Raw genomic sequence first — 115,343 nt, 5'->3', positions numbered from 1 at the left:
TTGATTTTCTTGCTCTGCTAAAATTTCATTCACTTTTTCATCTAAAGATTTTTCTTTTAACACCAAAGCAGTGATTATTTTAGTGATAACTTCTTTAGCAGGTTCAAGTCCATTTACTAATTTTATGAAATTTGAATTTAATAAATCTAGTGAAATTTTATTTGAAACATAAGGAATATGTGGTTGTCTAATACGCATTTTTTATCCTTTTTTATTTTTCTTGATTATAAATAATTTAAGTAAAAATGAATCTAACAATAATAATTTAATTTTATGTTTTTTGTTTTTATAAAAACCTTGCAAAATAAAGCTTTTAAAGCTTAATTTGTAAATGGAATTTGAATTCGGAATTTCCGAATTCAAATTCTTTTAGTCTCCAATGTAGATTTGTCTTGGGCGAACTATTTTTAAAGGACTTTCTTTTTGTTCAACTAATTGTGAAATCCAACCAGGAATTCTACCAACCACAAACATAACAGCAAACATTTCATTAGGAATTCCTAAAGCTTTTAATATTAAGCCGCTATGAAAATCCACATTTGGATATAATCCACGGCTTACAAAATACTCATCATTTAAAGCTATTTCTTCAATTCTTGTTGCAACTTTTACAAAGTTTGCATCAATTCCAATTTCGCTAATTAATTGATCTCTTAGTTTTTTAAGAACTTTTGCTCTTGGGTCAAAATTCTTATAAACTCTATGACCAAAGCCCATTAATCTAAATGGATCATTCTTATCTTTTGCTTTTTTAATAAACTCATCAACCCTATCAGGTGTGCCGATAGTCTCAAGCATTCTAATAACACCTTCATTAGCTCCCCCATGAGCATGCCCCCATAATGCACCGATAGCTGAACTTATACAGCTGTATGGATGTGCATGAGTGCTACCGACTGAGCGAACCACACTTGTGCTTGCATTTTGCTCGTGATCAGCATGAAGCATTAAAACGGTATCTAAAGCCTTAACTTCAATAGGTCTTAGATTTACATGCTCGTATGGATAAGTTCTTAACATATATAAAAAGTTTTCTGTAAATCCACGATCAAGATTTGGATATGCCATAGGAAAGCCGTTTTTATAACGATACGCACTTGCTGCTATTGTTGGTATTTTTGCCACAATTCTAGCTGCCATTTCCATAAAATCTTCGTGCTTATCCATATTTAAATGATCAGGATAAAAGGTTGAAAGTGCGGCAACTGCTGCTTGCATAACTGCCATTGGATGAGCATTATCAGGGAAAGCATCAAATAATTTATGCATACCTTCGTGAATAAAACTTCTTTTTTTTAGCTCATATCTAAACGCTTCTAATCTCTCAGGGCTTGGTAATTCTTTGTGTAATAACAAATGCACTACATCTAAAAATGTTTTATTTTCTGCAAGCCATTCAATAGAATAACCACGATGTCTTAATTCCCCTGCTTCTCCATCAATATAAGTAATGCTTGATTTACAAGTTGCTGTGCTTGTTAGCCCTTCATCGTAAGAAAATGCCCCTGTTTTTGAATATAAAGATGAAAAATCAATAGATTTTGCACCCCTAGTTCCGCTAAGAACATCAAATTCAAATTCCTTACCATCATAAATTAATTTTGCTTTTTCCATTTTGTCTCCTTTTTAATTTTTACTATTTTAAAAAGAATTTGTGAAATTTAGTAAAAAGCTATCTTGATTTTTGTTTTCTTGTTTCAATAAGTAACGAAATCTTAGGAATAACCCACATAAATAAAACTGCTTCTATAAGCGAAGATAAAACTAAAGCTAAATAAAAAGAATCATCAATTAAGTTTAATTTCTTACCTAAAGTAGCAATAGCAATAAGCAATGTAAGTGGCATACAAGTTGTAAATGCTACTAAAATACAAGATATTTTAAAATCTTTATAAAATACAAAAGAGCTAATAAGCCTACAAATAAGCATTGTAAAGCAAATCGCAAATGCCATAAAAATAAGCTCATAATTTACAAGGCTAAAATCAAGACTAAGTCCAACATAAACGAAAAATATAGGTATTAAAAAAGGATGTCCTAAAGAGCTTAATTTATGTTCTAAATCCTTTTTATGACCAAAAAAGCTTGATATAAACATACCAGCTAAGAACGCTCCTAAAGCTATTTCAAAATCAAAATAAAGCATTAAAGCAACTGCTAACATCCATAAAGCAAGGCTAAGTCTTACATTTCTTTCTGCTTTATCATAATCAGGCATTAAAATCTCTTTAAGCCAAGGCAACCACCAAAAAATCGCATTAAAAATATAATAAATTACAACAAATATTCCTAAAAAGAACACGATTGATAATACAGAAGTAATAACGCTAATTAAATCGCTAGAATGCGAAAAGCTATTTAGAAGTGTTATTAAAATAATGCTTATAACTTCTCCAAGTGCTGCTAAAACCATAGCAAAACTAAGCCATTTTGGAGTAACTTCATAATCCTTATACAAAATACTAATAAGACCAATACTCATTACAGGAATTATTATAGCAACCACCAAACTAAGTTTTAAAACTAAGGCAACACTAATAGCTAAGGAGTATAAAATAAAGTAAAATAAAAATATTTTCTTTAGCTCATCTGCTTTTAACTTTATAAATTCTTTAAGACTAACTTCAAGCCCAGCAATAAACATCAAATAACAAAATCCTATGCTAGATGCTAAACTAAAAGCAGGAGTTTTAGTAATTATTCCTAAAGCACCCGCAATACTTCCTAAAATAATTTCTACTGCTAATATAGGCAAACTTGTAATTTTTGCTATATAAGGAGATGAAAACACAACAAAAGAAATAAATAATAAAATATTTAAATCACTTGAGCTTAATTGCATTATTTTCCTTGTATCAATCTAACATCTTCAAAGATTATACTTTTTGCGATGATTTCAATTTTTTTTGGTATTTCATCTAAAATTATAATAGGACTTAGGTTATAGTGGTTAAATAGTTTTGCTCTAAAACTTATCTGTTTTTTAATACTTGGTGGATTTTTCAAAAACTCATTAAAATCTTTGTATTTAAAAAACTCATTAGCCTTTTTAAAACTAATTAAACATAATTCATCTTTATTGCAAATTATAAAATCTTTTGAGTTATCAAGATTTAGATTAATTTTCCTTGATTTAAAATGAGAATAAAACAACACAAAAGCTCTTAAGTATTTTTCATTATCACTAATTCTTGCATAAAGCAAACGATAATTTAAGAATTTTTCCCTAATAATGCTTATGTTTTTATTGCTCTTTTCATCTTTTTCAATCTTTTTAAAAAGTTGCAATTTCTCTTCTATTGAAGCAGGTAAAATAAGGTTTTTGTATATGCTTGAGCTTAGTTCTTTTATTAAATGCTCTTCGCTTTTTTGCTGAACTAGCCCATAAATACAGCCACAATAATTTTGATGATACAATAAATCATCTTTTGCTAATTTTAACTGCCTTTGTGTTCCGCCATTTTTTCTAAAATCTACACAAAAAAACTCTAAATTAGTCCCTTTTAAAGCTTCTTGCATCGATACTTTTAATTGTTCTAAATCTTTTTTAGGAGAGCATAAAAGTGTAGTTGTGAATGATTTTTGTCCTAATTTTAAAGCCATTTCAACCGAGCTTTGCATTCTAAAATCAAAACATTTAGAACATCTCTTGCCACGCTCAGGCTCGTTTTCATAGCCTTTTACGAAATTAAACCATTCAGCGAAATTATATTCACCCTTAATAAGCTTTATATTTAATTTCTTGCAAGATCTTGCTACATCAAAATATCTTAATTCATATTCGCTTAAAGGATGAATATTTGGATCATAAAAATACCCGATGAGTTCTTCATCAGGCATTAATTTTCTTAATTCTTGTAAAAAAAAGTGCGAATCAACGCTACAACAAATATGAACTAGCATTAATTTATTTTATACTTTTTGCTAATTTCATTTATTGTGCCATCATCAAGCATTTCTTGTAAGGTTTTATTTATCATTTCAAGTAACTTAGTATTTCCTTTATTTATCGCAAATCCTTGAGAATCACTGTCTTTATAATCGCAAAAAATATCTAAATCTTCATTTTTTTCTAAAAAGTTAAGAGCAGCAACCTTATCAAGCACAATAACATCAACCTTTTTATTTCTTAAAGCTAGTATGCTAATGCTTGAATTGTTATAGCCCATTACTTGTTTGCTAAGCTTTTTTGCAATATCGTATTGAATAGAGCCAAGCTCTGCACCAAAAATAGTATTTGAAAAATCTATATTTTCGCAATTTTCAAGATTTTGAGTTTTACCTAATTCTAGTCTTTGTAAAAAATAATTTGAACTATCTTTAAAATTAATCGTAAAATCAACCGCTCTTTCTCTTAATGGTGTTCTTTTCATTAAAGCACCTATTAAATCAGCTTTGTTGCTTTTAAGTGATGGGATAAGCCCATCAAAATCCATATATTTAAACTCTAATTCTAAATTATTTCTTTTTGCAATCTCTTTTACAATATCAACATCAAAACCTTTTAACTCATTATCTTCCAAATATTCATAGGGAGGATAATTTGGTGCTGTTGCAACTCTTAGCACCTCTGCATTTAAAGAGCTAAGTAGTGCTAAAGAAAATAATAATTTTTTCATCAAAATCCCTTACTTAATAGTGTCTTTATAAACTGCTTGTTCATTCACTACTTCTTTAATAATTAAAGACCTTTTAGTCTCGCCAGTATTATCTATACTAATTACTCCGCTTACGCCTTCATAATCTTTTGTCTTTTTGATTTCTTGATTTATACATTCACTTGTAACTTCTTGGCAACGATTAGCAGCTTCTACTAATACAAAATAAGCATCAGCTCCCATAGCAGCAAAGTTTGAAACAACTGCACCATTATAAGCTTTTGAATATTCTTCTAAATATTTTTTACTAAGTTCTGTTGGTGGAACATTTGCATCAAAACTATCTGTATATAAGTGATTGTTTGTATATTCTCTTGCAAGTTTAACAAATTGCTCATCAGCAACGCCATCAGCACTTGCTATTATACTTTTTACTCCTGCAATTTTTGCTTGTCTTACAAAAAGCGCTGCTTCTTGATAATAAAGTGGTAAATACACTACATCAGGATTTAAGCTAGCAATTTGTGCAACTATTGCATTAAAATCTTTATCCCCACTTGTGATGATTAATTCTTTTATTATTTCTCCACCACCTTTTGTGAATTCTTTTTTATAAGCTTTTGATAAACCTAGTGAATAATCAGTAGCTTGATCTTTTACTATTATTGTAGTTTTTTTGCCTTGTGCTAATAAATATTTAGCCATAGCTTCACCTTGAAAACTATCATTAAAGCAAACTCTAGCTGCGTAATTTTTACCTTTTAATAATTTATCATTTGTTGCAGCTGGTGCAATTACAGGAACTTTTTTAGCTTCTGCTGTATTCATAACTACTATTGTATTAGCTGTAATCATTTCGCCTATTATTGCATTTACTTTAGGCAAAATTCTCTCAGTTGCTGTGATTGATTCTATTTTATCGCCTTTAGTATCCACAATATTTAAATTAATCTTTTCACCATTTTTTAAAGTTGGTTGCATTGCATTTGCTACTTTAATTCCACTAAGTGCTGCGTTTCCATAAGCTGCTACACTTCCACTAAGTGGTAAAACCACACCAATATCTAAAGCAAAAGCCGCACTTGAAGCTAACAAAATTAAACTTTTTTTCATAATAAATCCTTTAAATAATTTAAATAAATACCTTGAATAATAAGGCATAAAAGACCTGCAAAAAATCCTGCAAGCAAATCATCAAGCATAACACCTAGCCCGCCTTTTATTCTTTTATCAACCCTGCCTATAACACTAGGCTTAGTAATATCAAAAATCCTAAACAAAACAAAAGCTAAAGCAAAATGCCACCAAGAGCCATTAAAACTCATACCAATAGCCAAGAAAACCCCACAAACTTCATCAATTACTATTTCTTTAGCATCGTGTTCGTGAGTTTTTTCGTAATCGTCAATGATTGTAATACTTGCTATAAAAATTGCAATACTTAAAAGTATTAAAGTGCTTTTTGCTGTGTAAATTAGTAACAAATAAGCAAAAGGTAGTGCAGCAATTGTTCCCATTGTGCCACTTGCAACAGGGCTAAGACCTGAATAAAAAAATGTTAAATATAATTTGGCTAATTTATCTTTCATCATAATCCTTTTAAGTCGTAAAAAATAGCTAAAAATAGTAACAAATTAAAAAGAATTTGAAATAGGAATTTGATTTTATTTCCTAATTCAAATTCCTTGATTTTATTTCATTGTTTTGTATCTAAAAGATAAGGCAATTTTTATATCTTTTTCATTTATTAATAATCTTTCTTCAAAATCAGCTAAAGACCTAGCAACCTTTAAAACCTTATTAGCTGCTCTTGCACTAAGATTATAATTTTTTACAGCTTTTTCAAAAATTACTTTTGCACTATCGTCTAATACGCAATATTTTTTAATCTCTAAATCACTTAATTTCCCATTAAATTCATCTTGTTTTCTTACTTCTTTTTGAAATATAAAAGCCTTTAAAATCTCATCTGCTAATTCCTTACTACTTACATTTGAACTTGCATCATAAGAAACCTCATCAACTGCAACATATAAATCAATCCTATCATAAATAGGCTCTGAGATTTTGCTTTTGTATTTAACAATATCACGCTCAAGGCATTTGCAAGTTTGCTCTTTTTTAAATAATTTGCCACACGGACATGGATTTAGCGCTGAAATAAATAAAAACTTAGTCTTATAAGATATTTTTGAATTAACCCTAGAAATATTGATTATATTATCTTCTAAAGGCTCTCTTAGGCTTTCTATAATTTGCTTATTAAAATAACTAAACTCATCAAAAAACAAAACTCCATTATTAGCAAGTGCGATTTCGCCAATTCTTGCATTCTTTGTCCCGCCGCCTAAAATTGAGCTAATGGTTGAACTTCTATGCGGACTTCTAAAGCTTCTAATTGATGAAAAATCAAGCTTTTCATTATTTAAACTCTTATACGCATTACTTTCTAAGATTTCATCAATACTAAGCGGAGGCATTATATAAACAAGTCTTTTAGCACACATACTCTTACCACTTCCAGGAGAGCCTTCTAGCATTATATTATGCATTCCAAGTGCTGCGATTTTGCAAGCTAATTTTGCTTGATTTTGCCCTCTTATGTCTATGAAATCTAATGGAAATTCTGTATTTTTTATATAAGTTTTATTATTTATTTTGATTAAGGATTTAAAAATATTTTCATTATAATTTATTTTAAACTCATCTTTATTCTCACTTAGAAAAAAGCTAAAAGCTTCGTTTAAATTATCAACCGCGTAACAATTTAGATTATAAATAAGACTTGCTTCATTTGCTAAATCTTTTGGAATTAATACCTTAGCGTTTGGTTTAACACTTGCTAAAAATAATAATATAGAAAATAAATTTGAAGTGCTTTTTAATTTGCCATCAAGTCCAAGCTCTCCAAATACATAATAATCATTATCTAAGTCTTTTTCATAAAAATAAACAAGCAAGGCAATTGCTAAATCAAAATGGCTTCCTTGTTTTGGAATATCTGATGGGCTTAGGTTTATTACTATTTTTTTACAAGGTAAAGAAAAATCATCAAGATTTGCGAAGGCTGATTTTATCCTATCAACGCTTTCTTTAATACTTGCACTCGGTAAGCCTACTATATTAAAAGCTGGTAAGCCTTTTTGAATCATTATTTCTATATTTATTTCGCAAAGTTCGTTTGAATAAATTGCTGATTTTATATTTTTCATTTTTAAACCTTAAATAATTTCAAACAATTTAAAAAAATAAAGTAAATATTTAAAAAAATATTAAATTTATTCAAAACTTGCCGATATAAAAAAAAGGGGTTTAAATGCAAATTAGTTCAATTAATCAAAATGTAAAAACATTAATAAAACAAATACAAGTATTTGATACGCTTGATAAAAAAGAATTAAAAAAAGACTTAGATAAAGGCTTAGAAGTTAGCCAAATAGCAGAAAAACACAATGTATTAATAAATGATACCGAAGAAGAAAAATTAAACAATATTCTAAAAGATATTCCTAAAGATGAAAATTTTAATGTATATGAACCAAATGCCTTGCAAAAAGCTATGCAAGGTCTAAAGCAAGAAGGTTTTTTATATGCTAGTTTGCAAAAAGAATTGATGAATTCGCAAGTTTTATATGGCTTAAAAGATGATGATTTTATTGCTTTTAGAAAGCTAAAAGCCTTGCAAAATGATACTACAAGCAATAATATTTATAATCAAATTTTTAGACAAAACAATACAGATTTAAAACAGCTTTTAAAAGAAAATGAATTCATTTATTTAAAAGTTAGTAATGAATTAGATTTCGTTGGACTTGCTTGTGGTAAAGACGCTTATTGTGATAAATTAGCTGATTTGTTAGCAAGAGAAGATTTAAGCCTTGATGATTTTAAAAATGAATTTATAAAACTAGCAAACGAAATGCAAAACCATTTTGATGAAGAAGTAATGAAAGCTTCAAAAGATAAAGATGATGATTTTAAACCCATAGAAAGTAAGAGCGAAAATATAAAAGAAAGCTTGAATAAAATTGATATAAATAAAATCAAAAATGATAGAGATTTATTAGCTATATTTTTAGCATACAAAAACGAAGAAAACATTTATGATAGAAGAGTTTAAATTCCTATTTCAAATTCTTTGAAAAAATCGTGGAATTTGAAATAGGAATTTGAAATATTATTTTAAGTTCTAAAACACTCCTAAAAGCATTTAAAACTAAAGAAAATATATTATTCTCTTTTAAGAATATTACAAGTTTATAAGCTTATAATTTTAATTAATAATTTTAAAATTAATTTAAGGAGATGTATGAAAAAGATATTTTTAAGCTGTATTATCTCATCGTTTGCTCTTGCAAATACGATGTATTTAAACAAAGATGTTGAAGTTAAACTTGACAATAAATTTATAGGAACTGCTAGTTTATTAAGCCCTGTAAATGTTAAAAGTATAAATAATGGTAAAGCTAATGTTGAGCTTATTGGTTATGTTAATGATAACTATCAAGAAGAAATTGTAAAAAGCTTTATGCAAGTTGAAAATTATATGAGTTTTCACGATAACGATAACAACCCTACATTTAAAGGTGATGCAAATCCATATATAAAAATGCTTGAACTCGTTCAAGATGAATATGGCGAAGATTGGCATAAAGTAAGCATTAATTTTACGCTTAATGAAAGCGATTTAGTAGCTAATAAAGATGAGATTTTTAAGAGTGCAAAAAGTCTTTATGAGCAAACTTGCTCACCTTGTCATTTATTGCACGATACGAAAGAATATTCAGTAAATCAATGGCCATCAAATCTTGAAAGTATGATAAGTTCAGGTTATGTAGAGCTTGATAAGGCTAGCAAAAGTTTAATTATTAAATATTTACAAAATCACGCAAAAGATATTAAATAAAGGAGAAAATTATGAAAAGAAGAAGTTTTTTAAAGCTAAGCGCACTAACTACTGCAAGTCTTCACGCTAGTAAAATAGAAGGCGTAAAAGATACTATTTTTGATGATAAAAAAGTATTAGTTTCTGATAGATTTGGACCATTTTATGCAAACATTAATAGTTCTCAAATAGTAAGCGTAACTCCATTTGAAGGAGACAAATTCCCAAACACTATGAATAACTGCGTTCCTGATAGAACACAAAACGAAAGCCGTGTTTTATATCCTTGCGTTAGAAAAAGCTATCTTGAAGGTAAAAAGAAAAACGACTTAAGAGGCGAAGAAGAATTCGTAAGAGTTAGCTGGGAAAAGGCACTTGATTTAGCTGCAAAAGCACTTAAAGATAATTTTGATAAATACGGCCCTGAAGCAATTTATGGTGAATGCTACTGGTGGGGTGGCTGGGGTAAAATTAGTTGGGGAAGAACCACAGCTCATAGAATGTTAAAAATCTTAGGCGGTTATGTAGAAGAAAGTGGAGATTATTCAACTGGTGCTGGTATGGTAATCTTACCTCATATTTTTGGCTCAAACACAGTTTATGAAGCACCAACTACTTGGAAAAGTATTTTAGAAAACGCAAAAAGCGTTGTATTTTGGGGAACTGACCCACTAGTAACCAATCAAATCGCAGTTGGCACACCAACTCATACAAACTATGAATATTTCACAAAGCTAAAAGAACTAAGCAAAGCTGGTAAAATCAAAACTTATAGCGTAGATGTATATGCAAATAACACAAATCGCTATGTTGAGAGCAAATTAATCTCAGTTCGCCCTAATACAGATACAGCAATGATGATAGGAATGTGCTGCTATTTATATGAGAGTGGAAAATATGCAAAAGATTTTATTAAAAAATACACAGTTGGCTTTAATAAATTTAAAGAATACTTCATGGGCGAAAACGATGGAGTTAAAAAAGATTTAGCATGGGCAAGTGCGATTTGTGGAGTAGATGTAAAAACTCTAAAAGATTTAGCAGATGATTTATGTGATAATAAATCAATAATAATTGCAGGCCGTGCAATACAAAGACAAGACCATGGAGAACAAGCTCACTGGATGATTACAATACTAGCTACTATGCTAGGTCATGTAGGTTGCACTGGTTGTGGATTTGAGTTTAGCTTAGGATATTATTCACAAGGCGCTGATAAATTTATAGCACCTACTCTTAAAGGTTTAGCTTCTGTTCCTAGCGAAAACTTAGGAGATGAAAATAGCCCTTGGAAGAAATTTGAAAATATAACAATTCCTAGCTCAAGAAGTATTGATGCAATGCTAAATCCTGGCAAAGTAATTGATCAAAATGGTAAAAAAATAAAACTTCCACATATAAGAGTAGCATTTAATGCAAGTGGCTCATTCTTTACTCGCCATCAAGATGTAAATCGTGCGGTAGAAGGATTTAAAAAAGTTGATACTATCATAACAGCTGAGCCATTTTGGACTGCACAAGCAAAATTAAGCGATATTGTTTTACCTGTTGCAATTGAGCCTGAACGCTACGATATAGAAGCTAGCACAAATAGTGAATACATATTCTTAAATAAGCCAGTAATTGAGCCTATGGGAGAGAGCAAGAGCGACTTTTGGATTTGTAAAGAGATTTGCAAAAGATGGGGCGTTGAAGAAATATTTACCGAAGGTAAGGCTAATGAGCTTGAATGGATGAAAGATATTTATAATGACGCTTTAAGACAAGGAAAATCATTAGGATACAATATGCCAAGCTTTGATGAAGCACTTGAAGCTGGTTTTGTTAGATTTGATAAAGTGAATAAAGATACTGAGTATTACACAAGACTTAGCGATTTTGTAAAAAATCCACATAAATACAGATTAGGAACTCCTAGTGGAAAGATTGAAATATACTCTCCAACAATTGCAAAAATGGGTTATGATGATTGTTTAGGACACCCTGCTTGGTTTGAACCATTTGAGTGGGTAGGCAATAAAGAACAAACCAAAAAACACCCATTAGCAGTAATTAGTCCGCATTCAAGATTTAGATTACACTCTCAGCTAAATAACTCTTTAATTAGAAATTATGCTGAAGTAAATGGTAGAGAACCTATGCTAATTCATCCAGATACTGCAAAAGCAAGGGGAATTAAAACAGGAGATATTGTAAGAGTTTATAACGACAGAGGTGAGATTTTAGCTGGTGCATTAGTAAGCGATATTGTAAGAGCTGATACTATTATAATTTGCGAAGGTGCTTGGTATGACCCTGAAGTTTATGGCAAAAAATCACTTTGCCAACATGGTTGCGTAAATGTTCTAACTCGTGATAAAGGAACATCAAAACTAGCTCAATCAAACACAGCTCATACAACATTAGTAGAAGTTGAGAAATTTAAAGGCGTAATTAAACCTTTAAGAGCGTTTTCTAAACCTAAGATTATTCAATCTTAATTTTAAATAGGAATTTGATTTTTCAAATTCCTATTTTGTATTTTAATTCTCTATTATCTTTGCTAAAAATAAAAAGAATTTGAAATAGGAATTTAGATTTTAAAACTCTTAAATGAAAGCAAAATCCGAATTCAAATTCCACAAAAAATATGCTAGTTTTTTGCTGATTTTATAAGCTTAATTTAATCTTCTTTAGCTTAAATAATTCCTTTAAATTTTTTAAGGATAAATCGTGTCAAAAAAGATAATAATTTTTGGAAGCTTGAATATGGATTTTTCCATTGAATGCGACGAAGTTCCCAAACAAGGGCAAACAATAGAAGGTAAAAACCTACTAATAAGCGATGGCGGTAAGGGAGCAAATCAAGCCTTAGCCTGTCAAAAATTAGGGGCAAATGTATTAATGATAGGCTCAGTTGGAAATGATGCCTTTGCACCTGCACTAATAAACAATCTAAAATCTCATGGAATTAACACCGAAAATATAAAAATCTCTTCAAATTGCAGTAGCGGAACAGCTTTTATAATTCGCTCAAATAATGATAATCGCATAATCATCAATAAAGGTGCAAATCACAGCATAGATGAAAATGAAATAAAAGAGATTTTAAACACTCTTTATAAAAAGGGTGAAATCAAAAAAGATGATATTTTTATCGCTCAATTTGAATGCAATATTAAAGCAACTTTTGAAGCCTTAAAACTAGCAAAGGAATTAGGATTATTTACGATATTTAACCCTGCACCTGCAAAAGAAATTGATAAAGATATTTATAAATACATTGATTTATTTATTGTAAATCAAAGCGAAGCAGAGTTTTATACTAATATAAACACTGATACAAAAGCTTGTTTAAAAGCTTTATTAGATTTAGGAGCAAGAGAAATAATACTTACACTTTCAAGCGATGGAAGTGCTTATAAAAATAAAGAAGTTGAAAAGTTTTTCAAAGCTTATAAAGTAAATCCTATTGATACAACAGCAGCAGGAGATACATTTATAGGTGCTCTTGCAGCAAGTCTTGCAAATGCAAAAACAATTGATGAGGCAATAGATTTTGGCTCAAAAGCAGCAGCTCTAAGCACATTAAAACTAGGGGCACAAAGCTCAATTCCAAGTATTGATGAAGTAAATAATTTTTCTAAGGATACAAAATGAAAAGACCAATTATAATAGATACAGATCCAGGTATTGATGATGCTTTAGCTATTGCAATTGCACTATTTTCTAATGAATTAGATGTAAGGCTAATTAGCACGGTTGCAGGAAATGTAAGCATTGATAAGGTTACAAACAATGCTTTAAAATTACTAGCTTTATTTAAAAAAGATATACCTGTTGCAATGGGTGCAAAAGAGCCTTTAATAGAGCCTTTAATAGACGCATCAAATGTGCATGGCTCAAGTGGAATGGACGGCTTTGATTTTCCTGAGCCAAAGCAAGAATTATTATGCAAAAATCACGCAGTATTAGAGCTAAGAGATACTATTTTAAATAGTAAAGAAAAAATAACTCTAGTTCCTATTGCTCCACTTACAAATATAGCATTATTATTTTCTATGTATCCTGAAGTAAAAGATAATATCGCTGAAATCGTTTTAATGGGTGGCTCACTAGCTCGTGGAAATAAAGGAGTTTTAAGCGAGTTTAATTTCGCAACCGATCCAGAAGCTGCTAAGATGGTGTTTAATTCAGGGCTACCTATCGTAATGGCTACACTTGATGTAGGACTTAAAGCTCTTGTGTATCCTGAAGATATGGCAAAGATTGATGAGTTTGGCGAAGTTGGAAAAATGGCTAATGCGCTATTTAAAAAATATCGTGGTGGTAGCTTTAATACAGGGCTTAAAATGTATGATAGTTGTGCTATCGCTTATCTTTTAAAGCCTGAGCTTTTTAGCGTTAGCGAATGTTTTGTAGATATAGAATTAAATGGATACGCTAGAGGTGCTAGTGTTGTGGATTTAAAAGGATATTTAAAGCGTGAAGCAAATGCAAAAGTTTGCACCGATATTGATGCAAATGCCTTTAGAGAGTGGTTTTTAAACTCGCTTAGCAAGTGTATTTAAGGATAATAAAATGATTATGTATATTAGTGCAATTTTAGGCGTTTCGCTTATTATTTATATGCTTATTAAAAACCTTGATATTAAAATAAGCTTGTTTTTTGTAGGTCTTACTCTTATGTATATTGCTATGTATAGTGGTGGCGATATTGCTATTAAGGGCTTTAAATCAAGTGGCATTGCTTTGCTTGACCCACTTCAAGCAATTGCAATAAAGTTTAAAGATATTTTAACTAAGGCGGGATTTGTTATCCTTATTTTAGGTGGATATACAGCTTATATGAATAAAATTAGAGCAAATGATGCAACGGTAAGCCTACTTATAAAACCTATAAAATATATAAAATCGCCTTATATTTTAGTGCCTGTGGTGTTTTTATTAGGCAATTTATTATCAATTGTAGTTCCAAGTGCTTCAAATCTAGCGATAATTTTACTTGCTACACTTTATCCTATTATGAAAAAATCAGGGCTTTCAACTCTTAGTGCAGCAGGAATTATCGCAACTACTGCAACCATTGTGCCAACTCCTTTAGGAAGTGATAATATCGCAGTTGTAGGAGAATTAGTAAAGTTAGAAAGGTTTGCAAATCTAAGCGTAAGCGAATATGTATTTAATTATCATGCAAGGGTTTCGATTCCAACTATTATTTTTATGGCTTTTGTGCATTTGTTTTGGCAAAAATATTGCGATAGCAAAGAAAAGATTTCAAGCGATGATAATATAAAGAGCGAAGAATTAAAAGAGCTAGAATTTAGTCCAATTACAAAAATTATTTATGCCTTTTTACCACTACTTCCGATATTTTTATTAGTTGGGGTTTATTTATTTAGTAGTGCTGCAATTAGTGTTGAAATAGCTGTATTTTTCTCATTTATCGTAGCTATTGTTTGCGAGCTAATTAGAACAAGAAATATAAGACTTAGCCTAGATTTAACACAAGAATTCTTTAAAGGTATGGGTGGAGCGCTTTCAATCGTTGCACTACTTGTAGCTGGAACAACCTTTGTTGTAGGTCTTCAATCAATAGGAATTATCAAAGCTTTAGAAAGCTTTATGAGTAGTATTCAAGGCGATGGAATAAGCTTTGTTTTACCACTTATTTTAGTGCTTTTAACGGCTGTGATTGTTATATTAAGTGGTAGTGGAAATGCTTTGTTTTATGCGATGGCTCCGCTTTTTGTGCCACTTGCAGCGGCTGCAAATATAGATGTATTGGCTATATCAATTCCTATGGGACTAGCTGGAAACTTGCTAAGAGCAGTCTCGCCAGTATCAGCTGTAATAATGATAGTAGCAGGTAGTGTTGGCAAAACCCCACTTGAAGTAGTTAAAAGAACAAGCGTGCCTATGATAGCAGGAACTATTTTTATGTTCGTTTTATCTATGATTTTTTATATGTAATAAGCACTCTTAAAGGGTGCTTAAAACCATGAATTACGAAGTAAAATTTACAAGAAAACGCATAAAAAACATAATCATAAAAGTGCGAAAATATGGCTTAGTTGAAGTAAGTGTGCCGTATTTTGTAAATATGAATAGAGCAAAAGAATTTTTAGAGCTTAAAAGTGCTTGGATTAAGCAAAGAATGCAAGAGCTTTTGGCAAATCAAGAAACTACTAATCAAATAAGCTTTTTAGGCAAGAATTACGAGCTAGAATTTGAATTAGGAATTAGAACTTCTTTTTTATTGCAAGATGACAAACTAATCATAAAAGCTACAAAAGATAGTGAAAAGGCTAAAAAGATTTTAGATGATTTTTATAAACTAAAATCACGAGAAATATTTAGCGAGATTTTAAAAAGATTTTGTGTAATTGTGGGTAAAGATATAAAAGCTTTAAAGCTTAGAAAAATGACAACTCGTTGGGGCTCTTGCAATACAAGAAAAGCTTATATAAACCTAAATACCGAGCTAGTTAAAAAAGATATTTTAGCAATAGAAGCTGTGATTATGCATGAGCTAACTCATCTATATCACGCTGATCATTCAAAGGCTTTTTATGACAAACTTTTAGGCTTTATGCCTGATTACTACGAGCGAATAAAATTACTAAAAAATAATAAAGAATTGTAAAAATAATTGTAGAATAAAAAACCTTGAAAATAATTACTAATTAGGTATTAATAGTTTTTATTCAAGGATTAATTTGTTATTTTCTACGCCTTTTATCCTAATCTTATCGCCTTCTTTTAGATGTGAGATTTCGTTCGCTTGCCATAAAGCACCTTTATAATACACCATGCCGTTTTTAATAACTCCAAAACCACTTTCATCTAAAAAGTTATCTTTTACAATCTCTTGATTTTTTTTGAAAAATTTTTTAAATAAAAGCAACAAACCAAGCGATAAAACAACACATAAAACAAGCTTTATTTCAAGACTAATTTCTAAAAAAAGCCCTAAAACTCCAACTATAAAAAACCCAATCGCAAAAAATATCACATAAAAGCTACCAAGCAAAAGCTCAATAATTCCTAACACAAACCCAGTAGCTATCAAAATATAATCAATCATTTTTTCTTACCGATAAAATCTTTTAAAACACTCAAAGCTCCGATTAGCTCACTGCTTTCATAAGGCACTATTATTTTGTCTTTGCTTTCGTTTTTTGCAAGTTCTAAAAATGCCTCAACCCTACCCTTTGCTAGTAAAAACTCAGCTGCGTTTACATTTTCGCTCATTGCTTCATTTATATTGCGAATGGCTTCTTTTTGACCTAAAGATATAGCAATTTGCTCGTATTTTTTAGCATCTGCCATTCTTTCTATTGCTTCTGCGTTTAAAACTTGCTCTTGTTTTAGCGCTTCTGCATTTCTTATAAGTGCTGCTTTTTTAGCCTCGGCGTTTAGCTCAATAGCTCTTTTTTCACGCTCAGCTTTCATTTGCATATTCATAGCTTCTTCAATACCTGCTGGAACTGAGATTTCTGATATCTCAACTCTCATTATCTTTACACCCCAGTTATCTGCTGCATCACATAAAGCCATTTGCAAAGCCGCGTTTAATCTATCACGACTACTTAGCGTATCATCAAGATTCATTCCACCTATTTCACCCCTTAAAGTTGTCATCGCAAGGGCTGAAATTGCCATTTTATAATCTTCTACATTATAAACAGCCATTTTTCCATTAGTTACCTTTAAATATACTATGCCATCTACTGATATATTTACGTTATCTTTTGTAATAACTTGTTGTTTGTCTATATAAATAAGCTGTTCTCTTATGGTTATTACAGCTCTTGGAACATCAAGTACAGGGAAGATTAGGTGAAATCCACCGCTTATTTCTTTATGAAATTTCCCAAGCCTTTCAATGATGATAATATCACTTTGAGAAACGATTTTGATAGCTAGTTTTAAAAACAAAATAGCTAAGACTAATAAAACGAAAATAACAAGATTTAAACCAGAAATTTCTAACATAAAAATCCCTTAAAATAATTTTTAACTAATATATCAAAATATTATTAAAACTTTTAAGCCTTATTGCTCGTAACATAATTCATAATTCAAATTCTTAGCACTTTTAAAAGACTTATATAAAGATAAAATTAAAACTTTAAATTAACATAATTTTATTAAAATTAAAAGTTTTAGCGATTTTATAACATTAAATAAGGAATATTATTATGAAATATAAATTAAGCTTATCATTATTAACTTGTTTAGCTCTTAGTAGTGGGCAACTAAATGCAGCTTTGATAAAGCCTGATACATTTTGCACAAGTAGTGCAACAGATTGCACAATTAACAACAATAATAATAATCCTGATGGTATTAATATAACAGAAACAAGTTTTAAAAATATCACAGCAGATAATTCTAAATTGTGGTCTGGTGGTAAGACAAATTTAGACAAATTAACACTTAACAATAATTCTTCTCTTGAAGAAGGTGGTAATGTGATTATAGGAGAGTTAAGTTCTGATGGAACTGCTAAAGTAGTCCATAGTCGTGGTACTACAAATATTAAGAAAATTACATCTACTGTATCTGATGCTAGTAAAATAATTGATTTTGAATCAAGGGATGGATATTTAGATATAGGAGATTCAACTTCAACAGCAAAAAATGAAATAAAAAATGCTTTTTTTCATGGTAATGCAAGTGTTAGGTTTGACAATGTAAAAGCAGATAATACTATTAAAGTTGATTTAGGTTATTTATCTCTTAAAAATAGTGAATTAAATGGAACTAGTATAACTCTTAAAAGAGATATCACCATTCAAAATAATAATTTAACCGATGTTATAATACATGCACCAACTGGACTTGTAGGGGTCGCAGAAGGTAATACGATTATAAATAGTAAAATAGATGCTAAAGGAACTTATACAAAAAATACATTTACAAACACCGAAGTAGGTTTGAATACTACAAGTGAAATTAACTTAAATGAAAACACATTTAAAGGCGGTAAGTTAAAGGCTCAAGGAAAATATACAAATAATACTTTTTCTAAAGATGATAGTGGTAAAGGAACCGATATAGATGCAAACATTAGTGGTTATATGCATTTTGTAGGTAAAAATACATTTGATGGTGTTAATATGCATAGAAATACAGCAGATCAGTCAAAACATAATGTAGTTTTAGATTCTAACACAGAAACTATTTTTACAAATAGCACTTTAAACAATATATCTATAAATGGATATGGTAGTGGTTCAGCCAACAATAAACTAACAATAAGTGGTGGAGCATTAACTAATACAACTGTAGGTTCTCACAGCACAAATACAAATATTTCAGATTTAACCCTAAGTGGTGTAACTATCAATAACTCTGGCGTGGCAAATCTTAACCATAACCTAAGAGCTCAAAACATTACCATAACAAATGGCACAAATGCAACAGGCGCTAAGATTAATGCTCAAACTAAACTTGATATGACAAGTTCTACTTTAGACGCTACAAGTGCAATTAAAGCAAATGTAGCAGATATCAAGACTTCAAATATAGGTGGGGCTACAAATGTTACCAACACCCTAACATCTACAAGCTCTACTTTCGGTGGCACAGTAAACGCAAAAGATTTAGTTAGCCAAAAAGATACTACAAGTGGAACAAACTCTACTTTCAACGGAAGTGTAAATATTACTAACTCAATCACTGCAAGTGATACAACATTTGCTAAAGATGTTACTGCAAACACAATCACAGCAAATAATGGTTCTAACTTTAACGCTAACACCACAGCGACTAGCAAAATCACTTCAAATGGTGCTACATTTGGTGGCACAGTAACAGCAAATGAGCTTGAAACCTTAGCAGATAACAAATCAACATTTAGTGGTAATGTAGATATTGCAACTTCAATTACGGCAAATAATGCAGATTTTAAAGGCAATGTAAGTGCAACTAATAAAATCACTTCAACAGGTGCTACATTTGAAGCAGAAATAAAAACAGCATTCTTGGAAGCAAACGCTAATTCTAATTTTACAGCTACTAGCAATGTAAATGCAACAGATATTAAAGCAACAGGTTCTACATTTAGTGGAAACATAGTTAAAAACAATTCAATCACAGCTGATAGCTCAACTTTTGAAAAAGCAATTGATACAAATACATTAACAGCTACTAACAACTCAAGTTTCAAAGGAAATGTAACAGTAGCTAACAAACTAACTTCAAATGGTGCTATATTTAACGGCACTGTAACAGCAAATGATTTAGAAACCTTAGCAGGAACAATATCTTCAAGTTTTGCTAGCACAGTAAATGTTACAAACACACTAACATCAGCTAATGCTAAGTTTACAAACAATGTAACAGCAGGAACTATCACTGCAAACAATGGTTCAAGCTTTGGTGGAATTACCACAGCTAACACAATCACAGCTAATAGTGGCTCAGTATTTGATACTACAAGTACTGTAAAAGCAAACGATAATATCATAGCAAATGCTGGTTCAAGCTTTAAAGGCTCAACAACAGCAACTAATAAAATCACTTCAAACGGAGCTAGTTTTGATGGTACGATAAATTCAGCATTCCTAGAAGCTAACACAGGCTCAACATTTGCAGCTACAAGCACTGTAAATGCAACAGATATTAAAGCAACCGGCTCTACATTTAGTGGCACAATAACTAAAAACAATTCAATCACAGCTGATAGCTCAAGCTTTGCTAATGCAATCGATACAAATACACTAACAGCAAGTAATGGTTCTAAATTTAATAGCTCAGTAAAAGCAAATAATTTAGAGACTTTAGTAGGAACAACAGCTTCAGAATTTGCTAGCACAGTAGATGTTATAGATACATTAACATCAGCTAATGCTAATTTTAAAGGCAATGTATCTGCAAAAGAAATAATAGCTAACGATAAAGCAATTTTTAGTGGCGTAGTAACAGCAAGCGATACTATTACAGCAAACACTGGTGCAAACTTTACAAGTGAAGTTAATTCAAACATACTAATAGCAAATAATGGTTCAGTATTTGATACAGCAAGTAAAGTAAATGTAAAAGATAGCATTATTGCAAATGCGGGTTCAAGCTTTAAGGGTAGTGTAGCAACTGATTTCTTAGCAGCTGAAAAAGGTGCGGAATTTATAGGAACAACAGATGTAAGACAATTATACGCTAATGGCTCAGTATTTGGTGGTAAAGTAAGCATTAATTGTGAAGATCCAGCTGTTTGTGGTTCAGTAATTAGTGGCTCTACTTTTAGTGATTTAGAATTAAAAAACAATACTCAAGCAATCATTGATTCTGGTTCAAAAGTTGCTAATCTAACTCTAAGCGATAATACAATGGCTAAGCTAGATAACAATTCAAACATAGGTAATCTAACTTTAACAAACCAAGCTAATAAGGTTTTAATAGAAGGTGGTTCGCAAATCACAGGAACTATTGAAAACCACGGCGAAATCTATGTAAATAATGGAACAATCTCATCAGTTATTACAGGTACAGGTGATTTATTCACTAATCAAGTAACCTATGAAAAAGATGTAAGCCTAAGCGATATAAGAAATAGTAGCAATGCTACTTATAAAGGCGATACAAAAGTAAGCAATAATGCAGAAGTAGATAATAGCACATTTAATGGAATGCTTAATGTTGATAATAAGCTTACTGCATATCAAGGAAACAAGTTTAATATAGTTAAAGCAAATAGCGCTGATTTCTTATACGATGCAAATAAAGGTGCTAGTAAAGATATAACAGCAAATGATATTAATGTAACTACTGGATTAGTAATTGATAATATCAATGTAACTTCTAATAAAATTAGTGCAAACATAGCAACTATTAAAAATAGTGCTAATGTAAGTTCTTTATTAACAGGTGCTAGCGATGCGGCTACTAAAGTTTATGATGCAAATATTACCAAAGGAAATACTTATAATGTAGATAATTCAACCATTAAAGGTGGTATAAGAGCTGATAAACTAAATACAAGCAAGTCAAGCATTCATGGTCAAGTTGCAACTAATACTTTAAATGCTACAAATACGACATTTTACATCTACGGAAATGGATTTGGAGAAGATGATTCTTTATATAAAGGATATAGTGGAGCTATAATTGCTAGAGAAGGTGCAATTGGCGGTGGAAATAGAATTCAATTAGCTAATACAAATTTAAGTAATTTAACACAAGGTTTCGTTCCTGTTGCTATCATTAAACAAAGCACACCTACCGGAGGCGTAGTAACAGCAGCTACAACTTCAAGCATAGGAGAAGACTTCTTTAAAGTTACTTATAAATCAAAGTTAGCAATGTATGAATTAGTAGATAAATACAAGCACTTTAGTGATATTAATGGTAGTTATGTTTGGAGTGTTGGAGTTAGTGGAGAAGACTTAGTAAATAATACAAACATAGATAGTGTAATAAGCGGAGCAGATAGCACTAACATAGCAAATGGTGCAAACAATAATTATAATCTAACAAGCCTTGAAGTAGAAGTTGGCGATATGTTTAAACCTACTGAGTTTGATAAAGAAGCAATAGATACAGCTAAGTTCATTCTAACAAGCCCTGATTATATAATTAGAACTAAAAACAATACTTTAAGTAAAAGATTTAGAGCTTTAAAAGATTATAAATTAGGCAATGGTTTTTGGCTTGATAATCAAATGGGTTATGCAAAGTATGAATACAACGCAATCCGCTATAAGAATATGAGCGTTGGAATTGATAAGACTCATGAGTTTAATAATTCAGATTTAACTCTAGGTTTAGCTGCTAGTGTTGGTAGAGCTGAGACTAAAGGTAATTTAAGCTCAGATGCTGATTCTAAAGGATTTGGAATTTATGCGCTAAATAAATTTAATAATAATGTTTTTATAGGTGCTAATGCTTTCTATCACAATATCGCAAGCTCTTATGAAGCAAAAATGCTAGATGTAAAAGCTAATAAAAGCCACAATGTATATGAAGCAAGTATTGAGAGTGGTGTTAGATTTGGAGATAAGGTATATTTCGAACCTAGCTTAAAATATCATCTAACTTCATATAAACCAACTGCAATTAATCAAGAAGGTTTAGTATTAAAAGGAGATAGTCAGTTAAAGCATGAATTAGGAGTTGCTTTAGAAGGTGGATTTAAAGTGCCTAATGTATTTGATGCGTATTTAGCAGTAGGACTTAGCAAAGAATTAAACCACAAGCCTGATTTAATCTTCATTGATGAACTTAAAATACAAAACAAAGTAGATGGAAGTAAAGGTGATACTAGTGTAGGAATTAATTTCGGGGTTGATTATAAACTAAGCCCTAATGCTTCATTTAATATAGACCTAGGAAGCAATCTATACACTAACTCAGATAAAGAACTAAAAGGAAACATTGGTTTTTCATATAAGTTTTAATTCTTAATTCCTAATCCAAATTCTTTTAGAGTTTGGGTTGGGGGGGGGTAAGTAATTTGAAAAAGAATTTGAAATAGGAATTACAAAAAGAAAATTAATTCCTATTTTGATTAAAATAGGAATTTTTAAATTATTTTTTATTATTTGGATTTAATTGTGCACCACGATTGCCATGAACTTTTGAATGAGCTGTATTTTGACCTGGGGTGCCTTTATTAGCATTAGCTTGGTTAGCTTTATGATTAGCATTTGTATTATTCATATTTACTCCTTTCTTGTTTTTCTAATCATACCCCCCCCGAACTTAAATAAAGCTTAAATTTAAGGCAAAGGGGCGAAAAGGAGCTTTAGCTTTATTTTGTTTTCAAAAATTTCTGGCTTATATTCTAAGGTTTTTCCTTGCAAAATATCATCTAAAAGTGGATATATAAGCCACACTTCACTAGCTTTAAACTTTGCTGCATAGGCAAATACTTGATATAAATCAGCTTGGCTAATATCACTTAAATCCTTTATGATTTTATACTTCGTATCAGCGATAATTGTTTTATCCTTAAGCTTAATCAAAATATCAGGTCGCATTAAAAAACAATCTTTTCTCTCATCTTTTATCAAATGCCTATTTGTTACTTGAGTAGATATACTTATCTTTGGATTTTGTTTTTTAAGCATAAAAGCTACAAAATCTTCAAAAAGTCTATTCATATCAAAAAGCAAAGCATAAGCATTTTTATCCCCTGCAAATGGCGTAAAACTAAAGCCATTTAAAAATAATTTGCACCATAAAAGTATGTTTTCATAATAATGATAATGCTTATTTTTTACACTAAATTCACATTTTTTAATGCTAATTAAACTCACCTCATCAAAAAATCCTAAAAACTTCAAAATCTTTTTATTTTGACTTAGTTTTTTTAGATGAAAAAGCGTGGTTTTTATAGTTTGATTTGCCGCATTATCTATGATGTATTCATCATTTTCGGTAAAAAATCGCTCTTTATGAGCTAGATTTTGCCTTAAATGCTCACTAAAAATCAATTTTCCTTTTAAAAATGCTTTATTATTTGATACTTTTACATAATCACTCATAAGCCCTTTGTTTAAAATCACGAAAAGTTCTTCTAAAAACATCTCAACAAAGACTTCAAAAAGTGGCATTTTTTCATCTTTTAGCGTTGCTTTAAGCGATTTTTTAAATGGGCTTTCTTGTAAAGTTCTTAAAAGTTCTAAAAGCAGCTTTTTAGGGTTTAGCTCCCTTGCTTTACAATCCTTAAACATCTCATCTTTTAGCTCATAAGCCTTGCTTAAATCTATGCTCGGAATTATCTCATCGCTTGGTTTTGAAACCTTAGGATAGATTTCTAAAACCCCACTTTTTGTTTTTATAAGCCCTACGAAATTCCTTGCTTTTAGCTTATTTTTGCCGACTATTCTTAAAAACTCTGGGTTGTTTTCAGCAAAACTTATAAGCTCGTTTAAAAACTCATCGTTCTTAAACTCACTTATGATTTCATGTTCGTAAACTTCAATCTTCATAGATTTTCTTAAAATCCACTTCGCTAAAATCATCGCTTAAATAAAGCGTATCAGTATTTAAAATATTTTTAGTTTTTATCATGCTGTTATCATTAAGCACTGATTTTATCTGCGAATAATCATTATAAAAATACTCTTCTAAAAGTGGCAAAATCTTCTTGCTAAACACAGCTTTAAGTTCATCAATGCTGTTTATATCCATAAAATACGAATGTCCGATAAGCTTTTCATCGCCAATTAGACACTCAATTCTCTCATTCATTTTATCCAATAGTTTATCTAATTCAATCTCATCGAGTTTAAATTTTAAAAGAGAACTATCGGGCATAATCTTTTTAAACTCAAACCTACGCCTAAGCGCCGTATCAAGGGTAGTGATACTTCTATCTGCTGTATTCATAGTGCCTATTATATAGACATTATTTGGCACCGAAAAACGCTCTTTGCTATATGGCAACACCACTTCTAGTTCTTCAGCATTTCCTAGCCTTTTGCTAGGCTCAATAAGTGTGATAAGCTCTCCAAAAATCTTACTAATATTCCCACGATTTATCTCATCAATGATGATTATATATGGCTTTAAATCTTCTTTTTGGTTTTTATAATCATCTTTTTTCTCAAACTCAAAAAGCTTTTTATAAAGCATAAAATAATACCCCGCATTACCATGATGAATGCTTTTGCTTTCAAACTTTGGCTTTATATCTTTGTAGCTTTTTATATTTCCTATTTTAAATTCTTCATAATCACGCTTGATTATATCAAGGGTTAATCTTTGTCCGCTTTGAGTAGTGCCACCTAGCTCAAACGAACGACACTCGCCGTCTTTATCATAAAAAATACTATGAATATTTACGCCCTTTTCTAGCAAAAACTCCTTGTTTTGGTCTAAAAACTCGCTCTTTACATACTCAGCAAAATAATTTATCAGCTTGTCAAAATCTAGCTCATTTGGAGTAGAGTAATTTATATAATTTTGCTTAGCTTTTTTACACAAATCCTTAAACACGCCATCAGCTATCACATATCTTAGCTCATCGTTATCAAAATCAGGTCTAATTCCTTCTACAAATTCTTCATACCCATAGCTTTGATGAAAGGTTGTAAATACTATTTGTCCGTTTTTTACATAGTCTTTAAACCTTTCTTGCATTGCTTTTCTTGTGTAAATTTCGTTTGTTTGAGTTGAAAAATCTTCGCCCAAAATCTCTAAAGCTATATTTATGGTATTGTAAGTCTTACCAACCCCAGGCGCTCCATATAAAATCTGATTTAGTGGGATATTTTTAGGGTTTTGCTTTGGCTCATCTTGTAAAAATATATTTTTAGCATCGCTTGAGTAGTCTTTTATCAAAAATCTAATAAACTCTTTCATAGTTCTTTTAGCGTCGCTTTTGCTTGCTATGTAGTCGTTGTAGGTATTTTTGCCGATTATGTTTATTAACTCGTTTAACTCTAAAATACTAAAAATATTTCTTTGATATTTAGCCAAAAACGAGCTTTTAAAATCATCAATTAGCTTTAAATAATCCTTGCTATCTCTTAAGCGAACTTCTAACCAAAAAGCAAATCTTTGCTCTTGTTCTTCTTCGCTTGGAGCTTTGTTTTGCTTATAATATTTTTCATTTAAATAATCAGCGTAAATCCTTGCTGTATAGACAAAATCTCTACCTTTTCTACTATCTTGAATACTTATAAAATCATCACTTTTTATATAATTTGCCAAATCTTTTAAGCTTTTATTTTTAATCAAAGTTTTTAGGGTATTTGTCTTTGAGCTTTCGTTTTTCTTGCTCTCATCTGAGTAAAACTCTCCGTTATCTTGCCTTGCATTTTTACTAAGCCACTCATAAAAATCATCGTTATTTTTAGGATTTTTTGGGATAAAATCATCTTTGCTAAAACTCTCATAATATTCTAAAAGCTTTATAAAATCATCTGTAATTTGCTCTAAATCTAGTTTGTCATAAGTAAAATCAAGCTCAGTTAGTTTGCCACTTCGCTCCATTTCATCAACGGCTTTGCACCTTGCGTTTTCAATATCATGTTTTGGAAATCCAAATGCTAAACGATATTTAAAACCTTCTTTTAAAGAGTGAGAATACCCGAAATAAACATAAACACCATATCTAGGACTAACCTTGCTAGTATTTATAAGCTCATCACTTAAAAGCTCTTTTCTAACAAAAATAATCCAACAAGTATCAGCCAAAGTCCCACTACCGCTACCTATGCTATATTCATAACTATTTTCAAAGAAATTAAAAAATGGCTTAATATTATTAACGCTAAAGCCTTTGGTTGATTTGTTTTTATTTTTAAGACATTTATTTATTTCGCTAATAAAAGCATTTATTCCGCTTTGAAATTCTTTTCTTTCATTATCTGTAAAACTTATAGGCATTTTCTTCCCTTTGTTTTTACTAAATGATAATCAAACAAACTTCACGGGATATTAATATGCTAGAATATAAAAAAATATTTAAAGGATTAAAATGAGTATAAAAAAATATATAAACAAAACTATAGAACTATTTAACAATATTTTTCCATGTTTACAAAGAAATCATAAGCAGATAAAAGATAAACCTGCAACTTCTACAAACAAAGAACAAAATGATGAAGATTTTTTTCAAACTAATAAACTAACAACAAGACGGATATATAAAAATATTAAAAAATATGGACAAACATCTCTTGCTTTAGGGTAAATTTTATTACTAATACTAATTATAGGCTCTGCACTAAATTATGCAAAAATATATGTTTTAGACTTACGCTATCAAGTAGATTTAACATTTGAACAATTATTGGCCTTTGGGTTTTCTAACTTATCTTGGTTTATGTTCTTAATATTTATGTTATATATTTCAACAGAATTTGTATGGCAAATTAAAAATTCAAAAAAAGATGGTAAGCCACTAAAATATTATGATTATATATACTTTATAATTGTATTGCTGATAGTTTATGTTTCTATTTTTATGATATTTTACAATAATTATGAAAAGCAAGATATTTATTTATTTTTTGTATTATTTATAGTCTTAATTATATTAAATCTTATAGTATTTTTTAAAGCAAACAAAAGTAACATAAACTACATTAGACCGATAATACTATTTGTATCAGTAACTATTTTTGCTTTGTCTAAGATAAGTATTTCATCTCTTTCTGGCTTAGGAGATTATAATACTACAATAATGGTTGATAAAAATAACTTTATAAAAGATATTGTAGATATAGAAGATAAAAAAGAGAAATATACAAAAAATTATCATTATAAAGGCGATCATATTGAGCTAAAAGATGTGAAAATATTATCAACTTTAGGAGACATTGCCTATGTGGAGTTATGCAGTGAAAATATGGAAATAAACAAAACATTAGATGATTGTAGAAAAAGCATAAGGGTTGAATTTGTCAAAAAAGACATTCACATAATAAGAGATGGTAAAAAGCAAGATATTGCTAATACAGAAGATAGTAGCGATAAAACAAACAATGAAAACAAAGAACAAAATGAACAAGATTTAGAAAAATCTAAAGAAAGCAAAAAAGAAGAAAACACCACTAAAAATAACTAGAATTTAAACTCGGAATTTCGTTTGTTTGACACCACTTTGGGTTAGGATTTCACAATAAAACCTAGCCAAAAATACACGAAATAAATTCCTTAAACAAACGAAATTTACTTTTAAATTCCTATTTCAAATTCCTAAAATCACACTTAGCTTTAAGCCAAGCTCTACTCGCTAGCTAATTCCATAGCCAAAATCTCAGCTTGAGCTAAAACTCCATCAATCGCAAGTTGTTGCATATCAGGTGGATAGCCGTATTTATTGAGCACTCTTTTTACAGCTACTCTTAGCCTTGCTCTTACATTTTCTTTTATCATCCAGTCTATACTTGCATTATTTTTGATGATTTGTAGTATCTCGCTAACAAGGGCTAAAAGCTTTTCATTTCCTAAGATTTTTTCATACTCATCATTACAAGCAAGTGCTGAGTAAAAAGCGTATTCATAGTCTTTTAGCCCTAGTTTTTTAGCCTCATCATCCATACTTGCTATGCTTTTACTCATATTTATTAGCTCATCTAGTGCCTCGCTTGATGAGATTAGCTTATTGTTATATTTTTTGATAGCCTCGTTTAGCATTTCGGCTAGTTTTTTAGTCTTTGTTAGGCTTAGTTTTTGCCTTAATTTTATCTCATCGTTTAGTATCTTTTTTAGCATTTCAAAGGCTAAGTTTTTACGCTTCATATTCTTTACTTCTAGCAAAAACTCATCAGAAAGTATAGATATATCAGGCTTTTTTATCCCACTAGCATCAAAAATATCCACCACACTAGATGATACGATAGCCTTATCTACCACTTGTTTTATCAAAGTTTGATTAAGCGAGTTTTCACTCTCATTTACCCTAGCAAACTTTAAAAATCTAGCCTTTATCGCATACATAAAAGCGATTTTATCCTTTATACTCAAGGCTTTTTCGTGCGGTATAGCTATCGTATAGGCTTTATCAAGCCTTGCAAACTCGCTCATAAACCTATCTTTGCCATTTTCATTTGATAATATATGCTCTTCTACATCAAGGATATAATCAAGCCTAGCCCCAGTATCAAGCTCAAAATATCTTTCATAGTCATTTGGTAGCATTTGCTCTACAATCTCTAGCTTTTCTATCATCACCTTTACAGCGTCTTCTTGAGTGGTTACTATATCGCCCTTGCCACCACTTTCACTATAAAACGATAAAGCCTTTTTCAAATCACTTGCAATCCCAAGATAATCCACCACAAGCCCACTAGGTTTATCCTTATAAACCCTATTTACCCTAGCTATCGCTTGCATTAGGTTATGCCCTTTCATAGGCTTATCTATATAAAGAGTATGAAGCGATGGCACATCAAAGCCAGTTAGCCACATATCCACCACGATAACAAGCTTTAGCTCATCGTTTATATCTCTCATACGATTTGCCAAAAACTGCTTTTGAGCCTTGCTTGTGTGATGTTTGCTGAACTCTGCTCCATCGCTAGAGCTTGAAGTCATCACTACTTTTATAGCCCCGATATTTAGCTCATCGCTATGCCAGTTTGGTCTTATTTTTATAATTTCATCATATAGCTTTATAGCTACACTTCGGCTTATACTTACTATCATACCTTTTCCGCCGAGCTTACTAGACCTTGCCTCAAAGTGTTCTACTATATCTTTAGCGATTTGTTTTAGTCTGCTTGTGCTACCCACTACTGCTTCTAGCTTGGTAGCTTTTGCTTTTTCGTTTTCTTGATTTTCAAGCTTTTCATCTAGTTCATCTATGAGCTTTTTTCCTTCTTCGCTTAGCTCTATTTTAGCAAGTCTGCTTTCATAGTATATACTCACAGTAGCACCATCTTCAACAGCTCTTGATATATCATATATATCTATGTAGTTTCCAAAAACTGCAGGGGTATTTACATCATGGCTTTCAATAGGTGTCCCTGTAAATCCTATATAAGTAGCATTTGGCAAAGCATCACGCAAATATTTTGCGAAACCATAGACTATCTTTTGCCCTAGCACATCGCCACTTTTTGACTTTTCTTCTACTACTTTTGCATCAAAGCCATATTGGGTTCTGTGTGCTTCATCTGCAATCACGATGATATTATCCCTAAGCGATAAGCACTCAAATACATTGTCATTTTCTGGGCTAAATTTTTGAATAGTAGTAAATACCACTCCACCACTAGCCACCTTTAAAAGCTCTTTTAAATGCTCTTTATCGTTTGCTTGTTTTGGCTCTTGTCTTAAAAGGTTCGCACAACTTGCAAAAGTGCCAAAAAGCTGGTCATCTAAGTCATTTCTATCCGTGATAACCAAAATCGTAGGATTGTTTAAAGCCTTTATCGCTTTAGCACTATAAAACACCATAGACAAAGACTTCCCACTACCTTGCGTATGCCATACCACGCCGCCTTTTTTGTCTCCGTCTTTGCTGCTTGCCGTGATTGTTCTACTAATAGCTTTATTTACTGCGTAGTATTGATGATAGGCTGCGATTTTTTTGGTAGTTTTTATGCTCAAAATATCGTTTATATCCTTTATCTGCTCTTTTTCAAAAACTATAAAATTGCAAATGATATCTAGCAAGGTTTTTGGGTTTAGCATACCATCTATTAGGGTTTTTATCTCTAAAGACTTGTTTGGAGCGTAGTTTATCCCGTCGCTACTTTTCCACGCCATAAACCTTGAAAAATCAGCCGAAATACTCCCCGCCCTAGCAAAATACCCATCGCTTATCACACAAAAAGCATTGTAGACAAAAATACTTGGGATTGCTTGTTTATAAGTGTTTATTTGATTATAGGCTGAGTTTATCGTGGCGTTTTCATCACTTGGGCTTTTTAGCTCCATTAAAACAAGTGGAATTCCATTTATGTATAGCACTACATCGGGGATTTTGTTTTCTTTAGCTTCTGTGATACTTAGCTGGTTTGTTACTATAAATTCATTGTTGCTTACATTATCAAAATCAATTAGATTTATGATATCGGCTCTACTTTCGCCGTCTTTTGTGGTGCTTATATTTACGCCATTTACAAGCTTATAATGAAAGTTTTCGTTACTATCTAAAAGGCTAAGATGATTTATGCTTTTTAACTCTTTATAAATCTCATTAGCTTTTGATAAATCAAGCTGTGGATTTAGCCTACAAAGTGCATTTATAAGGCTAGTTTCTAGCAAGACTTCATCGGTAGCTCTTATAGGCTTTTCATAGCACCACCCATGCTCAAGCAGTGATGATATGACAAACTGCTCCAAATCAAACTCGCTAGTCTTCGCCTTGCTCATTTTAACTCTCCTTTTCTTCTATAAAGTATTCTTTAAATTCATCTTCGTAAAATATTTCTTTTGGATTTTCTTGCATTATTTCAAAATAAAGCTTATCAATCTTATAAATACCACTAATATACTCATTACATGCTAGATATATTATTTTTCTTGTAGTTAAAAAAGTTACAACTCTGTCTATCCCATCATATCTATTGAAATCAAAATCAATTCTTATCATACCTGTTTCATCGCATAAAAATTCCATAAGCAACATTTTTTCATCTAGTTTTAGATTTATTAAAGTATTTTTATAGGCTGATTTTTTATTGTTATATTTATTTTGCAAATCTCTTTTTTTCTTTATATCTTTATAAAAAACAACAATCTGTTCAAATGCTTTTGCTAAAACAATTATAAAAGATAGAAACACTGCTAAACCTAATATGCCTTTATAATTATTTAGCAATTCTTCTATCCCTAAAAATTTTCCTAAAAAATCTTCAAAGCTTAGCAAGATAACCCCAGCTATCAAAACAGCAAATGCAACAGAAAATAAACTTTTAAAATACTTTAAAAATTCACTTAAATCAAAATTCATTGATTACCACCTACTTTTATTTCTCCGTTTAGGAGTTTTGGTATAAGTATATCACGCATATTTTCTAAGGTTTGGATTTGTTCTAAATTTTTAAATATTTTGTCAAAATACTCACTTGTTTTACCATTAAAATTTATCATAATTTCTTCATCTGGCATTAAAATATGAATATTTGAAAAATCCCTTGTATTTAAATTAGCCGTTGCCGTGCCACCACTTGCCATACTTTGCAAATAATCATACAAATGTTTCATATACAAATAAAGAAAATATCTATAATGCTCTTTTTTAGGAACGATAGAGTTTATTTGCTGATTTGTATAACTTTCAAAAGCATTCATAGATACCACGCCAACCGTAGCTATACAGCTGACGCAAATACTCTTTTTTGGGATTAATTTATTTATTTGAGTTTGTGAGCCTAGCTCGGATAAATACTCATTTGTTTTAAACACAAAAATATTTCCGTGCATATCAGGAATTTTAATAAATGGAATATCTCCATTGTAATACTCATTAACCTTTTTTGATGGAGTTTTTCCACAAATTATATTGCCAAAATCACTCAATGGTTTTTCTTGCCAAGATGGGTTTGGGTTTTCTATGAAATAGTGTCTAAAAAGAGTTTGGGCGAGTTCTTCCAGGGTTTTGTTTTGCTCGTGTAGTAGCTCTATCTTGTCATCAATACTACTTAAAATAGCAGCGATTTGCCTTTGCTCTTCTAGTGGTGGTAGTGTAATTTCAACTTCTTTTAAATCTCTAATAGGTAGCTGTGGTTGAGCACTCCCAGAAACAAAATTATCAAATTCATCTTTTAAATTTTTAAAAAGATAAAACGCATATCTGCTATCCAACTCTTCATTATTTGGTCTAATTATAAGCATTCCCGAGTTTATTCTTATATTTTTATAAGATATATTTTCTTTATATAATGCTAGATTTCCGATAGTTCCCCTTGTGGTTAAAACTAAATCATTGATTTTTAACTTACCTTTTTTTAAAATCTCATCTTTTTCTTTGGTAATAAACTGACATTCGCTAAAATCAAAACCATTCTCTCTTACATTTTTAGTGCTTAAAAATAAGCAGTATTCATTAGAATGAAATTCATTTTGTTTTGGATAGTTCTTGCCCCTATCTCCGTCTATAAATTCTAATGGGGCATCCCCAAGCTTACATTTTTTCCAATTATTCATATCTTAATCCTTTAGAATTTATTTCCATAAAAAATCCAAAAAATACACGAAATAAATTCAAGAATTTGAATTCGGAATTTCGTTTGTTTAAGCTTGGTTTAAAAGATAATGACGAAAGCACAACAGAAGAAAAAACGCTAAAAGCTCGTATTTTCAAGCTGTGAGCTGTATAAATTAAGCTAGGTTTAAGTAATTTTGACGAAAGCATAACATAAAACCTAAACAAAATATGGAACATATTTGGTATGTTTTGTAGATTTGTTCTCTGGGTCTTGTTGTTTAATCAAACCCACCTCTAAAGTATCACTGATTATTTTAGAAGCTTTTGAGTGTTGTTTGTCGCCTATTTTAAATCTAGCTCTTAAACTAGCGTTTGTCATCACATCCCTTGAAGCCCATTTTAAACAACAATGCTGATAAGTAGCTCTTATTCTATCTTGTTTAGTCATATCCTCTAAAGGCATATAGGAAAATAAAATTGCCTGAAAATAATCCCCGTCATTTGTAAATTCTGGTGCTGGCAATTGATAAAATTCAACACTATCTATAACCTTATCCACACCAGATCCTCTTTCTTCACATATACCCATTATTCTCATTAGGTTAGCTAGTTTATCGTTCCTTGACTTTGATGGCATATCTATTAAGCGTTTGATATCTATGAGAGATTTTCCATTGTTTGTTATCTCTATTCTATCGCTATACATTTCAATCATTGGATTTCTACCATCTATTGTAAAATCTTGATGAATTATCGCATTAGCTACAAGTTCTCTTATCGCAATTTCTGGATATAAAGTAGTGTCTTTTCTTATCGCATTCTCTATAACTTCATTTTTAGGAACATATTTCATTATATACGAAATCAACCCTTTAAAACCAATTGCATATCCTTTCTTACCTTCTAATTCTTCTAATGCATCAATTTTACCTTTGCCTTTATATCTTATAAATCTAATTCTTTTTCTATCTAGGCTTTCAAATTTTGTTAAATCTCTTGCAAATAAAATAGCACCTAAATTAGTAATAGCAAAAGAATTATTTATTTTTTTTACCAACTCCAATTTAATCAAATTTTCAATAACATAATCATGAGATACATTGTCATTGTAAGGTATTTTTAACATATTTAAACATTTTTGACAATCTAACAAATCATATATATCATCAATATTTAAATTTGACTTTGCTATTTCAGTCTCAAAAGAAAAGCCTGAAAGAACTTGCCATAACTTTTTCTCTTTTTCTGGATATTTATCTAATTGTTTTGTATTGCTACCTATTCTTATATAGGCTTTTTCTTCAAATTTTATTGGCGAAATTTTAGTAGCATCAATTTCAAATACTACTAAATTAATCTCGTCTTTAGAAATTTCATGAATTGTAAATTCTATGTTAGGTGTTAAAGCTTTATGCAACCAACTCTCAAGCTCTTCATTTCCTTTTTTTTCTTTTTTAGGTTTAAATTTCGTGCCGACAATCTTTAATGTTTTATCTTCAATGCCAAAAACAAGATAAGCTTTATCAATTCCTAGCAAAGCAGCTGTATTTGATAAAGCTGAAATATTTTTTGCCAATGTATTTATCTCTTTATTGTTTTGTTTATATTCAACCACTTCATTTTCTTGCGTTTTTGCTTCTAATAATTTTTGTATAAACTCAAAATTCATAGCTATCCTTATATTCTAATCTTCTCTAAGTTTTTTAAGATAGTTTCGCTTAACTCTTGCTCGGTTTTGATTTGGGATTTTAGCTTGGTTAAAAGCTCGTTAAATCTAGTATCAAAATCAAACTCATCATCACTATCAGCAAGCCCCACATAACGCCCTGGGGTAAGCACATAAGAAAGCTCTCTTATCTCATCTATGCTAGCACTTTTACAAAAGCCTTTTATGTCTTCATAGTCGGTGCCGTTTTTCCAAGCTTTATAAGTGTTTGCGATTTGGTTTATGTCATCTTTGTTTAGGGTTTTGTTGCGTCTATTTATCATAGTTCCTAAATCTCTTGCATCTATAAAAAGCGTCTTTTTAGCTGTGTTTGGTAGCTTTTGGCGTCTTATAAACCAAAGTGATGCGGGGATACCTGTGTTTAAAAACAGCTTTGCGGGTAGATTTACTATACAATCTATCAAATCATCTTCAATGAGTGCTTTTCTAATAGCTGCTTCATTTGTGGTATTGCTTGTAAGTGCGCCTTTAGCTAGGACAAATCCTGCTACACCGCCGTTTGGCGATAGATGATATAAAAAGTGCTGTATCCAAGCGTAGTTGGCGTTACTTGCTGGTGGGACGCCGTATTTCCATCTGCCGTCTTGCTCTAGCTGTTCGCCGCTCCAGTCTGAGTCGTTAAATGGTGGGTTGGCTATGATAAAATCAGCTTTTAGGTCTTGGTGGGCGTCGTTTAAAAATGAGCCTTCGTTGTTCCATATCACTTGTGAGCTTTCAATTTTTCTTATGGCTAGGTTCATTTTGGCGAGTTTGTAGGTGGTCTGATTTGACTCTTGACCATAGATTGAGATGTCATCTAGTCTGCCTTGGCGAGATTTTACGAACTCTTCGCTTTGAACAAACATACCGCCACTTCCACAGCAAGGGTCAAACACCCTGCCCTTGTATGGCTCAAGCATGGCTACTAGGAGTTCTACGACGCATTTTGGAGTGTAGAATTGTCCGCCTTGTTTGCCTTCAGCTAGGGCAAACTCACCTAAAAAATACTCAAATACATGACCTAAAACATCAGCACTTTTACCAGTATCAAAGGCGATGTTGCCTATCAGGTCTATGAGTTCGCCTAGGCATTTGCTATCTAGATTGTCTTTAGCATAGACTTTTGGCAAAACTCCTTTTAAGGTATCGTTGTGTTTTTCTATCTCATCCATTGCTTCATCTAACATTTTGCCTATTTTGGGGTTTTTGGCGTTATCTCTTATGTAGTTGTAGCGAGATTTTTCTGGGACAAAAAAGATATTGTCAGCTAGGTATTCGTCTGCATCTTCTGGGTCGGCTCCTTCGGATTGTTCTTTGAGTAATTCTTCGTATTTTTGCATGAAGCTATCGCTAATGTAGCGTAAAAATATAAGTCCTAAAACTATGTGTTTATACTCTGCTGCATCGATGTTTTTGCGTAATTTATCGGCACTTTTCCACAACGCATCTTCTAGTTTAATTTCTACTTTCTTTGCCATTTTTATCCTTAAGTGGTTTTTCTTAGTGTAGCAAAAAAGCCTTATATTTGCCTAGCTTCCGCTAGGCTTGGAAGGAAGGGGTATTATTTAATTCTCTATTGGGGTATTTTGTTTCTTTACAAACCTTACTTTTGAACTATCAAAATTTAATTTTATAGCTTTATCATTAACTTTATATTCTAAAAATGTTTTTTTACCTATACTTGATAAAACTTTTGCGTTATCAAATCTTATAATATTTTTATCTACACAATATACATCTTTAATCTCTTTTGTAGTGTTTTCTTTTGAAGTATTTTCTGATATTGGTTGCTTTTCTTCTTGAGTATTTTTATCTTTTTTACCTTCTTCGCATATATTGTCATCTTGGAATTCTATACCCTTTTGATTTAAATAAACTCTATCAAGTGTAGCTGTTTCAATAATAATGTTAGCATAATAATTGCCAATCCCTGCTCTACCCATAATATTTATATATGTAAATATAAAATAAGCAATAATTATTAAAATTGCAATTGATATTTTAAACTTACCACTACGAGCAAATATAAATAATACACTATAAATTAAACAAAATATTAGTGTATAACAAACTTGCTTATCCTTAAACTCATAAGCTAGATATGCTGATAACAATATGCATATAATTGCAGTAATAAATGTAGCTATATAAGGTATTGAATTAAATACAATGATAAAATTAGATTTTATCATTGCCCAATATTCACATTTAGAGGTTTTATTATCAGTTATTTTATCACAATCTTGTTTGGTAATTTTCGAATAAGTAACTGCAAACAAATAACATCCAAGAGGTACAAAGAGTAATAGCATCAACCATGCACCAACATGAAAACCTAATGCCAATAATTCTTCCATACTGAAATCAGGAAAATCTTCAATCCCAAAGACATAATGTTTGCAATATAAAATAACTGAACTAATGAACCATAAAAATACTAGCACTATAACCAAATTTTGAACCACTTGCCCAATCATACTAATTGCTTTTTGGGCATTCGATAAGAAGCTACTATCTCGATTTTCTTTCATGTTTTCTCCTTAGTTAAATAATATTTATTAATAAAAAATTAATAACAAAGATCTTGCTAAAAATTAATTAACGAATGGCCTCTATTATAAAATTATAGTTTATGCAAACTCATTTTTGTTTTTAAAGCTTGCGTGAAAGTATTTTATTTTATGTTCTTGTAGGTTTGCTTATAAAATAACTCAAAAAATTAAGAATTTAAAATCGGAATTTCGTTTGTTCGTATTTGCTACAAACAAACGAAATTTATATCTCAAAAACCCCCAGCTAAAGATACAAACTATCTACCATATTTTCCTAAGTAGATTTTGATTAGGGAGTTTATGTAGTTTTCTATGTCATTTACTTTGTTAATTTTTGTTAAAAATGGTAGCATTTTTACTATGAGTTCGGTTGCGATTTTGTTTTTGATACTTTCATCAAATTCAGGCACATTAGAAAACTTGCCAAACTCACTATCAAGCAAGGCAATGATTTGCCCAACATCATCCTTGTCAAAATCCCTAGCAAGATTACGCTCAAGTGGGTCATCTGTCAAATCCTTTTTAAAATCCCTAGCCAAATCACAACTAAGCTTATAAAACTCGCTCTCGCTAAGCCTTTTTGCCCTATAATCTTCCAAAATCTCTTCTATCCTTGCACTAAACCTTTCAAACATATCAGGGTTAAACACTTCACATTTTTTCACTTCTTTTTCTAGTGCGTTTAGCTTTCCATGAGCCTTCACCTCATCGCTAAAATCACCCGCAACCCTTGAAAAATCATCGCTTAGTATATCAAGCGGTTCATTTAGCGTATAAATTTGCCCTACTTTTAAATGCTCATCTAGTAGCTTTTGCATACTTTGCTCGTATTCTTTTAGGCTAAAATCCTCAGCATAAAATACCTGTGCCGAACTTCTTAAGCTTAAGTATTTTTTAAGACTTGCCTTGATTTTCTCCCTTTCATTCTCGCTTAAACTTACCCTTAGCTTACGAGTATTTAGCACCACGCCCACAAGGTTGCTAAACCTTGCTAAAACCTTGCAAAACCTATCCCTAAACGATAAATCTTTTAAAACCTTTAGCTTTTCTACTTCATCATCAAGCCCTGCAAACATCTCATCAAGCACAGCTAGGCTCTCCCACATATCATCTAAAGAGCCGTCTATTTTAAAAACTGCCCCCACCAAACCACTCTCATCATATCCACTAAGCGCGTCGTATCTACTAAGCGTGGTATCAAGCTCACTAAGAAGCCCTCTATAATCCACGATTATCCCTTCATCTTTGCCCTCTTTTAGCCTATTTACCCTTGCTATGGCTTGAAGTAGGTTGTGTTCTTTTAGGTTTTTATCTATATAAAGTTTTTTAGCACAAGGAGCGTCAAAGCCCGTAAGTAGCTTATCTACCACGATTAGCAAATCCACTTTCCTATCCTTAAAATCACTCTTGCACTGCTCTTCATACTCTGCGTGATTTAGCTTTGCATACTCATCGCTTACCCATTTTTCTTGCTCGCCTTCGTTTTCATCTGCTGCATTTGTGGATATCACGACCCTAACTTCCAAATCCCCAAGTTCTTTAAAAACTTTATAATATTTCATCGCCTCAAACTTAGAATTAGTTGCAAGCATTGCGTTAAACGGCGTATTTTTAAGGCTTTGTTTAAAGTCTTCGTTTATATCAAGTGCGATGTATTCAAGCCTTGAAATTGAAGTATGAAGCTTTTTTAATCTTCGCCCATTTTTGCTTGATTTGCTCTTTTTGCTCGTTACTAAGCCCAAGCGTAAGCTCATCAAATCTTTTTTCTAGCTCTTCTTTATTGCTAAGACCAAGCTCTATCATTTTGTTTTCATACAAAAGTGGCACGATAGCACCATCTTCTACTGCTTCGCCGATATTATAAGTATGCAAAAGTCCGCCGTATTTTGCTATGCTTGATTTTTCTTTAGATAAAAGCGGCGTTCCTGTAAATGCTATGATGTAGGCATTTTCGCCTAAGTTATCAAGCATTTGCATATGAAGTTCGCCGTTTTGGCTTCTGTGGGCTTCATCTATTAGGATAAATCTTGTTCTATTTTTTATATCTTTTAAATCGCTAAATTTAAAAATCGTAGTCGTGATAAGCCCCACTCCATCATCGTTTAAAAGCTCGTTTAAATGGCTTGTGTTTTTGGCGTGGTGCAAGGTGTCAAGATTTGCCGTGCCGTTTATGGTCGCTGAGATTTGCTCATCTAGTTCTATTCTATCTGTGATGATGATTTTTTGGGCTGTGCTGTTTAGTCTAGCTAGGATATTTACTAGCATTAGCATTGTGTAGCTTTTGCCACTGCCTTGAGTGTGCCATACTAGACCGCCGTGCTTATCTTTGATAGCTTTTATCACTTCTTTTATGCCAAAGTATTGTTGATAACGGCTTGCGATTTTGTTAGTTTTGTCTTTAGACTTGCTAAAAAATATAAAATCACTTATAAACTCAAGCAAATTTCTAGGCTTTAAGATATTGTTACAAAGCACTTTTACGCTATCATCGTTGCTTTTATCCTTAAAGACATTGTAAAATTTGCTAGGCGTTAGCGTTGTGCCGTATTTAGTGATAGTGCCACAACTTGCAACGCAAAGCTGAATGAACTTATAAAAGTTCTCAATCCTATCTGGGTGCTGGTGGTTTAGGAGTTGGTTTATCGCTTCAGCTGCTCCAACGCACGAGTTTTTAAGCTCAATGCTAACAAGCGGGATACCATTTACAAACAACACCAAATCAATCCTAGTGCTTTTCTTTTGCTCGTTTTTGGCGTTTGTAAGGCTAAATTCTTCTGTGATTATGAATGAGTTTTTAGACGGATTTTCGTAATCTATGTAGTTTATATGCCTTGAAGGTTTGCCTTTTTGCTCTAAGCCTTCGCCAAGTAAAATAAGCTTTGTGATGGTTTCGTTGGCTGTGATTAGGCTGGTAATTGGGGCTTTTAGCTTGTTTATCATTATGATGAGCTCATCATCATTTAGCTGATAATTTGTCCTTAAAAACTCCTTAAGCTTAGCTAAAAGCAAAGGTTCGTTAAAGTCGTTTTGCCTAAGCTCGTTGCATTCTTTTTCGCTTAGATACTGCCAGCCCAAATCCTTTAAAGTCTCTATAAAATACGCTTTTACATTGCTTTCTATACTAAAATCCATCGCTATGCCTTTGAAATTTTAAATACATTTTAAACAACTTGCATTAATTTAGGCTAAATGCAAAAGCCCTTGCGTAGTGGGAATTTATTTCGTGTATTTTTTAGAATTTAATCTGTGTATTTTTGTGGAATTTTATATCGTATTTTGAGATTTAAAGCTTGGAATTTATTTTCGTATTTGGAATTTGAATTCGGAATTTCGTTTGTTTATAAATACCCTTAAATAACCTTACAAAGCTACAAACAAACGAAATTCTGATTTTAAATTCTTTGTGATTTTGATACTTTTTAAATAAGTTTCGATTGTTTGGCTAAAAGCCATAAATTTCTGCATAAAATTACCAAACAAACGAAATTTACAGCTTGAAATTTATTTGCGTATTTGGAATTTGAATTCGGAATTTCGTTTGTTTAAAGAATTTATTTTATGTATTTTAGGCTTTGGGTAGGTTTTGTTTTGATAAATCTTGGCATAGAGTTACAAACAATCGAAACTTTTTTATTTTTTGTTTTTTAACCTTGCTTTGGGCTTGTATCTTGGGGTGTATAAGTTTTTATTGTTTAGGAATTTATCTTGTGTATTTTGAGGTTTAAGATTAGTAATTTACGCTGTTAAATTCTACAGCGTAAATCAAGCACCCCAACAAACGAAATTCTGATTTTAAATTCTTTGATGGTTTGTAATTTTCCGAGAGTGAATTTCGTTTGTTTGGCAAATTTCCACTAAAAACTAAAAAATTATACCTTAGCTCCATAATCTCTTAAGAACTCTTTTATTTCATTCCATTGACTATGCTTAATTTGCTTGTCTAATTTTTCTAATTTTTGAGCTAATACATCTCTAGCACCATTAATTAAATTTCTCCAAGTGTTTGGCTGTATAACATACCCTTTGTCTTTTATGATTTTATCCTTTGTCATATCTTTAAGTTCAGATGAAATTGCCATAGCCTTTATAGTTACTTCTTCGCCATATTCTTGAGAAAGCGTATTGAATGCATTTGTATATTTATCTTCAACTTCTCTAAGTATGCCAAGATTTATATTGACAATAGGTCGTTTTAATTCAATAATGTGTATTTCTTTATCTTTTTTAAATGTTATAAAAATATCAGGTATTTTATCTAGACTAATATTTTCTTTAGAAACAATTTCATCTAACTTAATACTATCGCTAGAAAAAAAATTATTTGTTTTTATAATACGCTTTATTGATTCGTCACTATTGATATTTTCTTTAGAAACAGTTTCATACTCTTCATTTATTATCCATAAATTCTTTTCAACAACTTTATGAAGCATTGTCCTTTCTTTTATATATTGCCTTTCTTCTCCATAAACAATTTTTTCAAAATGATTTAAAAAATCAAGCCTTAAAATATATTTTTCATATTTGTTAACAAGTTTTATTATCCCTACATTTTTATTAACATAATCAAATTTTTTTATTTGCTCGTCGTTTAAATCTAAAATATACTTAAGATTATCCAAATATTCATCTGAGCTTGTATTTATCATAACCTTAATTAGTCTTGCAACAATAGTTTTTAAATTATCTCCAATTTTTTTACCATAAAATTTTTCAACAAATGGATTTAATAAAGCATTATAAACTGTATCTGTTGTATCATCTAACTTAACCTTAACATCCATTCTTGCGATATAATCATTCACTGAAACATTATAGGTCTTTAAATATTCTTGCCTAAGTAATTCTTTTAATTTTAAAGTTATTTGTCTACAAAGCTTTATTAATATATCATCTGACATCAAAATCTGCTCATCAAAAATTTCATCTTGTATTTCACTAAGATATTGACTTTTAATAATTGCTGTATGACACTGTTTATAATCTATACAATCAACCTTTTCAACTCCCGAAGGTCGTTTTGCAACCAAACTACCACTACCATCAAAAAATAGCATATGTTTTTGTCTATCACCAATTAATTTAATCTCTTCGTTCCAAATATAATAATCAACATTAAATTCTTGTTCTTCTAGCATAATCGTTTCACTTGCTTTACTTATCAAATAGTCATCTATAATTAGTTTTTCATCATTTACATATATACTTACACTATCAGAAGCAATAATATCTGCGAAATAAGTAATAATATCTGATTTAATAACGGTTAGATATTCTTTAATGTCATCACTTTTAATATTATCAAAATGAAAATGCTTAATATTTAAATCTTTTATAATAACGCTTGTAACAATATTATCTTCAAAACTTTCACTACTTTCACTACAATTAAATTCAATATTACCATTCACATCTGTTTTAAAACTAATTTTTGTTATTCCATTATTTCTTTTTGTATAAATAACAGCCCCATCTTCAAATGGTGAGTCTGTAGCAAGAGCAAAAGCGTATCTACCTTTGCCCTTTTTACCATACCTTGCTTTAGTTTTATTTGAAACCATAAATTCAGACAGAGCAATGCCAAATTCCTTATCATCACTAGGAAAACCACACCCATCATCATTAATACATAAAAAGTATGTTTCAAAAATGTCACCGGTTTCTTTATGAAGATTAATATATATATTTTTACTATTTGCATCAATAGAATTTGCAACAGCTTCAATTATAGCATTTGACTTTGCATTAGTTGATTTTAGACTTTTTAGAGTAATCTTAGTAGAATATGTTTTACAAGAACCTGACATTATTTCTCCTATAACTTCCTATATTTTAATAATACATTTTAAAATAAAAAACTTAAAAACAAATACCACGATTTTACATTTATATTTTTAAAATCTAGCTCATATTTCCTAGAAAATTATTAAAAAAATATTTTTAATAAATAATATAAATATTTAATAAAATTTATTTTTGTGTATTTTGGAATTTAAAATAGGAATTTCGTTTGTTTGGGTGAAAATACATAAAATAAATTCTACCAACAAGCGAAATTTATAAAATCTAAAGAATGGATAAGCCCCCACTGAAAAGGTTTTTTTGTGGGGGTTATCTTGGGTTTGGGGCTAAGGGTTGCCTTGGGCTTGATAGCTTAGGTGTTTACCCTTATATTTCCACTTAAGAGTTCGGTGAGGAGGTGGGATTTGAGGGTGGTTTGGGCTGTTATTAGCTCGTTTAGACACTCCAAACGCTCATCACACGCACTTAAGACTTCCCCTATCTTCTTCTGCTCTTCTAGGCTTGGATATTTTATTATTACTGCCGAAATTGAGCCTTTTTGAATATTTGGCAACCCACTGCCTAATCTTAATTTCATAATGTCTTTTTCTTGATATTTCAAATAAAAATATAAAAATTTATTATCTATTTTTACATTTTGCAAAGTGTAACAATGTCCCCCACTCCAAAATTTAGTGGTTAAAAAATTAACATAGCCACACGAATTCCCACCTTCACTAATGGTTATCGTATTTTCTTGTGTGTTAAACTCATCATAATACCCCGATGGCTCTATTCCACCATTTATTACGGGGAATTTTCCATTTTCTTGCAAATTAAGTTTGTTTAGCTGTTGCCCTTTTTGTATGTCGCAAGTGTCGGCGAGAGTTACTTCTTGCCAAGGGGTGGTGAAGCTACTAAAACGGGTTTTGCCGCTTAGTAGCTCGTTCATTAGGTGGAGTTTTTCTTTTTCTAATTCCGATTTCAAATTCTTTAGATTTTTTATATGCTCATCGCAACTACTTAAAATCTCAGCGATTTTTTCTTGCTCTTTTAATGGTGGGAGTTTAAATTTATAAGTTCTCATTACAGCCAACGAAACATTTGGAATTGTTGTTCCTGTAGCGGAAAGTCTTATATAATTTTGAAAATCTCTGTGCATTACAACTTGTTTGATAAATTCTTTGCTTACGCCTTGTGAAACATTAAAATAACAAGCGCTTTTACCTAATATACATTTTTCATTATTATAAGTTGCTACATTTCCCAAAGTGCCGTTTATTGAAACTAGAATTGTTCTATCATTTAACTCTCTTTTATGTTTAATAAATTCTTCTTCACTTGCTCTTTTTGTATCTTCTTTGAAAACTATTTTGCCATTTTCTAAATTATTGCCGTTTATAAAAAAATACTCCCCATTATCATCGTATTTTGGGGTAGTATGAATGCCATCTCCGAGTTTATCACAAATATCCCCCAGCCTTACTTCTTCCCAACCTTTTGGAATACTCATAATCCTAGCTCCTTTAGGTATCCTTGTAATTTGGCGTTTGAGAGTTCTAGCTTGGCGTTTAGGCTGTTTATTTGCTCTTTTAGTTCGGTATAGTCAATTTGCAAGGTTTCATCTTCTGCTGCTACATATCTTGGTATGTTTAGGTTGAAGTCGTTTTGCTCTATCTCATCAAGGCTTACTACCTTGCAAAAGCCGTTTATGTCGGTGTTTCCGTGATAGGCTTTTAGGATTTTGTCAATGTCTTTTAGGGTGTTTTGGTTTTTGCCTTTTTCATAGCAAGAACTTGCATCTATGAAAATCACTTTTTCGTTTTGCTCCTTGCTAAAAATCATTATACAAGCCGGTATGCTCGTGCCATAAAAAAGGTTGCTTGGAAGTCCGATGATGGCTTTTAGGTAGCCTTGTTTTATAAGACTTGCCCTTATTTTGCCCTCGCTTGAGCCTCTGAAAAGCACTCCGTGGGGCATTACTACACCTAAGGTTCCGCCGTTTTTTAAAGACTTTATCATGTGGAGTAAAAAGGCATAATCGCCCTTGCTTTTAGGTGGCATACCGTAGTTAAACCTTGAAAATCTATCTTCCTTTAGCTCTTCATAGCCCCATTTATCAAGGCTAAAAGGTGGGTTTGCGACTATTTTGCTAAAGCGTCTTAAATCGCCGTTAGCATCTAGGTGAAGTGGGTTTGTGAGTGTGTCGCCCCACTTTATCTTAGGGTTTGGGATATTGTGTAAGAACATATTCATAACGCATAGGGCGTAGGTTTGGGCGTTTTTTTCTTGTCCGTAGATGAAGTTGTTTGTGCCTTTTTGGCTTGCTTTTAGCAAAAGTGAGCCTGAACCACAAGTAGGGTCGTATATCTCTTCGCCGTCTTTGATGCCGACTAGCTCGGCAAGTAGGACGCTCACCATGCTAGGGGTGTAAAACTCGCCGCCCTTTTTGCCTGAATCGCTTGCGAATTTTGCGATTAGATACTCGTATGCGTCGCCTATGATGTCTTTGTTTTCTAGGCGGCTTGGGCGTAAATCAAGGCTTGAAAAGTCGTTTATGAGCTGTTTTAGGGTGGTGTTTCTTTGCTGAGTGTCGCCTAGCTTAGAAGGATTGTTGAAATCTATGTGGGTGAATATGCCTTCTAGCTTTTCTTTGTTTAGCGTTTCTAGGCTGCTTAGGGCGGTGTTGATTAGCTCGCCTAGGTTGGTGGCGTTTTTGTGCTCTTGTAGGTAGGCGAATGTTGAGTGCTCTTCTAGCTTGAAATCTAGTTGATTTAGTAGGGCTTTATAGACTGAGTCGATGCCACAGCTTTTAGCTCGGTGATTTTTTCGGTGTAGGTGTCGCTTAGGTATTTGATAAATAGCATGGTGAGAATGTAGTCTTTGTAATCACTGCCGTCCATTAGCCCACGGAAGGTGTTGCACGCGTCCCAGAGTTTGGCGTTTATCTGGGCGGTGGTGGTTTTGGGGGTTGGGGTGGCTTCGGTGCTTTGGTTGGTTTGGTTTTGTTCGGTGGTCGGTTCTTTTTCGGCTTTTTGTTGCTCGGTCGCTGTGGTCGGCTCGGTGGTTTCTATTGTTTCAATATCAGAATTTAAATTCGGAATTTCGTTTGTTTGTTTCATCTTGTGTCCTTTAAATCGTATTTTTTCTAAATGTCTTTTGCATTGAATAAATACACAAAATCATAATTATAAAAAAGATAAAGTATATCGTATCAAGCTGTAAATCTATCAAATTATTCAATGCTATTTGTCCCTAAAATCTCTTTAAGTTTATTTATAACCTCAGTATGATTTTCATCATCTTGCGTATCAAAGTCTAATAATAAAGCTAAGAGCAATTCTAACGAGACTTTAAAATAAGAGTTGTTTATGGCTTCAAAGCCTTGTGAATTATCATTTAGTATAAGTTTGTATAAATTATAAAGACTAATATGATGAAAATAAACTTTATCACTTCTATAATGCATAAGCTCACTCATTTTTGAATTTATTTCTTCATTGCACTTTATATCTTTTGTAAAATCGTATTTTTTTAGTAGCTTGATAACATTTTTTAAATGTGATAAATCTGAGATTGTATAGTTTAGGATATTTTTATATATTTTTCTAAAATCTTCTTTATAATTACACTTATCTTCATAGGCTAATCTTAGCAAAAATAGTATTTGAAATTTAAATATTTTATAATTCAAAATATCATAAAAATTATCTATCTCAACACTTGCGGCATAAAATTCTTTTATAGCGTTTAAGTGTTCGTAGGTTTTATAGCAATCTATAAAATATCTATAAGAGTTATCAAAAGTTGCAAAAGAATTATTTGTAATTTGGCGTTCGCAGTCTAACCAAAAAACATGACCAAAATATCTAGCATCGGGATAATTAAAATCATATATATCATAAACTTGCTTGAAAAAATCAGCATAGTAAAATTCTAAAAAATCTTTATCAAGCTCTAATAAATTTAATTTTCTCAATTTTGCTTCAAATTGTTGAAAATTTTTTTCAAACCACCTAATATTAGCTTGTATTGAAGTTCCTTCTGTTTTATACTCTTCTAAATCATATATAAATTTAATTAGCTCTTCTTTGCCTTTAAGACTTAATTTTATACTGCTTTTACTCACCAAGTAAAGAAGTAAAAAATAATTATTACTCATATCAATTTTTATATCAAAAGTTTTTTCAAAAAAGTCGTGATTTACAAAATAATTAATTGTATTTTTGGGGTCTTTTTGTGGCTTTTCTGGCTTTGGTGTATTGTCAAATTTACTAGCTAACTCACCCCATTTAGATTTTTCACCAACATAATACACCCCCTCGCCGAAAATCGCCAAAACATGGCATTTTTTACTCTCTTTTAGATGAGATACCAAACCAAAGACATCTTCTAGCTCCATACTTTTTGGGCGTCTTTCTATATCATCAATGCAAATGATTTTATTTTCAAAGCCGTCTTCATCAAGCTTATAAAATAGATTTTCAATTCCTGTGATTTTGGAGCTTAGTCCGTTTAAAAGTCTTATTAGATAGTCTTTACTATCTTGTGATTTTTGATAAATCTCATCTATAGCTGATTTGAAATCATTTTTGCCGTATAAACTTATGTAAATAATAGAGTTTTTATAGCTACTAAAAATCCTAATATAAATAAAAAGTCCTAAAAGTATCGGAAATAAAAATATAGGCTTAAAAAAGTCAAAATAACTAACGCAAAAATAAGCTCTAATTAGCTTTATCAAATCATCATTTAAGCACGCAAGCAAAAACAAACCACAAACAATAGCCATTGATTTTGCTAGATTGGCTGTGATTAGTTCGTATTTTATGGCAATTTTTGGTCTTATAAAATGCTCCCATAAATATGTCTTGCCACAACCCCATTTGCCTAGCAATGCTATGGAATGCTTAGTTTTGTTTTGGCTAAATGTTTCCACAATGGTTTTTATATCCGCTTGGCTTTCTTCTGATATAGAATCATCATAGGCTTTTGGCTTATCTTTTGTAAGTAAAAAACATAAGCAAGGAGCGATAATCGTAGCACCTAAACACATAGCAAAACCATATAAAAAATCATCATTCAAAGTATCAAAGTCAGCAAAATACACCATAAACAAATAAATCATAAAAGTAATTGATGAGATTATAAAAATAATATCCGTTATAAACCTTCTCATTTTTATCCTTATTTTGAGATATTTTACATATTATCCTATCTTTTATTTGATAAAATATAATGTAAAATAGTATTAAAATTAGAATGTAATTTTATAAACTTTAAAGCCATAAACTTGTGTTATGTTGCGTGAAATATAGGGATTAAATCGTGGAATTTATTTCGTGTATTTTAGAAGAATTTAAATCCGTAATTTATCTTTTAAACCATGGGATTATTCTATTTACTTTTTTGCAATACTGCGTGTAACTGTCGCCGAATTTTTCTTGTAACCATTTTTCTTCTGTGTTTTTCATTAAAATGGTAAGAAAAGCCCAGAAAATAAAAGGTAAAACTAATAAACAAAAATTATAAGTAAATAATAAAGCCCCAGTGAAAATAAACAAAAAAGCCGAATATATCGGGTTTCTTACTATGCTATAAACTCCGTCTGTAACTAAAAGTCCTGATTTGATTTTCTCGCTAATCTTTGAAAATATAACGGACTTTACCCATAAAATAACACCACCAACGATAAAAATACTACCCAAAATAGACATAAAAGCTCTTGCCTTTGGCAATTTTGCAAAATCTAAAAAACCAAAATAATCCAAACGAAGTCCAAAAATCGTAAGCAAAAGACAAGTTATGACATAAATAGGTCCTACCCCAAATATTGGTAATTTAGTAGTTTTATCCATTTTAATCCTTCGTTAGATATAGCTTTTGATATTTATTTGCTTTGATTTTAAAATATAAAAACAACGCTAGAGAAATCAAATTTATATCTAAAAACACGCTCAAATAAACTCCGCCTAAAATGAGATTAAAAGCTAAATTTATAAGATAATACAAAAGATACAAAGCACTTAAAATCATCATCGCATAATTTAACGCAAACTTTATTTTATAAATCTCTTTCATTTTATATCCATTGACTCATTCTTCAATGTTTAAGTATTCAATTAAATCCTTATAATTGTTTAAATAATGCTCAGCACTTGTTCTTGTGGTGCTTGAGCTTATAAAAACTTTTTTAATAATTTTATTTTTAAGCATTTTTTCATTTTCGCTGACAAAAACAGTGCAATCACCTATAAATTTTCTTAGCAAATCTTGACCTATTGGACTTTTGTGGTTTTTGCACTGGATTAATACACATTCGTTTTCCTTATGACAAACCAAGTCTATCCCACCATCATTTTTGCCATTTACAAAGCCATGTGGGAAAACTTTATAGCCTTGCTCTTCATAATGCTTTTTGATTTTTAGCTCATACAATCTTCCTTTTTTCTCGTTTTCACTTTCTGCTTTGTAGATTATGGTTTTTGTGATTTTGTGATAATTTGGCATTTTAGCGCTTAAGTTTTCGCTAAATTTATATTTATTTACAACCTTTAAAATCGCATCTTCAAGGTCTTTTTCGTATGCTTTTAAAATATCATCATCTATAAATTGCAAGCTTTTTTGCTCTTCTTGTGATGCATTTTCATCAGTTTTATCTACTTGATTTTCTTCCTTTGCCTTTTTTATAGCAAAAAACCTTTTTCTAGCTTTCTCATCTTTAAATGCCATTTTATTTCCCTTATATAACTTTTTACTAATTATAATCTCTATAATTTACTATCAAAAACTAATCCATATAAATTCTTAAAGCATAATTTAGCACTCACCACCAACCTTTTAAAAAGATAGTAGCTAAATTAAAAAATTAAATTAAAAAAAGAATTCAATAAAAACAACAACCATAAAAACCAGAAAAATGCAATAAAAACACCTTCTAGCCCTATCCCGTTTTTAAAAAAATAAATAAATATAAAATTGATTTAAAAAAATAAATATGTAAAATTAATTATTATTAAAAAGAAAGGAGTTAAAAAAGATTTTAACAAGTCCGCAACGAGCTACTTTCCCCATACCAGTAAGGTGCAGTATCATCGCCCACAATGTGCTTAGCTTCTTGGTTCGGGATGGGACAAGGCGTTACCACATTTGTATAATCACGGACATTGTTATTTAAATCTATTAGTTTTTAATAAACTTAAATAACAATGTTAAAAGCAAGTAATTTAAACTCTTAAACTTACTAAAGTAATAAACCTTAGCAAGGAAGTAATGCTTATTTAAAGTAAGCGGACGGTCTATTAGTATTGGTCAGCTAAATGGCTTTCACCACTTACACACCCAACCTATCAAGCAGCTAGTCTTGCTGCGACCTTAAGAGAAGATTCATCTTAGAGTTGGCTTCGAGCTTAGATGCTTTCAGCTCTTATCACATCCGAACTTAGCTACGCTGCGATGCTCTTGGCAGAACAACAGCTACACCAGTGGTTCGTTCAACCCGGTCCTCTCGTACTAGGGTCAAATCTCTTCAATCTTCTTACGCCCACGGCAGATAGGGACCGAACTGTCTCACGACGTTCTGAACCCAGCTCGCGTACCGCTTTAAATGGCGAACAGCCATACCCTTGGGACCTGCTCCAGCCCCAGGATGCGATGAGCCGACATCGAGGTGCCAAACCTCCCCGTCGATGTGAGCTCTTGGGGGAGATCAGCCTGTTATCCCCGGGGTACCTTTTATCCTTTGAGCGATGGCCCTTCCACACAGAACCACCGGATCACTAAGACCGACTTTCGTCTCTGCTTGACGTGTTTGTCTTGCAGTTAAGCTGGTTTATGCCTTTATACTCTACAAACGATTTCCAACCGTTTTGAACCAACCTTTGTAAGCCTCCGTTATTTTTTGGGAGGCGACCGCCCCAGTCAAACTACCCACCAGACATTGTCCTACGTGAGGATAACTCACGCTAGTTAGCTACCCGAATAAGAAAGAGTGGTATCTCAACGATGGCTCATTATAAACTGGCGTCTATAACTCAAAGCCTCCCACCTATCCTGCACATTCTTATCCAAGTAGCAGTGTCAAGCTGTAGTAAAGGTCCACGGGGTCTTTCCGTCTTGCCGCGGGTAGGAGGAATTTTCACCTCCACTACAATTTCACTGGATCCCTCTTTGAGACAGCTCCCATCTCGTTACGCCATTCATGCAGGTCGATATTTAATCGACAAGGAATTTCGCTACCTTAGGACCGTTATAGTTACGGCCGCCGTTTACTCGGGCTTCGATCAAGAGCTTCGCATTGCTGCTGACCCCATCAATTAACCTTCGAGCACCGGGCAGGCGTCACACCCTATACATCCACTTACGTGTTAGCAGAGTGCTGTGTTTTTGGTAAACAGTCGGGAGGGACTCTTTGTTGTAAGTTTCCTTGCTTTCGGAGTAAATCCTAATACAAGGCTAACCACACCTTATACCGAAGATACGGTGCTATTTTGCAGAGTTCCTTAAAGAGAGTTCTTCCACGCGCCTTAGAATACTCATCCCACCCACCTGTGTCGGTTTACGGTACGGGCAACATTATCTAAACTTAGAAACTTTTCTTGGCTCGACGGCATCAGCAATTCTTCCTTCCATCCGAAGACTTCAGAAAGCCTTTCAGTTCTCGGTCTAACGTTACACGGATTTGCCTGTATAACAACCTACGACCTTAGACTAGCACTTCCATCAGCTAGCTTGCTTAGCCCTAAGCGTCCTTCCATCGCACAATAATGTTGGTATTGGAATATTAACCAATTTTCCATCGCATACCCCTTTCGGACTTTGCTTAGGACCCGACTAACCCTACGATGACGAGCATCGCGTAGGAAACCTTGGGTTTACGGCGTTAATGATTCTCACATTAATTATCGCTACTCATGCCTGCATGCTCACTTCTATACGCTCCAACGCTCCTTACCGGTACATCTTCAACGCCTATAGAACGCTCTCCTACCACTTAGTAAAAACTAAGTCTACAGCTTCGGTACTTATTTTAGCCCCGTTATATTTTCCGCGCAAAATCACTAGACCAGTGAGCTATTACGCTTTCTTTAAAGGATGGCTGCTTCTAAGCCAACCTCCTGGTTGTTAAAGTAACTTCACATCGTTTTCCACTCAAATAAGATTTAGGGACCTTAGCTGGTAGTCTGGGTTGTTCCCCTCTCGACGACGGATTTTATCACTCGCCGCCTGACTGCTGTGATTACACTATAAGTATTCGGAGTTTGATAGGGTTTGGTACATTGGTGTATGCCCTAGCCCATTCAGTGCTCTACCCCTTATAGCTACTACACAACGCTATACCTAAATATATTTCGGAGAGAACCAGCTATCACGAAGTTTGATTGGCCTTTCACCCCTATCCACAAGTCATCCGGAGCCGTTTCAATGGCCGTCGGTTGGGTCCTCCACTAGCTCTTACACTAGCTTCAACCTGCTCATGGATAGATCACTTCGTTTCGGGTCTGCAGCATCTGACTTATCGCCCTATTAAGACTCGCTTTCGCTACGGCTTCACGTTAGCTTAACCTTGCCAGACACCACAACTCGCAGGCTCATTATGCAAAAGGCAGTCCATCACACTGTATTGCTACATAGTGCTCTGAATGATTGTAAGCAAATGGTTTCAGGTTCTATTTCACTCTGATCACCTCAGTTCTTTTCACCTTTCCCTCACGGTACTTGTACACTATCGGTCAGACATTAGTATTTAGGGTTGGATCGTGGTCGACCCAGCTTCAGACAAGATTTCACGTGTCTCGCCCTACTCAGGATACTGCTAAGTAAAGTAAAGATTTTATGTACGGGAGTATCACCCTCTACGCTCAAGCTTTCCAACTTGTTCTACTATCTTTGCTTAGTCTTTATTGCAGTCCTACAACCCCACTAGTAAACTAGTGGTTTGCCCTCTTACGCTTTCGCTCGCCGCTACTAGCGTAATCTCTATTGATTTCTTTTCCTGTTGGTACTAAGATGTTTCAATTCCCAACGTTCGCTCCATATATGGTAATACATATCTCTATGTATTGGGTTGCCCCATTCGGAAATCTACGAATTAATGCCCCTTGACGGCTCCTCGTAGCTTATCGCAGTCTAGTACGTCCTTCATCGCCTCTGTCTGCCAAGGCATCCGCCATTCGCTCTTATTAGCTTACCTTTATTAATAATGTTAAATATTATTACAATTAAAATTGAAATATATTTGCATGCATTATTGTTATTGTTTTTAGTATTACTAAAACGCATTACTTCCTTGCTAAAGTTTTTATGTAATCATTCTTAACCTTCAAGACGGAAAGCGTCTAAGCTGTGATGCTTAAAAACTTTTTCTTAATATTTAAGAAAGAGATTAAGACTTAATTACCTTTAACAAGCTTATGAAATTGTTTTATATTACTTGCTTGTGACTCTTAACATTGATAAATAAAATAACACTAGGTTAAAACTATATATAAAAATAGAATTAAATTAAATAAAACCTAGAAAGAACATTTGCTTAAATGCTCTGTTTAAGTTTTAAATGGTGGAGAATAGCGGGATCGAACCGCTGACCTCCTGCGTGCAAGGCAGGCGCTCTCCCAGCTGAGCTAATTCCCCATATCAATACTCATTTCAACCTTTGATATCCAAACAAGCTCTCAAGAGCTAGTTAATTATTATCTACTCTTTAGTGTGAGTTAAAGAGTGTGTACTCTAGAAAGGAGGTGATCCAACCGCAGGTTCTCCTACGGTTACCTTGTTACGACTTCACCCCAGTCGCTGATTTTGCTGTGGGCGGTAACTAGTTTAGTATTCCGACTTAAAGCACAATCAACTCCCATGGTGTGACGGGCGGTGAGTACAAGACCCGGGAACGTATTCACCGTAACATAGCTGATTTACGATTACTAGCGATTCCGGCTTCATGCTCTCGAGTTGCAGAGAACAATCCGAACTAAGACATATTTTATAGATTTGCTCCACCTCGCGGTATTGCTTCTCATTGTATATGCCATTGTAGCACGTGTGTAGCCCTGGGCATAAGGGCCATGATGACTTGACGTCGTCCACACCTTCCTCCTCCTTGCGAAGGCAGTCTATTTAGAGTGCTCAGCCGAACTGTTAGCAACTAAATACGTGGGTTGCGCTCGTTGCGGGACTTAACCCAACATCTCACGACACGAGCTGACGACAGCCGTGCAGCACCTGTCTCTAAGTTCTAGCAAGCTAGCACCCTCTTATCTCTAAAAGGTTCTTAGGATATCAAGCCCAGGTAAGGTTCTTCGCGTATCTTCGAATTAAACCACATGCTCCACCGCTTGTGCGGGTCCCCGTCTATTCCTTTGAGTTTTAATCTTGCGACCGTACTCCCCAGGCGGTATGCTTAATCCGTTAGGTGCATTACTAAAATGACTAGCATTCTAATAACTAGCATACATCGTTTAGGGCGTGGACTACCAGGGTATCTAATCCTGTTTGCTCCCCACGCTTTCGCGCCTTAGCGTCAGTTAAGTTCTAGCAGATCGCTTTCGCAATTGGCATTCTTAGTAATATCTACGGATTTTACCCCTACACTACTAATTCCATCTGCCTCTCCCTTACTCTAGAATAGCAGTTTTGAATGCAGTTTAATGGTTAAGCCATTAGATTTCACATCCAACTTACTACTCCGCCTACGCGCCCTTTACGCCCAGTGATTCCGAGTAACGCTTGCACCCTCCGTATTACCGCGGCTGCTGGCACGGAGTTAGCCGGTGCTTATTCTTACAATACAGTCAGTATTCTTCTTGTAAAAAAGGAGTTTACGCTCCGAAAAGTGTCATCCTCCACGCGGCGTTGCTGCTTCAGGGTTTCCCCCATTGAGCAATATTCCCCACTGCTGCCTCCCGTAGGAGTCTGGACCGTGTCTCAGTTCCAGTGTGTCTGATCATCCTCTAAGACCAGATATGCGTCATAGCCTTGGTAAGCCATTACCTTACCAACTAGCTGATACAATATAGCCCTATCCCTTACCGAAAAACTTTCCCGCCCTAACTTATGTTAGAGCGGAGTATAGAGTATTAGCAGTCGTTTCCAACTGTTGTCCTCTTGTAAGGGGCAAGTTAGCTATACATTACTCACCCGTGCGCCACTAATCCGTCTAGCAAGCTAGACTTCATCGTTCGACTTGCATGTGTTAGGCACGCCGCCAGCGTTCACTCTGAGCCAGGATCAAACTCTCCATAATTTAAATGATTATTTTTTAATTTTAAAAAATTAAAAAATAAATAAAATAATGAAGTGAATGATTTAAAACTTAATATAAATATTTAAAAGTTTTAAATGGCTCTTGATCACTTGTTTAGATATCAAAGATTGACGTTGAAATAATTGATATATTTAAAATTAACAATAAAACTATTTAAAAATAACAAGTTTGATAACCTGAAGTTATGCAAACGAAAGCCTGAATTATATACATCAAAACTTAAAGTATTCTTAAACATAGAAAAAATTTTTAAAAAAATTGAAAAAAATGAAAATTAGTGAAAAAGTTTTTAACTTATTTGAAATGGACTAGTGGTAATTGATTGTTGAAAATACTTGGGAAATAAGGGTTTAGTGGGGTTTATAGTCGGTAGGGATTTATATGTGAAGTTTATAATATAAATAATTATGAAAAATTAAATTCCTGTTTTAAATTCTTTTAGATAGTTTTATTTTTAGTGGTGTGGTTAGAAAAATGGTTTATGTTTAAAGAATTTGGGATAGGAATTTTAAAATATTAAAATATCTAAAATTTTAGATTTATTCTAAATATAAATTATCTTGAGTTTTTTTACTAGGCTCTGCATTTTTAGAATTTGGTAATTCTAAATTGTTTTCACCTTTAATATAAGAGATAATATTATCCATATCTTTATTTGAAAGTTTTTTTGCATATCTTTGCATAGCAAATCTTGTCTTGCCTCCAAAATCTCTATCATTTTTATATGATTTTAACATTGATTTTAGTGTTGATGCAGAGAAAGATGTTAAAGCACTAAAAGTTCCACTTGATTTTTCACCTAAATCACCATGACAAACATTACATTTATAAGTATTTATAAAAAGCTCTTTACCTAATTTTGAATCGGTATTGTCAAAAGTGTAATTTAATAAAGAATCAGTGTTTAGTTTGGCATTCAGTGATAAAGTAAGTGGTAATAAAAATATAATCTTTTTCATAATTAAATCTTTAAAAAGCTAGGCTTAAAGCCTAGCAATTAATTAAAATGTATATTTAGCTTCGAATCTAATTAAATTCTCTTTCTTTTTATCTACCTTTGTAGCATTGCCTGTTTCATCAAGAACAATAGCATCTTTTGTTTGACCATAAGCATAGAAAGTTGAGAATTTTAACTTGTCGCTGTATTTATATGATAATTGTGGTTTAACTTCAAATAATTTTTCTTTATCTTCGCCAACTTTATTGGTTCCGTTAATAATATCTACAGCAAATCTTACGTCTTCAAATGTGTAGCCGATAGTTCCAAAAACATAGTCTTTTTTACCAAAACCACCTTGATAACCCTTCATAGCGAACTCGCCGTAGTTTATTAATTGACCACTATCTTCAACTGAGTTAAGAGTCCATTTATCTTTCTTACCAAAGCCAGCATAACCAACATTGAAGTCTAAACCGAACGCATCAAAACCAGCTTCGATAGCATAGAAATTACCGTTCGTAGCTGAATCGCCTTTTCTGTCTTTCTTAAGGCTATTACCTGCATATTGAGCATGAATATTGTATGCGAAATCATCTTTGTCACCTAAAGCAACATTGAAATCTACTGCATAGAATGTTCCCCAGCTAGCCATATTTGAAACCCATAATTGAGCTGCTACTGGATCAAAATTAGCTATAGCCGCAATACCATATAGGTTCTTAGCAGAATGTCCAGCTAGTACTTTTCCATTTTCATCTTTTAAAATTTTACCTTCATGTTTTAATGGTAAAAAGAAATCGCCATCTTTATTATAATTATCAAAAGCGTAAGCTGCTAAAGTTACGTTTTCGATGCTGTTGTTTACTACTTTTAATCCTGTTCCTAACAGGTCATCTGTCCAAATTGAACCGATTTCCATTCTACCGAACATAAATGAAGTATCAAAGTTTGTATAAGTTAAGTAAGCATCTCTTACTGCAAATGTTTTAGTATCATCTAAAAATGCATTCTTACCATATGATAGATCTGCATTTGAATATTGGAATAATGCTGTAGCTTTAAAATTGTCAGCAATGTCAGCACCAAATTTTAATTGTGCTTTATATTTGTGTCCACTTTCATTTTCTTTATTAGAAACATTACCAGTTGTAGTTTTTTCGCCTGTAGTTTCATATCTGTATCTTAACATTCCTGATAAGTCTACATTTTGGATAGCTTCATCTAAAGCAACTGCGTTCGCAAATGAGAACGAACCTGCAGCAACAACTGCTGCTAAACTTAATTTAACTAATTTCATTTTTTCTCCTTTTTTGTAAAAATGTGAATGAATAGTAGCATAAAATTTGAAAATTAAGCTTAAAGTTAAATAAATTTTTTAAAAAATGTAATTTGAATTATCTTTAAAAGGAGAAAATCCCTTGATTTTTCAAGGGATTTTATAAAACTCTTAAGGAGTAAAAAACTAGTCTAAGTTGCGTAGATTTTAAAAGAGCTTAGTTAATACTTAGTAAAAGTAATTATAGTAATATAATTAATGCCATTTGGAGGTTTAAATAATGAATATAGAAGAGTTTTTAATAAATAATACTGATAAAATATATAAAGATTATTGTGAAAAATCAATTTTTACGAAATATAAAATATATGGAGTAAAAAATAATAAACTTAAAAAAATTGCTAAAAACATAGTAAAAGCAGGAAAAGAAAAAGAAATTCTTGATAATTTTGACTTTAAAAGCTTTGAAGAAATTCAATTATATATCTATGTTTTAAATATGATTGATGATTTTGAAATGATTGTTAATTACTTAGATAAACTACTAGACATTATAGATAATTGGAGTAATTGTGATAGCATTAAACCTAATGCTTTTGTTGATAATATGGAAAAAATAAAAAAATGTATAGAAAAATGGCTTAATTCAAATCATATTTATAAAATAAGATTTGCGATAATTTGCTGTATTAGGTATTTTTATGATGATTACGAAATGCTTAAGAAAGTAATCAATCTTAAAAGCAATGAGTATTATATAAATATTGCAAAAGCTTGGTATATAACTGAATGTTTAGGTGAAAACTTTGAAGTAAGCTTTGAAGTTTTAAAAGAAAATATACCAGATAAAGCTACTTTAAGTCTAATGAATCAAAAAGTAGGATATAGCATGAAAATAAGTCAAGATAATAAAATAAGGCTAAAGGAATTAAAAAAGATAAAAAAGAATTTGAAATAGGAATTAAATTCCTAATTCAAATTCCGATAATTTTTGAGCTAAAATACTACAAAATTCATTAAAATTAGTTCTATAATTTTTAAGCTCGTTTTGTTGTTTGCCCCACATGCATTCAGGATAAAATCCATCATCGCTAAATCTAGCCATTACATGCCAGTGAGCTTTAGGCAAGTAGTTTGCAAATGATGCATGATTAATCTTAATAGGATTATAAAATTCAATCATAATTTGCTCTATAAACATAGCGAGCTTAAAGATTTTTAAACTTGTTTCATAATCATTGCTTAATTCTTTATATTCATCTTTTGCATGTATTTCTAGCCATGGGATATTACTCTCATGGCTTTTTATATAGCAAAAATTATTTTCATAAATCACGCTTCAAAATCCCAGAAGAAATTAATCCATTCTTTAGCTTCTTTAACACAAAACTCAGGCTTAATTATCGCACTTGGTTTATAAAAAATAACTGCAAGTTTTATTTCTAAATGCGGATACATTTCTAATAGCTTTTTCTTAATAGCGTCAAGACTTTCGCCGCTATCTACAATATCATCAATTAATAAAACTTTTTTAGCTTTACTTAAATCAGGAATGTTTGTAATTTCAATTGTATCAAGCTTTTTTTGTCCATCATAATGAATGCTATTTAATACAAAAGCATTTCTACTCTTTAACGCAGTTGAAAGTGCGTGAGTAAGCGTTAAGCCACCACGAGCAACCCCTACAAAAGCATCAGGATTAAACTCATCTTTAATGCGTTTTGCAAATGGCTCAAAGTCATTTTTAAATTCATCATAAGTATATTTATACATAATTTTACCTTTTAATTAAATTTCATAAATTGTAGCAAGAATACTGCCATACAAATAATTGTGATTACGATTATACCAGCACTTAGCTTATTAAATTCTTTTCTTAACAATCTAACTAAAACATAAGAAATAAAGCCAAAAGCAATACCTGTTGTAATAGAATAAGTAAATGGCATCATAATAACAGTAAAGAAAGTTGCAACACTATTAGCAGGGTCTTTAAAATCAATGCGACTAACTTCCATAAACATTAAAATTCCAACCATTATTAAAATAGGATAAATTGCATTTACAGGAATTGCTTGAAAGAATGGTAAGAAAAATATACATAAACAAAACATTAAAGCCAAGAAAATATTACTAAGTCCAGTTCTAGCACCACTTTCTACACCCGCACTACTCTCGACAAAAGCCGTAGCAGTAGAAGTTCCTATAACAGCACCTATGCAAGTTCCTGCAGCATCTGCTATCATTGTTTTTCCTAATTTTTTGTCCCCACTATCATCAAAGCTTCCATCTGCTCTTTTTTTGTTTTCAAATATTCCACCCCTAATTCCTGCGCCAGTAATTGTTCCTATGCTATCAAATAATTGAGTTACAAAAAGTGTCATAACAGCAGGTAAAACCGATAAACTTAAAGCACTTAAAATATCAAGTTTTGCAAAAATACTCATAAGCCCATCTTTTTCACTAAAGTTTGGGATTGCTACAAATTCACTCGGTAACTTTGCTCCACCTATGCCAAAAGTCCATGCAATAATACTTCCTATTAAAACTGCTAAAATAAAACCTGCTTTAATTTTCCACGCCCAAAAGCAAACAATTAAAAATAAAACAAATAAACAAAACAGCACATTAGGGTCAGCAAAATTACCTATTTTTAGAAGTGTTACAGGATCAGCTGCAACAATGTGAGCTTGATTCATTCCCATAAAAGCAAGAAAACATCCGATACCAGCACTAATAGCACGGCGAAAGTCTTCAGGAATACTCTTTAGAATAAAAATACGAAAATTTGTAAACGATAATACTAAAAATATAAAACCACTTATAAAAACAGCCCCCAAGGCAGTTTCTACTGGAATTCCTTGCCCTTTACACATTGAGAATGTAAAAAATACATTAAGTCCCATGCCTGTACTCATTGCAATTGGTGTATTTGCAAAAAGTCCTGTAAAAGCTGTTGCAATTATTGTAACTAAAGCTGTTGCTAGCATTAAAGCTTCTACACTAAGCCCTGTATTGCTTACTATGAAAGCATTTGTTGGAATAATATAAAGCATTGATAAAAATGTTGCTAACGCACCATTAAACTCGTTTTTAACACTTGTGTTATTCTCTTTTAACTTAAAAAAGTCCATTTTTTTCCTTTATTAAAAAATAATTCGCATAAAGCACCTAAATTTGAAATAAATAAAAGTAAAAAGAATTGTTAGCTCATAGATAAGTCCTTTGAATGGTGTTATTGATTTTGATGTTTAAAACTTTTGTTTTCAATCAATATTCCTTGATTTCATTGTATAAACTATCTCTTTCTATTGGAATTAAATTTGATGTTTTGATATTATCTATGAAGTCTTGCAGAGTAATACCATTCGCACTTTTTGCACCGCCAGCACTTTGAATATTTTCTTTTTCAATTGTGCCATCTAGGTCGTTTGCTCCGTATTCTTGTGCTACCATTGCTAGATTTAGCCCTAAAGTAGCCCAATAAGCCTTAATATGAGCGATATTGTCTAAAACTAATCTTGCTATTGCAATAGTTTTTAATATCTCAACACTTCCTAACGGCTTTAAGTCTTTTAAAAATGAATTATCTTTTTGCCAAACAAGTGGAATAAAAGCATTAAAACCTTTGCTAATATCTTGCTGATGTCTTAATCTTAGCATATGGTCAATTCTATTTTCACGACTTTCTATGTGTCCAAAAAGCATTGTTGCATTACTTTGTTTTCCTTTTTGATGCCATAGCCCATGAATTTTAAGCCAATCTGTTGAACTTACTTTGCTAGCACAAAGCTCGTTTCTGACTTTCTCATCAAAAATTTCAGCACCGCCACCTGGCATAGAATCAACTCCAAATTCTAACATTTTCTCAATTACTGCGTTAAAATCACCATTGAAAAAACTTTTTGCAATGAAATTAATCTCCGCAGCTGTCATGGCTTTGATGTGTAAGTGTGGGTATTTGTCTTTAATCTTTTTGAAAATTTCAAAATACCACTCCCAACCACCTTTTTTGTTATGAGCTGAAACTATATGGATTTCTTTCGTTCCACGAGTAACGGTATCATCAACTATTTTTAAGATTTCTTCGTGGGTTAGATGATATGGATTTGGATTGTGTCTATGAGCTGAAAACGCACAAAAGGCACAAGTATCAACACACATATTTGTAGGATTAATGTGGCGATTACAATTAAAATAAACTTTTTTTCCGTGAAGTTTTAATCTCTTTTTATTAGCGTAAAATCCTAAGACTTGCAAATCTAAATCGTATAATTTGTAGCAATTTTCTTCGCTTAATCTTTTTCCTTCTTCTAACGCTTCTAAAATATCCATTTACCATCCTTAAAAAAGAAAAACGATTATATTTATCTTTGTTTAACAACTTACTATAAATTAGCATAATTTTTATATTTAAAGGATAAAAAATGTGCGGAATAGTCGGTTATTTAGGACAATTAGAAAAAAAAGAAATTATTTTAAAAGGCTTAAAAGAGCTTGAATATCGTGGATATGATAGTGCTGGAATGGCGATTTTAGAAAACAATGAGCTAAACTTCTATAAAAAAGCAGGAAAACTAGAAAATCTAGCTAATTTTATGAATGATTTAAGCTTTAATAAAGAAGGCGTTGCGATAGGTCATACTCGTTGGGCAACTCATGGAAAACCTGATGATATAAACTCTCATCCACATTATGGAGAATATTCTTGTGTAATTCACAATGGAATTATTGAAAACTACAAAGAAATAAAAGAAGAATTAAAAAATATTAATTTTAATTCGCAAACCGATACCGAAGTTATCGTGCATTTATTTGAAAAATATGCAAAAGATTTAGAACCACAAAAAGCCTTTAGCGAAGTTGTTAAAAAGCTTGATGGTGCTTTTGCTATCTTATTAATTACAAAAAAAGCTCCTAATACTATATTTTTCGCAAAGAAAAATGCTCCTTTAATAATAGGTTTAGGTGAAAAAGCTGATGAGTTTTATTTAGCATCTTGCGATGCTCCTTTGGTTGGAGTATGCAAAAAAGTAGCGTATTTAAATGATGGAGATTTTGGCTATATAAATAAAAGTGGCATACATTTATTAAATGGCTCGGTTGAGTTTAAAGAACTAAGTTGTGATAAAGAAAGTGCTTTAAAAGATGGCTTTGATACCTTTATGGAAAAAGAAATCTACGAGCAAAGCCAAATCGTGCAAAACATATTAATAGGAAGAATTGCAAACGATAAAGTAAGTTTTGATGAGCTAAAGAATTTGAATCAGGAATTTAGCAAAATCATAATTTGTGCTTGTGGCACAAGCTATCATGCAGCACTTGCTATGAGTTATTATTATGAAAGAGAGGCTTTAATTGAATGTCGTGTAGAAATCGCTAGTGAGTTTAGATACAAAAAAGGCTTTTTAGATAAAAATGCTTTATTTGTTTGTATTTCACAAAGTGGCGAAACAGCCGATACACTAGAAGCACTAAAAATAGCAAAAAATGCAGGGCTTAAGACCTTAGCATTATGTAATGTTGATAATTCAAGCATAGCAAGAAGTGCTGATTATTGTATTTTAATTCGTGCAGGAATTGAAAAAAGTGTTGCAAGTACAAAGGCCTTTTGTGCTCAAATGCTAAACCTATGGCTACTAGCTCTATATTTAAATAAAAATAAAGATTTAAATATAACAAAAGAACTTGAAGCGATAAAAAATTTATCAAATGTTTTAAAGGTAAATAAACAAACCCACGATAAACTAAAACGCTTAAGCAAACGCTATTTACACGGACACGGCTTTTTCTTTATAGGTAGAGATTTATTCTATCCGCTTGCACTTGAAGCTGCACTAAAATTAAAAGAAATTAGCTATATGCACGCAGAAGGCTACGCAGCAGGTGAGATGAAGCATGGTCCTATTGCACTTGCTGATAGTGAATTATTCACAATCGCATTTATGCCAAAAAATATTCTTTATGATAAAACTCGTTCAAATGTTTTAGAATTAAGTGCAAGAGATGCAAATATTTTAGCAATTTCTCCTATTGAGTTTGTTGAAGCAGATGATTTTATAAAAACAAGCGAACAAGAGCATTATCTAAGCGAGTTTTTTGAAATGATGGTAATTATGCAATTATTTGCACTAGAAATCACAAATCGTGTTGGTGCAAATGTTGATATGCCAAGAAACTTAGCAAAAAGTGTAACGGTTGAATAAAGAATTTGAATTAGGAAATTAAAAATCCTAATTCAAATTCCAAGACTTTTAAGAATTAGCAGTATTTAAATGATTTATTATTTCATCAATGCTATTTTTATGAAAATTTTTTAATTTTATATTTGAATAAAATCTACCATTGGCTTTAATTTTTAAGCAATTTCTTTTTCTTTTATAACTTTTAATATCGCTTAGTTTTATATTTTTTGTAAAAAATATAAAACTTATTGCTATTCCACCATCATACAAAACAACTTCAGTTATAGGCATATCATAAATATATATTATGAGTAAAATTAAGAAAAATATGCCTAAATAAATAAAGCCTGCTTTAAAAACTCCTTGTGTTATTGCAATGATCAAAGCAATAAATACAAAATATAAAACATTGCTAAAATCTAATTTAGGCTTAATTGTTTTTATATCCATAAATTACTCATCAATTGATAAAATCTCAGCTCTTCCATTTACAATAGCTACGCAATGCTCGTAATGAGCTGTGTTTAAGCCGTCCATTGAGGCTGTTTCCCACATTCCTTTTAGATTTTTTGGTCTTCCGTCTTTTTGACAAATCATAGGCTCTATGCAAAATACCATTCCGTTTTTAATCTTTGGACCATTTTTTATACTATCATTTGGATGCAAATAGTTTGGGATTTCAGGCTCAGCGTGTGGTTTTCTACCGATTCCATGTCCGCAAAACCCTTCTAATGGAACAAAACCACGAGAGCGAATAAAATCTTCTAAAATCTTGCTAAGTTCTTTAAATCTCATACCTTCTTTAATCTGGCTAATTGCATTTAATAGGCAATCTTTACTGCAAGCAATTAATTCTTCATCTTTTTTTGAGATTTTTCCAACTGCATAAGTTCTTGCAGCATCGCCATAATATCCATCTATAAAAGTTCCAACATCGCAACCTACAATATCGCCTTCTTTTAAAATCCTATCATCAGGAATTCCATGAATACAAGTTTCGTTAAGACTTACGCAAATTGCACCTGGAAAGCCATAAAGACCTTTAAATGCTGGTTTTGCACCAAGGCTTAAAATATAATTTTCGGCTGCTTTATCTATTTCTTTTAAAGAAATTCCTGGTTTTATTATAGTTTGTAAATAATCTAGCGTTTTTGCAACCATTTTATTTGCAACTCTTAATTTTTCTATTTCTATTGGTTTTTTTATTTCTATCATTTCTATTCCTTTTTAACTTTATAACCTAAAAATACAAGCACTAATGCTAAGAATAATTGAAAGGCATTATCTTTATTAAATCCTACATAGTCTAACATTAATCCATTAATTACAAATACAGCAATGCTAGTATAAATCAATAATTTGCTTAAAAATCCACTTTTTGCAAGCCTTGTGCAAGGGCATCTTCTGCCGATTTTTGCTATTGTTTCATTTTTTGGAGAATTTTTTTGAAAAAACCATGCCATTGAACCAAAAAATATAAGTATATAAATAAAAATTAGCATTGTTTAATATATCTTATCCAAGAATCAAAATGCGGTTTTTCTAAACTAACTTTTGTTTGATTTCCATGACCTGGAAGTAAATAAAAATCATCTTTTAAAGATTTTGCTTTTTCTAGACTTTTTACCATATCATCAGCATTTGAAAACTCAAAATCCCATCTTCCTATGCTTCTTTCAAATAAAAAATCGCCACTAAAATAAAGATTATCAAATTCTATTATAGAACAACCCGGCGTGTGTCCTGCAAAATGATGAAAGGTAAATTTTAAACCATTAAAAACTAATTCTTCTTTATCGCCAACAGCAATTGAAATATCATTACTGCTTAAATAGCCACTGCCATCATCTTCAAGCATAAAAATATCATCTTTTGGAGTATAAATGGGAGCTTGAAATTCATTTGCTACTAATTTATTATCCCATATATGATCATAATGTCCGTGAGTGTTTAAAATAGCTACAACTTTTTTAGATTTTGCTTTTATAAATTCTAATGCTCCTTTACCTGGGTCAATCACAATATCGCCTAATTCATGCTTTACTATATAGCAATTTGTAGCGTATTCACCACAAGGTTTAACTAAAATATCATACATTTTTAATCCTTTCATAAAAATCTTGAAGTATTTTAATGTCTTTACTTGCTTTAAAGTCAATCTTAATTCCGAATTCAAATTCTTCTTTGCAATATTCATTTTTCATCGTAGTTGCTAGGATTTTTGCAGGGTCTAATAAATTTGCTTTAGGAAAATAAGCTTTAAACTCTTTTTCTAAAAACGGATAATGAGTGCAAGCATAAAGTATATTTTCATAATCATTTTTTTGAAAATACTCTGCAAAATATTCGCTTGATTTTGAATATTGCATACTTTCTACTATTGGAACAAAAGAAATTGGGCTTATAAAATCTGCTTTTATATTGTATTTTTCACAAGCTCTTTGATATATACCTGAATTAATAGTAGCCTTTGTTGCAACTACTAAGGTGTTTTGATTATTTGCTATTTTACTAAGTCCTAAAATACCATAATCACTAATAGGCAAAACCTTTGTATTTACATTAAGTTCGTTTAAAATTGAACTAACTGTGTTACAAGCTAGTATTATTAAATCTACATTTAAACTTGTTAAATAATCAATAGCGTTCTGACCTATTATTAAAATCTCTTCTTTGCTTTTTGTTCCAAAAGGGACATTTTTATTATCAGCATAATATATTATTTCTTTTGCGATTTTGTTTTTTACTAATAAATCTAAAGTTCCAAGACCACCTACTCCACTATCAAATATGGCTATTTTATTTAGCATTTACATACCTTCTTGCTTCTATGTATCTAGTATTCCAATATCTTACATTAAGGCTTTGAATTCTTGTTCCGCCTTTTGAAGATAAGTGTATGAAATTATTATTTTCAAGATATATTCCAACATGTAAACCAAAAGGGCCATCAGTCTTAAAAAACAATAAATCTCCTACTTTTAGCTTAGATTTTGAAACTTTTTCTCCGCCTAGTCTTTGATATTTTGTAGTTCTTTCTAAATTAATACCATAAACATTTTTATAAATATCTTGTGTAAAAGAAGAACAATCAGCACCTTTATTCTTATTCGTTCCGCCTAATTTATATGGAGTATAACGCCAAGAATGAGCTGCTATTAATATTTTTTCAATCATTTTATTTGGATTTTTTGTAAGCTCTAGGTTTAATTTAGAATCATAAATTGCATTTGGCTCAAACATTTGAGCTGGATAATTTGCATAAATCTCATCTATTAAAATTATATTATCTTGTTTAAAACTATTAATTTCTTCATATTCTAAATCGGCTATATTTTGCGAACAAGACGCAAAAAATATAGCCAAAAAAATCGGCAAAAATATTTGCCTATTAATTATCATAAGCCTACTGCACTTAAGGTTTGGTATTTATTCACATACATTTGAGCTTCAATTTTTCTCATAGTATCAAGTGCTACTTGAACAACAATTAAAACTGATGTTCCACCAAAATAAAATGGAACTCCCATAAATTTAGCTAAAAGCCAAGGTAAAGTAGCGATAATTGCTAAATAAATTGAACCGCTTAATGTCAAACGACTTGCAATTTCGTTTAAATAAAGAGCTGTTCCTTCGCCTGGGCGAATACCAGGAATAAAACCACCTTGTTTTTTTAGGTTTTCTGAAATATCTTTTGCATTAAATGCGATTGATGCATAAAAATAAGCAAAAAAGATAACAAAAAAGAATGTAAATATATGAAATACATAGCCATTTGGATTGAAAATATCATTAAATTTCATAATATATTCATTTGTGCTTGATTGTAAAACCGTTGCAGGAAATGTCAAAATAGCACTAGCAAAAATCGGAGGGATAACACCACTAAGATTTAGCTTTATAGGAATATAGTTCATAATTCTTTTGTTTTGATTTTGCATTAAAACTTTTCTGCTGTATGAAATAGGAATTCTTCTTTCACCTAATTCAACATAAATAATAGCACCAATTGCTGCAATAATAACTAAGGCAATTCCGATTACTACTAAGAAGTTTAACTCGCCTGTATTTACAAGATTTATTGTGCTAGAAATTGCACTTGGAATTCCAGAAACAATACCAGCAAAAATAATTAATGAAATACCATTGCCTATACCTCTTTGAGTAATTTGCTCACCTAACCACATAAGCAACATAGTTCCAGCTAACATACTAGCAGCGCTTAAAGCTATAAATGTATTAAAATCAATCATAATAGCTGCTTCACCTGTTCTTGAGTGTAAGCTTTGAAGCCCTACTGAAACCCCAACACTTTGAATTAGAGTGATAACAATAGTTGCTACACGAATAATTTGCATATACTTCACCATTCCATCACGCTCTTTTTTCATACGACCGATATTTGGGAATGTTGCTGCAAGTAATTCCATAATAATTGATGAAGTTATGTAAGGCATTATGCCTAAAGATATGATTGAAAGTCTTTCAGCAGCTTTACCGCTAAACATATTAAACATACCTAAAGCATTGTTTGTATTTGATTCAAAAAATTCTTTAATTACATCTACATTCACACCAGGAACTGGCACGTATGCCAGTATCCTGTAAGCAAATAAAAGCGCCAATGTTATAAAAATTTTATTGGCAAGATTTTTATTCATTATTTACTTCCGCTAGTTTTAATGTTTTCGTCTTTAATTTTTGATGCTAATGAATTAGCACTTGCACCTATTAATTTAATTTTCTTAACACTTGAAGAAAATCTGTGAACACTTTTAATGCTCTCAAATGTAATTTCTTTAAGTTCTTTAATAGCTACAATTTTTTCAACATTAATTACATAAGGTTTTTCAAACTTAGAAGTAAAACCAACTTTTGGCAATCTTCTTTGTAATGGTTGTTGACCACCTTCAAAACCTCTTTTTTCATTATAACCTTTTCTAGCTGTTTGACCTTTACCACCTTTTGTAGCAGTTTTTCCCCAGCCTGAACCTTGACCACGGCCTATTCTTTTTGTTTTATGAGTAGAGCCAGCTGCTTTTTGTAAATTTTCAAGTCCCATTTTTTATCCTTTCAACATACTTAAAGCTTTGATTGTAGCTCTTACAACGTTGCCTGGGTTTGATGAACCAAGTGATTTTGTAAGAATATCTTTAATACCTGCAAGTTCAATGATAGGACGGCTAGAGCCACCTGCGATAACTCCAGTACCTTCGCTAGCAGGCTTTAATAAAATACGGCTTGCATTGTATTTTACTTCAATATCGTGTGGAATTGTTTGGCCACGAAGTTTAACTGAGATAATGTTTTTAAATGCATCATCAACTGCTTTTTTAATAGCATCAGGAACTTCTTTAGCTTTACCATAGCCAACACCTACAAGACCATTTTTATTACCAACAATTACAAGTGCTGTAAATCTAAAGCGGCGACCACCTTTAACAACCTTTGTAACTCTACCGATATCAACAATTACTTCTTCAAATTCTTCTCTATTATATTTTTCCATAATTTATCCTTATAGTTTGATACCGTTTTCTCTTAAAGCATCAGCAAAAGCTGCTACAACACCATGGTATAAATAACCATTTCTATCAAAAACCGCTTCTTCAACTTTGATTGCTTTTAAGTTTTTAGCAAATTCAGCTGCTAATTTTTTAGCACCTTCAATATTTGCTTTAATACCTAATTTTTTACCATTTGCACTAGCAATTGTATGTGCTTTAACATCATCAATAGCTTGAACATAAAGTGTTCTATTTGATTTAAAAATAGATACTCTTGGTAAAGTTGCACAACCATTAATTTTTGCACGAATTCTCTTTTTTCTCTTAATTCTAAGAGATAATTTTCTTTTTAAGATATTTGCTCTCATTACTTATCCCTTACTTCTTAGATGTTTTACCAGCTTTGCGAATAATACGCTCATCTGAATACTTAATACCTTTACCTTTATAAGGCTCTGGTGGTCTGAATTCACGAATTTTAGCTGCAACTTGACCTACTACTTGCTTATCAGCGCCTGTAATAACAATAGTATTTTTCTCAACTGCTATTTCAATACCTTCTGGAGCATCAAAAATTACTGGGTGTGAAAAACCTAAAGCCATTTCTAAAGTTTTACCTTTCATAGCAGCTTTATAACCAACACCGTTGATTTCTAATACTTTTTTAAATCCTTGTGTAAGGCCTATTACGATATTGTTTGCTAAAGCCCTATATGTTCCCCAATAAGCTCTTGAGCTTCTATCATCACTTTTTGGTGTAAATACAACTTGATTATCTTTTACTTCAACATTTACATGCCCTTTAAAATCAAGTTCTTTTTTTACATTACCTTTTGTGAATGTAAGAACATTGCCATCTACTTTAGCAGAAATTCCAGCTGGAATTTCAATTGGTTGTTTTCCTATTCTTGACATATTTTTCCTTTTTATTTGTCTAGGGAAAGCTTAAGCTTTCCGAATGCCATAAAAAGCATTAATTACCAAATAGTGCAAAGTACTTCGCCACCGATGCCTTCTTTATAAGCAACTTCATTGCTTAAAACACCCTTGCTAGTACTTACAACTATTGTTCCATAACCGTTTTTAAATCTTTTGATTTCATCTTTTCCACGGTAAACTCTACGACCAGGTTTGCTAACACGCTTAATTTCATTAATAACGCTTCTGCCTTTTTCATCATATTTTAAAACTACATTGATGAATTTTTTCTTATCTTCTTCTACAACGCTATAATCTTCAATATAACCCTTAGCTTTAAAAATATCAACAATTGACTCTACAACTCTTGAGTGTAAAAGTTTTGTTGTATCTAATCTGCGAAGAGCTGCATTTCTAATACGAGTTAGTGAATCTGAAATTAAATCATTAATCATAACTTCTCCTTACCAGCTAGCTTTCTTAAGACCAGGAATTAATCCTTCATTAGCCATTTTTCTTAGGCACACACGGCAAATTCCAAAATCTCTATACACAGAGTGTGGACGACCACAAATTTGGCATCTTGTATAAGCTCTAACTTTAAATTTAGCTGGACGAGCAGCTTTTGCTATCATTGATTTTTTTGCCATATTACTTTCCTTTTGTGAAAGGCACACCAAATAATTCTAATAATCTTAGTGCCTCTTTATCGCTATTTGCTGTTGTAACAACATTGATATTCATACCATGAGTTCTTAAAATTTGGTCATATACAACTTCTGGGAACATTAATTGTTCATTTAAACCAAAGCTATAATTTCCACGACCATCAAAACCATCACGGCTTAAACCTCTAAAGTCTTTAACTCTTGGTAATGCAATAGAAATTAACTTATCTAAGAATGCATACATATTGTCTTTTCTTAAAGTTACCATTACACCAACAGGAAAGCCATCTCTTACTTTAAAACCAGCAACTGATTTTTTAGCTTTAGTAACAACTGCTTTTTGACCTGAAATTAAACTAATTGTATCAACAATGCTTTGTAAAACTTTTTGGTCTTTTGTGAATTCTGCACTTAAACCAACGCTAATAACAATTTTTTCAATAGCAGGAATTAACATAGGATTTTTAATATCAAATTCCTTAGCAATTGCAGGCTTAATGCTATTAACATATTTTTCTTTTAATCTCATATTATGCCTCCACCTTAGCTACATTTGAAATATCCATAGGCATTTCCTTATTTACAAAACCACCTTGTGGGTTTTGCTCGCTAGGTTTTACTGCTTTTTTAGCAATTTTGCAACCTTCAACGATTACTTGATTTTTCTTAGGAAAAACTGCCTTTACAACACCTGTTTTACCTTTATCATCACCTGCGATAATTTTTACATTATCACCTTTTTTAATTTTAAATTTAACAGCCATTATAAAACCTCCGGAGCTAGTGAAACAATTTTCATAAAGCCACCATATCTTACTTCTCTACCAACTGGCCCAAAAATACGAGTTCCAACTGGCTCTCTCTTAGCATCTAAAATAACTGCCGCATTTTCATCAAAACGAATTAATGAGCCGTTTTCTCTTTGAACTTCTTTTTTAGTTCTTACGATTACAGCCTTAACTACTTGACCTTTTTTAATTTTACCATTTGGTAAAGCTTTTTTAACAGATGCAACGATTACATCACCTACGGTAGCATATCTTCTTTTACTACCACCTAATACTTTTATACACATAATTTCTTTTGCGCCGCTATTGTCAGCAACTACAAGCCTTGTAAAACTTTGTATCATTACTCAACTCCTGCTGCTAAAATTGTTTTAAGACGAAAAGACTTGCGTTTTGACATTGGTCTGCATTCAATCGCAACAACTGTATCACCAACGTTAGCAGTATTTTTTTCATCATGAACTAAATATTTTTTAAAGCGTTTTACGATTTTTCTATATCTAGGATGAACAACTTTGCGTTCTACTAAAACGCTAACTGTTTTATCTCCTGATTTTGAAACGATTACGCCTTGTATTTCTCTTTTAAAACTCATTATTAGCCCCTTATTTCATAGCTGATATTGCTGTGTTAATTCTTGCAATATCCTTTTTAACTACACGAAGCTCATTTGTATTTGTAAGCTGCATCGTTTTAAGCTTTTGTTTTAGTGTAAATAAAAGCAACTTTTTTTCTTTTAACATAGCATTTAATTCTTCTGCTGTTTTATCTTTTAGCTCAGTATATTTCATTTTCACTCTCTCTTGTAACGAACTTAGTTTTAAATGGTAATTTACTCATAGCAAGTGCAAGAGCTTCTCTAGCCATATCTTCACTAACGCCTGTCATTTCAAAAAGAATTCTGCCTGGTTGAATATTCATTACCCATTCTTCAACACTACCTTTACCTTTACCCATTCTCGTTTCTAATGGTTTTTTAGTTAAAGGTTTATCTGGGAATACTCTTATCCATGATTTACCTTGTCTTTTAACATGACGAGTTAGAGCAATACGTGCTGCTTCAATTTGGCGTGAATTAACTCTACCACCCTCAGTAGCTTTTAAAGCATAATCACCAAGAGCAAGTTTTGTGCCACGGCAAGCATAGCCACGATTGCGGCCTTTCATCATTTTTCTAAATTTTGTTCTCTTTGGCATCAACATAATTATTTACCTCTTCTGGTTCTTCTTGTCTTCTTTGCTGCTGGCTCTTCAGTTTTATCAGCTTGAACACCTTTATGTAATACCTCACCTTTGAAAATCCATACTTTAATACCTATATTTCCATAAGTTGTATGAGCTTCTGCAAAACCATAATCAATTTTTGCTCTTAAAGTATGTAAAGGCACACGACCTTCAAGATACCACTCAGTTCTAGCCATTTCAGCACCACCTAAACGACCTGCAACACTAACTTTAATACCTTTTGCTCCTGCTTTTTGTGCATTTTGAATAACTTTTTTCATCGCACGGCGGAATGCAACACGCTTTTCAAGTTGAGTTGCAACACTTTCAGCTGCTAATTGAGCTGATGCGTTAGCACGACGCTCTTCTTTAATGTTAAGATTTACTTCTTTATTGATAATTTTTTGTAGTTTTGTTTTAATTACTTCAACATCGCTACCTTTTTTACCAATAATAATTCCAGGACGAGCTGCAACTACAGTAACTCTTAATTTCTTAGCAGTTCTTTCAATTATAATTTGACTAACTCCTGCATAGTATAGCTCTTTTTTAAGAAAAACACGGATTTTATAATCTTCGCCTATGCTTTGTGCTAAACTAGCTTTAGCTGGAAACCATCTTGATTCCCAATTTCTATTAATTCCTAGTCTAAGACCTATCGGATTTACTTTTTGTCCCATTTTAGCTTTCCTTACTTTCAGTTTTTGCTCTACTTACTTCAACCATAATATGAGCAGTTGGTTTTCTAATGCGACTTGCACTTCCTCTAGCTCTTGGTCTAATTCTCTTAAGCACAGCACCAGCATCAACACGGCATGAACTTACTACTACTTCGCTTGGCTCATATCCACCATTTGCAACAGCACTTGAAATTGCATTAGAAATGTATTTTGCTGCTTTATTTGGCATGAATTTTAAACTTGCCATTGCTAATTCAGCATTCATTCCTTGAACTTCTCTTGCTAATAATCTTGCTTTAGTTGGTGATAGTCTTATGAATTTAATTAATGCTTTACTCATTTACTACCCCTTACTTTCCAATTTTCTTTTGCACTGAGCCTTTGTGGCCTTTGAATGTGCGAGTTGGTGCAAATTCACCTAATTTATAACCTATGTGATTTTCAGTTACATACACAGGAATAAAGCTTTTACCATTATGAACGTTAAATGTAAGACCGATCATATCAGGAGTAATAGTGCTTCTTCTTGACCAAGTTTTAATTGGTTTATTATCGTTAGCTTTTTTTGCTGCGATAACTTTTTTCATAACATGAGAATCAACAAAAGGACCTTTTTTTAATGATCTAGCCATCTTACTTTCCTTTTCTTCTTGATATTATTAGCTTATCGCTAGCCTTTTTACGGCGAGTCTTAGCACCTTTAGTTGGTTTACCCCAAGGTGTAACTGGGTGACGACCTGAGTTTTTCTTACCCTCACCACCACCATGTGGGTGATCTACTGGGTTCATTGCGCTACCACGAGTTTGTGGGCGAATACCTCTATGTCTATTGCGACCTGCTTTACCTATTGTAACGTTAGCCCAATCTTCGTTACCAACTTCACCAATACTAGCCATACATTCTGCTAATACTCTTCTCATTTCACCTGATTGAAGACGAACGATTACGTATTTTTCTTCTTTACCCATTAATTGAGCAAAAGAACCTGCAGAACGAATCATTTGACCACCTTTACCTGGTTTTAATTCTAGGTTGTGAATGATTGTACCAACAGGAATTGATTTTAATTTCATAGCATTTCCTGGCTTAATATCTAAACCTTCATCTGCTGAACATACAATATCGCCTACTGTTAAACCACGAGGTTGGATAATATATCTTTTTTCACCATCTTTATAAGCGATTAATGCAATACGGCAATTTCTGTATGGGTCATACTCGATAGCCTCTACACGACCTTCAATTCCAAATTTATTTCTTTTGAAATCAATAATACGATATAGTTTTTTTGCACCTGCTTCTTTATGGCGGCTTGTGATTCTTCCGTTATTATTTCTACCTGCTGCAGCTGGAAGTTTTACAAGTAATGAGCGAACGCTAGCTTTTGCTGTAATATCATCGCTACTTACACCTGTAATATAACGTCTGCTTGGGGTATATGGTTTATAAGTTTTAATAGCCATCTTAGCCTTCCTTATTTTCTAAACTAGCACCCTCAGGTAGCTTTACATAAAACTTTTTAAAGTCACTTCTTTGACCTTCTAGTCCTCTAAATCTCTTTACTTTTCCATCCATTCTTAATGAATTGATTTTTAAAGGAACTATGCCAAAATATTCTCTTAACACTTGCTTTAGACCATTTTTAGTCATTTTAGGACTAGCTTGGATAACTACCACGCCACCTTCTTGAAGGCCTAAAGTTTTTTCTGTATAAACTATATTTTTTATATCTGTGATATCAGCCATCTTAGCCCTCTTTCGTAATTGATGCTAAAGCATCTTTTTCAATAATTACAGAATTAAATATACTTAATAAATAAGCATTTACTTCAGTAATATCAACAACATAACAATTAGCAAGATTTCTAAATGCTAATAATGTTTTTTCATCTAATAATGACTTAACAATTAAAGCATCTTTAACACCTATTTTATTAATCATAGCTCTTGCATCTTTTGTTTTACCACTTTCAATAACTATATTATCTACTGCAAATAAAGCGTTTGCATTAGCTTTGTCTGCTAAAGCTCTTTCAAATGCTAATCTTTTTTGCTTTTTATTTACTTTTTGAAAATAGTTTCTATTGTTTGTTGGACCAAATGCAACTGCACCACCTACCCATACGTTAGTTCTTGTTGAACCTGCACGAGCACCACCGCGACCTTTTTGTCTCCATGGTTTTTTACCACCACCGCTAACTTCGCTTCTACCTTTGGTATGAGCTGTATTTGCTCTCATGCTAGCTTGGTATGATTTAACATATAAATAAAGGTTATGAGGATTTACTTCAGCGTATCTTGCTGGTAAATCAAGCTCGCTAGCTTTTTCAAATTTATCGTTTAATACGCATACTTTCATTTTACAATCCTTACTTTACCCATTGCACCATTATAACCTGCAACGCTTCCTTTTAATACTAAAATACCATTTTCAGCATCAAATGAAACAACTTCATTTTTAACAGTAACTAATTCATTACCAAAATGACCTGCCATTTTGCGTCCTTTTTGAACACGACCTGGCCACTCACGGTTACCTATTGAACCTGAGCGTCTGTGAAAACGGCTACCATGACTTGCTGGACCACCTGCAAATCCGTGTCTTTTAACAACACCAGCATAACCTCTACCTTTTGAGTTGAAGCTTACTTTTAAAACTTTTGCTTCAGCTAAAGGTGTAGTATCAATGTCACCTGCTTCTGTATTTGCTACTTCTAAACTAGCAAATTTGTTAAACTCTGCACTTAGGCTGTATTTTTTTTGCTGACCTGCGATGCACTTGTTTTGGTGTTTACCTTGTGCGTATGCAACGATAGCTTTACCATCTTTAAGTTCGCAAACTTTAGTTTGAACTAACTTAAGTAGTGTTACAGGAGTGCTAGAGGTGTTAATTGTTCTACTCATTCCGATTTTTTCAACAATATATTCCATACTCTATCCTTACTTGCCCATTGCACGAACTTCAACATTAACTTCTGGTGCCAAATCAAGCTTTGTTAAGCTATCAACGGTATCAGTAGTAGCAGCCAAAATATCAATCATACGAGCGTGAATTCTCATTTCAAATTGTTCTCTTGAATCTTTATTGATGTGCGGAGATCTTAAAACGGTATAACGCTTTATTTTTGTAGGCATTGGTACTGGACCTCTAATTTCAGCACCAGTTCTCTTAACGGCTTCAACAATTGCCGCAACTGTACGATCTAGAACCCTGTGGTCATAAGCTTTTAACTTTAACCTAATTCTTTCCATTTTTTTTCCTTTTAAAAGAACTCGTTGGCATTTAAGCCAACCCATTAAAGAACATGTGATAAGTATCACAAAAACTAAAATAGGTTCGCAAGTGTATTTAATATAAGTTTACTTGTCAAGAAAAAAATAATTTTTTACTTATTTTTATCTCTTTAAAAAAGATAATAAATATAATTTAAATTACTTTATCTTATTTCTTATATAAATATATTTAAAAATTTACATTCTTTTAAGTTTTAAAATTATAAAATTAAATAATTTTTTTAATTTTATATTAAGGAATTAATATGCTTGAATTGTTTTATGCTTTGTTTTCAGGTATTTGCTTAATTTGTTGTGGTGTTTTAATGTATATGAAATTATCTGAAGAAGAAAAACAATGAATATTATAAGCTTACTTGTCTTAATCTCTTTTATTTTATTTTTAATACTATCTTATTTTCTTTCAAAAAGAACTAAAAATTTAGATGACTTTTTTGTTGCAGGTAGAAATGCAAATACATTATTTTTAACAGGCACAGTTTTTGCAAGTATGTTATCTACAAATGGTTTTATGGGTGATTGTGCTTGGGTATATGATGGTCACTTTATATCACTAATAGTAATAAATACCATGTGTGCTTGTGGATATATCCTAGGTTCTTTATTTTTTGGACGATACTTAAGGGCTAGTAAAGTAAAAACTCTTCCTGAATTTTTTTATTTAGTGTTTCAAGAACATAAGTTTGCAAAATATTTAAGAATGTGTTCAGCTTTTGTAGTTTGTTTTAGCATGTTTGCTTATCTTATTTCAGTTATGCAAGGTGTTAGTATATTATTAGAAAGCTTAACTGATTTTAGCAAAACAACAAGCTTAATTGCAGGTTTTGTTATAATTTTAGCTTTTGTAAGTCTTAGTGGTTCTAATGGAGCAATTATTAGCGATACACTTATGTGTATTATGTTTTTAAGCGTTACTATTATTGCTGCATTTTATATCTTCAATACTATTGAAAATCCTTTTATTGCAATGAAACAACTTGCAATTACAAAACCAGAAACATTAAAAGCTCCGAACGAATTATCTTATGTATTAACCATGGGAATTATTTGGTGTATAACCATAGCTATTTCTCCTTGGCAAGCAGGTAGAAATTTAATGGCTAAGAACGAACACGTAATTTTTAGAACAAGCGTATTATCTGCAATTTTAACAGTTTATTTTCTAGGAATTTTATACCTATTAGTAATAGTTATTAAATACAGTGGAATTGTTATTGATACAAGCGAAAAAGTAGTAATCATTTCTGCTTTAGAACAAATGCCACCTATTTTAGGCGCTATGTTAATAACAGGCATAGTTCAAGCAGGAATTAGTTCTGCTATGACTTTTTTAGCTGTTATTGGCTTTAGTTTTAGCGAAGATATAATAGGACAAATCAGCAAAAAAGAAAAAACTGATAAGCAAAAACTAATATTATGCAGAATAATCATATTAAGTGTATGTATTTTATGCTTTATAATTAATACCTTTGAATTAGCAAGTATTAGAATAATCGCTTGGTTTGCAAGCACTATAATAGCAGCTAGTTGGATAGTAAGCGTTATAGGTATTTTATATATCAAAAATTACGGAATAAAATCAGCTTTAGCATCTCAAATCAGTGGGTTTTTAACTTATGTAATTATTAGATTTTTAAATGAGCTAAACTTAATTACTTATGAAGCATTTTTTTGCTCTATATTATCTAGTCTAATCTTTGGAATTATGTTTTTAGAAAAAAATTCTAATAAAAATTTAAATTTTATGTCTATTAAATTAGAAAAAACCGAATACAAAAAAACTAAATTATATGCCCTATTATTAATATTTTCAGGTATTTTATTATCTTCATTATTGCTTAAATATTATTCTTCATTATTTAATTAAATATTTATATCAATATATCTTTAAGTTTCAAACAAGGAAAAAAATATATAATTGAAAAACTTATATTTAAAATTTAATATTTTAAATTAAGATTAAATTAAAAAAGGAGATTTTATGAATATTTTAGTTTGCACTAAAATTGTTTTAGATGAAGAAGAATTAAAATTTTCAAATGGTGAATTAGATCAGACTTCTAATTTAAAAATTTCTAACTTTGATTTAAGCGCAATTGAATGTGCTTTATCAATTAAAGAAAAAAATGCTGATTGCAAAATCATAGGAGTTTATGTTGGCGAAAGTCTAAATTCAAAACTTAGTAAAGATTTACTAAGCCGTGGCTTAGATGAGTTAATTAATTTAAAAGGCGTTGCAGTTGATAGCATAAGTGCAGCAAATGCAGTTTGCGAATACGCAAAAAGTATTGATGCAAAAATTATAATCACTGGTTCAAATTCTTCTGATTTATTTCAAGGAATATTTGCACCTTTTCTGGCTGCAAAATTAGATGCTGCATATGCAGGTAATGTAAGTGCTATTAATGCTGTTTCAAATATTGTAGATTTAAATACTAGTGATTCTTTAAACGAAAGTCATCTTAATTTAGACCTACCTGCTGTGCTTAGTATAAATCCTGAATATTATGAAGCAAAAATACCTGGTATGAAAGCTATATTACAAGCTGCTAAAAAACCAAGCAGCGAAATTGCTGCTAGTAATAATGTATCAAAAATTACTACATTAAAAATAGAAGCTCCGAAATCAAAAGATAGAGCAAAACAAATATTTGAATTAAAAGACTTTGAGAATTTCAAATCGGAATTTGAAAAATTATTATAAGGAGCAAGATATGAAAATTTATGTATTTACAAACGAAATTGATACCTTAAAAAAGATTAGTAATTTAGGTAATATTGACACTCACTATTGCACTGAAAGCATACAAAGTATTGCAGAAAATCAAATTAAGTTTAACATTGCTAATGGTGCTAGCATTAATGATTGTGCAAAAAGCATTGCTGAAGATTTAAAAAATCAAGATGTATTATTTATCACCTCATCAGCTAATAAAGATTTAGCAGCTTTAGTTGCTGGATATTTAGACGCTCCTATTGTTAGTGATGTATCAACTATAGATTTAAGCAATGGGGTAAAAACTACTAATATTGTTTATGGTGGTGCTGCTATTAGAACAAGTGAGCTTACAGGAAATGAAAAAATAATCTCTTTAAGCGCAAACTACGCAGCAAACGAAAACGAAATAGCTTTAAAAGATGTAAATGCAACAACAAAAGAAATCTCAGCTAATAAAGTAAAAGTTTTAAGTGTTAATAAAAAAGTAAATAACGATGTAGATTTAAGTAAAGCAAAAATTATTGTTGCAGTTGGTCGTGGTTTTGCTCAAAAAGAAGATTTAGATTTAGCATATAAATTAGCTGAAAAACTAGGCGCACAAATTGCATGCTCAAGACCTATAGCAGAAACTGAAAAATGGATAGATAAATCTCGCTATATAGGTATTAGCGCAAACATTATTGCACCTGATTTATATATTGCTATAGGTATTAGCGGACAAGTTCAGCATTTAGTAGGTTGTGTAAATTCTAAAAAAATCGTAGTTATCAATAAAGATGACAAAGCACCATTCTTTGAATCTGCAGATTTAGGAATTGTCGGTGATTTAAAAGAAGTTTTAAAAAACTTATAAAAAAGTATTAATTTAAAGGAGTAGTTATGGTTTATTTTGAAAATGAAGGTTTAAAGTGTGAATTAAACGATGGAATTTTAATTATGAAAATTAATCGTGAAAATAAAGCAAACGCACTAAATCACGAAACAAGTTATGCAATGGAAGATGTTTTAAATCGTGCAGAGCTTGATAAAGATGTAAGAGTTATTATAATAACAGGTGCTGGACCAAAAGCATTTTGCGCAGGAGAAGACTTAAGTGAGCTTAGTGGAAGTGGCGAATGTGCTACAGTTACACCACATGGCTTCGGTGGTATTACGAATCGCCTTAGCAAAAAGCCAATCATAGCTGCAGTAAATGGCTTTGCAGTAGGTGGCGGTATGGAAATAGCTATGAGTTGTGATTTAATCATAGCAGCAGAAAATGCTAAATTTGGTTTAACTGAAGTTAAAGTTGGACTTATTGCATCAACTGGCGGTCTTGTAAGACTTGCAAGAGATATCCCTACAAAACTTGCAATGGAAATGATGCTAACAGGTCGTGTAATTAAAGCTGATGAAGCTTTAAAATATAATCTTATTAATAAAGTAGTTCCACAAGATGAGCTCATGAATGAAGCTTTAGAATTAGCTAAGACAATTACAAAAAATGCTCCATTATCACTTGAGTTTTCAAAAATGATTTTCCACAGAGCAAAACAAATGAGCCTTGAAGATGCAACTGCATATTGTGATATAGCATATCGTTTTATAGAAAAAACAGCAGATGGAATTGAAGGTCCTAAAGCCTTCGTTGAAAAGCGTGAGCCTGTTTGGCAAGGAAAATAATCATGGTAGAAAAAAGAGGAATAGAACCTAAAGTATTTTTTCCTTCACTTTTTGTGGTAATTCTTTTAGGTTGGTGGGTTATAAGTGATTTAGATGCTGCTAATGCAACTATAAATAAAACCTTTGATTTTGTTACTCAAAAGTTTGGGTTTTTATTTGAATGGTATATGGTAGCTATGTTGGCTGGATTTTTTTGGCTAGTATTTGGACCTTTAAGTAAAAGAAAACTAGGAGATGGAGATCCTGAATACAGCACTATTTCTTGGGTATTTATGATGTTTGCAAGTTGCACTAGTGCGGCTATTATTTATTGGGCTGTTTTAGAAGTTTATTATTATTCTGTTTCTATGCCATTTGGGTATGAAAAAATGAGTTATGAAGCTATGGATATGGGACTTCCGTACTCAATGTTTCACTGGGGACCTTTACCTTGGGCTTCTTATGCACTTTTAACAATTGCATTTGGTTATTTTATGTTTGTTAAAAAAATGGACACTATTCGCCCTTCAGGAACGCTAGCACCTGCAATAGGTGAAAAACTAGCTAATGGTTGGTTAGGAACTATAATTGACAACGTTTATGTAGTTTGCTTAATTTTAGCAATGGGAACTTCACTAGGTCTTGCAACTCCTATTGTAACTGAATGTATGCAATGGTTATTTGGAATAGAGCATACTTTAATGCTAGATGCAACGATAGTTTCATGCTGGGTTGTATTTAACGCAATTTGTGTAGCTTTTGGTATTTCTAAAGGTATTAAAATTGCAAGCGATATTAGAACATATTTAATGATTATTATGCTTGGATATGTGTTTATATTAGGCTCTACTACATTTATGCTTAATTATTTTACTGATAGTGTTGGTATATTTATTACAAACTTTGCAAAAATGATATTTTATACAGATGGTATTCGTGGCAATGGTTTCCCACAAGCTTGGACAGTGTTTTACTGGTGCTGGTATATAGTTTATGGAATTTCAATGAGTATTTTCTTAGCTCGTATTAGTAAAGGTAGAACAATAGGACAGCTTTGTATAGGAATTGTTGCAGGAATTAGTGCTTCAACTTGGATTATGTGGGGTATTTTAGGTGGAAATACAATGCATTTAATGGTAACAAAAGGTCTTGATATCCCTGCAATTATTGAAAAATCAGGAGCTTTTAGAGCTGTAATTGAAACTTGGGCAACACTTCCTATGCCTACTGTTTGTATTTTTGGCTTCTTTATTTTTGCATTCATTGCAACTATTACTTTAATCAACGGATGTGCATATACTCTAGCAATGAGTACTTGCAAAGGTGTAAAAGAAGATGAAGAACCACCTCTATTTATAAGAATAGGTTGGAGTATTTTAGTAGGAGTTGTTGGAGTTACATTGCTAGCACTTGGTGGATTAAAACCTATACAAACAGCAATTATAGTTGGGGGTTGCCCTTTATTTTTCGTAAATATTTTAATTATCTATGCGTTTTTAAAAGACGCTAAAAAAATGAATTGGTTTTAAAAATTATTAAAGGAGAAAATTATGGATTTTAGATTAAACGAAGAACAAGAATTATTCGTAGCAGGCATTAAAGAATATATGACTAGTAGAAACTGGGAAAGCTATTTTGCAGAGTGTGATGAAAAACACGAATATCCTATTGAGTGGGTTAAAGGTTTGGCAGAACTTGGCGTTGATACTATGCTTTTAGATGAAGAGCATGGCGGAATGGGTGCAAGTATGGTAACTCTAACTGCTATTTGGGAAGAGCTAGGCAGACACGGCGCACCTACTTATGTATTGTATCAATTGCCAGGATTTGGAACTATCTTAAGATATGGAACACAAGAGCAAATTGATAAAATATTTGCATTCCGCGGAACAGGTAAGCAAATGTTTAATAGTGCTATTACAGAACCTATGGCAGGAAGCGATGTTGGAAGTCTTAAAACAACTTATACAAGAAAAGATGGCAAGATTTATTTAAACGGACAAAAATGCTTTATTACAAGCTCATTACATACTCCTTATTTAATAGTAATGGCAAGAGATGGTTCAAGTGAAAAGCCTATTTATTCTGAGTTTTTTGTAGATATGAGTAAGGCTGGTATTAAAGTAACTCCTCTTGATAAGCTTGGTCTTAGAATGGATAGCTGCTGCGAGATTACATTTACAGATGTAGAACTTGAAGAAAAAGACTTCTTTGGAAAAGAAGGAGAAGGCTTTAATAGAGTTAAAGAAGAATTTGATGCTGAAAGATTTTTAGTTGCTTGCACAAATTATGGCGTAGCTTTATGTGCTTTTGAAGATGCTTGCAAATATGCAAATGTTAGAGTTCAATTTGGCGAAGCTATCGGAAGAACTCAATTAATTCAAGAAAAAGTAGCTTTCATGGCAATGAAACTTAACTCTATGAAAAATATGATTTATGAATGCGCTTGGAAAATGGATGAAGGCATTGCTAATTCAGGAGATAGTGCAATGTGCAAATACTATTGTGCTAATGAAGCGTTTAACGTAATTGATACAGCGATGCAAATTCTTGGTGGAATTGGCGTAACAGGTCATAGAGTAGGAAGATTTTGGAGAGATTTAAGAATAGATAGATTAAGTGGTGGTAGTGATGAAATGCAAATCCTTACACTTGGTCGTGCAATATTAAAACAATACAGATAAAGGAGTTTAAAATGAATACACCTAAATTTGGTCCATTAAGTGGGGTAAGAGTAGTTTTCTCAGCTATTGAAATAGCTGGGCCATTTGCGGCACAAACTTTAGCAGAATGGGGAGCTGAAGTTATTTGGATTGAGCATAGTAAATATGCTGATACTATTAGAGTTCAACCAAATTATCCAGAACTTAGTAGAAGGAATTTATATGCACTAAGCCTAAATATTTTTAGCGAAGAAGGCAAAGAAGTTTTTTATGATTTAATAAAAACAGCTGATATTTTTATTGAAGCTAGTAAAGGCCCTGCATTTGCTAGCAAAGGTATAACAGATGAAGTTTTATGGTCTTATAAAAAAGACTTAGTAATAGCACATTTGAGTGGCTTTGGTCAATTTGGTGATGATTATCATACAAACCTTGCAGCTTATAATACAATAGCTCAGGCATTTTCAGGATATTTAATCCAAAATGGAGATATCAATCAACCTATGCCAGCATTCCCTTATACAGCTGATTATATGGTAGGTCTTACTGCGACTGCATCATGCCTTGCAGCACTACATAAAGCAAAAGCAACAGGTGTAGGCGAGAGCATTGATGTTTGTATGTATGAAGTAATGCTTAGGGTTGGACAATACTATATGATGGATTACTTTAATGGCGGAGAAATGTGCCCTAGAATGATTAAAGGAAAAGATCCATTATATGCAGGTTGTGGATTATATAAATGCGCTGATGGTTATATTGTATTTGAAGTAGTTGGTGGCTATCAAGTAAGTGAAATTTTTAAAGACTTAGGCATAGGAGAATTAATAGGCACCGAAGAATATCCAGAAGGTATTCAACTAATTTCAAGAAAAACTAGCAAAGCTGCTTTATTTGAAGAAAAACTTGATGAGTATTTTGGCAAATTAAATGTAAAAGATGCGCTTGATTATTTAAAGAGCAAAAAAATTGCAGGTGCAAAAGTTCTTGAAGTTAGCGAATTAGAAGGCAATTCTCAATATATTGCAAGAAATAGCATTATCACTTGGGAAAATGAAAAAGGTAAAACCGTTAAAGGTCCAAACATTATGCCAAGATTTAAAAACAATCCTTGCAAAGTATGGAGAGCAATGCCAGGCTATGGAAAAGACACTAAAGATATTTTAAGTAGCATTGGTATTAGTGAAGAAAGAATTAATAAACTAGCAGAAGATAAGATTATTAATTGCGGTAAATAAAAATGCAAATAGTAAGCGAAAAAAACTTAGCTCATTTTTTAGAGTTAAAAGCAAAAAATGCTAAAGTAGATGATTCTACTTTAGCCTCTTCTTTAAAAAGCCTTTGTTTTGTTTATGATGAATGCGAAGCTAATTATGAAAATGCTTATCTTGATAATTACGAAAACTTTGATGAGTATTTTATAAATAATGCAAAATTAATTGATGGTTATTTTCAGGTTGGACAATTTATAAAAGCCGTAAATTACAAACAATTAAACGATTTAGCAAACCAATGTGCTAATTATTTTAAAGAATTAGGCTTAAAGCAAGGGGATAAACTAGGACTAATGGTTTATAACTCTTTTGAGTTTGCAATTACCTTTTTTGCTAGTTTTAAATTAGGTTTAGTTTTAGTTCCTATAAATGCTTTATTTGCTTATGATGATGCTAAATATATAATAGATAAAACTAAATTATCTTACATTGTATTAGAAAAAGAATTTCAAGATAATTTCAAACTTGATATTAATACAATAATTAAAGAAAATTTATTAGAAAATATTAAAAATAAATCAAAAGAATTTGAAATAGGAATTACAAATTGCGATGATTTAGCGATGATATTATTTACTTCAGGAACTACAAGTAAGCCAAAGGGCTGTAAATTAACTCATTATAATTTACTTTATGCAAGTCATTTTACTTCAGCTCAAATAGGCTTAAGAAATGGTGATATTTTTGCAACTTCAATGCCAAATTGGCATATAGATTTATTAGCAACTGCATTTATGCCAAGCCTTAGAGCTAATGCTAGATTTGTTTTATTTAATAGATTTTCTGCTAGAAGATTTTGGCAACAATTAGTATTTTTTAAAGCAAATATCAGCGAAGTTGTTCCAAAAATGATAGAAGTAATAAAATTACAAAAACCATTTTTAAGAGAAGACAAACACAGCCTTAGATTTTTATTATATTTTTTAAATATGAGCGATAAAAAATATCTTGAATTTAAAGCTAGATTTAAAACCGACCTTTTTACTAGCTATGGACTTAGCGAAAGCATAGTTGGAATTATCGGAGATAACCATTATGAAGAATTTAAATTCGGAAAGTTGGGTAAGGTTTATTTTGGCGTAGATGTAATTATTGCGGATAGAAAAGATAATAAATTAATACCTTTAAAAGCTAATGAAATAGGTGAAATTTGTATAAAAGCAAGAATGGGTAAAGAGATTTTTGCAGGTTATTATGAAGATGAAGAAGCTACCAAAGAAGCTTTTTGTGATGGTTATTTTTTAACGAAAGATTTAGGCTTTTATGATGAAGAAGGTTTGTTTTATTTTTATTCAAGAAATAAAGACTTAATCAAAATAAATGGAGAAAATGTTAGCGCTATTGAATTAGAAAATAAATTATGCGAACATGAAGCTGTTAAAAATGCCTGTATTATAGCCGCTTGTGATGATATTAGCTGTGATTTAATTATTGCTATTGTTGAATTAAATAATAACGAAGGCATTAATTATAAACAAGATTCAAAAGATTTAATGAGTGCTATCTTAGATGAGAACTTAAAAAACTTAAAAAAAGACATATTAAAAATCAACAATAATCTTACGAGTTTTAAAAGAATCAGAGATATTGTTTTTGTAAAAAATTTACCTTACAACCACATAGGTAAAGTTTGTAAAAATATTTTAGGAGAAGTTTATGGAAGAATTTGATGTGATTGTAGTAGGTGGTGGTATAAGTGGGCTTATTTGTGCTTATACACTAGCTCAAAAAGAATTAAGCGTAGTTTTGTTTGAGCGTGCAGATATAGGGACTAAAAATGTTTCTGGTGGAAGACTTTATGCACATACATTAAGAGGTATTGAAGGATTAGAAGATTTTGATACAGCTTGTGAAAGAGCTATTGTTTGTGAAAAATTAGGCTTTATGGATGATGAAAGCACTTTTATGATGGAGAGTAGAACTACACTTAGTGATGATAAATTTTCAAACTCTTATAGCGTTTTACAAAATAAATTTTTAAATTATCTTTCTAATAAATGCGAAGAATTAGGAGTGATGGTTGCTAGCAATGTTTTAGTAGATGATTTGTTAGTTAAACTAGAAAACGGCGAAATAGTTAAATCAAGTTCATTAAATAGAGCACTTAGTAGTAATGAAAGTGTAGTAGGTATTAAAGCTGGCGAAGATGAAATGAATGCAAAATATGTAGTTTTAGCTGAAGGTTTAAACTCATTGTTAGCACAAAGCATTGATTTACATGCAAGTAATGATGGTAATAATAGCTTTATAGGCAAAAACTATGCTTTAGGGATAAAAGAAGTAATTGAGCTTCCTGTTAGTTCAAGATTTGCTTTAAACGATAAAGAAGGATTAGCAGCGCTTTATGCAGGAAAAGCTAGTGATTATTTAATGGGTGGTGGATTTTTATATACTAATGAAAATACTATTTCTCTTGGTTGTGTTATAGGACTTGGAAGAAATATGAATAAAAAAAGCCATGAAATATTTGAAGATTTCAAAAATCATCCAAGCATTGCTCCTATTATTAAAGATGGAAAAACTTTAGAATATAGTGCAAAATTAGTTCCTGAAGGTGGATTTAATGCGATGAGCAAATTAGGAGCTAATGGTGTTTTGGTAGTAGGAGATGCTGCTGGTTTTTGTATGAATCTTGGCTATACCGTGCGTGGAATGGATTTAGCAATTATGTCAGCAAAAAATGCTGCTCTTGCTATATCAACAGCTATTAATGAGAATAAAAATGCTTTAGAAGCTTATAAAGTTAATTTAGAAAAAGAAGGGTCTTTTTTAGATTTTAAACAATTTAATCAAGTAGGAGAATTTTTAGAGCATAACGAAAGAATGTTTAATAACTATCCAAAAGAATTAAATATCTTAATGAAAAGTCTATTTAAAATAGATGGCAAAAGCGAACCTATAAAAGCAAAAGTTATGAGATTTGTAAAATCAATCGGAGTTATTAATTTAATCAAAGACGCATGGAAAGGAAGCAAGGTATTATGAATATAGATGAGAAATTAGGACTTAATAAATTTAATATTGATGAAGAAAATGCTCATATCATAGTAAATGATATAGATAGTTCATTAGCAAAAGCATTATGTGATATTTGCCCTGCAAATTTATATAAATTAGAAGAAAATGTTCTTAAATTTGATTATGCCGGTTGTCTTGAATGTGGAACTTGCAAAATGGTATCTTGCATATATGCAAACCAAAAAAATGAAACAACAAGCACAATGGCAAGTGCAAATAACTGCGGAAAATTACTAAAACAATGGAAAGTTCCTAATGCGAGTTTTGGAGTAATGTATAGATACGGATAAGTTTTAAACTTATCCTTCTTCTGCAACAAATTCTGGAGTTTCTATGTTTAAGCTTTGTATAAGTTTATTTAGCTCTTCATCCATATTACTTTCATAATAAGCCCAAGTGCCAACTCTTTTTACTTTTAACAAATTAGCTTCTTTCAGTATTTTTAAATGTCTTGAGATTCTTGATTGACTCATATCAAACGACCTACACATATCACAAACGCATAAAGGTCCATTTTTGATTAAAAAAGCAGTAAGTGCTATTCTAGTCTCATCATTAAGTGCTGAAATTCTTTTTAATAATTCTGTCATTTATTCTCCATATATATTTAATTAAATATATCATTATATATAATTTTTACTTTCAAATTGATTAAACTTATTTTATTATTAAAAAATTGTAACAATTTTGTAAAAATAGGAAAGCTAATTCCTATTTCAAATTCTTAGATTATTTTATTATCTTTTAGAAGTTTTAAAAAATCATCTTTTAAAAATGCTTTAATTTCATCAAAACTCAAGCGAACTTTTATATATCCACTTGCGTATGAAAATAATTCATAAGGGCTATATGAAAACACAATACCTAAATTATCAAAATAAAAATTATCTACTTCCAAAGGACCAAAAAATTTATTATTTTTCTCTGCGTGATTTGTTTTGTTTTGGAAATCTCTTATTTTTTTAGTAATTTTTTCTTTTAATTTATCTATATCCTTAAATGCGTTTTTTGAAGTAATTACTTTACTATCTTTATCCAAAATTGCAAATTTTACAAAGTGCATAGGATGAGCACCTTTATTGTCTTCAATAAGCTGAAAGCGAACGCTTGTTAAATCGTTTTTAGCATATACAACATCTTCTGTGATTTGTAATGTTCCAAAATGATTTAAGCTTTGTGCGAAAAAATCATTTAAATTTAATTCTTCTTTTTTGTCACCGCTTAAGTAACGAATCTTAAAAGTTTCATCTTTAGTGCTTAAGCTAATACTATCGTATTTAACCCCTATTGCTTTATTAGTATTAAAGTCAATCTTTTCGCTTATTAAATCATTGCAAGCAAAACAAACATCATCTTTCATAATATTCATAGCACTAATAAACTCAACCTTATCTTTATGCTCGTTCATAGTAAAATAAGCGCTCTTATTATCATCTATCATCAAAAAACCTGCAGCATTTAAGCTCAGAGCAACTACACTTGAAATTAATATCTTTTTCATTCTAAACTCCTTTTAATAAAATATAATTTTATCAAAATTCTATAACGGTTGTTTCACGTGAAACAAAAATATGATGAATATTAATTGAAATAATTTTGGAATTTGAAATAGGAATTTAGATTTTATTTTTCACAAAATTCTTCAAATTCTTTAATAACACCCAATCTCAAATCCTTATAAAAAGCATCAATATGTCTTAATTTACTTATTATATTATTACACCTTTGTTTGATTACTAAGCTACCTTCAAGATCTTTTAATTTTTTATTTGTATCTTTTATAAACTCACAATTCTTACCTGTGTTTAGACATAATTCAAATGCTTTTTTGTTATATGATTTCAGTAATTCATCATCATTTTTTAATGCTAACTTTAAGTCACAATATTTACTAACGCCACCTTCACATATTTTGTTAGCATAAAATTTTTGTAATTTCTCATCGTTTTCTTTAATAGCAAGTGTTAGTTTTGCATAGCATGAGCCTAATCTAAAAGTGCTTTTTTTAGAGCTTTTATTTGCCTTAATCTCATCACAATATTCGCTAACATTTTTTAAAGGATTTGCTAATTCATAATGATAACAAGCGATATTATTTTTAAAACTATAACAATCATCTTCTAAGCTTTTTTTATCTAAAGTTTTAACATATTTGTTATATTCTTCAACACTACCTATACTTAAAAATCTGCCATCTTTAATTCTTTTGTAATAAAAATTTTGTGGTGGTTTTATGTAATCTATATTAAATAAATAATTAGCAGTATCAAGATATTCGCAAGCACCTGCAAAAAAAGGTCTACCGACATTTTTTTGTAAATAATCTTCACATATTTTTAAATTATTTTCATCATATAAAACAAACGAAGGGTGTTTTTTATAATAAGCCATTTCCATTTCACTTTTAAGCTCTTTATGAATAATATACATTGAAGTACAAGCTGATAAAACTAACAAAATTACAAAACTTATAATTAATCTAAAAACCATCCTAAATCCTTTAAATATCTTTCACATCTTTTGTACTCATCTTTTTGTGATTTTATTGAATAACTGTTATAACAATTTCTTTTATCGGGGTTATTTTTATTACAAAAATTACTCGGGTTGCTTATCTCTTCGTATTTGGCTTTTAGTATTTCGTATTTGGCAAAATATGTTGATATGGTAGGCTCTTCTTTTTTACATAAACAATTTGAGCAATAATATCTATTGTAATAATAACAATCAAAAACATATCTTGTCGTAGAGTTGCAATCAAGCTCGGCTTCCTTAATATTTGCATATTTATCATCATAATACTTTACTAATTCATCTGAACTTAATTTTGTTCTATAACCCTTTTTTATAGCTAAGTCATAATATTCATACATTTTAGGATTTTTCATAGCTTGAAAAGTCTGAGCAATTTTAAAACATACATCAGCCCTATCGTCTTCATTTTTGCAAAGATAATCTAAAGTTTTAAAACCAAACTCAGGTGGCTTATAATATTTACCTTCTAGCCCATATTTAACCCCAATGCCAAGTGTATATCCTAAATATACCACTCTAGTGCAAGATGATAAAACTAACAAAACTATAAAACCTATAATTAATCTAAAAACCATCCGTATTTTCTCAAATAATTCTCACATTTTTTATAATCATTTTTTAGCGATTGTATATAAGTTTTACTAAGGCAATCCTTTTTATCAGCATTTTTTTGATTGCAAAGATTATTTGGGCTAGTTAGTTCTTCATATTCAGCCTTTAATCTTTCATATTTGGCATAATATGTTGAAATAGTCTTTTCTACTTTTTGACATCTAAGATAATTTTGTGAATATCTATTGTAATAATAACATTCTAAAACATCCTTCGTTAAAGAATTGCAATCTAAGTTATTAAAATCTTTATTATTTATAATTTTTGTATATTTATCATCATAGTATTTAACTAACTCTTCTGGGCTTAATTTTGTTTTAAGACCCTTTTTAATAGCTAATTCATAATATTCATACATTTTAGGATTTTTCATAATTTGAAAATTTTGAGCTGCTCTAAAACATGCATCAGCCCTATCATCAAAATCTTTACAAAGCTTGTCTAAAGTTTTAAGGTCATAAAAAGGAGGTTTATAGCTTTTAACTCCTTGTGAGTAATAACCACCAAAACCACTAAGTAAACCTAAATAAGACGCTCCTCTACAAGATGAAAAACTTAAAGAAATAATAAAAAGAGTAAGAATAAGAAAAATTCTTTTCACAAATCCTCCTTTTAAAATATATTTCTTAATCTTATACTTGTTTTAAGCCGTTATTACAAAAATCTTTATCATTTAATAATGTATCTAAATAAATTTTGTGATTTTGTTCTAAATTTCTTTCATTTTCTTTATGATATATATGATATGCTATAGCTTGATGTTTTAGTCTTTTTAATTTATAACCTTTATTTAAAAATCTTATTACAAATTCGCTATCTTCTCTTCCCCAGCCTTCAAAATCATTATTAAATCCGTTAATTGAGATAGCATCATCTTTATAAAAACCCATATTACAACCACGAATTCCTTTTATATATACTTTTTTACTATTTGGAGTTATTTTTGCAGTTTCTTTTAAATTATTACAAATATTTTTATCTATTTGTGAAATATATTTAATAATATTTGACAAAATCTTAATTTTCATAGCTTTAAAACTATTTAATTTTAATTTTATATTATTTTCTCTAATATTTTGCGAAATATTTTTATCTAAACAAATTCTACTGCCTTGTAAAAATACACCTTTTTCTGCATTATTTTTATAATTTTTTACAAATTCACTATCTACTAACATATCAGAATCAATAATAATTAAAAACTCTCCATTTGCTATTTTTATGGCGTTATTACGAGATCTTGATAATCTAAATCCTAAATCTTCTTGATAAGCATGTTTTAGTGGAATTTGATATTTGCTAAACTTTTCAATTATATCCCAGTTATCTCCACCATCATCAGCTATAATTATTTCATCTGGTAATGTAGTCATTTTAAAGACATATTCAAGGCACCTTGTTAGTGCTACTTTGTCATTGTAAGTTGTGATTATTAAAGAACAAGTTGGAATTTTTGCATCTTTTAATTTCACATATTTAAAAAAAGAACCCAAAGCATTACATAAACTTATAATAAATCCATTAAAACCATCTTTTATACCTAATTTTAAAAAGTAAAATTTAAAAAATGTAAAAAATCCATGGCTTATAGCTTTAAAAGTGCTAGTTTTTTTATTTTTATTATTTTGTGCATAAATTTCTGTGTATCTTTGTAATTTTGTTATTAAATCATATATTGATTTAAAAGCAAAATGGTGAAGATGAATATTTGTTTTTATTAATTGTGAATTATTTTTAATAACAATATTTTCATGAACATTAGCATCATTATAATTAGTATGAGTTTTATTAAAAATTCTAACTATATAATCAGGATAAAATCCGCAAGTTTTTATCCATTCATTTTTGTAATAATTTTTTCTACTTATAGCATAGATTTTTGTAGTATCACTAAAATCAAGATTTTTTAAAAGTTCTAAACTATTAAAATCTATTACTTCATCAGCATCAATGCAAAATATCCAATCATTACTAGCTTGATTTACAGCAAATTGTTTTAATTTGCCAAATCCTATGAATGGCGAGCTAAAAACTTTTACATTTTTAAATTCTTTTGCAATGCTAACGCTGTTATCAGTGCTTTCATTATCTACTAACACAACTTCATCAAAATCTACTAAAGCATTTAAACAACGCTTTAAATTTTTTTCTTCGTTTTTAGCGATAATGCAAACACTTATTTTCATTGACAACCTTCACATTCAATGCTTCTATCAACTGGTTTATTATCTAAATGCTCGCTTGCAGGGCTTTCGCTTCTTAAATAATAACAAGACTTAAGTCCTAGAGAATGTGCTAAGGTATAAATACTATTTAAATAGCCACCACTAGCTTTATCAAGGCTAACAAATATATTTAAGCTTTGTCCTTGATCTATCCATTTTTGGCGAATTGCTGCTGCACGAACTAAATCTCTTTGATCAAGCTCATAAGCTGTTACATAATATTGCCAAGTATCAAGACTTAGATTTGGCACAACGGTAGGTATCATTCCACTTAAGTTTTGTTCAAACCATTTTCTTTTATAAACAGGTTCAATTGTCTGAGTAGTACCAACTAAAATTGATATACTAGAAGTTGGAGCAATAGCCATTAAATAACCATTTCTCATACCTTGTTTATTAACTTTCTTTCTTAATTCATTCCAATCGCAGTTTGATTGATTGAATAAATTATCACCCATTGTTAGCATTTTTGCATTTTCGTTAGCTACATCAATAGGGAAAATTCCTTTACTCCAGTTACTTCCTTCATACTCAGGATAAATGCCCTTTTCTACTGCTAAATCACTACTTGCACTAATTGCTTCATAAGAAATGCTTTCCATAATTTTGTCAATTAACTCAAAGTGTTCGTTAGTTCCAAACATAACGCCTTTTTCTGCTAACATTTGTGCTTCACCCATAACACCTAAACCTATTGCACGAGATTTTAAGTTAGTGTTTTTTACTTTTGCGTGTGGGTAGAAATTAAGCTCAATAACATTATCTAACATTCTTATTGCAATAGGAACAACTCTTTTAATATCTTCTTCTGTGTTTATTTTGCTTAGATTTATACTAGCAAGGTTACAAACAGCAGTTCTACCTTCATCATATTCTTTTTCTACAATATAAACTTTTTTACCATTTAAAGTATCTAAACTACTTAATTTCTTAGCAGTTTTGATTTGAGAATTATCAAGCTTTAAGATTTCATTTTCTTCATATACGCTTACGCTACCATCTTCAAATGTTGCTTTAATTTTATAATGATTTGGATCAGTATTTTGAAAAATCTCGGTGCATAGGTTTGAACTTCTGATAAGACCTGTGTGAGAATTTGGGTTAGCTTTGTTAGCATTATCTTTAAAACATAAAAATGGCATACCGCTTTCAAAGTAATTTGTTAAAATCTTTTTCCAAAGTTCTTTTGCATCCATTACTTCTTTTACTATGCTCTCATCTTTTTCAAGTCTTTCATACTCTAATTCAAATTCTTTTCCATATAAATTACATAATTGTGGAGTATCAAATGGATCAAATAAAGTCCATTTTGCATTATCTTTAACCCTTTTCATAAATAAATCATTTATCCATAAAGCAGGGAATAATTCGTGAGCTCTTCTTCTTTCTTCTCCACTATTTTTTCTAAGGTCAATAAAATCACAAACATCCATATGCCAAGGCTCAATATAAACAGAAATAGCACCTTTTCTAGTTCCTAACTGATCAACTGCAACTGCAATATCATTTGTAATTTTTAAAAATGGAATAATTCCACCCGCTGCGTTTTTGTGTCCGTCTATACTACCACCCATAGCACGAACCATACTCCAATCCCAGCCTATTCCACCGCCAAATTTTGACAATAACGCCATTTCTTTGTAAGAATCAAAAATACCTTCTATATTATCAGGAGTTGAGCCTATATAACAACTTGAAAGCTGATGTCTTGTAGTTCTTGCATTACTTAGTGTTGGAGTTGCACACATTACTTCAAATTTAGAAATTAAATCATAAAATTTCTTAGCCCATTCTTGCCTATTTAATTCGTTTTGAGCTAAAAACATAGCAATAGCCATAAACATATGTTGTGGTAATTCAATAGGATTACCTTTATTATCTTTTATTAAATATCTATCATAAAGGGTTTTTATACCTAAATAGGTAAATTGTAAATCACGCTCAGGTTTTATATAAGCATTTAAATCATCTAAATCATACTTTTCTTTAAGACCTAAAAATAATCTTCCAGCTTTTTCTCCACGCTCAAAATATTCTCTTAAATGAACATATTCTTTTTGTGGATTAACTTTATGATATAGATCATACAAAAATAATCTTGCAGCAACAAAAGTCCAATTTGGTCTATCTATATCTATTTTATCTACTGCTGTTTTTATTAAAGTATTTTGGATTTCTTCAGAAGTTATCATATCTCTAAACTGGATTTTCGCATCAACTTCAAGCTCACTTTGGCTCACATTTTCTAAGCCTTCTGTTGCTAAAGTTGTATATTTTTTAATTTTAGAAATATCTAATTCTTCTACTCTTCCTGTTCTTTTTACTACCTTCATGATTGATTGTTTGTCCTTTGTGAATTTTAAAAAAGAATGTATTATAATAAGTAGAGATAAAATATAGGTTAAAAAAAGTGGGATATTTATACAAAAAATTTTTTACTAGCGAAAATAAAAAAGCTTATCAATTAGTAATGCAAAATTTAAATTATGATTTAAAAAAAGCACAAAGATTTTGTGATAAAAATCGTGTTATTATTTTTAAAAATAATGTTAGCAAAAACCTTTTAAATACTTTAAATATAGATGAAATAAATTTAAACGATATTGAAATATGTAAAAAAAATAGCGTTATTAATGGTGAGTTTTATTTATTAGTTTATGAATGTTTTAGTTTGGATTTAAAACCTATTTTTGAAAATGAAGATTTTGCTGTTTTTAACAAACCAAGTGGGGTTTTATCTCATCCAAATGGAAGAAATTGTGAGTATTCTTTAAATGATGAAATCTGGCAAAAATATGGAGAAAATGCTAGCGTAGCTCATAGGCTAGATGCAGCTACAAGCGGGCTTATACTCGTTGCAAAAAATAAAATCGCTAACAAAGAATTAAAAGAACTCTTTGCAAAACAAGAAGTTTATAAAGAATATTTAGCTTTAGTTTGTGGAAATATTGAATATGATTTTTGTGTTAGTGCAAGACTAAAAAACGATGAAGATTTAAAAAACAAAATGCTAGTATCAAAAGATGGAAAAATATCAAAATCACAATTTTGTGTTATTAAAAATTATCCTAAACATACACTTTTAAAAGCAATTCCACTAACAGGAAGACAACATCAATTAAGACTTCATCTATATTACTCAGGACATAAAATTGCAGGTGATACTCTTTATGGACTAAGTAACGAAGAAGCAAGAAATATTTTAGACAAAAAAATAATAAACATAAAAGAGCTTTGTGGAGCAAGTAGGCTTTGTCTTCATTCGGCAAGACTTAAATTTACTTATAAAAATCAAAATTATGATTTTATAAATAATGATATAGAAAATGAATTTTTAGGAGCGATTAAATGAGTGGATTAGATTTATTTCAATATATATTTATGGGTGCTGTTTGTGTTTGTGGAGTAGTTGGTATAATAGTAGTTATTTTAAATGAAAAGAAAAAATAGAATTTGAATTAGGAATTTCAAAATGTTTCACGTGAAACAAAAAATCAAATTCCTATTTTAAATTCTAATTTTAAAACAAAAGTGGGGGTTTGTATGAAAAAATTATTTTTAATCATTGTTTTAGTATTTAATTTACATGCTTTAAATAATCAAGCAAATTTAAAGAACTTAAAAAATTTTTTAAATCAATTAGGCGATACATTTGAGTATAAAATAGAATATAAAAATCTTAAATGTGAAAATTATTACAATGAAAGCTATGAAGATGTAGGAAGCTATTGCAAGGCAACAGATTTAAAACTAACGGATAGAGATGGAAAAATTTTCTTAGAAGATGCCAAATTAACAGCAGAAGTTATATCAAAAGGCTCAATATATATAAAAATAAAAGATTTTAAAGAACCGATTTTAGACAATATTACTGAGATTCATGTCGGACTATCTTTAAAAGAGAAAAAATTTTATGTAACTCTTCAAAAGCCTGATAATATCACAGTAAAAGTTACATTTGATATATATCATACGCTAACCGAAGGATACAAAATTAAAAATGACAAAAGGATTCCTATTTATGGCGATGAAAATATAAAATATCTTTGGGTGGGCGCAGGTGAAATTTATGTATCTTTAAGCAGATATTATTTAGGTAAATTAGATGTTGATAAAGTACTTGAAAAGTTTCTGAGTAATTTTAAAGAAGGAACTTTATATAGAAAAGATAGAATAATTCTAAAAAAAGATTTAGAAGAATTTAAAGAGCTAGAAAGACCATCAATTACTATAGCTTATAAATATAGCCTCGGCAATAGTCTGTATAGAATAATCAAAGAAATAAAAGAAGGCAAAGCTTTTGCTACAAATATACGCTATTTTGAAATAATAAAAAAATTAGAAATAGATAGCACAGGTTATACTAATGGTATGGTGTGGCGTGAAGATTTTATGCTAAATGAGAGTATAAAAAGATTTAAAGAGCTAGGCATTGATTTAGTTTATGATGAAAGAACTTGCATTAAGATTTGCAAGCTTAAAAATGTCCGCCTTATAAAAGATGGTGAAATTTTAGCAAGTGCAAGAGAAGTTTTAAATCATGAATATTATGAATTTTTGATTTTTGATGCAAAATTCAATCCGAAATTTATAAAATCACTAAAACTAAAAAGCAAGACCAAAAAGCTACTAAATGAGCCTATAAATTCAATTAGATTTAGAATAAGCAATCAAGGACTTCACTGGCCTGAAAACTTATGTAGAATAAGTATTGATTTTAGGATAGATGATAAAGTTAGTATAGATTATTATTTAAAATTATTACATAAAGGCTCTATGCAAGATTGCATTACAGATTTTATTAGTAAGCAAGGCGATTTTAAGCTTAAAATTGAATTATTTGAATTTCAAAAAAACGTGCCAGAAGCCTTAGACTTTTTGAAAAACTATCCTATCATAAATGATGAAAAAGTATATGAAGAAGCTTTAAAAAATGTTTTTAAGCCTTAAAACTACATATCATAAATAAGCTTAAAAAATGTTTTTAAAGTATTATGAAAAAAATATTAAAATATGTATTTTTAAAAAGGAGAAAGATATGAAAAAATTATTAATTTCTATATTTTGTGTAGCAAGTTTAGGTGCTAATTCTCTTAGCGAGATTGATAAATTAAAACTTGAAAACGAGATTTTAAAACAAAGGCTAGATGCTATTGAAAATAAAATGATTAATCCTATGGATAATTTTTTTAAAGACTTTGACAAAATAAACGAGCAACACATAAAAGCTATGAATAGTCTTTATAAGCAAATGCATGATGAATTTAATCATTATAAATCAAATTCAAATTATGCAAGTTATTTTCAAAGCAATGAAGTGATTTCTTATATAAAAGAAAATAAAGAAACAAAAGATAACAAATCAAGCTCAAAAATTGAAATAAAAACATATAACGAAAAAAGTAAAAAAGAATATTTATTAAAAGATATTTTAAAAGATTTTGATATTTTTAGAGTTTATTTAAATTCAAAAAATCAAGATTTTTCAGATGAGAAATTAGAAAAATTTTATATTAATTCTTACGGATTTGTATTTTTAAGTAATGATTATAAAAAAAGTAGCGAAATTAGCTTTGCTGATATGAAAAATTACTTAAAAGATGACTTTTTAAAAGCTCTTGGATATTAATATAATATAAATATTTATTAATAATCTAGCTTAATTACCGATATGTTAGTATAATTAAATGCAAAACATAGAGGTAATTAAATATGCAGCAATCACTCTTACAAGAAATAATCCTACCTATGCCAGCCGCAACACTTGGCTTTGAACTTTTAGTATTTTTAGGCTCAATTTATTTTAGAAAACATAATATAACTTTTTTAGTTTTATTATTTTTATCTAGTAGGATTTTATTTTTATTTTTAGATTTTCATCAAGCTCACAGCTTTATTGCCTTATTTTCACCTATTGTTTTTGCAATATTAGTAAGCCTTAAGAAAGATTATTTATCAACAAAGAGATTAATACCTGCCTGTTTGGTTGTGATTTCTTATATTTTATTAGGAATTTTTACTAAAGATTCGGCTTTTATTTCATATTTACATAATTTAAAGTTTATAAATCAAACTTATGTTTATTCGGATTTTTCTTTTTGCTTATTTTTGGTTTTAATGCTTTATGTTGTAATTCTTAGAAAAATTAATAATTTTGAATGCTTTTTACAAGGTGCTTATGTGGCTTCTTATTTTCAATTTTTATTCTATCACAAGCTACAAAGCTATAATTTAAGTTATTTTGAATTAGGCTCATTTATATTTTTAGCAGCTATTGGCTATCAAGGATACAAATTAGCTTTTTATGATTCTTTAACTAATGTTTATAATAGAAGAGCTTATGATACGCTTGAACTTAAAAATAAAGATGTAATAGCAGTTGTTGATATAGATTTTTTCAAAAAAATTAATGATACTTATGGGCATGAAATAGGAGATATTATTTTAAGATCTCTTGCAAGTATTTTGAAAAAATATGCAAAAACTTATCGCTATGGTGGGGAAGAATTTTGCTTAGTTTTTAAAGATTATGATTATTTTAAATGCGTTGCTGAATTAGAAAAGCTTAGAAAAGAAGTTGAAGATTTTACATTTAATGCTAAAAATCACAATCTAAAACTTACTATTAGCATAGGTCTTTGCCTTGTTACTAATTCAAAATTTGGTGCATTTGAAATGGCTGATAATAGACTTTATCAAGCTAAATTAACAGGAAGAAATAAAGTAGTTTTTGAATAATCCTAATTCCGAATTCAAATTCTTTTGATAATTTTTAGAATTTGAAATAGGAATTATAAAACCCTGCACAAATTTAAAAACTAACAAAATTGCAAGTCTAAAATAATGTGAGTGAAATTTGAAGATTTTTCTTTGTTTTATTTTTTAAAATTCGGATATTTTATTTTAAAAGTTTTTATGATTAAAATTAGTTTTTAAAATTCGCGTAGGGTTTTGAAAATATTTTGAAATTCCTATTTCAAATTCCAAAGAATTTAAAATAGGAAATAAGAATTAGAACTCGTATCTTAGATTTGTATTAATATTATAATCAATATTTAGATTTCCACTAAAGGTCTTTTCTGCTTCTAAACTAAAGCTAAACTTCTTATTAAAATTTTTGTTAATTCCTAAACTTGCAAAGCCTCTTTTATCTTTACTAGCACCTTTAAACGAATATGAGCTAATTCCATCGCTTACTAGAAAATCTGGATTATTCGTTAAATCAATTATCGCACCAAGCCCTGCTCTAACATTTAAACTATCATTAACATTTATTCCTGTATAAATTGCTGTTTTATTAACTACTAAAAGCTTTGAAGGAGCTGTTATATTTACGAATGATTTTTGATGTAATGCTCCGATACTTATTTCTTTTTCGCCTTTAATGTCAGTTTTTGGAATATAATTTAAAATCATTTCAGTGCTAGGCTCTATGTAAAAATCATCTCCAAATCTCTTGCCTAACTCAAAACTAGCAATCACACCTGTTCCTTTGCTTGTAGAATTACCTAAGAAATTATCGTTTTTAAACTCGCTTTTATAGTGATTTGCTTTAAGTGTTGTATCTATAAAAAAGCCATTGTTATAAACGCTACTAAAATACACTCCTAAGCCATAGTTATTTATTTTTGAATTAGTTGTATTACTTGTAGTTGTTCTTCCTATATTTAGCATAAATCCTGCATAAGTATCAAAATCTGTAAAACTTGATATTTTATCCACACCCATTTGAACTTCATTTGCTTTTAAAGATGTGTTTTTGATACTTCCTTTATTAACATATCCACGAATCCAAATACCTGCATTATTCTTAGCAAATCCTCTTAATTCACCTAAACGCTTGTTTAAATTGTTGTATTCAAACACTTGAGAAAAATAAAATTGATTTGTCATAAGCTTTGCTGATTCTAAGGCTTTTTCGTTTTTGCCTGTAACCATTAATTTTATAGCTTCTTTTTGTTCTTCTACTGCAATTTCAAACTTTTCTTCATCGCTTGGATTTTCTGGCTTTGGATCTGGTGTTGGATCAATCGGATTTGCAGGAGTTAAATCAGTCCAAGGAATATCAGGATTTGGTTTAGTGTCTGGATTTTCAGGTTTTTCTTCAGGTGTGCTAGGCTCAATAGGTTTTGATGGCTCTAAGTCAGTCCAAGGAATATCTGGGTTTGGTTTTTCTTCTGGCACTTCAGGTTTTGGATCTGGTGTTGGAATAATCGGAGTTGATGGCTCTAAGTCAGTCCAAGGAATATCAGGATTTGGTTTAGTATCTGGATTTTCTGGAGTTGTGATTTTATCTAAATCATTCACCATAGTTCCTTTGTTTTCTAAACTCGTATTAGCATTTTGATTAATTAGTTCCTTTGCTTCATTACTAGCCAATAAATCTTTACCAAAATCTACTAAATCGCTTAATTTATTATTATCAGCGATTATTTCATTTATCTTATTTATATCTAATTTAGAATTATTTTTATAAGTTAAATCATTAAAGTTTTGCTTATTATCTTTAGCTAAAACATATACTTGATAATCCCCTACTTTTTCGGTTTTTAGATATGAGTTTGCTAAGGCATATTCACTAATTCCTGAATAAAATTTAAGCGAATTAGCAAAATCACTATTAGCTCCTTTTAAAATAGCTAAAGGCATATTAGCACTTAATCCACTAGCGATTAATTGTTCATCATTAGCTTTACTTACTACGCCTAAAATTCCAAAGCTATTATTTGCTCCACTTGTGCTAGTTTTAGAAATTATTGCTCCATTATAAGTAGCACTCGTGCCACCTAAAAAGAATGTAGAATTATTTGCGACTAGTTCATTTGTGCTAAATGCACCTAAACTTGTAGAATTATTTAAACTTACTTTATTTGCTGATATTTTATTTCCTGATAAATCTTTAAAACTACCTACTAAAGAACTTCCCATTAAATCAATATTAATAGCACTATTACTTCTAATATCATAATTAAGAGCTGAATTTGTAGCTTTTAATAATCCACCATTTAATTCTAAATAGCCTTTAGTATTATCTAAATCTTTGCCTACTTTAATATTTGTTAAGGTAAAATTCTTACCACTATATTTTGCATCACTTATAGAAGTTAATTTAAAACCTTCTAAAATACTTCCATTTAAAAGTATTTCATCAGCACTAAAACCACCTTTAAAGATTGAATTAGTATCATCAATTTTACTTACATATTTACTTGTAATTGCTTTGTTAAATACTGAATTAGAGCTTTTAATATCTCCTGCGTAATTAGTCAAAAATCCTTCTAAATAAACATTATCTAAAACTATGCTAGATTTTCCAGCTGGTGTTAAATCATTTACAATAGTAATATCATGAGCATTTATGATATCTCCTGCAATATAGCTATTTGTGATATTAAAAGCACCTAAAGATTCTGCACTTTTATTTAAATCAAGACCACCGCCTATGTAAGTTTTATCAATATTTGCATTTTTTTCAAGATTTGTTTTAATCCTTGCATTAATAGTTGTATCAAAAATATTATTATTGGTAATATTTATATTACTTAATATATCTTTAGCATTAAATGTAGCTTGATTTTTATAAATACCTTTAATCGTAAAATCACCACTTGAAATTATATTTCCTATTATATTTGTACCTTTATTTAAAGTATCGTCTATAACAATTGTGCTGTTTTCTTTAGCCATAATTGCTAAAGCAGAAGTATCATCTTCACCTGATTTTATAATCGAACCACTTATATTTAAATATACTTTATCAGTTCCAAAACCTATAACATCTATTGCTTGATGTTTATGTTGTATTAATCCACTAGAATCAAACCTTTGAGCTGCACCTGAAACTAAAGAATTTTTTAAATTAAGCGTTCCTTTACTTACTTCAATAGCAGGAGCATTTTGATGACTTGAATGATTTCCTTCTCCTGCAAAAACACTAGAATTATTTAAAGTAGCTATTCCACCATTAATTTTAATAGCCGGTATATTATTATAATAAGGACCAAAACCTTGAGCTTTAAAAGTAGAACCATTATCCGTGAAATTACCACCTGTTTTAATTACAATACCGCCATAAACTAAATTAGCTTGAGTATAATCAAATATTAAAATATTATCTTTTGTGCTAGTTGTAGTTAAATTACCACTTATAGTAAAATTAGCATTTATCTTATCATCTACTTTGTTAGCTGTAATGCTTGAAATTCCACTTTGTTTAATCTCTACCCTTTGAGCTAAATCACCTATTATATCGCTTGAAGTTGTATATGAATACAAAGCACTAGTTAAAGCTATACTTAATCTTAAAACATTTTTCATTTAAACACCTTAAAAATTAAAATATATTTCATTATTATAAATTATATCGTAAGTTAAATTCCTATTTCAAATTCTTAAATATAAATATTAGAAATATTTAGTTGAATTGTAGGGCTTGGTTTAAAATAGTTCTTTTGCAAACTAAAATGAATATTAACATTATCTCCTTCAAAAGGAATAAAATCACAATTAAAACAAATCGCTTCTAAAGTAATATTATTTTGAGTAAAGCAACATTTTAAATGTTTATCATTTAGCAAAACAAGATTATTAATAATTACATTTTTACTTATAAAAAATGGCTTTTCATTGCCTTGTCCAAAAGGTTCAAAATCGCTTAAAATATCTAATAATTCCATATCAATTTCACTAAATTCAAGCTCACCTAAAGTATTTGTAGTATCACAAAAATCAAGAATATTTTCATCAAAATTAAGCTTATTTAATCTTCTTTTAAATTCTTCTAAATTACTAACATCTAAAGAAAGTCCTGCAGCTCCTTTGTGTCCGCCAAAATTAATAAGCAAATCATTAACATTATTTAAAACTTCTAAAATATCAAGCTCTGCAACACTTCTTGCACTTCCTTTTGCGATATTTTCTTCTATATTAAATACAAAGCTTGGTTTATTAAATTGCTTAGCCAAACGCCCTGCAACAATGCCTAAAATACCTTTATGCCAGTTCTTTGAATACGCTATTATAACGCTATCGTTTTCACTAACGAATTCTATACTTTCTTCAAAGCTTTGTCGCTCTTGTTCTTTTCTATCTTGATTAAGTTTTTCAATTACTTCTAAAATTTTTCTTGCTTCATCAAGAGTTTTTGCCCTTAAAAATCTATATGAAATACTAGCATCATCCATTCTACCACTTGCATTAAGCAAAGGTGCGATTAAAAAAGGAATGCTCTCATAATCAAAGAATTTCTTTTTATATTTTTCTTTTAAAACCACAAAAGCTGGGCGATTTAATTTATTTAATTCTTTTAAGCCACAACGAACTAAAATATGATTTAAATCGTTTAAATTCATCATATCAGCAACAATTGCTATGCATAATAAATCTAAAAAACTAGCCATATTGTATTCTATACCTAATTCTTTTTTAATAGCTCCGCAAAGCCACCAAGCAACTTGAGCTCCACAAATTTCACAATTAATATGCTTTGAAAAATCACAATCATCTCTTTTAGGATTAATCACTGCATAAGCATTTGGTAAAGTATCGCTTGGAGTATGATGATCGCTTATTATTAAATCTATGCCTAATTCTTTACATTTATTAGCAGCTTCATAAGCTACTATTCCATTATCTACGGTTATTATTAAATCAGCATCTAAATTTTTTACTATTTCTTCGCTAATTCCATAACCATCACTAAAACGATTTGGGATTTTGATTTTAATGCTAACGCCTAAATTAGCAAAAAACTCACTCATAATAGTTGAAGATACTATGCCATCTACATCATAATCTCCAACTACTGCTATTTTTTCTTTATTTTTGATTGCCTTAGCTATTCTAATAGCCGCTTTATTCATATCCTTAAAGATATGTGGCTTTGGAATTGTGCTAAGGTTTTTATGTAAATCATCTTTAAATCTATCGTCTAAAATCTGCTTAATTTTAGTTTTATTTAATTTAAGCATTGTTTAATAAAACCTAAAATCACAGGATTTGCCTTAGTTAATCTTGAAGTAAATTCAGGATGATATTGAACTGCTACGAAGAAATCATTATTTGTATTTTCAATAGCTTCAATAAGTCCATTTGATTCTCCACTAATGCAAAGCCCATTTTCTTCATATAATTTGCGATATTTTGAATTAGCTTCATAGCGGTGGCGATGTCTTTCGTAAGCTTTATTAGAATTATATAATTTATTTAAAAGCGAACCTTCTTTAATATTGCAAACATATTCGCCAAGTCTTAAAGTCCCACCTAATGGAGTTTTAATTGTTCTTATTTCTTTTGAACCTGATTGATTAATAAATTCATCAATTAAATAAATAATAGGATTTTTTGTATTTTCATCAAATTCGGTTGAATTAGCATCTTCTAGCTTTAAAACATTTCTAGCAAACTCAATTAAGCTAAGTTGCATTCCAAGACAAATTCCTAAAAATGGAATATTGTTTTCTCTTGCATATTTAATAGCTTTTATTTTGCCTTCAACTCCACGCTGTCCAAACCCACCAGCTACTAATATTCCATCATTTCCAGCTAAATCATTTTCATCTTTTATTTCTTCGCTATCTATCCAATTAATTTCTACTTTTGTATCAAGATTTGCACCTGCATGAATTAATGCTTCGGTTAAAGATTTATAGCTTTCTTTTAAATCTATATATTTTCCTACAAATGCGATTTTTGTTTTTTTGCTAGGATTTATAATCTTTTCTACTAAGTTTTCATAATCTTTTAAATTAGGAGTTTTTAGTTTTAGATTTAAATGTTTTGCAATAGGTAAAAGTATATTTTGCTCTAAAAATTTAAGTGGAATTTGATATATGCTTTTTGCATCAATGCTTTCTATTACACAATCAATTTCTACACCACAACTTCTTGCGATTTTTTCTTTTATTTCATCGCCTAATGGTATTTCACTACGAGCAATTATCATATCAGGACTAATTCCTATGCGTCTTAACTCTCCAACTGAGTGTTGAGTAGGTTTTGTTTTTAATTCGCCTGCAACTTTTATAAAAGGAACTAAGGTTAAATGTGCATAAAATACATTAGATCTTCCGTGTTTAAGTCCTAATGAGCGAATTGCTTCAAGGAATGGTAAGCCTTCAATATCTCCTACCGTTCCACCGATTTCTACAACTAATACATCTTTATCAGCCGCTGCTGCTTCCATTCTACTAGCAATCTCACCTACAATATGTGGAATTACTTGAATAGTTTTTCCAAGATATTCTCCACGGCGTTCTTTTTCTATTACACTTTGATAAACTTTACCTGTTGTGAAGTTATTAAGATGAGTTAAATCTTCATCTAAAAATCTTTCATAATGTCCTAAATCAAGATCAGTTTCTGCACCATCTTTAGTAACAAAAACTTCTCCATGCTCAAGTGGGCTCATAGTTCCTGGATCTATATTAATATATGGGTCAGCCTTTAAAATACTTACCTTAAGTCCGCTTTGTTTTAATAAGCTAGCAATACTAGCAGCTGCAATTCCTTTACCAAGTGAGCTTAAAACTCCACCTGTTACAAATATAAATTTAGCCATATTTTTTCCTATTAGTTTTTTTTATTTTATATTATCTAATTAAATAACTTCGTTTTTTAAAAATTCTAAAACCCTAATTTGAGCGTAATCTTCAATTTCGCTCTCACCTTCTTTTATAGATTTTTTTAATACTAATCTATCAAGTTGAACAAAATTTATTTTTCTTTTTAATTTAGGATTTTGTTTAGTTAGTTTTTTAATACCTTTTAAAATCTTATCAACACCTAAAGTATCTTGTTTAATAAGTTTAACATATTGATAAATAGTAGCTAGAAATAATCTTCTTCTAAATTCTTTTTTATAAATCTCTTTAGTTAGTTTTTCTAATATTCTTTTTAAATCTTGTCTTTCTTCTTTTACAACGCCTATAACGCATGCAATTAATTTTGCTTTAAAATCAAAAGAATTATTAACACCTAAAAAAGTTATTCTCATATTTGCTAAAAAAATATAAATCAAATCTAGTTTCATTTACCCTCTATTAAATCATTTTATCATAAAATGCCATTTCTCAAGTCAAGCCTTGTGCAATGCTTTTAAAGAGCAGAGCTTCAGGATGGGAACATAGCAGAGCACTTTTTAAGAGTGTGTGCCGCAAGTGTCTTGGCTTGGGTTTATAAAAAATACTTCAAACTCTTTTAACATTTTATAAAAATCAACTTCACCAATTTTAGGATTTTCTTTAAAATCATTTAAAATCTTTAAAGAACCATTCATTAAATCCTTTGATTTAACGCCATAATAATTAGAAATAATAGCTTCTAAAAATGCTCCTGTTTTATCACAAGCTTTAAGCATTTTTCCATCAATAGTATTAAAACAATCTTCGTTATAATCGTTTGGATTTTGGATTAATTTAACAAAATCTTTATTAATTCTATTTTTAAATTCATCTTTTTTAATCTTACCATCTTCATTATATATTCCTAACAAATAAGCAAATTCACTTCTAATATTATTTGGAACATAAGGTAAAATCTTTTCATCAATTAATTTAAGTTCATAATCACTTATAATCTCGCTTAAACCATCAATTCCATACTTAACAGGTGTGATAATATCTCTTGTTAAACTCTCTGGTAAATCGTGAAATAAAGCACAAAAGAAGTTATTAATAAATCTAGTATCACAAGCTTTAATATTTAAACAATAAAAATAACTTAAAACTGCAACAACTAACATATGACCTAAAACACTTGTTTCTGGAATTCTAGGTGTTTGAGCCCAACGCTTTTGAAATCTTAAACGCCCACTTAAATCAATAACCTTAGCTAATTTTTGATTTAGTGATATTTTTTGAACTGCTAAAATATCTAAATAATCTTCTAATTCTTCATCTAATTTAGACTTAATTTCTTCATAATTACTAACATTTGGATATATAAATGAAAACTCATATCTAGTTGATAAATACCCTGCAGCTTTTAAAATAAACTTCTCTTTTTCATGGGTTTTATCATTATAATAATCATTAAAAATTTTTAAAAAATCTTCGTTTTTGTTAATTACACTAAATTGCTTTTGTATCCATTCATCTAATTCTTTTTGTTTTGTTTTTTTGATTTCATTTAAAACATCTGGACGAATATCAGTAACAATTACACGAGAAATAAACTCAACAACAATAGCATCAAGTAAAAATCTCATATCAATGTCTTTTTCACTTTTTGCTAAAAAATAAGCAATTATTGCCTTATGAGCTTGTTTATCAAGTTCAACTAAATTACAAATTCTAGGAAAATCATTCCATCTTGAAATTGAAGCAGCCTTAAAAATATGTAAAACAAGCTCAGGGCTAATCATTATTTATCCTTTTTATCTTTTTTCTTTTCTTTTTTAATCTCAGTATCAGAACAGCATTCAATCACCGTATGAACATTACCACGAGGATTGAAATCTCCAACTAATTTAATATATTTTGGTTTTAAACGCTTTTTAAGAGTGTTGTAAATCTTATTTATACTATCTTCATGGCTTATGTTTTTATTATAAAATGAATTAACATAAAGCTTAATAGCCTTTAATTCTACAACCCATTTATTAGGAATATATTCTAAATATAATGTTGCAAAATCAGGATAACCACTTCTAGGGCAAAGACATGCAAACTCAGGTAAAGTGATTTTTATAACATAATCATTTTTTTGTTTGTTTTCCCAACGCTCTAATTTTTTACCTTTTATTTTTTTTATTTCTTTTTGTCCGTATTTTAATTTTTCTTTCATTTCATCTCCTTAAGATTTTTGTCCTTATAAAATAAAAAGCCTTGATAATAATCAAATTTAATATCTTTTGTCAAATCAAGTAAAGATTTATTATCAATAAATCTCATAATTGTTTTAATATTTAAACTTTTACATATTTGATATAAATTTTCATAAATTACAAAATACTTTTCATTTCTAATATTTTTATTAAATTCAATGTCAAAGATTCCGAATTCAAATTCCAATCGTTTTAAGTATTCTAACGAGCTTGGACTTCCTATTCTATTTAATGCAAAACTTACATTAATATCTCTATATTCTCTTATAATTTCTTCAAATCTTGGCATATCATAATAAACATCGTTTTCAAAAAATTCAAAAATTATTTTGCCTTTTGTATGTGGTCTTTTTATAAAAAACTCACCTAAATAAAATAAAAAATTTAAATTTCTTAAAAAATCAGGCGATATTTTAATCATAATTCTATTATCAAAATTATATTCTCTTGATAAAAGTTCTAAAAGATTTTTATAAAAATTAAATTCTAAATTATTTTTAATAATTATATCTTCTAATTTTGCTTGAGATAATTTTTCTGGATAATCTGAATTAATCCTATAATTTAAATAATATATCTCTTCATCGCCTTCTAATCTTTGTATTTTTAAACAATAATCGTTCTTATTTATAGCACTTATAATGCTATTTGTAATGATATTTTCTGTATCAATATCAACATCATCTTTTAATCTATTTTGAGCCTCTAAATAAAGTTTATTAAAATTAGTATCAGCTTTTATTATTGAATAATCGCATTTAAAATCAACACCATCTATTCTTTCTCTTTTTATTTCTAAAAATATCTTTTTTATTTCATGTTGTAAAACTTTATGTTTTGCATTACTTAAAATCATAAAATCAGCAGTTGTAATTCTACCTATTATTAAATTTTCATCCCAAGCATAAAACTTATCAATTAATTTTTTAAGTAATTTATCACTTTTATCAAATCCAAGTCTAAGTTTTAATTCATTTATATTTGAAATAGTAAAAAATATAACAAAATCATCATTATTTAAATACTTTACAAATTCACTTTGTAATAATGTCCCTGTTTTTTCATCAATTACATTGTGTTTGACTGATTTATAAATTACAAAAACAAAATAATAAAAATATAAAAATATAAAGCATAAAACCATTAATATATCTAATGGTTTAAAATTAGTATCATCAAATTCTGGTAAATAAACAAAAGCAAAAACTAATAATAATAAAGGCATAATGAGCTTAATAGCTGCATTTTGCCTATTTTTTCTTTCAATTTTTTTACTAATTATCATATATCTAAGTGTTTTACATCTTTAGCGTGAGCTTGTATATATTCACGGCGAGGCTCAACTTCATCACCCATAAATAAATTAAATACTCCACTAGCTCTATCAAAGTCTTCAACCCCAATTTGTATTAATCTTCTATTTTCAGGGTCCATTGTAGTTTCCCATAATTGCTCAGGGTTCATCTCTCCTAGACCTTTATAGCGTTGAATATTTGTATTTTTCTTAGCATTCTTTTCAACATCATTTAAAACATCTAAGAAATCTTTATCTGTAAATATATTTCTTTCTTCAATTTTTTTGTAAATATAACTAGCTTCTTCAAAATAAGGATTATAAAATAAATCATTATTAACTACTATTTCTTCTAAACCACTTTGAGTTTGAACATAAATTCTTACTTCTTCTTCGCTTAAATAGTGATTTAGTATATTAAAGCCTTTTTCTTCTAAAAATTGCTTTGATTTTTCATAAATTTCACTTATATTTAACGCTAAAATATCAGGATTTTCTACATAATATCTAACTAATTCAATAACGTTAAAACGCTTTTTAAGTTCATTTAAAATACTTCTATAAGCAGCTACTATTTTCAAGAAATCTTTTAAATCATTCGTTCCAATTCCACTAAACTCATAATTTTCAATTCCTGTTTCAATCAAATAATCATTTAATGCTTTTTCATCTTTTAAATATATTTCTTTTCTTTGACCTTTTTGGTAGCGGAATAATGGTGGCTGAGCTAAATATACATGACCTCTTTCAATTAATTCTTTCATAAATCTAAAGAAAAATGTAAGAATTAAAGTCTGAATATGCGAACCATCAACATCAGCATCCGTCATAATGATAATTTTATGATATCTTAATTTTTCTATATCAAAATCTTCACCTATTCCACATCCAAACGCTGTAATCATATTTTTGATTTCATCTGATTTTAAAATTTTATCTAAATGTGATTTTTCTACGTTTAGGATTTTACCTTTTAGTGGAAGTATCGCTTGGAATTCTCTATTTCTTCCTTGTTTTGCAGAACCACCCGCACTATCTCCCTCAACTAAATAAATTTCTCTAATTTCAGGGTCTTTTGAAGAACAATCAGCTAATTTTCCAGGCAGTGTTCCTACACTTATACTTTCTTTTTTACGAGTTAATTCTCTAGCTTTTTTTGCAGCTTCACGACCTCTTGCAGCCATTAAAGCTTTATTCATAATAGCACGAGCATCGTTTGGATTTTCTTCAAAAAACTTAGTTAAAGCATCATTTGTAATCTTATTTACTATACCACGAACATAAGAACTTCCTAATTTTCCTTTAGTTTGTCCTTCAAATTGTGGTTCTGGAACTTTTACACTAACAATAGCAATAAGACCTTCTTTAGTATCTTCGCCTGTTATTTTTATATCTTTTTCTCTTGCTGCTGCGTTTGCTTCAATATAATTTGTAATAACTTTAGTAAGTCCCATTCTAAAGCCTGCTTCGTGTGTTCCACCATCTGCAGTTTTAATGTTATTTACGAATGAAAATAATGTTTCACTATAAGTTTCATTATACATTAAAGCAATATCTACAATAACATCTTCAGCCTCATCACTAAATGCAATTACATTTGTTAGAGCTTCTTTTTTATTTAAATCACTAACAAATTGAGAAATACCGCCATCATAGTGATATGTTTCGCTTTTGCCACTTCTATGGTCTTTAAAATTAATTGTTATTTGTGGATTTAAATACGCTAATTCTCTAAATCTCTTAGCTAAAATATCATAATCAAATTCCACAACTTCAAAAATCTCAGGATCAGGGAAGAACTCAATGCTAGTTCCTGTGCGATTTGTTGTTTTAATAACTTCTAGTTCTGTTGCTGGAATACCTTTAGAAAACTCTTGTCTATGAGTATTTCCATCTCTTTTAACTGTTGCGATTAATTTAGTTGAAAGTGCATTTACAACCGATACACCAACGCCGTGCAAACCACCACTAACCTTATAAGTATCTTTATCAAATTTTCCACCAGCGTGAAGAACGGTTAAAACAACGGTTAAAGTTGAAATATTTTCAGTAGGATGAAGTCCAACAGGAATACCACGACCATTATCAGTAACTATACAAGAACCTTCTTTTGTAATTTCAATATCAATAGTATTACAAAACCCAGCCATAGCTTCATCAATAGAGTTATCCACAACTTCATAAACCATATGATGAAGACCATTGATATTAGTATCGCCAATATACATTCCTGGGCGTTTTCTAACGGCTTCTAGTCCTTTTAATACTTTAATTTTACTTTCTGCATAATTTTCTTGCATTATATATCCTTAGTTTTTATTTGCTGATATTAGTGATAAGAAATTTTTACTTTCTAAAATCACAGGAGCTGATGATGAATAAAATTTGAATGTAAAATCTTCATTCTCATTTAAATGTAAAAAGTCTATTATATGTCTATTTGTAAGATTTATTTCAAATTTTTCATCTACAACGATATTTGCTTCTAATTCGCTTGTAGCGTTAGTTTCGTTTATATCATCGCTTATAATATTGTTTTTAAATGTTATTTTTCCTGTTTCAAATTCTATTTGACATTTTGTGCAAACTGAGCTTAATTTCTTAATCTCATTTAAAAATTCTTCAGTTTTAATAACAACTTCATTTGTAGGTAATTTATGTGGCATTACTTCTACATATTTTAAGAAATCTATTGTTACTAATTTTGTAAAGAATTTGAAATTATCATTTTCAATAATTAAATAATTATTTGTTTTATAAACTCTTACTTCTTCATTTAATAATTTTTGAAGCTCTTGAGCTGATTTTTTAGTAATTATTATTCTTTGTTCGTTTTCATTTTGTGCTATGAATGAATATCTGTGAATTCTTTTTGAATCACTTCCAACAAATACAATGCTATCTCTTAAAATATCTATATAACAGCAGTTAAATTGAAAAGATATTCCATTATTATCAATAGCAGGTAAAATCATTTTAAAGCCTATATTTAGTTCTTTTGAACTAATTAAAATAGGTGTTTTGCTATTTTCATCTTCTAAAAAAGAAAAATTATTTTCATTTGCAATAGGTAATGAAAAATTAGTTTTATTTTGAGTAATTTTTATAGATTTTTCTAATTTTTTTATTTTAATATTATCATTATTTAGGCTTTTTAAAATATCAATTAATTTCTTAGCATTTAAAAATATTGTTCCTTCACTAATGATATTACAATCAGGAATTTTATATTCAATCCCTATTTCACTATCACTTGCTCTTAAGATTAATTCATTATTACTAGCTAATAATAAAATATTTGAATTAAGGCTTGTATTATCTTTTTTCTCAACATAATTGCTAACAATTAAAGCTATATTTTCTAATCTTTTTTTATCTATTAAAATTTCCATTTTCTTCCTTTTTTGATTTTATTATAATTAATAATCCTTATTTTTTGAGTTTATTATTTTATTTTTTAAATGCTCTACTAAAGTTCTAAAATCATCATCATTACATATCATTTCATTAGTTTTTTTAATATGCTTTGAAATAGCACTATGGTCTTTCATTTGAAAATTAGTTGCAATTTCGCTTACAGAATTTGAAATCAGTTCTTTAGCTAAAAATATAACAATTCTTTTTGCTTTTACTATTTCTTGTTTTTTAGAACTTGATTTTATTTCATTGATTTTTATTCCTAATTCTTGGCTTACAACATCAAAAATATCTTCAATTTCAATATTTGATTTATTTTCATTTATATATTCTTTTATTTGATTTTTTAAATCTTCTAAGCTTATTTTTTGATTTCTAATATTTTGAAATGCGTAAATATAATTTATTATACCTTCTAAATCTCTTACATTTTCGCCTATATAACTTGCTATTGTATTTATCATTTCATCGTTTAAGTCTATTTCATAAACTAAACTTTTTTTCTTAATAATTGCTTTTTTGGTTTCTATATCAGGTACGCTTATATTTGCAATTATTCCTTTATTAAATCTTGATTTTAATCTATCTTCAATGCCATTTAAATTCTTAGGAGCTACATCAGAAGTCATTATTATTTGACCTTTACGCTCTACTATATCATTAAAAATATGGAAGAATTCTTCTTGGATTTTATCAGTTGTTCCTAGGAATTGAATATCATCAATTAATAATAAATCACAATCTTTATATTCACTATTAAAGCTATCAAATTTATTTGCTAATATTGCATTTTGATAATCTTTCATAAAACCTTTTGAAGTTTTATAAATTACTTTTTTGCCTATTTCAAGACATTCATGACCACTTGCTTGTAAAAGGTGAGTTTTGCCTAAACCTGTATTTGAATAAATAAAAATAGGGTTAAATAAAGTTCCGAATTTATTTTCATCTGTTATTGATTTACAAACTTTATAAGCAAATTCATTGCTTTCACCTACAATGAAATTATCAAAAGTTAAACTTTGATTTAATACTGAAATTTGCTGTTTTACTTGAACTAATTTGTTTTCTTTAGTTTTATTAATTTTTTCATTATTTACTGATATGATTATTTTTATTTTTTTACCATTGATTTTTTCAGCTATTTTTTCTAATAGGTTTTGATACTTTGTTTGAATATGTCTTGCTATAAATTGATTTGGTGCATTTAAGGTAATTTCGTTATTTTTATTTTCATTAATTTGTAAAATGTCAAAATAATTTTTGTATTGATTTTCTCCTATTTCTGTTTTTAATGATTCTAGAATTTTATTTAACAT

The 115,343-nt window shown here is 30.5% G+C and carries 105 protein-coding genes, 1 tRNA gene and 3 rRNA genes (1 of these 109 running past the window's edge); 26 read left to right on the top strand and 83 right to left on the bottom strand.

The genetic code is table 11. The features are described from left to right. The 8 genes from AVANS_RS00540 to AVANS_RS00505 all read right to left on the bottom strand — a co-directional run. Positions 1 to 198, bottom strand: the 5' portion of a protein-coding gene (locus tag AVANS_RS00540; RefSeq protein WP_239817729.1) for a DUF507 family protein. The gene continues 354 nt to the left of window position 1, outside the view; the window shows 198 of its 552 coding nt (coding positions 1-198); the start codon lies at positions 196 to 198; its stop codon lies beyond the left edge, outside the window. 171 nt (positions 199 to 369) lie between these two features. After that, positions 370 to 1,614, bottom strand: a complete 1,245-nt coding sequence (locus AVANS_RS00535; RefSeq protein ID WP_239817728.1) for a citrate synthase — start codon at positions 1,612 to 1,614, stop codon at positions 370 to 372. Positions 1,615 to 1,672: 58 nt separating this feature from the next. After that, a complete protein-coding gene (locus tag AVANS_RS00530; RefSeq protein WP_239817727.1) occupies positions 1,673 to 2,842 on the bottom strand; it encodes a cation:proton antiporter in 1,170 nt (389 codons plus the stop codon). Then, the gene (locus tag AVANS_RS00525) at positions 2,842 to 3,903 is read right to left on the bottom strand and encodes an epoxyqueuosine reductase QueH (protein ID WP_239817726.1); all 1,062 of its coding nucleotides are present in this window, start codon (positions 3,901 to 3,903) and stop codon (positions 2,842 to 2,844) included. The genes AVANS_RS00530 and AVANS_RS00525 overlap by 1 nt, the downstream gene beginning before the upstream one ends. Then, complete coding sequence (locus AVANS_RS00520) at positions 3,903 to 4,619, bottom strand: transporter substrate-binding domain-containing protein (RefSeq protein WP_239817725.1); 717 nt, start codon at positions 4,617 to 4,619, stop codon at positions 3,903 to 3,905. Before AVANS_RS00520 ends, AVANS_RS00525 begins: the two co-directional genes overlap by 1 nt. Before the next feature lie 9 nt (positions 4,620 to 4,628). Continuing rightward, complete coding sequence (locus tag AVANS_RS00515) at positions 4,629 to 5,711, bottom strand: ABC transporter substrate-binding protein (protein WP_239817724.1); 1,083 nt, start codon at positions 5,709 to 5,711, stop codon at positions 4,629 to 4,631. After that, positions 5,708 to 6,187, bottom strand: coding sequence for a phosphatidylglycerophosphatase A (locus tag AVANS_RS00510; RefSeq protein ID WP_239817723.1), 480 nt, complete (start codon positions 6,185 to 6,187; stop codon positions 5,708 to 5,710). Before AVANS_RS00510 ends, AVANS_RS00515 begins: the two co-directional genes overlap by 4 nt. A 102-nt stretch (positions 6,188 to 6,289) precedes the next feature. Then, positions 6,290 to 7,810, bottom strand: a complete 1,521-nt coding sequence (locus AVANS_RS00505) for a YifB family Mg chelatase-like AAA ATPase (protein WP_239817722.1) — start codon at positions 7,808 to 7,810, stop codon at positions 6,290 to 6,292. A 104-nt stretch (positions 7,811 to 7,914) separates the two neighbouring features. On the opposite strand from AVANS_RS00505, the gene AVANS_RS00500 reads away from it, so the two are divergent. The 7 genes from AVANS_RS00500 (at position 7,915) to AVANS_RS00470 (ending at position 16,108) form a co-directional block, all read left to right on the top strand. Next, on the top strand, positions 7,915 to 8,718 hold the full coding sequence (locus tag AVANS_RS00500) for a hypothetical protein (protein ID WP_239817721.1): 804 nt from the start codon (positions 7,915 to 7,917) through the stop codon (positions 8,716 to 8,718). A gap of 189 nt (positions 8,719 to 8,907) precedes the next feature. Then, positions 8,908 to 9,504, top strand: a complete 597-nt coding sequence (locus tag AVANS_RS00495) for a hypothetical protein (protein ID WP_239817720.1) — start codon at positions 8,908 to 8,910, stop codon at positions 9,502 to 9,504. A gap of 11 nt (positions 9,505 to 9,515) precedes the next feature. Next, complete coding sequence (locus AVANS_RS00490; protein ID WP_239817719.1) at positions 9,516 to 11,963, top strand: molybdopterin-dependent oxidoreductase; 2,448 nt, start codon at positions 9,516 to 9,518, stop codon at positions 11,961 to 11,963. Positions 11,964 to 12,195: 232 nt separating this feature from the next. After that, entirely contained in the window at positions 12,196 to 13,122 is a 927-nt protein-coding gene (gene rbsK / locus AVANS_RS00485; protein ID WP_239817718.1) for a ribokinase, read from the top strand. Beyond that, positions 13,119 to 14,033: a ribonucleoside hydrolase RihC gene (gene rihC, locus AVANS_RS00480; protein WP_239817717.1), complete on the top strand. Its 915-nt coding sequence runs from the start codon at positions 13,119 to 13,121 to the stop codon at positions 14,031 to 14,033. The genes rbsK and rihC overlap by 4 nt, the downstream gene beginning before the upstream one ends. A gap of 10 nt (positions 14,034 to 14,043) precedes the next feature. Beyond that, positions 14,044 to 15,435, top strand: a complete 1,392-nt coding sequence (gene dcuC / locus AVANS_RS00475) for a C4-dicarboxylate transporter DcuC (protein WP_239817716.1) — start codon at positions 14,044 to 14,046, stop codon at positions 15,433 to 15,435. Between the two features lie 28 nt (positions 15,436 to 15,463). Continuing rightward, positions 15,464 to 16,108, top strand: a complete 645-nt coding sequence (locus AVANS_RS00470) for a SprT family zinc-dependent metalloprotease (RefSeq protein ID WP_239817715.1) — start codon at positions 15,464 to 15,466, stop codon at positions 16,106 to 16,108. A 57-nt stretch (positions 16,109 to 16,165) separates the two neighbouring features. Here the strand turns inward: AVANS_RS00470 and AVANS_RS00465 are convergent, their stop codons facing one another. Together AVANS_RS00465 and AVANS_RS00460 are read right to left on the bottom strand one after the other, a co-directional pair. Next, complete coding sequence (locus tag AVANS_RS00465; RefSeq protein ID WP_239817714.1) at positions 16,166 to 16,549, bottom strand: NfeD family protein; 384 nt, start codon at positions 16,547 to 16,549, stop codon at positions 16,166 to 16,168. Then, positions 16,546 to 17,460 carry a stomatin-like protein gene (locus AVANS_RS00460; protein ID WP_239817713.1) on the bottom strand — a complete coding sequence of 305 codons (915 nt, stop codon included), beginning with the start codon at positions 17,458 to 17,460 and terminating at the stop codon, positions 16,546 to 16,548. Before AVANS_RS00460 ends, AVANS_RS00465 begins: the two co-directional genes overlap by 4 nt. Positions 17,461 to 17,666: 206 nt before the next feature. On the opposite strand from AVANS_RS00460, the gene AVANS_RS00455 reads away from it, so the two are divergent. After that, positions 17,667 to 22,865: a hypothetical protein gene (locus tag AVANS_RS00455; RefSeq protein ID WP_239817712.1), complete on the top strand. Its 5,199-nt coding sequence runs from the start codon at positions 17,667 to 17,669 to the stop codon at positions 22,863 to 22,865. Between the two features lie 130 nt (positions 22,866 to 22,995). Here the strand turns inward: AVANS_RS00455 and AVANS_RS00450 are convergent, their stop codons facing one another. The 3 genes from AVANS_RS00450 to AVANS_RS00440 are packed head-to-tail and all read right to left on the bottom strand — an operon-like array spanning position 22,996 to position 26,805. Then, positions 22,996 to 23,127: an alpha-amylase gene (locus tag AVANS_RS00450; RefSeq protein ID WP_239817711.1), complete on the bottom strand. Its 132-nt coding sequence runs from the start codon at positions 23,125 to 23,127 to the stop codon at positions 22,996 to 22,998. A 59-nt stretch (positions 23,128 to 23,186) separates the two neighbouring features. After that, complete coding sequence (locus tag AVANS_RS00445) at positions 23,187 to 24,401, bottom strand: McrC family protein (protein WP_239817710.1); 1,215 nt, start codon at positions 24,399 to 24,401, stop codon at positions 23,187 to 23,189. Then, positions 24,391 to 26,805 carry an AAA family ATPase gene (locus tag AVANS_RS00440; RefSeq protein ID WP_239817709.1) on the bottom strand — a complete coding sequence of 805 codons (2,415 nt, stop codon included), beginning with the start codon at positions 26,803 to 26,805 and terminating at the stop codon, positions 24,391 to 24,393. The genes AVANS_RS00445 and AVANS_RS00440 overlap by 11 nt, the downstream gene beginning before the upstream one ends. Before the next feature lie 91 nt (positions 26,806 to 26,896). On the opposite strand from AVANS_RS00440, the gene AVANS_RS00435 reads away from it, so the two are divergent. Both AVANS_RS00435 and AVANS_RS00430 read left to right on the top strand, forming a co-directional pair. After that, positions 26,897 to 27,112: a hypothetical protein gene (locus AVANS_RS00435; protein ID WP_239817708.1), complete on the top strand. Its 216-nt coding sequence runs from the start codon at positions 26,897 to 26,899 to the stop codon at positions 27,110 to 27,112. 147 nt (positions 27,113 to 27,259) lie between these two features. Beyond that, positions 27,260 to 27,988 carry a hypothetical protein gene (locus tag AVANS_RS00430; RefSeq protein WP_239817707.1) on the top strand — a complete coding sequence of 243 codons (729 nt, stop codon included), beginning with the start codon at positions 27,260 to 27,262 and terminating at the stop codon, positions 27,986 to 27,988. 161 nt (positions 27,989 to 28,149) lie between these two features. Here AVANS_RS00430 and AVANS_RS00425 read toward each other — a convergent pair whose 3' ends face one another. The 22 genes from AVANS_RS00425 to AVANS_RS00325 all read right to left on the bottom strand — a co-directional run bounded on the left by AVANS_RS00425 (position 28,150) and on the right by AVANS_RS00325 (position 57,559). Further along, positions 28,150 to 31,245: a type I restriction endonuclease subunit R gene (locus tag AVANS_RS00425; protein WP_239817706.1), complete on the bottom strand. Its 3,096-nt coding sequence runs from the start codon at positions 31,243 to 31,245 to the stop codon at positions 28,150 to 28,152. Between the two features lies 1 nt (position 31,246). Beyond that, the gene (locus AVANS_RS00420) at positions 31,247 to 31,825 is read right to left on the bottom strand and encodes a superinfection exclusion B family protein (protein ID WP_239817705.1); all 579 of its coding nucleotides are present in this window, start codon (positions 31,823 to 31,825) and stop codon (positions 31,247 to 31,249) included. After that, positions 31,822 to 33,021, bottom strand: a complete 1,200-nt coding sequence (locus AVANS_RS00415; RefSeq protein WP_239817704.1) for a restriction endonuclease subunit S — start codon at positions 33,019 to 33,021, stop codon at positions 31,822 to 31,824. The genes AVANS_RS00420 and AVANS_RS00415 overlap by 4 nt, the downstream gene beginning before the upstream one ends. A gap of 218 nt (positions 33,022 to 33,239) precedes the next feature. Next, positions 33,240 to 34,691 carry a helix-turn-helix domain-containing protein gene (locus tag AVANS_RS00410; protein WP_239817703.1) on the bottom strand — a complete coding sequence of 484 codons (1,452 nt, stop codon included), beginning with the start codon at positions 34,689 to 34,691 and terminating at the stop codon, positions 33,240 to 33,242. An 8-nt stretch (positions 34,692 to 34,699) separates the two neighbouring features. Then, a complete protein-coding gene (locus AVANS_RS00405; RefSeq protein WP_239817702.1) occupies positions 34,700 to 36,205 on the bottom strand; it encodes a class I SAM-dependent DNA methyltransferase in 1,506 nt (501 codons plus the stop codon). Between the two features lie 87 nt (positions 36,206 to 36,292). After that, entirely contained in the window at positions 36,293 to 37,204 is a 912-nt protein-coding gene (locus AVANS_RS00400) for a hypothetical protein (protein ID WP_239817701.1), read from the bottom strand. Between the two features lie 332 nt (positions 37,205 to 37,536). Beyond that, positions 37,537 to 39,033, bottom strand: coding sequence for a hypothetical protein (locus AVANS_RS00395; protein ID WP_239817700.1), 1,497 nt, complete (start codon positions 39,031 to 39,033; stop codon positions 37,537 to 37,539). Continuing rightward, entirely contained in the window at positions 38,936 to 40,411 is a 1,476-nt protein-coding gene (locus AVANS_RS00390) for an HsdR family type I site-specific deoxyribonuclease (protein ID WP_239817699.1), read from the bottom strand. The genes AVANS_RS00395 and AVANS_RS00390 overlap by 98 nt, the downstream gene beginning before the upstream one ends. 737 nt (positions 40,412 to 41,148) lie before the next feature. Next, positions 41,149 to 43,086, bottom strand: a complete 1,938-nt coding sequence (locus AVANS_RS00385; RefSeq protein ID WP_239817698.1) for an ATP-binding protein — start codon at positions 43,084 to 43,086, stop codon at positions 41,149 to 41,151. 347 nt (positions 43,087 to 43,433) lie between these two features. Next, complete coding sequence (locus AVANS_RS00380) at positions 43,434 to 44,573, bottom strand: restriction endonuclease subunit S (RefSeq protein ID WP_239817697.1); 1,140 nt, start codon at positions 44,571 to 44,573, stop codon at positions 43,434 to 43,436. Continuing rightward, complete coding sequence (locus tag AVANS_RS00375) at positions 44,570 to 45,862, bottom strand: type I restriction-modification system subunit M (RefSeq protein ID WP_275583458.1); 1,293 nt, start codon at positions 45,860 to 45,862, stop codon at positions 44,570 to 44,572. Before AVANS_RS00375 ends, AVANS_RS00380 begins: the two co-directional genes overlap by 4 nt. Then, on the bottom strand, positions 45,835 to 46,182 hold the full coding sequence (locus AVANS_RS09535; protein ID WP_275583447.1) for a type I restriction-modification system subunit M N-terminal domain-containing protein: 348 nt from the start codon (positions 46,180 to 46,182) through the stop codon (positions 45,835 to 45,837). The genes AVANS_RS00375 and AVANS_RS09535 overlap by 28 nt, the downstream gene beginning before the upstream one ends. Before the next feature lie 113 nt (positions 46,183 to 46,295). Further along, positions 46,296 to 48,239 (bottom strand): hypothetical protein, encoded by a 1,944-nt coding sequence (locus AVANS_RS00370; protein WP_239817696.1) that lies wholly within the window; start codon positions 48,237 to 48,239, stop codon positions 46,296 to 46,298. A gap of 193 nt (positions 48,240 to 48,432) precedes the next feature. Then, on the bottom strand, positions 48,433 to 48,918 hold the full coding sequence (locus tag AVANS_RS00365) for an isoprenylcysteine carboxylmethyltransferase family protein (protein WP_239817695.1): 486 nt from the start codon (positions 48,916 to 48,918) through the stop codon (positions 48,433 to 48,435). Between the two features lies 1 nt (position 48,919). Then, complete coding sequence (locus tag AVANS_RS00360; RefSeq protein ID WP_239817694.1) at positions 48,920 to 49,141, bottom strand: hypothetical protein; 222 nt, start codon at positions 49,139 to 49,141, stop codon at positions 48,920 to 48,922. Between the two features lie 15 nt (positions 49,142 to 49,156). Next, complete coding sequence (locus AVANS_RS00355) at positions 49,157 to 49,792, bottom strand: restriction endonuclease (RefSeq protein WP_239817693.1); 636 nt, start codon at positions 49,790 to 49,792, stop codon at positions 49,157 to 49,159. 316 nt (positions 49,793 to 50,108) lie between these two features. Further along, positions 50,109 to 50,225 (bottom strand): 5S ribosomal RNA (gene rrf, locus AVANS_RS00350). Between the two features lie 116 nt (positions 50,226 to 50,341). Further along, a 23S ribosomal RNA gene (locus AVANS_RS00345) occupies positions 50,342 to 53,252 on the bottom strand. A gap of 364 nt (positions 53,253 to 53,616) precedes the next feature. Beyond that, a tRNA-Ala gene (locus AVANS_RS00340) sits at positions 53,617 to 53,692 on the bottom strand. A gap of 100 nt (positions 53,693 to 53,792) precedes the next feature. After that, a 16S ribosomal RNA gene (locus tag AVANS_RS00335) occupies positions 53,793 to 55,301 on the bottom strand. The 16S, 23S and 5S rRNA genes sit together here with 1 tRNA gene alongside, the layout of an rRNA operon. 560 nt (positions 55,302 to 55,861) lie before the next feature. Beyond that, entirely contained in the window at positions 55,862 to 56,281 is a 420-nt protein-coding gene (locus tag AVANS_RS00330; RefSeq protein ID WP_239817692.1) for a c-type cytochrome, read from the bottom strand. A 42-nt stretch (positions 56,282 to 56,323) separates the two neighbouring features. After that, a complete protein-coding gene (locus AVANS_RS00325; RefSeq protein ID WP_239817691.1) occupies positions 56,324 to 57,559 on the bottom strand; it encodes a major outer membrane protein in 1,236 nt (411 codons plus the stop codon). A 259-nt stretch (positions 57,560 to 57,818) separates the two neighbouring features. Here AVANS_RS00325 and AVANS_RS00320 point away from each other — a divergent pair, with 259 nt between their 5' ends. Next, the gene (locus AVANS_RS00320; protein ID WP_239817690.1) at positions 57,819 to 58,496 is read left to right on the top strand and encodes a DNA alkylation repair protein; all 678 of its coding nucleotides are present in this window, start codon (positions 57,819 to 57,821) and stop codon (positions 58,494 to 58,496) included. 3 nt (positions 58,497 to 58,499) lie between these two features. Here AVANS_RS00320 and AVANS_RS00315 read toward each other — a convergent pair whose 3' ends face one another. From AVANS_RS00315 to mqnE, 4 genes are all read right to left on the bottom strand, one after another. After that, positions 58,500 to 58,874, bottom strand: coding sequence for an HIT family protein (locus tag AVANS_RS00315; RefSeq protein ID WP_239817689.1), 375 nt, complete (start codon positions 58,872 to 58,874; stop codon positions 58,500 to 58,502). Beyond that, on the bottom strand, positions 58,871 to 59,311 hold the full coding sequence (locus AVANS_RS00310) for a phosphoribosyltransferase family protein (protein ID WP_239817688.1): 441 nt from the start codon (positions 59,309 to 59,311) through the stop codon (positions 58,871 to 58,873). Before AVANS_RS00310 ends, AVANS_RS00315 begins: the two co-directional genes overlap by 4 nt. An 11-nt stretch (positions 59,312 to 59,322) precedes the next feature. Then, positions 59,323 to 60,672, bottom strand: coding sequence for an NCS2 family permease (locus AVANS_RS00305; protein WP_239817687.1), 1,350 nt, complete (start codon positions 60,670 to 60,672; stop codon positions 59,323 to 59,325). A 136-nt stretch (positions 60,673 to 60,808) separates the two neighbouring features. Next, the gene (mqnE, locus tag AVANS_RS00300) at positions 60,809 to 61,873 is read right to left on the bottom strand and encodes an aminofutalosine synthase MqnE (protein WP_239817686.1); all 1,065 of its coding nucleotides are present in this window, start codon (positions 61,871 to 61,873) and stop codon (positions 60,809 to 60,811) included. A gap of 92 nt (positions 61,874 to 61,965) precedes the next feature. Between mqnE and glmS the strand changes: the two genes are divergently transcribed. Continuing rightward, positions 61,966 to 63,744 (top strand): glutamine--fructose-6-phosphate transaminase (isomerizing), encoded by a 1,779-nt coding sequence (gene glmS, locus AVANS_RS00295; protein WP_239817685.1) that lies wholly within the window; start codon positions 61,966 to 61,968, stop codon positions 63,742 to 63,744. Positions 63,745 to 63,792: 48 nt separating this feature from the next. Here the strand turns inward: glmS and AVANS_RS00290 are convergent, their stop codons facing one another. The 27 genes from AVANS_RS00290 to rpsJ form a co-directional block, all read right to left on the bottom strand. Further along, on the bottom strand, positions 63,793 to 64,173 hold the full coding sequence (locus AVANS_RS00290) for a hypothetical protein (RefSeq protein WP_239817684.1): 381 nt from the start codon (positions 64,171 to 64,173) through the stop codon (positions 63,793 to 63,795). A 3-nt stretch (positions 64,174 to 64,176) separates the two neighbouring features. After that, complete coding sequence (map, locus tag AVANS_RS00285; protein ID WP_239817683.1) at positions 64,177 to 64,938, bottom strand: type I methionyl aminopeptidase; 762 nt, start codon at positions 64,936 to 64,938, stop codon at positions 64,177 to 64,179. A gap of 2 nt (positions 64,939 to 64,940) precedes the next feature. Beyond that, positions 64,941 to 65,225: a hypothetical protein gene (locus AVANS_RS00280; protein WP_239817682.1), complete on the bottom strand. Its 285-nt coding sequence runs from the start codon at positions 65,223 to 65,225 to the stop codon at positions 64,941 to 64,943. Next, on the bottom strand, positions 65,219 to 65,821 hold the full coding sequence (locus AVANS_RS00275) for an MBL fold metallo-hydrolase (RefSeq protein ID WP_239817681.1): 603 nt from the start codon (positions 65,819 to 65,821) through the stop codon (positions 65,219 to 65,221). Before AVANS_RS00275 ends, AVANS_RS00280 begins: the two co-directional genes overlap by 7 nt. Next, positions 65,814 to 66,533, bottom strand: coding sequence for an aspartate/glutamate racemase family protein (locus AVANS_RS00270; RefSeq protein ID WP_239817680.1), 720 nt, complete (start codon positions 66,531 to 66,533; stop codon positions 65,814 to 65,816). Before AVANS_RS00270 ends, AVANS_RS00275 begins: the two co-directional genes overlap by 8 nt. Further along, entirely contained in the window at positions 66,523 to 67,125 is a 603-nt protein-coding gene (locus AVANS_RS00265; protein ID WP_239817679.1) for an NlpC/P60 family protein, read from the bottom strand. Before AVANS_RS00265 ends, AVANS_RS00270 begins: the two co-directional genes overlap by 11 nt. Continuing rightward, complete coding sequence (gene secY, locus AVANS_RS00260) at positions 67,122 to 68,384, bottom strand: preprotein translocase subunit SecY (RefSeq protein ID WP_239817678.1); 1,263 nt, start codon at positions 68,382 to 68,384, stop codon at positions 67,122 to 67,124. Before secY ends, AVANS_RS00265 begins: the two co-directional genes overlap by 4 nt. Then, on the bottom strand, positions 68,384 to 68,785 hold the full coding sequence (gene rplO / locus AVANS_RS00255; RefSeq protein WP_239817677.1) for a 50S ribosomal protein L15: 402 nt from the start codon (positions 68,783 to 68,785) through the stop codon (positions 68,384 to 68,386). Before rplO ends, secY begins: the two co-directional genes overlap by 1 nt. Positions 68,786 to 68,788: 3 nt before the next feature. Then, positions 68,789 to 69,232 carry a 30S ribosomal protein S5 gene (rpsE, locus tag AVANS_RS00250; protein WP_214116067.1) on the bottom strand — a complete coding sequence of 148 codons (444 nt, stop codon included), beginning with the start codon at positions 69,230 to 69,232 and terminating at the stop codon, positions 68,789 to 68,791. Positions 69,233 to 69,241: 9 nt separating this feature from the next. Next, complete coding sequence (rplR, locus tag AVANS_RS00245) at positions 69,242 to 69,598, bottom strand: 50S ribosomal protein L18 (protein WP_239817676.1); 357 nt, start codon at positions 69,596 to 69,598, stop codon at positions 69,242 to 69,244. Between the two features lie 10 nt (positions 69,599 to 69,608). Next, the gene (gene rplF / locus AVANS_RS00240) at positions 69,609 to 70,145 is read right to left on the bottom strand and encodes a 50S ribosomal protein L6 (protein ID WP_239817675.1); all 537 of its coding nucleotides are present in this window, start codon (positions 70,143 to 70,145) and stop codon (positions 69,609 to 69,611) included. Between the two features lie 62 nt (positions 70,146 to 70,207). Then, positions 70,208 to 70,603, bottom strand: a complete 396-nt coding sequence (gene rpsH / locus AVANS_RS00235) for a 30S ribosomal protein S8 (RefSeq protein ID WP_239817674.1) — start codon at positions 70,601 to 70,603, stop codon at positions 70,208 to 70,210. Positions 70,604 to 70,612: 9 nt separating this feature from the next. Continuing rightward, entirely contained in the window at positions 70,613 to 70,798 is a 186-nt protein-coding gene (locus AVANS_RS00230; protein WP_172234194.1) for a type Z 30S ribosomal protein S14, read from the bottom strand. Between the two features lies 1 nt (position 70,799). Continuing rightward, entirely contained in the window at positions 70,800 to 71,345 is a 546-nt protein-coding gene (gene rplE / locus AVANS_RS00225) for a 50S ribosomal protein L5 (RefSeq protein WP_239817673.1), read from the bottom strand. Position 71,346: 1 nt separating this feature from the next. Then, entirely contained in the window at positions 71,347 to 71,580 is a 234-nt protein-coding gene (gene rplX / locus AVANS_RS00220) for a 50S ribosomal protein L24 (protein WP_214116077.1), read from the bottom strand. After that, positions 71,580 to 71,948, bottom strand: coding sequence for a 50S ribosomal protein L14 (gene rplN / locus AVANS_RS00215; RefSeq protein ID WP_214116086.1), 369 nt, complete (start codon positions 71,946 to 71,948; stop codon positions 71,580 to 71,582). Before rplN ends, rplX begins: the two co-directional genes overlap by 1 nt. Then, positions 71,948 to 72,199 (bottom strand): 30S ribosomal protein S17, encoded by a 252-nt coding sequence (gene rpsQ, locus AVANS_RS00210; protein ID WP_239817672.1) that lies wholly within the window; start codon positions 72,197 to 72,199, stop codon positions 71,948 to 71,950. Before rpsQ ends, rplN begins: the two co-directional genes overlap by 1 nt. A gap of 10 nt (positions 72,200 to 72,209) precedes the next feature. Beyond that, positions 72,210 to 72,395 (bottom strand): 50S ribosomal protein L29, encoded by a 186-nt coding sequence (gene rpmC, locus AVANS_RS00205; protein ID WP_239817671.1) that lies wholly within the window; start codon positions 72,393 to 72,395, stop codon positions 72,210 to 72,212. Beyond that, positions 72,382 to 72,807 (bottom strand): 50S ribosomal protein L16, encoded by a 426-nt coding sequence (gene rplP / locus AVANS_RS00200; protein WP_214116091.1) that lies wholly within the window; start codon positions 72,805 to 72,807, stop codon positions 72,382 to 72,384. The genes rpmC and rplP overlap by 14 nt, the downstream gene beginning before the upstream one ends. A 2-nt stretch (positions 72,808 to 72,809) precedes the next feature. Then, on the bottom strand, positions 72,810 to 73,508 hold the full coding sequence (gene rpsC / locus AVANS_RS00195; RefSeq protein ID WP_239817670.1) for a 30S ribosomal protein S3: 699 nt from the start codon (positions 73,506 to 73,508) through the stop codon (positions 72,810 to 72,812). Position 73,509: 1 nt separating this feature from the next. Next, positions 73,510 to 73,848, bottom strand: coding sequence for a 50S ribosomal protein L22 (rplV, locus tag AVANS_RS00190; RefSeq protein WP_214116095.1), 339 nt, complete (start codon positions 73,846 to 73,848; stop codon positions 73,510 to 73,512). 10 nt (positions 73,849 to 73,858) lie between these two features. Continuing rightward, positions 73,859 to 74,140 carry a 30S ribosomal protein S19 gene (rpsS, locus tag AVANS_RS00185; RefSeq protein ID WP_214116097.1) on the bottom strand — a complete coding sequence of 94 codons (282 nt, stop codon included), beginning with the start codon at positions 74,138 to 74,140 and terminating at the stop codon, positions 73,859 to 73,861. A 1-nt stretch (position 74,141) separates the two neighbouring features. After that, on the bottom strand, positions 74,142 to 74,972 hold the full coding sequence (gene rplB, locus AVANS_RS00180; protein ID WP_239817669.1) for a 50S ribosomal protein L2: 831 nt from the start codon (positions 74,970 to 74,972) through the stop codon (positions 74,142 to 74,144). A 1-nt stretch (position 74,973) separates the two neighbouring features. Beyond that, complete coding sequence (locus AVANS_RS00175) at positions 74,974 to 75,255, bottom strand: 50S ribosomal protein L23 (RefSeq protein ID WP_239817668.1); 282 nt, start codon at positions 75,253 to 75,255, stop codon at positions 74,974 to 74,976. Between the two features lies 1 nt (position 75,256). Beyond that, positions 75,257 to 75,868, bottom strand: coding sequence for a 50S ribosomal protein L4 (gene rplD, locus AVANS_RS00170; protein ID WP_239817667.1), 612 nt, complete (start codon positions 75,866 to 75,868; stop codon positions 75,257 to 75,259). Next, positions 75,865 to 76,440 (bottom strand): 50S ribosomal protein L3, encoded by a 576-nt coding sequence (gene rplC, locus AVANS_RS00165; protein ID WP_239817666.1) that lies wholly within the window; start codon positions 76,438 to 76,440, stop codon positions 75,865 to 75,867. The genes rplD and rplC overlap by 4 nt, the downstream gene beginning before the upstream one ends. A 9-nt stretch (positions 76,441 to 76,449) precedes the next feature. Continuing rightward, the gene (gene rpsJ, locus AVANS_RS00160; protein WP_214116107.1) at positions 76,450 to 76,761 is read right to left on the bottom strand and encodes a 30S ribosomal protein S10; all 312 of its coding nucleotides are present in this window, start codon (positions 76,759 to 76,761) and stop codon (positions 76,450 to 76,452) included. A 379-nt stretch (positions 76,762 to 77,140) separates the two neighbouring features. Here rpsJ and AVANS_RS00155 point away from each other — a divergent pair, with 379 nt between their 5' ends. The 10 genes from AVANS_RS00155 (at position 77,141) to AVANS_RS00110 (ending at position 88,408) form a co-directional block, all read left to right on the top strand. After that, positions 77,141 to 78,670: a sodium:solute symporter family protein gene (locus AVANS_RS00155; RefSeq protein ID WP_239817665.1), complete on the top strand. Its 1,530-nt coding sequence runs from the start codon at positions 77,141 to 77,143 to the stop codon at positions 78,668 to 78,670. Between the two features lie 114 nt (positions 78,671 to 78,784). Next, positions 78,785 to 79,507, top strand: a complete 723-nt coding sequence (locus tag AVANS_RS00150) for a hypothetical protein (protein ID WP_239817664.1) — start codon at positions 78,785 to 78,787, stop codon at positions 79,505 to 79,507. 10 nt (positions 79,508 to 79,517) lie between these two features. Further along, complete coding sequence (locus tag AVANS_RS00145) at positions 79,518 to 80,375, top strand: electron transfer flavoprotein subunit alpha/FixB family protein (RefSeq protein WP_239817663.1); 858 nt, start codon at positions 79,518 to 79,520, stop codon at positions 80,373 to 80,375. A 26-nt stretch (positions 80,376 to 80,401) separates the two neighbouring features. Next, a complete protein-coding gene (locus tag AVANS_RS00140; RefSeq protein WP_239817662.1) occupies positions 80,402 to 81,184 on the top strand; it encodes an enoyl-CoA hydratase-related protein in 783 nt (260 codons plus the stop codon). A 2-nt stretch (positions 81,185 to 81,186) separates the two neighbouring features. Next, positions 81,187 to 82,692, top strand: a complete 1,506-nt coding sequence (gene caiT / locus AVANS_RS00135; protein WP_239817661.1) for an L-carnitine/gamma-butyrobetaine antiporter — start codon at positions 81,187 to 81,189, stop codon at positions 82,690 to 82,692. A gap of 21 nt (positions 82,693 to 82,713) precedes the next feature. After that, entirely contained in the window at positions 82,714 to 83,847 is a 1,134-nt protein-coding gene (gene caiA, locus AVANS_RS00130) for a crotonobetainyl-CoA dehydrogenase (protein ID WP_239817660.1), read from the top strand. Positions 83,848 to 83,858: 11 nt separating this feature from the next. Then, positions 83,859 to 85,064: an L-carnitine CoA-transferase gene (caiB, locus tag AVANS_RS00125; protein WP_239817659.1), complete on the top strand. Its 1,206-nt coding sequence runs from the start codon at positions 83,859 to 83,861 to the stop codon at positions 85,062 to 85,064. A 2-nt stretch (positions 85,065 to 85,066) separates the two neighbouring features. Continuing rightward, positions 85,067 to 86,770, top strand: coding sequence for an AMP-binding protein (locus AVANS_RS00120; protein ID WP_239817658.1), 1,704 nt, complete (start codon positions 85,067 to 85,069; stop codon positions 86,768 to 86,770). Beyond that, positions 86,757 to 88,085 carry an FAD-dependent oxidoreductase gene (locus AVANS_RS00115; protein WP_239817657.1) on the top strand — a complete coding sequence of 443 codons (1,329 nt, stop codon included), beginning with the start codon at positions 86,757 to 86,759 and terminating at the stop codon, positions 88,083 to 88,085. The genes AVANS_RS00120 and AVANS_RS00115 overlap by 14 nt, the downstream gene beginning before the upstream one ends. Next, positions 88,082 to 88,408 carry a ferredoxin family protein gene (locus AVANS_RS00110; protein ID WP_239817656.1) on the top strand — a complete coding sequence of 109 codons (327 nt, stop codon included), beginning with the start codon at positions 88,082 to 88,084 and terminating at the stop codon, positions 88,406 to 88,408. Before AVANS_RS00115 ends, AVANS_RS00110 begins: the two co-directional genes overlap by 4 nt. Before the next feature lie 9 nt (positions 88,409 to 88,417). Here AVANS_RS00110 and AVANS_RS00105 read toward each other — a convergent pair whose 3' ends face one another. The 7 genes from AVANS_RS00105 to AVANS_RS00075 form a co-directional block, all read right to left on the bottom strand. After that, complete coding sequence (locus AVANS_RS00105) at positions 88,418 to 88,708, bottom strand: metalloregulator ArsR/SmtB family transcription factor (RefSeq protein WP_239817655.1); 291 nt, start codon at positions 88,706 to 88,708, stop codon at positions 88,418 to 88,420. A gap of 134 nt (positions 88,709 to 88,842) precedes the next feature. Further along, positions 88,843 to 89,619 (bottom strand): RsiV family protein, encoded by a 777-nt coding sequence (locus AVANS_RS00100; RefSeq protein WP_239817654.1) that lies wholly within the window; start codon positions 89,617 to 89,619, stop codon positions 88,843 to 88,845. A gap of 122 nt (positions 89,620 to 89,741) precedes the next feature. Then, positions 89,742 to 90,608, bottom strand: a complete 867-nt coding sequence (locus AVANS_RS00095) for a hypothetical protein (protein ID WP_239817653.1) — start codon at positions 90,606 to 90,608, stop codon at positions 89,742 to 89,744. After that, positions 90,593 to 91,228, bottom strand: a complete 636-nt coding sequence (locus AVANS_RS00090; RefSeq protein ID WP_239817652.1) for a hypothetical protein — start codon at positions 91,226 to 91,228, stop codon at positions 90,593 to 90,595. Before AVANS_RS00090 ends, AVANS_RS00095 begins: the two co-directional genes overlap by 16 nt. Beyond that, the gene (locus tag AVANS_RS00085) at positions 91,213 to 91,866 is read right to left on the bottom strand and encodes a hypothetical protein (protein ID WP_239817651.1); all 654 of its coding nucleotides are present in this window, start codon (positions 91,864 to 91,866) and stop codon (positions 91,213 to 91,215) included. Before AVANS_RS00085 ends, AVANS_RS00090 begins: the two co-directional genes overlap by 16 nt. Positions 91,867 to 91,897: 31 nt before the next feature. Then, positions 91,898 to 93,457 carry a glycosyltransferase gene (locus AVANS_RS00080; RefSeq protein WP_239817650.1) on the bottom strand — a complete coding sequence of 520 codons (1,560 nt, stop codon included), beginning with the start codon at positions 93,455 to 93,457 and terminating at the stop codon, positions 91,898 to 91,900. Next, complete coding sequence (locus AVANS_RS00075) at positions 93,448 to 95,823, bottom strand: ribonucleoside-diphosphate reductase subunit alpha (protein WP_239817649.1); 2,376 nt, start codon at positions 95,821 to 95,823, stop codon at positions 93,448 to 93,450. The genes AVANS_RS00080 and AVANS_RS00075 overlap by 10 nt, the downstream gene beginning before the upstream one ends. 137 nt (positions 95,824 to 95,960) lie before the next feature. Here AVANS_RS00075 and AVANS_RS00070 point away from each other — a divergent pair, with 137 nt between their 5' ends. The 4 genes from AVANS_RS00070 to AVANS_RS00055 all read left to right on the top strand — a co-directional run bounded on the left by AVANS_RS00070 (position 95,961) and on the right by AVANS_RS00055 (position 100,228). After that, on the top strand, positions 95,961 to 96,842 hold the full coding sequence (locus tag AVANS_RS00070; RefSeq protein ID WP_239818557.1) for an RNA pseudouridine synthase: 882 nt from the start codon (positions 95,961 to 95,963) through the stop codon (positions 96,840 to 96,842). A gap of 191 nt (positions 96,843 to 97,033) precedes the next feature. Beyond that, complete coding sequence (locus AVANS_RS00065; RefSeq protein ID WP_239817648.1) at positions 97,034 to 98,440, top strand: hypothetical protein; 1,407 nt, start codon at positions 97,034 to 97,036, stop codon at positions 98,438 to 98,440. A gap of 88 nt (positions 98,441 to 98,528) precedes the next feature. Then, positions 98,529 to 99,119 carry a hypothetical protein gene (locus AVANS_RS00060; RefSeq protein WP_239817647.1) on the top strand — a complete coding sequence of 197 codons (591 nt, stop codon included), beginning with the start codon at positions 98,529 to 98,531 and terminating at the stop codon, positions 99,117 to 99,119. Positions 99,120 to 99,202: 83 nt separating this feature from the next. Continuing rightward, the gene (locus AVANS_RS00055; protein ID WP_239817646.1) at positions 99,203 to 100,228 is read left to right on the top strand and encodes a GGDEF domain-containing protein; all 1,026 of its coding nucleotides are present in this window, start codon (positions 99,203 to 99,205) and stop codon (positions 100,226 to 100,228) included. A gap of 273 nt (positions 100,229 to 100,501) precedes the next feature. On the opposite strand, the gene AVANS_RS00050 is transcribed toward AVANS_RS00055, so the two are convergent. The 10 genes from AVANS_RS00050 to dnaA all read right to left on the bottom strand — a co-directional run bounded on the left by AVANS_RS00050 (position 100,502) and on the right by dnaA (position 115,343). Next, positions 100,502 to 103,807 carry an autotransporter outer membrane beta-barrel domain-containing protein gene (locus AVANS_RS00050; RefSeq protein ID WP_239817645.1) on the bottom strand — a complete coding sequence of 1,102 codons (3,306 nt, stop codon included), beginning with the start codon at positions 103,805 to 103,807 and terminating at the stop codon, positions 100,502 to 100,504. A gap of 74 nt (positions 103,808 to 103,881) precedes the next feature. Next, complete coding sequence (gene recJ, locus AVANS_RS00045) at positions 103,882 to 105,459, bottom strand: single-stranded-DNA-specific exonuclease RecJ (RefSeq protein ID WP_239817644.1); 1,578 nt, start codon at positions 105,457 to 105,459, stop codon at positions 103,882 to 103,884. Next, the gene (locus AVANS_RS00040; protein ID WP_239817643.1) at positions 105,447 to 107,048 is read right to left on the bottom strand and encodes a CTP synthase; all 1,602 of its coding nucleotides are present in this window, start codon (positions 107,046 to 107,048) and stop codon (positions 105,447 to 105,449) included. Before AVANS_RS00040 ends, recJ begins: the two co-directional genes overlap by 13 nt. A 39-nt stretch (positions 107,049 to 107,087) precedes the next feature. Then, positions 107,088 to 107,519 (bottom strand): hypothetical protein, encoded by a 432-nt coding sequence (locus tag AVANS_RS00035; RefSeq protein ID WP_239817642.1) that lies wholly within the window; start codon positions 107,517 to 107,519, stop codon positions 107,088 to 107,090. Between the two features lie 108 nt (positions 107,520 to 107,627). After that, positions 107,628 to 108,851 (bottom strand): HD domain-containing protein, encoded by a 1,224-nt coding sequence (locus AVANS_RS00030; protein ID WP_239817641.1) that lies wholly within the window; start codon positions 108,849 to 108,851, stop codon positions 107,628 to 107,630. After that, complete coding sequence (gene queF / locus AVANS_RS00025; RefSeq protein ID WP_214119961.1) at positions 108,851 to 109,273, bottom strand: preQ(1) synthase; 423 nt, start codon at positions 109,271 to 109,273, stop codon at positions 108,851 to 108,853. The genes AVANS_RS00030 and queF overlap by 1 nt, the downstream gene beginning before the upstream one ends. Then, positions 109,270 to 110,598: an EAL domain-containing protein gene (locus AVANS_RS00020; RefSeq protein WP_239817640.1), complete on the bottom strand. Its 1,329-nt coding sequence runs from the start codon at positions 110,596 to 110,598 to the stop codon at positions 109,270 to 109,272. The genes queF and AVANS_RS00020 overlap by 4 nt, the downstream gene beginning before the upstream one ends. Beyond that, positions 110,595 to 112,907 (bottom strand): DNA topoisomerase (ATP-hydrolyzing) subunit B, encoded by a 2,313-nt coding sequence (gene gyrB / locus AVANS_RS00015; RefSeq protein WP_239817639.1) that lies wholly within the window; start codon positions 112,905 to 112,907, stop codon positions 110,595 to 110,597. Before gyrB ends, AVANS_RS00020 begins: the two co-directional genes overlap by 4 nt. Before the next feature lie 9 nt (positions 112,908 to 112,916). Next, positions 112,917 to 113,999 (bottom strand): DNA polymerase III subunit beta, encoded by a 1,083-nt coding sequence (dnaN, locus tag AVANS_RS00010; RefSeq protein ID WP_239817638.1) that lies wholly within the window; start codon positions 113,997 to 113,999, stop codon positions 112,917 to 112,919. A gap of 27 nt (positions 114,000 to 114,026) precedes the next feature. Next, complete coding sequence (gene dnaA / locus AVANS_RS00005) at positions 114,027 to 115,343, bottom strand: chromosomal replication initiator protein DnaA (protein WP_239817637.1); 1,317 nt, start codon at positions 115,341 to 115,343, stop codon at positions 114,027 to 114,029.

It is taken from the genome of Campylobacter sp. RM5004 (assembly GCF_022369455.1).
In the GTDB taxonomy this organism is placed as follows: Bacteria; Campylobacterota; Campylobacteria; order Campylobacterales; family Campylobacteraceae; genus Campylobacter_E.
This window is presented reverse-complemented; position numbering and strand designations above follow the sequence as displayed.

Bases quoted from the DNA above. Each gene is read 5' to 3' on its own strand.
- AVANS_RS00535 (WP_239817728.1), bottom strand. From the start codon at position 1,614: ATGGAAAAAGCAAAATTAATTTATGATGGTAAGGAATTTGAATTTGAT.
- AVANS_RS00530 (WP_239817727.1), bottom strand. From the start codon at position 2,842: ATGCAATTAAGCTCAAGTGATTTAAATATTTTATTATTTATTTCTTTT.
- AVANS_RS00525 (WP_239817726.1), bottom strand. From the start codon at position 3,903: ATGCTAGTTCATATTTGTTGTAGCGTTGATTCGCACTTTTTTTTACAA.
- AVANS_RS00520 (WP_239817725.1), bottom strand. From the start codon at position 4,619: ATGAAAAAATTATTATTTTCTTTAGCACTACTTAGCTCTTTAAATGCA.
- AVANS_RS00515 (WP_239817724.1), bottom strand. From the start codon at position 5,711: ATGAAAAAAAGTTTAATTTTGTTAGCTTCAAGTGCGGCTTTTGCTTTA.
- AVANS_RS00510 (WP_239817723.1), bottom strand. From the start codon at position 6,187: ATGAAAGATAAATTAGCCAAATTATATTTAACATTTTTTTATTCAGGT.
- AVANS_RS00505 (WP_239817722.1), bottom strand. From the start codon at position 7,810: ATGAAAAATATAAAATCAGCAATTTATTCAAACGAACTTTGCGAAATA.
- AVANS_RS00500 (WP_239817721.1), top strand. From the start codon at position 7,915: ATGCAAATTAGTTCAATTAATCAAAATGTAAAAACATTAATAAAACAA.
- AVANS_RS00495 (WP_239817720.1), top strand. From the start codon at position 8,908: ATGAAAAAGATATTTTTAAGCTGTATTATCTCATCGTTTGCTCTTGCA.
- AVANS_RS00490 (WP_239817719.1), top strand. From the start codon at position 9,516: ATGAAAAGAAGAAGTTTTTTAAAGCTAAGCGCACTAACTACTGCAAGT.
- rihC (WP_239817717.1), top strand. From the start codon at position 13,119: ATGAAAAGACCAATTATAATAGATACAGATCCAGGTATTGATGATGCT.
- dcuC (WP_239817716.1), top strand. From the start codon at position 14,044: ATGATTATGTATATTAGTGCAATTTTAGGCGTTTCGCTTATTATTTAT.
- AVANS_RS00470 (WP_239817715.1), top strand. From the start codon at position 15,464: ATGAATTACGAAGTAAAATTTACAAGAAAACGCATAAAAAACATAATC.
- AVANS_RS00465 (WP_239817714.1), bottom strand. From the start codon at position 16,549: ATGATTGATTATATTTTGATAGCTACTGGGTTTGTGTTAGGAATTATT.
- AVANS_RS00460 (WP_239817713.1), bottom strand. From the start codon at position 17,460: ATGTTAGAAATTTCTGGTTTAAATCTTGTTATTTTCGTTTTATTAGTC.
- AVANS_RS00455 (WP_239817712.1), top strand. From the start codon at position 17,667: ATGAAATATAAATTAAGCTTATCATTATTAACTTGTTTAGCTCTTAGT.
- AVANS_RS00450 (WP_239817711.1), bottom strand. From the start codon at position 23,127: ATGAATAATACAAATGCTAATCATAAAGCTAACCAAGCTAATGCTAAT.
- AVANS_RS00445 (WP_239817710.1), bottom strand. From the start codon at position 24,401: ATGAAGATTGAAGTTTACGAACATGAAATCATAAGTGAGTTTAAGAAC.
- AVANS_RS00440 (WP_239817709.1), bottom strand. From the start codon at position 26,805: ATGCCTATAAGTTTTACAGATAATGAAAGAAAAGAATTTCAAAGCGGA.
- AVANS_RS00435 (WP_239817708.1), top strand. From the start codon at position 26,897: ATGAGTATAAAAAAATATATAAACAAAACTATAGAACTATTTAACAAT.
- AVANS_RS00430 (WP_239817707.1), top strand. From the start codon at position 27,260: ATGTTATATATTTCAACAGAATTTGTATGGCAAATTAAAAATTCAAAA.
- AVANS_RS00425 (WP_239817706.1), bottom strand. From the start codon at position 31,245: ATGAGCAAGGCGAAGACTAGCGAGTTTGATTTGGAGCAGTTTGTCATA.
- AVANS_RS00420 (WP_239817705.1), bottom strand. From the start codon at position 31,825: ATGAATTTTGATTTAAGTGAATTTTTAAAGTATTTTAAAAGTTTATTT.
- AVANS_RS00415 (WP_239817704.1), bottom strand. From the start codon at position 33,021: ATGAATAATTGGAAAAAATGTAAGCTTGGGGATGCCCCATTAGAATTT.
- AVANS_RS00410 (WP_239817703.1), bottom strand. From the start codon at position 34,691: ATGAATTTTGAGTTTATACAAAAATTATTAGAAGCAAAAACGCAAGAA.
- AVANS_RS00405 (WP_239817702.1), bottom strand. From the start codon at position 36,205: ATGGCAAAGAAAGTAGAAATTAAACTAGAAGATGCGTTGTGGAAAAGT.
- AVANS_RS00400 (WP_239817701.1), bottom strand. From the start codon at position 37,204: ATGATTGGGCAAGTGGTTCAAAATTTGGTTATAGTGCTAGTATTTTTA.
- AVANS_RS00395 (WP_239817700.1), bottom strand. From the start codon at position 39,033: ATGAGCTTACGCTTGGGCTTAGTAACGAGCAAAAAGAGCAAATCAAGC.
- AVANS_RS00390 (WP_239817699.1), bottom strand. From the start codon at position 40,411: ATGGATTTTAGTATAGAAAGCAATGTAAAAGCGTATTTTATAGAGACT.
- AVANS_RS00385 (WP_239817698.1), bottom strand. From the start codon at position 43,086: ATGTCAGGTTCTTGTAAAACATATTCTACTAAGATTACTCTAAAAAGT.
- AVANS_RS00380 (WP_239817697.1), bottom strand. From the start codon at position 44,573: ATGAGTATTCCAAAAGGTTGGGAAGAAGTAAGGCTGGGGGATATTTGT.
- AVANS_RS09535 (WP_275583447.1), bottom strand. From the start codon at position 46,182: ATGAAACAAACAAACGAAATTCCGAATTTAAATTCTGATATTGAAACA.
- AVANS_RS00370 (WP_239817696.1), bottom strand. From the start codon at position 48,239: ATGAGAAGGTTTATAACGGATATTATTTTTATAATCTCATCAATTACT.
- AVANS_RS00365 (WP_239817695.1), bottom strand. From the start codon at position 48,918: ATGGATAAAACTACTAAATTACCAATATTTGGGGTAGGACCTATTTAT.
- AVANS_RS00360 (WP_239817694.1), bottom strand. From the start codon at position 49,141: ATGAAAGAGATTTATAAAATAAAGTTTGCGTTAAATTATGCGATGATG.
- AVANS_RS00355 (WP_239817693.1), bottom strand. From the start codon at position 49,792: ATGGCATTTAAAGATGAGAAAGCTAGAAAAAGGTTTTTTGCTATAAAA.
- AVANS_RS00330 (WP_239817692.1), bottom strand. From the start codon at position 56,281: ATGAAAAAGATTATATTTTTATTACCACTTACTTTATCACTGAATGCC.
- AVANS_RS00325 (WP_239817691.1), bottom strand. From the start codon at position 57,559: ATGAAATTAGTTAAATTAAGTTTAGCAGCAGTTGTTGCTGCAGGTTCG.
- AVANS_RS00320 (WP_239817690.1), top strand. From the start codon at position 57,819: ATGAATATAGAAGAGTTTTTAATAAATAATACTGATAAAATATATAAA.
- AVANS_RS00310 (WP_239817688.1), bottom strand. From the start codon at position 59,311: ATGTATAAATATACTTATGATGAATTTAAAAATGACTTTGAGCCATTT.
- AVANS_RS00305 (WP_239817687.1), bottom strand. From the start codon at position 60,672: ATGGACTTTTTTAAGTTAAAAGAGAATAACACAAGTGTTAAAAACGAG.
- mqnE (WP_239817686.1), bottom strand. From the start codon at position 61,873: ATGGATATTTTAGAAGCGTTAGAAGAAGGAAAAAGATTAAGCGAAGAA.
- glmS (WP_239817685.1), top strand. From the start codon at position 61,966: ATGTGCGGAATAGTCGGTTATTTAGGACAATTAGAAAAAAAAGAAATT.
- AVANS_RS00290 (WP_239817684.1), bottom strand. From the start codon at position 64,173: ATGGATATAAAAACAATTAAGCCTAAATTAGATTTTAGCAATGTTTTA.
- map (WP_239817683.1), bottom strand. From the start codon at position 64,938: ATGATAGAAATAAAAAAACCAATAGAAATAGAAAAATTAAGAGTTGCA.
- AVANS_RS00280 (WP_239817682.1), bottom strand. From the start codon at position 65,225: ATGCTAATTTTTATTTATATACTTATATTTTTTGGTTCAATGGCATGG.
- AVANS_RS00275 (WP_239817681.1), bottom strand. From the start codon at position 65,821: ATGTATGATATTTTAGTTAAACCTTGTGGTGAATACGCTACAAATTGC.
- AVANS_RS00270 (WP_239817680.1), bottom strand. From the start codon at position 66,533: ATGCTAAATAAAATAGCCATATTTGATAGTGGAGTAGGTGGTCTTGGA.
- AVANS_RS00265 (WP_239817679.1), bottom strand. From the start codon at position 67,125: ATGATAATTAATAGGCAAATATTTTTGCCGATTTTTTTGGCTATATTT.
- secY (WP_239817678.1), bottom strand. From the start codon at position 68,384: ATGAATAAAAATCTTGCCAATAAAATTTTTATAACATTGGCGCTTTTA.
- rplO (WP_239817677.1), bottom strand. From the start codon at position 68,785: ATGGGACTTGAAAATTTACAAAAAGCAGCTGGCTCTACTCATAAAACA.
- rpsE (WP_214116067.1), bottom strand. From the start codon at position 69,232: ATGGAAAAATATAATAGAGAAGAATTTGAAGAAGTAATTGTTGATATC.
- rplR (WP_239817676.1), bottom strand. From the start codon at position 69,598: ATGAGAGCAAATATCTTAAAAAGAAAATTATCTCTTAGAATTAAGAGA.
- rplF (WP_239817675.1), bottom strand. From the start codon at position 70,145: ATGTCAAGAATAGGAAAACAACCAATTGAAATTCCAGCTGGAATTTCT.
- rpsH (WP_239817674.1), bottom strand. From the start codon at position 70,603: ATGATTAATGATTTAATTTCAGATTCACTAACTCGTATTAGAAATGCA.
- AVANS_RS00230 (WP_172234194.1), bottom strand. From the start codon at position 70,798: ATGGCAAAAAAATCAATGATAGCAAAAGCTGCTCGTCCAGCTAAATTT.
- rplE (WP_239817673.1), bottom strand. From the start codon at position 71,345: ATGAGATTAAAAGAAAAATATGTTAATAGCATTAAGCCTGCAATTGCT.
- rplX (WP_214116077.1), bottom strand. From the start codon at position 71,580: ATGGCTGTTAAATTTAAAATTAAAAAAGGTGATAATGTAAAAATTATC.
- rplN (WP_214116086.1), bottom strand. From the start codon at position 71,948: ATGATACAAAGTTTTACAAGGCTTGTAGTTGCTGACAATAGCGGCGCA.
- rpsQ (WP_239817672.1), bottom strand. From the start codon at position 72,199: ATGAGTTTTAAAAGAGAAATACAAGGCGTAATCGTTTCAAAATCAGGA.
- rpmC (WP_239817671.1), bottom strand. From the start codon at position 72,395: ATGAAATATACTGAGCTAAAAGATAAAACAGCAGAAGAATTAAATGCT.
- rplP (WP_214116091.1), bottom strand. From the start codon at position 72,807: ATGTTGATGCCAAAGAGAACAAAATTTAGAAAAATGATGAAAGGCCGC.
- rpsC (WP_239817670.1), bottom strand. From the start codon at position 73,508: ATGGGACAAAAAGTAAATCCGATAGGTCTTAGACTAGGAATTAATAGA.
- rplV (WP_214116095.1), bottom strand. From the start codon at position 73,848: ATGAGTAAAGCATTAATTAAATTCATAAGACTATCACCAACTAAAGCA.
- rpsS (WP_214116097.1), bottom strand. From the start codon at position 74,140: ATGGCTAGATCATTAAAAAAAGGTCCTTTTGTTGATTCTCATGTTATG.
- rplB (WP_239817669.1), bottom strand. From the start codon at position 74,972: ATGGCTATTAAAACTTATAAACCATATACCCCAAGCAGACGTTATATT.
- AVANS_RS00175 (WP_239817668.1), bottom strand. From the start codon at position 75,255: ATGGCTGATATCACAGATATAAAAAATATAGTTTATACAGAAAAAACT.
- rplD (WP_239817667.1), bottom strand. From the start codon at position 75,868: ATGAAAGTATGCGTATTAAACGATAAATTTGAAAAAGCTAGCGAGCTT.
- rplC (WP_239817666.1), bottom strand. From the start codon at position 76,440: ATGGAATATATTGTTGAAAAAATCGGAATGAGTAGAACAATTAACACC.
- rpsJ (WP_214116107.1), bottom strand. From the start codon at position 76,761: ATGGAAAGAATTAGGTTAAAGTTAAAAGCTTATGACCACAGGGTTCTA.
- AVANS_RS00155 (WP_239817665.1), top strand. From the start codon at position 77,141: ATGAATATTATAAGCTTACTTGTCTTAATCTCTTTTATTTTATTTTTA.
- AVANS_RS00150 (WP_239817664.1), top strand. From the start codon at position 78,785: ATGAATATTTTAGTTTGCACTAAAATTGTTTTAGATGAAGAAGAATTA.
- AVANS_RS00145 (WP_239817663.1), top strand. From the start codon at position 79,518: ATGAAAATTTATGTATTTACAAACGAAATTGATACCTTAAAAAAGATT.
- AVANS_RS00140 (WP_239817662.1), top strand. From the start codon at position 80,402: ATGGTTTATTTTGAAAATGAAGGTTTAAAGTGTGAATTAAACGATGGA.
- caiT (WP_239817661.1), top strand. From the start codon at position 81,187: ATGGTAGAAAAAAGAGGAATAGAACCTAAAGTATTTTTTCCTTCACTT.
- caiA (WP_239817660.1), top strand. From the start codon at position 82,714: ATGGATTTTAGATTAAACGAAGAACAAGAATTATTCGTAGCAGGCATT.
- caiB (WP_239817659.1), top strand. From the start codon at position 83,859: ATGAATACACCTAAATTTGGTCCATTAAGTGGGGTAAGAGTAGTTTTC.
- AVANS_RS00120 (WP_239817658.1), top strand. From the start codon at position 85,067: ATGCAAATAGTAAGCGAAAAAAACTTAGCTCATTTTTTAGAGTTAAAA.
- AVANS_RS00115 (WP_239817657.1), top strand. From the start codon at position 86,757: ATGGAAGAATTTGATGTGATTGTAGTAGGTGGTGGTATAAGTGGGCTT.
- AVANS_RS00110 (WP_239817656.1), top strand. From the start codon at position 88,082: ATGAATATAGATGAGAAATTAGGACTTAATAAATTTAATATTGATGAA.
- AVANS_RS00105 (WP_239817655.1), bottom strand. From the start codon at position 88,708: ATGACAGAATTATTAAAAAGAATTTCAGCACTTAATGATGAGACTAGA.
- AVANS_RS00100 (WP_239817654.1), bottom strand. From the start codon at position 89,619: ATGAAAAAGATATTAATTTCAAGTGTAGTTGCTCTGAGCTTAAATGCT.
- AVANS_RS00095 (WP_239817653.1), bottom strand. From the start codon at position 90,608: ATGGTTTTTAGATTAATTATAAGTTTTGTAATTTTGTTAGTTTTATCA.
- AVANS_RS00090 (WP_239817652.1), bottom strand. From the start codon at position 91,228: ATGGTTTTTAGATTAATTATAGGTTTTATAGTTTTGTTAGTTTTATCA.
- AVANS_RS00075 (WP_239817649.1), bottom strand. From the start codon at position 95,823: ATGAAGGTAGTAAAAAGAACAGGAAGAGTAGAAGAATTAGATATTTCT.
- AVANS_RS00070 (WP_239818557.1), top strand. From the start codon at position 95,961: ATGCAAAATTTAAATTATGATTTAAAAAAAGCACAAAGATTTTGTGAT.
- AVANS_RS00065 (WP_239817648.1), top strand. From the start codon at position 97,034: ATGAAAAAATTATTTTTAATCATTGTTTTAGTATTTAATTTACATGCT.
- AVANS_RS00060 (WP_239817647.1), top strand. From the start codon at position 98,529: ATGAAAAAATTATTAATTTCTATATTTTGTGTAGCAAGTTTAGGTGCT.
- AVANS_RS00055 (WP_239817646.1), top strand. From the start codon at position 99,203: ATGCAGCAATCACTCTTACAAGAAATAATCCTACCTATGCCAGCCGCA.
- AVANS_RS00050 (WP_239817645.1), bottom strand. From the start codon at position 103,807: ATGAAAAATGTTTTAAGATTAAGTATAGCTTTAACTAGTGCTTTGTAT.
- recJ (WP_239817644.1), bottom strand. From the start codon at position 105,459: ATGCTTAAATTAAATAAAACTAAAATTAAGCAGATTTTAGACGATAGA.
- AVANS_RS00040 (WP_239817643.1), bottom strand. From the start codon at position 107,048: ATGGCTAAATTTATATTTGTAACAGGTGGAGTTTTAAGCTCACTTGGT.
- AVANS_RS00035 (WP_239817642.1), bottom strand. From the start codon at position 107,519: ATGAAACTAGATTTGATTTATATTTTTTTAGCAAATATGAGAATAACT.
- AVANS_RS00030 (WP_239817641.1), bottom strand. From the start codon at position 108,851: ATGATTAGCCCTGAGCTTGTTTTACATATTTTTAAGGCTGCTTCAATT.
- queF (WP_214119961.1), bottom strand. From the start codon at position 109,273: ATGAAAGAAAAATTAAAATACGGACAAAAAGAAATAAAAAAAATAAAA.
- AVANS_RS00020 (WP_239817640.1), bottom strand. From the start codon at position 110,598: ATGATAATTAGTAAAAAAATTGAAAGAAAAAATAGGCAAAATGCAGCT.
- gyrB (WP_239817639.1), bottom strand. From the start codon at position 112,907: ATGCAAGAAAATTATGCAGAAAGTAAAATTAAAGTATTAAAAGGACTA.
- dnaN (WP_239817638.1), bottom strand. From the start codon at position 113,999: ATGGAAATTTTAATAGATAAAAAAAGATTAGAAAATATAGCTTTAATT.
- dnaA (WP_239817637.1), bottom strand. From the start codon at position 115,343: ATGTTAAATAAAATTCTAGAATCATTAAAAACAGAAATAGGAGAAAAT.